Annotated in this window: 94 protein-coding genes and 1 pseudogene (1 of these 95 running past the window's edge); 51 read left to right on the forward strand and 44 right to left on the reverse strand. The window is 60.6% G+C overall.

What is annotated here, in order from left to right; genetic code table 11:
* Nucleotides 1–800, reverse strand: partial view of a UvrD-helicase domain-containing protein gene (locus tag AC09SL_RS06070; RefSeq protein ID WP_058545889.1) — the start only. The gene continues 1,672 nt to the left of window position 1, outside the view; the window shows 800 of its 2,472 coding nt (coding positions 1–800); it begins with the start codon at nt 798–800; its stop codon lies beyond the left edge, outside the window.
* 237 nt (nt 801–1,037) lie between these two features.
* On the opposite strand from AC09SL_RS06070, the gene AC09SL_RS06075 reads away from it, so the two are divergent.
* Nucleotides 1,038–1,733 (forward strand): pirin family protein, encoded by a 696-nt coding sequence (locus tag AC09SL_RS06075; RefSeq protein WP_058545888.1) that lies wholly within the window; start codon nt 1,038–1,040, stop codon nt 1,731–1,733.
* Between the two features lie 176 nt (nt 1,734–1,909).
* Here AC09SL_RS06075 and pgm read toward each other — a convergent pair whose 3' ends face one another.
* From pgm to AC09SL_RS06095, 4 genes are all read right to left on the reverse strand, one after another.
* Nucleotides 1,910–3,556: a phosphoglucomutase (alpha-D-glucose-1,6-bisphosphate-dependent) gene (gene pgm / locus AC09SL_RS06080; protein WP_058545887.1), complete on the reverse strand. Its 1,647-nt coding sequence runs from the start codon at nt 3,554–3,556 to the stop codon at nt 1,910–1,912.
* Nucleotides 3,557–3,647: 91 nt separating this feature from the next.
* Nucleotides 3,648–5,045: an aminotransferase-like domain-containing protein gene (locus tag AC09SL_RS06085; RefSeq protein WP_058545886.1), complete on the reverse strand. Its 1,398-nt coding sequence runs from the start codon at nt 5,043–5,045 to the stop codon at nt 3,648–3,650.
* A 96-nt stretch (nt 5,046–5,141) separates the two neighbouring features.
* Nucleotides 5,142–6,632, reverse strand: coding sequence for a hypothetical protein (locus AC09SL_RS06090; protein WP_058545885.1), 1,491 nt, complete (start codon nt 6,630–6,632; stop codon nt 5,142–5,144).
* Between the two features lie 678 nt (nt 6,633–7,310).
* The gene (locus AC09SL_RS06095; protein ID WP_058545884.1) at nt 7,311–8,336 is read right to left on the reverse strand and encodes a zinc-dependent alcohol dehydrogenase family protein; all 1,026 of its coding nucleotides are present in this window, start codon (nt 8,334–8,336) and stop codon (nt 7,311–7,313) included.
* Between the two features lie 257 nt (nt 8,337–8,593).
* Here AC09SL_RS06095 and AC09SL_RS06100 point away from each other — a divergent pair, with 257 nt between their 5' ends.
* Nucleotides 8,594–9,508: a LysR family transcriptional regulator gene (locus AC09SL_RS06100; RefSeq protein WP_058545883.1), complete on the forward strand. Its 915-nt coding sequence runs from the start codon at nt 8,594–8,596 to the stop codon at nt 9,506–9,508.
* A 39-nt stretch (nt 9,509–9,547) separates the two neighbouring features.
* Here the strand turns inward: AC09SL_RS06100 and AC09SL_RS06105 are convergent, their stop codons facing one another.
* A complete protein-coding gene (locus AC09SL_RS06105; protein ID WP_058545882.1) occupies nt 9,548–11,830 on the reverse strand; it encodes a heavy metal translocating P-type ATPase in 2,283 nt (760 codons plus the stop codon).
* 239 nt (nt 11,831–12,069) lie between these two features.
* Here AC09SL_RS06105 and AC09SL_RS06110 point away from each other — a divergent pair, with 239 nt between their 5' ends.
* On the forward strand, nt 12,070–12,717 hold the full coding sequence (locus tag AC09SL_RS06110; RefSeq protein ID WP_058545881.1) for a BON domain-containing protein: 648 nt from the start codon (nt 12,070–12,072) through the stop codon (nt 12,715–12,717).
* Between the two features lie 144 nt (nt 12,718–12,861).
* A complete protein-coding gene (locus AC09SL_RS06115; RefSeq protein ID WP_058545880.1) occupies nt 12,862–14,229 on the forward strand; it encodes an erythromycin esterase family protein in 1,368 nt (455 codons plus the stop codon).
* A gap of 17 nt (nt 14,230–14,246) precedes the next feature.
* Here AC09SL_RS06115 and AC09SL_RS06120 read toward each other — a convergent pair whose 3' ends face one another.
* The 3 genes from AC09SL_RS06120 to AC09SL_RS06130 are packed head-to-tail and all read right to left on the reverse strand — an operon-like array spanning nt 14,247 to nt 16,550.
* Entirely contained in the window at nt 14,247–14,906 is a 660-nt protein-coding gene (locus tag AC09SL_RS06120) for a dienelactone hydrolase family protein (RefSeq protein ID WP_058545879.1), read from the reverse strand.
* A complete protein-coding gene (locus AC09SL_RS06125; RefSeq protein WP_058545878.1) occupies nt 14,899–15,603 on the reverse strand; it encodes a phosphoribosyltransferase in 705 nt (234 codons plus the stop codon). Before AC09SL_RS06125 ends, AC09SL_RS06120 begins: the two co-directional genes overlap by 8 nt.
* Nucleotides 15,604–15,659: 56 nt before the next feature.
* A complete protein-coding gene (locus AC09SL_RS06130) occupies nt 15,660–16,550 on the reverse strand; it encodes a universal stress protein (RefSeq protein ID WP_058545877.1) in 891 nt (296 codons plus the stop codon).
* A gap of 322 nt (nt 16,551–16,872) precedes the next feature.
* Between AC09SL_RS06130 and AC09SL_RS06135 the strand changes: the two genes are divergently transcribed.
* On the forward strand, nt 16,873–17,439 hold the full coding sequence (locus AC09SL_RS06135; RefSeq protein WP_058545876.1) for a phosphoribosyltransferase family protein: 567 nt from the start codon (nt 16,873–16,875) through the stop codon (nt 17,437–17,439).
* A 113-nt stretch (nt 17,440–17,552) separates the two neighbouring features.
* Entirely contained in the window at nt 17,553–18,518 is a 966-nt protein-coding gene (locus AC09SL_RS06140; RefSeq protein ID WP_058545875.1) for a ribose-phosphate diphosphokinase, read from the forward strand.
* A gap of 147 nt (nt 18,519–18,665) precedes the next feature.
* Here the strand turns inward: AC09SL_RS06140 and AC09SL_RS06145 are convergent, their stop codons facing one another.
* The 5 genes from AC09SL_RS06145 to acsA are packed head-to-tail and all read right to left on the reverse strand — an operon-like array spanning nt 18,666 to nt 23,846.
* On the reverse strand, nt 18,666–18,944 hold the full coding sequence (locus AC09SL_RS06145) for an acyl carrier protein (RefSeq protein WP_058545874.1): 279 nt from the start codon (nt 18,942–18,944) through the stop codon (nt 18,666–18,668).
* 11 nt (nt 18,945–18,955) lie between these two features.
* Nucleotides 18,956–20,074: a dihydrolipoamide acetyltransferase family protein gene (locus AC09SL_RS06150; RefSeq protein WP_058545873.1), complete on the reverse strand. Its 1,119-nt coding sequence runs from the start codon at nt 20,072–20,074 to the stop codon at nt 18,956–18,958.
* Between the two features lie 3 nt (nt 20,075–20,077).
* Nucleotides 20,078–21,106 (reverse strand): alpha-ketoacid dehydrogenase subunit beta, encoded by a 1,029-nt coding sequence (locus tag AC09SL_RS06155; RefSeq protein WP_058545872.1) that lies wholly within the window; start codon nt 21,104–21,106, stop codon nt 20,078–20,080.
* Nucleotides 21,103–22,086 carry a pyruvate dehydrogenase (acetyl-transferring) E1 component subunit alpha gene (pdhA, locus tag AC09SL_RS06160; protein ID WP_058545871.1) on the reverse strand — a complete coding sequence of 328 codons (984 nt, stop codon included), beginning with the start codon at nt 22,084–22,086 and terminating at the stop codon, nt 21,103–21,105. The genes AC09SL_RS06155 and pdhA overlap by 4 nt, the downstream gene beginning before the upstream one ends.
* Nucleotides 22,083–23,846: an acetate--CoA ligase gene (acsA, locus tag AC09SL_RS06165; protein WP_058545870.1), complete on the reverse strand. Its 1,764-nt coding sequence runs from the start codon at nt 23,844–23,846 to the stop codon at nt 22,083–22,085. Before acsA ends, pdhA begins: the two co-directional genes overlap by 4 nt.
* Nucleotides 23,847–24,149: 303 nt before the next feature.
* On the opposite strand from acsA, the gene AC09SL_RS06170 reads away from it, so the two are divergent.
* Nucleotides 24,150–25,202 carry a phosphotransferase gene (locus tag AC09SL_RS06170; RefSeq protein ID WP_058545868.1) on the forward strand — a complete coding sequence of 351 codons (1,053 nt, stop codon included), beginning with the start codon at nt 24,150–24,152 and terminating at the stop codon, nt 25,200–25,202.
* A gap of 22 nt (nt 25,203–25,224) precedes the next feature.
* Here the strand turns inward: AC09SL_RS06170 and groL are convergent, their stop codons facing one another.
* Nucleotides 25,225–26,841, reverse strand: coding sequence for a chaperonin GroEL (gene groL, locus AC09SL_RS06175; RefSeq protein ID WP_058545867.1), 1,617 nt, complete (start codon nt 26,839–26,841; stop codon nt 25,225–25,227).
* 269 nt (nt 26,842–27,110) lie between these two features.
* On the opposite strand from groL, the gene AC09SL_RS06180 reads away from it, so the two are divergent.
* On the forward strand, nt 27,111–27,608 hold the full coding sequence (locus AC09SL_RS06180) for a BCAM0308 family protein (RefSeq protein ID WP_058545921.1): 498 nt from the start codon (nt 27,111–27,113) through the stop codon (nt 27,606–27,608).
* Nucleotides 27,609–27,641: 33 nt separating this feature from the next.
* Complete coding sequence (locus AC09SL_RS06185; RefSeq protein ID WP_058545866.1) at nt 27,642–29,321, forward strand: HAD-IIB family hydrolase; 1,680 nt, start codon at nt 27,642–27,644, stop codon at nt 29,319–29,321.
* A gap of 73 nt (nt 29,322–29,394) precedes the next feature.
* On the opposite strand, the gene AC09SL_RS06190 is transcribed toward AC09SL_RS06185, so the two are convergent.
* The 3 genes from AC09SL_RS06190 to AC09SL_RS06200 all read right to left on the reverse strand — a co-directional run bounded on the left by AC09SL_RS06190 (nt 29,395) and on the right by AC09SL_RS06200 (nt 32,824).
* The gene (locus AC09SL_RS06190; protein ID WP_058545865.1) at nt 29,395–30,102 is read right to left on the reverse strand and encodes a haloacid dehalogenase type II; all 708 of its coding nucleotides are present in this window, start codon (nt 30,100–30,102) and stop codon (nt 29,395–29,397) included.
* 121 nt (nt 30,103–30,223) lie between these two features.
* The gene (locus AC09SL_RS06195; RefSeq protein WP_058545864.1) at nt 30,224–31,672 is read right to left on the reverse strand and encodes an APC family permease; all 1,449 of its coding nucleotides are present in this window, start codon (nt 31,670–31,672) and stop codon (nt 30,224–30,226) included.
* A gap of 183 nt (nt 31,673–31,855) precedes the next feature.
* Nucleotides 31,856–32,824: a helix-turn-helix domain-containing protein gene (locus AC09SL_RS06200; protein ID WP_058545920.1), complete on the reverse strand. Its 969-nt coding sequence runs from the start codon at nt 32,822–32,824 to the stop codon at nt 31,856–31,858.
* A gap of 215 nt (nt 32,825–33,039) precedes the next feature.
* On the opposite strand from AC09SL_RS06200, the gene AC09SL_RS06205 reads away from it, so the two are divergent.
* From AC09SL_RS06205 to AC09SL_RS06215, 3 genes are all read left to right on the forward strand, one after another.
* A complete protein-coding gene (locus AC09SL_RS06205; RefSeq protein ID WP_058545863.1) occupies nt 33,040–34,413 on the forward strand; it encodes an aspartate aminotransferase family protein in 1,374 nt (457 codons plus the stop codon).
* A 45-nt stretch (nt 34,414–34,458) separates the two neighbouring features.
* Complete coding sequence (locus AC09SL_RS06210; protein ID WP_058545862.1) at nt 34,459–35,913, forward strand: aldehyde dehydrogenase family protein; 1,455 nt, start codon at nt 34,459–34,461, stop codon at nt 35,911–35,913.
* Nucleotides 35,914–36,020: 107 nt separating this feature from the next.
* On the forward strand, nt 36,021–36,584 hold the full coding sequence (locus AC09SL_RS06215) for a cytochrome b (protein WP_058545861.1): 564 nt from the start codon (nt 36,021–36,023) through the stop codon (nt 36,582–36,584).
* A 176-nt stretch (nt 36,585–36,760) separates the two neighbouring features.
* Here AC09SL_RS06215 and fabF read toward each other — a convergent pair whose 3' ends face one another.
* Genes fabF through AC09SL_RS06230 form a run of 3 tightly spaced genes read right to left on the reverse strand, consistent with a single transcriptional unit; the run spans nt 36,761 to nt 42,287 of the window.
* The gene (fabF, locus tag AC09SL_RS06220) at nt 36,761–38,047 is read right to left on the reverse strand and encodes a beta-ketoacyl-ACP synthase II (RefSeq protein ID WP_058545860.1); all 1,287 of its coding nucleotides are present in this window, start codon (nt 38,045–38,047) and stop codon (nt 36,761–36,763) included.
* A gap of 53 nt (nt 38,048–38,100) precedes the next feature.
* Nucleotides 38,101–41,181 carry an efflux RND transporter permease subunit gene (locus AC09SL_RS06225; RefSeq protein ID WP_058545859.1) on the reverse strand — a complete coding sequence of 1,027 codons (3,081 nt, stop codon included), beginning with the start codon at nt 41,179–41,181 and terminating at the stop codon, nt 38,101–38,103.
* The gene (locus AC09SL_RS06230) at nt 41,178–42,287 is read right to left on the reverse strand and encodes an efflux RND transporter periplasmic adaptor subunit (RefSeq protein ID WP_058545858.1); all 1,110 of its coding nucleotides are present in this window, start codon (nt 42,285–42,287) and stop codon (nt 41,178–41,180) included. The genes AC09SL_RS06225 and AC09SL_RS06230 overlap by 4 nt, the downstream gene beginning before the upstream one ends.
* 209 nt (nt 42,288–42,496) lie before the next feature.
* On the opposite strand from AC09SL_RS06230, the gene AC09SL_RS06235 reads away from it, so the two are divergent.
* Nucleotides 42,497–43,957 carry an efflux transporter outer membrane subunit gene (locus AC09SL_RS06235; protein ID WP_058545857.1) on the forward strand — a complete coding sequence of 487 codons (1,461 nt, stop codon included), beginning with the start codon at nt 42,497–42,499 and terminating at the stop codon, nt 43,955–43,957.
* A 262-nt stretch (nt 43,958–44,219) separates the two neighbouring features.
* Here AC09SL_RS06235 and AC09SL_RS06240 read toward each other — a convergent pair whose 3' ends face one another.
* Together AC09SL_RS06240 and AC09SL_RS06245 are read right to left on the reverse strand one after the other, a co-directional pair.
* The gene (locus AC09SL_RS06240; protein WP_003202289.1) at nt 44,220–44,840 is read right to left on the reverse strand and encodes a TetR/AcrR family transcriptional regulator; all 621 of its coding nucleotides are present in this window, start codon (nt 44,838–44,840) and stop codon (nt 44,220–44,222) included.
* Between the two features lie 101 nt (nt 44,841–44,941).
* On the reverse strand, nt 44,942–45,367 hold the full coding sequence (locus AC09SL_RS06245; protein ID WP_058545856.1) for a VOC family protein: 426 nt from the start codon (nt 45,365–45,367) through the stop codon (nt 44,942–44,944).
* A gap of 102 nt (nt 45,368–45,469) precedes the next feature.
* Between AC09SL_RS06245 and AC09SL_RS06250 the strand changes: the two genes are divergently transcribed.
* The 8 genes from AC09SL_RS06250 (at nt 45,470) to AC09SL_RS06285 (ending at nt 58,229) form a co-directional block, all read left to right on the forward strand.
* Nucleotides 45,470–46,348 carry a LysR family transcriptional regulator gene (locus AC09SL_RS06250; protein WP_058545855.1) on the forward strand — a complete coding sequence of 293 codons (879 nt, stop codon included), beginning with the start codon at nt 45,470–45,472 and terminating at the stop codon, nt 46,346–46,348.
* 243 nt (nt 46,349–46,591) lie between these two features.
* Complete coding sequence (locus AC09SL_RS06255; RefSeq protein WP_058545919.1) at nt 46,592–47,356, forward strand: substrate-binding periplasmic protein; 765 nt, start codon at nt 46,592–46,594, stop codon at nt 47,354–47,356.
* A 189-nt stretch (nt 47,357–47,545) separates the two neighbouring features.
* Entirely contained in the window at nt 47,546–48,799 is a 1,254-nt protein-coding gene (gene mexE / locus AC09SL_RS06260) for a multidrug efflux RND transporter periplasmic adaptor subunit MexE (protein WP_058545854.1), read from the forward strand.
* Between the two features lie 15 nt (nt 48,800–48,814).
* On the forward strand, nt 48,815–51,994 hold the full coding sequence (locus AC09SL_RS06265; protein WP_064106818.1) for an efflux RND transporter permease subunit: 3,180 nt from the start codon (nt 48,815–48,817) through the stop codon (nt 51,992–51,994).
* Nucleotides 51,991–53,412 (forward strand): efflux transporter outer membrane subunit, encoded by a 1,422-nt coding sequence (locus tag AC09SL_RS06270; protein WP_058545853.1) that lies wholly within the window; start codon nt 51,991–51,993, stop codon nt 53,410–53,412. The genes AC09SL_RS06265 and AC09SL_RS06270 overlap by 4 nt, the downstream gene beginning before the upstream one ends.
* Nucleotides 53,413–53,733: 321 nt before the next feature.
* Nucleotides 53,734–54,792: a tetratricopeptide repeat protein gene (locus AC09SL_RS06275; RefSeq protein WP_058545852.1), complete on the forward strand. Its 1,059-nt coding sequence runs from the start codon at nt 53,734–53,736 to the stop codon at nt 54,790–54,792.
* A gap of 264 nt (nt 54,793–55,056) precedes the next feature.
* Nucleotides 55,057–56,559, forward strand: a complete 1,503-nt coding sequence (locus AC09SL_RS06280) for an ATPase domain-containing protein (RefSeq protein ID WP_058545851.1) — start codon at nt 55,057–55,059, stop codon at nt 56,557–56,559.
* Nucleotides 56,556–58,229 (forward strand): response regulator, encoded by a 1,674-nt coding sequence (locus AC09SL_RS06285; RefSeq protein ID WP_058545850.1) that lies wholly within the window; start codon nt 56,556–56,558, stop codon nt 58,227–58,229. Before AC09SL_RS06280 ends, AC09SL_RS06285 begins: the two co-directional genes overlap by 4 nt.
* Nucleotides 58,230–58,446: 217 nt before the next feature.
* Here the strand turns inward: AC09SL_RS06285 and AC09SL_RS06290 are convergent, their stop codons facing one another.
* From AC09SL_RS06290 to AC09SL_RS06310, 5 genes are read right to left on the reverse strand one after another with little or no spacing between them, the layout of a single operon-like run.
* On the reverse strand, nt 58,447–58,824 hold the full coding sequence (locus AC09SL_RS06290) for a response regulator (protein ID WP_058545849.1): 378 nt from the start codon (nt 58,822–58,824) through the stop codon (nt 58,447–58,449).
* Complete coding sequence (locus tag AC09SL_RS06295; protein ID WP_058545848.1) at nt 58,817–60,097, reverse strand: hybrid sensor histidine kinase/response regulator; 1,281 nt, start codon at nt 60,095–60,097, stop codon at nt 58,817–58,819. The genes AC09SL_RS06290 and AC09SL_RS06295 overlap by 8 nt, the downstream gene beginning before the upstream one ends.
* A gap of 5 nt (nt 60,098–60,102) precedes the next feature.
* A complete protein-coding gene (locus tag AC09SL_RS06300) occupies nt 60,103–60,690 on the reverse strand; it encodes a chemotaxis protein CheB (protein ID WP_058545847.1) in 588 nt (195 codons plus the stop codon).
* Nucleotides 60,687–61,502, reverse strand: coding sequence for a CheR family methyltransferase (locus AC09SL_RS06305; RefSeq protein ID WP_058545846.1), 816 nt, complete (start codon nt 61,500–61,502; stop codon nt 60,687–60,689). The genes AC09SL_RS06300 and AC09SL_RS06305 overlap by 4 nt, the downstream gene beginning before the upstream one ends.
* Complete coding sequence (locus AC09SL_RS06310) at nt 61,502–64,984, reverse strand: response regulator (protein ID WP_058545845.1); 3,483 nt, start codon at nt 64,982–64,984, stop codon at nt 61,502–61,504. The genes AC09SL_RS06305 and AC09SL_RS06310 overlap by 1 nt, the downstream gene beginning before the upstream one ends.
* Nucleotides 64,985–65,269: 285 nt before the next feature.
* Here AC09SL_RS06310 and AC09SL_RS06315 point away from each other — a divergent pair, with 285 nt between their 5' ends.
* The 10 genes from AC09SL_RS06315 (at nt 65,270) to AC09SL_RS06360 (ending at nt 76,959) form a co-directional block, all read left to right on the forward strand.
* Complete coding sequence (locus tag AC09SL_RS06315; protein WP_058545844.1) at nt 65,270–65,641, forward strand: response regulator; 372 nt, start codon at nt 65,270–65,272, stop codon at nt 65,639–65,641.
* A 77-nt stretch (nt 65,642–65,718) separates the two neighbouring features.
* Entirely contained in the window at nt 65,719–67,011 is a 1,293-nt protein-coding gene (locus AC09SL_RS06320) for a glycosyltransferase (RefSeq protein ID WP_058545843.1), read from the forward strand.
* A gap of 70 nt (nt 67,012–67,081) precedes the next feature.
* Complete coding sequence (locus AC09SL_RS06325; RefSeq protein ID WP_058545842.1) at nt 67,082–67,987, forward strand: AraC family transcriptional regulator; 906 nt, start codon at nt 67,082–67,084, stop codon at nt 67,985–67,987.
* Nucleotides 67,988–68,288: 301 nt separating this feature from the next.
* The gene (locus tag AC09SL_RS06330; protein WP_064106817.1) at nt 68,289–69,599 is read left to right on the forward strand and encodes an ABC transporter substrate-binding protein; all 1,311 of its coding nucleotides are present in this window, start codon (nt 68,289–68,291) and stop codon (nt 69,597–69,599) included.
* 163 nt (nt 69,600–69,762) lie between these two features.
* The gene (locus AC09SL_RS06335; RefSeq protein WP_058545841.1) at nt 69,763–70,695 is read left to right on the forward strand and encodes a carbohydrate ABC transporter permease; all 933 of its coding nucleotides are present in this window, start codon (nt 69,763–69,765) and stop codon (nt 70,693–70,695) included.
* A 10-nt stretch (nt 70,696–70,705) separates the two neighbouring features.
* Nucleotides 70,706–71,536, forward strand: coding sequence for a carbohydrate ABC transporter permease (locus AC09SL_RS06340; RefSeq protein ID WP_064106816.1), 831 nt, complete (start codon nt 70,706–70,708; stop codon nt 71,534–71,536).
* 108 nt (nt 71,537–71,644) lie between these two features.
* On the forward strand, nt 71,645–72,748 hold the full coding sequence (locus tag AC09SL_RS06345; protein WP_058545840.1) for an ABC transporter ATP-binding protein: 1,104 nt from the start codon (nt 71,645–71,647) through the stop codon (nt 72,746–72,748).
* Between the two features lie 15 nt (nt 72,749–72,763).
* The gene (locus AC09SL_RS06350) at nt 72,764–74,245 is read left to right on the forward strand and encodes a mannitol dehydrogenase family protein (RefSeq protein WP_058545839.1); all 1,482 of its coding nucleotides are present in this window, start codon (nt 72,764–72,766) and stop codon (nt 74,243–74,245) included.
* Nucleotides 74,246–74,520: 275 nt separating this feature from the next.
* Nucleotides 74,521–76,008, forward strand: coding sequence for a xylulokinase (xylB, locus tag AC09SL_RS06355; protein WP_058545838.1), 1,488 nt, complete (start codon nt 74,521–74,523; stop codon nt 76,006–76,008).
* Between the two features lie 12 nt (nt 76,009–76,020).
* Nucleotides 76,021–76,959, forward strand: a complete 939-nt coding sequence (locus AC09SL_RS06360) for a carbohydrate kinase family protein (RefSeq protein ID WP_058545837.1) — start codon at nt 76,021–76,023, stop codon at nt 76,957–76,959.
* Nucleotides 76,960–77,037: 78 nt separating this feature from the next.
* On the opposite strand, the gene AC09SL_RS06365 is transcribed toward AC09SL_RS06360, so the two are convergent.
* The 4 genes from AC09SL_RS06365 to AC09SL_RS06380 all read right to left on the reverse strand — a co-directional run bounded on the left by AC09SL_RS06365 (nt 77,038) and on the right by AC09SL_RS06380 (nt 80,562).
* Nucleotides 77,038–77,319, reverse strand: coding sequence for a DUF1652 domain-containing protein (locus tag AC09SL_RS06365; RefSeq protein ID WP_058545836.1), 282 nt, complete (start codon nt 77,317–77,319; stop codon nt 77,038–77,040).
* 384 nt (nt 77,320–77,703) lie between these two features.
* Nucleotides 77,704–78,711 carry a threonine ammonia-lyase, biosynthetic gene (gene ilvA / locus AC09SL_RS06370; RefSeq protein WP_081264408.1) on the reverse strand — a complete coding sequence of 336 codons (1,008 nt, stop codon included), beginning with the start codon at nt 78,709–78,711 and terminating at the stop codon, nt 77,704–77,706.
* Nucleotides 78,712–79,024: 313 nt separating this feature from the next.
* Nucleotides 79,025–80,173, reverse strand: coding sequence for a PQQ-dependent sugar dehydrogenase (locus tag AC09SL_RS06375; RefSeq protein ID WP_058545835.1), 1,149 nt, complete (start codon nt 80,171–80,173; stop codon nt 79,025–79,027).
* 47 nt (nt 80,174–80,220) lie between these two features.
* The gene (locus tag AC09SL_RS06380; RefSeq protein WP_058545834.1) at nt 80,221–80,562 is read right to left on the reverse strand and encodes a hypothetical protein; all 342 of its coding nucleotides are present in this window, start codon (nt 80,560–80,562) and stop codon (nt 80,221–80,223) included.
* Nucleotides 80,563–80,824: 262 nt separating this feature from the next.
* Here AC09SL_RS06380 and ku point away from each other — a divergent pair, with 262 nt between their 5' ends.
* Both ku and ligD read left to right on the forward strand, forming a co-directional pair.
* Nucleotides 80,825–81,715 (forward strand): non-homologous end joining protein Ku, encoded by an 891-nt coding sequence (gene ku / locus AC09SL_RS06385; protein WP_058545833.1) that lies wholly within the window; start codon nt 80,825–80,827, stop codon nt 81,713–81,715.
* Nucleotides 81,716–81,747: 32 nt separating this feature from the next.
* A complete protein-coding gene (gene ligD / locus AC09SL_RS06390; RefSeq protein WP_058545832.1) occupies nt 81,748–83,715 on the forward strand; it encodes a DNA ligase D in 1,968 nt (655 codons plus the stop codon).
* A gap of 180 nt (nt 83,716–83,895) precedes the next feature.
* On the opposite strand, the gene lpxO is transcribed toward ligD, so the two are convergent.
* Nucleotides 83,896–84,795 (reverse strand): lipid A hydroxylase LpxO, encoded by a 900-nt coding sequence (gene lpxO, locus AC09SL_RS06395; protein ID WP_058545918.1) that lies wholly within the window; start codon nt 84,793–84,795, stop codon nt 83,896–83,898.
* Nucleotides 84,796–85,197: 402 nt separating this feature from the next.
* Here lpxO and AC09SL_RS06400 point away from each other — a divergent pair, with 402 nt between their 5' ends.
* Both AC09SL_RS06400 and AC09SL_RS06405 read left to right on the forward strand, forming a co-directional pair.
* Nucleotides 85,198–86,787, forward strand: coding sequence for an ABC-F family ATPase (locus tag AC09SL_RS06400; protein WP_003181279.1), 1,590 nt, complete (start codon nt 85,198–85,200; stop codon nt 86,785–86,787).
* Between the two features lie 238 nt (nt 86,788–87,025).
* Nucleotides 87,026–88,219 carry an MFS transporter gene (locus AC09SL_RS06405; protein ID WP_058545831.1) on the forward strand — a complete coding sequence of 398 codons (1,194 nt, stop codon included), beginning with the start codon at nt 87,026–87,028 and terminating at the stop codon, nt 88,217–88,219.
* An 812-nt stretch (nt 88,220–89,031) separates the two neighbouring features.
* Here AC09SL_RS06405 and AC09SL_RS06410 read toward each other — a convergent pair.
* From AC09SL_RS06410 to AC09SL_RS06420, 3 genes and pseudogenes are all read right to left on the reverse strand, one after another.
* Nucleotides 89,032–89,112 (reverse strand): annotated as a pseudogene (locus AC09SL_RS06410) (nucleoid-structuring protein H-NS); the annotation flags it as partial.
* Nucleotides 89,113–89,337: 225 nt separating this feature from the next.
* Nucleotides 89,338–90,375, reverse strand: coding sequence for an alpha/beta hydrolase family protein (locus tag AC09SL_RS06415; protein WP_058544388.1), 1,038 nt, complete (start codon nt 90,373–90,375; stop codon nt 89,338–89,340).
* A 184-nt stretch (nt 90,376–90,559) separates the two neighbouring features.
* Complete coding sequence (locus tag AC09SL_RS06420; RefSeq protein ID WP_058544389.1) at nt 90,560–91,168, reverse strand: FMN-dependent NADH-azoreductase; 609 nt, start codon at nt 91,166–91,168, stop codon at nt 90,560–90,562.
* A gap of 129 nt (nt 91,169–91,297) precedes the next feature.
* Here AC09SL_RS06420 and AC09SL_RS06425 point away from each other — a divergent pair, with 129 nt between their 5' ends.
* Both AC09SL_RS06425 and AC09SL_RS06430 read left to right on the forward strand, forming a co-directional pair.
* Nucleotides 91,298–92,206 carry a LysR substrate-binding domain-containing protein gene (locus tag AC09SL_RS06425; protein ID WP_058544390.1) on the forward strand — a complete coding sequence of 303 codons (909 nt, stop codon included), beginning with the start codon at nt 91,298–91,300 and terminating at the stop codon, nt 92,204–92,206.
* Entirely contained in the window at nt 92,203–92,553 is a 351-nt protein-coding gene (locus AC09SL_RS06430) for an MmcQ/YjbR family DNA-binding protein (RefSeq protein ID WP_058544391.1), read from the forward strand. The genes AC09SL_RS06425 and AC09SL_RS06430 overlap by 4 nt, the downstream gene beginning before the upstream one ends.
* Before the next feature lie 4 nt (nt 92,554–92,557).
* Here the strand turns inward: AC09SL_RS06430 and AC09SL_RS06435 are convergent, their stop codons facing one another.
* Complete coding sequence (locus AC09SL_RS06435; protein WP_058544392.1) at nt 92,558–92,977, reverse strand: DUF1294 domain-containing protein; 420 nt, start codon at nt 92,975–92,977, stop codon at nt 92,558–92,560.
* Nucleotides 92,974–93,804, reverse strand: a complete 831-nt coding sequence (locus AC09SL_RS06440; protein WP_058544393.1) for an undecaprenyl-diphosphate phosphatase — start codon at nt 93,802–93,804, stop codon at nt 92,974–92,976. The genes AC09SL_RS06435 and AC09SL_RS06440 overlap by 4 nt, the downstream gene beginning before the upstream one ends.
* A gap of 273 nt (nt 93,805–94,077) precedes the next feature.
* Between AC09SL_RS06440 and AC09SL_RS06445 the strand changes: the two genes are divergently transcribed.
* From AC09SL_RS06445 to AC09SL_RS06485, 9 genes are all read left to right on the forward strand, one after another.
* Nucleotides 94,078–95,712, forward strand: coding sequence for a methyl-accepting chemotaxis protein (locus AC09SL_RS06445; RefSeq protein ID WP_058544394.1), 1,635 nt, complete (start codon nt 94,078–94,080; stop codon nt 95,710–95,712).
* 200 nt (nt 95,713–95,912) lie between these two features.
* On the forward strand, nt 95,913–96,476 hold the full coding sequence (pnuC, locus tag AC09SL_RS06450) for a nicotinamide riboside transporter PnuC (protein WP_058544395.1): 564 nt from the start codon (nt 95,913–95,915) through the stop codon (nt 96,474–96,476).
* Nucleotides 96,473–97,009: an AAA family ATPase gene (locus AC09SL_RS06455; protein ID WP_058544454.1), complete on the forward strand. Its 537-nt coding sequence runs from the start codon at nt 96,473–96,475 to the stop codon at nt 97,007–97,009. Before pnuC ends, AC09SL_RS06455 begins: the two co-directional genes overlap by 4 nt.
* Nucleotides 97,010–97,319: 310 nt before the next feature.
* Nucleotides 97,320–97,766, forward strand: coding sequence for a hypothetical protein (locus tag AC09SL_RS06460; RefSeq protein ID WP_058544396.1), 447 nt, complete (start codon nt 97,320–97,322; stop codon nt 97,764–97,766).
* A gap of 1 nt (nt 97,767) precedes the next feature.
* A complete protein-coding gene (locus AC09SL_RS06465; RefSeq protein ID WP_058544397.1) occupies nt 97,768–98,361 on the forward strand; it encodes a hypothetical protein in 594 nt (197 codons plus the stop codon).
* A 59-nt stretch (nt 98,362–98,420) separates the two neighbouring features.
* Nucleotides 98,421–99,392, forward strand: coding sequence for a hypothetical protein (locus AC09SL_RS06470; protein ID WP_058544398.1), 972 nt, complete (start codon nt 98,421–98,423; stop codon nt 99,390–99,392).
* A gap of 172 nt (nt 99,393–99,564) precedes the next feature.
* Nucleotides 99,565–100,245, forward strand: a complete 681-nt coding sequence (locus AC09SL_RS06475) for a C39 family peptidase (RefSeq protein WP_058544399.1) — start codon at nt 99,565–99,567, stop codon at nt 100,243–100,245.
* A gap of 58 nt (nt 100,246–100,303) precedes the next feature.
* Complete coding sequence (locus AC09SL_RS06480; RefSeq protein WP_058544400.1) at nt 100,304–101,050, forward strand: hypothetical protein; 747 nt, start codon at nt 100,304–100,306, stop codon at nt 101,048–101,050.
* Nucleotides 101,051–101,096: 46 nt separating this feature from the next.
* On the forward strand, nt 101,097–102,380 hold the full coding sequence (locus AC09SL_RS06485; protein WP_058544401.1) for a transporter: 1,284 nt from the start codon (nt 101,097–101,099) through the stop codon (nt 102,378–102,380).
* A 163-nt stretch (nt 102,381–102,543) separates the two neighbouring features.
* Here the strand turns inward: AC09SL_RS06485 and AC09SL_RS06490 are convergent, their stop codons facing one another.
* Nucleotides 102,544–103,869: a sigma-54 dependent transcriptional regulator gene (locus tag AC09SL_RS06490; RefSeq protein WP_058544402.1), complete on the reverse strand. Its 1,326-nt coding sequence runs from the start codon at nt 103,867–103,869 to the stop codon at nt 102,544–102,546.
* Nucleotides 103,870–104,210: 341 nt separating this feature from the next.
* Between AC09SL_RS06490 and AC09SL_RS06495 the strand changes: the two genes are divergently transcribed.
* The 3 genes from AC09SL_RS06495 to nhaB all read left to right on the forward strand — a co-directional run bounded on the left by AC09SL_RS06495 (nt 104,211) and on the right by nhaB (nt 107,548).
* Nucleotides 104,211–104,477: a hypothetical protein gene (locus AC09SL_RS06495; RefSeq protein ID WP_058544403.1), complete on the forward strand. Its 267-nt coding sequence runs from the start codon at nt 104,211–104,213 to the stop codon at nt 104,475–104,477.
* A gap of 183 nt (nt 104,478–104,660) precedes the next feature.
* Nucleotides 104,661–105,950, forward strand: coding sequence for a hypothetical protein (locus tag AC09SL_RS06500; RefSeq protein ID WP_058544404.1), 1,290 nt, complete (start codon nt 104,661–104,663; stop codon nt 105,948–105,950).
* Between the two features lie 95 nt (nt 105,951–106,045).
* On the forward strand, nt 106,046–107,548 hold the full coding sequence (gene nhaB / locus AC09SL_RS06505; RefSeq protein WP_058544405.1) for a sodium/proton antiporter NhaB: 1,503 nt from the start codon (nt 106,046–106,048) through the stop codon (nt 107,546–107,548).
* 217 nt (nt 107,549–107,765) lie between these two features.
* Here the strand turns inward: nhaB and AC09SL_RS06510 are convergent, their stop codons facing one another.
* From AC09SL_RS06510 to gnd, 3 genes are read right to left on the reverse strand one after another with little or no spacing between them, the layout of a single operon-like run.
* The gene (locus AC09SL_RS06510) at nt 107,766–108,587 is read right to left on the reverse strand and encodes an HAD family hydrolase (protein WP_058544406.1); all 822 of its coding nucleotides are present in this window, start codon (nt 108,585–108,587) and stop codon (nt 107,766–107,768) included.
* Nucleotides 108,584–110,104: a glucose-6-phosphate dehydrogenase gene (gene zwf, locus AC09SL_RS06515; protein WP_058544407.1), complete on the reverse strand. Its 1,521-nt coding sequence runs from the start codon at nt 110,102–110,104 to the stop codon at nt 108,584–108,586. The genes AC09SL_RS06510 and zwf overlap by 4 nt, the downstream gene beginning before the upstream one ends.
* A complete protein-coding gene (gene gnd, locus AC09SL_RS06520; RefSeq protein ID WP_226921166.1) occupies nt 110,101–111,105 on the reverse strand; it encodes a phosphogluconate dehydrogenase (NAD(+)-dependent, decarboxylating) in 1,005 nt (334 codons plus the stop codon). The genes zwf and gnd overlap by 4 nt, the downstream gene beginning before the upstream one ends.
* Nucleotides 111,106–111,356: 251 nt before the next feature.
* Here gnd and AC09SL_RS06525 point away from each other — a divergent pair, with 251 nt between their 5' ends.
* Together AC09SL_RS06525 and AC09SL_RS06530 are read left to right on the forward strand one after the other, a co-directional pair.
* The gene (locus AC09SL_RS06525; RefSeq protein WP_165826028.1) at nt 111,357–111,530 is read left to right on the forward strand and encodes a DUF6026 family protein; all 174 of its coding nucleotides are present in this window, start codon (nt 111,357–111,359) and stop codon (nt 111,528–111,530) included.
* A 366-nt stretch (nt 111,531–111,896) separates the two neighbouring features.
* Entirely contained in the window at nt 111,897–113,636 is a 1,740-nt protein-coding gene (locus AC09SL_RS06530) for a phosphoethanolamine transferase CptA (RefSeq protein ID WP_058544409.1), read from the forward strand.
* 23 nt (nt 113,637–113,659) lie between these two features.
* Here AC09SL_RS06530 and AC09SL_RS06535 read toward each other — a convergent pair whose 3' ends face one another.
* Together AC09SL_RS06535 and zapE are read right to left on the reverse strand one after the other, a co-directional pair.
* Nucleotides 113,660–114,154 carry a GNAT family N-acetyltransferase gene (locus tag AC09SL_RS06535; RefSeq protein WP_058544410.1) on the reverse strand — a complete coding sequence of 165 codons (495 nt, stop codon included), beginning with the start codon at nt 114,152–114,154 and terminating at the stop codon, nt 113,660–113,662.
* A 63-nt stretch (nt 114,155–114,217) separates the two neighbouring features.
* Entirely contained in the window at nt 114,218–115,333 is a 1,116-nt protein-coding gene (gene zapE, locus AC09SL_RS06540; RefSeq protein ID WP_058544411.1) for a cell division protein ZapE, read from the reverse strand.
* Nucleotides 115,334–115,343: the final 10 nt, after the last annotated feature.

A 115,343-nucleotide genomic window follows, 5' to 3' on the forward strand; every position in this document is an offset into this window, starting at 1 on the left:
TTGAGTTGCTGGCGCTGAGCGTCGTTGATGCGCAAATCAAAAGGATTGCCCTGGGCATCATCGTCACTCGCTTCGGCGCGATGACTCAGGGTCTCGAAGGCCTGGAGCCGCTCGAACCCGGGCAGGCTGCGAACCATGGGCAAGATGCGCGAATGGAACGTGCGCACCAGGTCCCGAGCTTCCTTGAGGCTGACGGTTCGTCCCCACAGGGCAAACACTTCGATCAGCTTCTGGATGAAATCCTTGCGCGATTCCCGGGTAAACGTCACCACGGTCATCGAGTCCAGTTCGAAACCCAGGTAATGGGACAACAGCACAATGCGCAGCACCAGGGTGGTGGATTTGCCCGCGCCGGCCCCTGCGACCACCGAGGTCGAGGGCGTGTCGCTGAAAATCATCTTCCATTGCGCGGCACTGGGTTGTGCATGCGCCGGTAGCAATCGGGCGATATCTGTCTTGATGCGTTTCTTCAGCTCGGCGGTCAGCGGCAGGCGCCAGTCATCGAACAGCAGATCATCAACCTGCGGTGCCGGATGCTCCGTGCTGCGCGAATCACGGATCAACAGGACCTGACGGCCCTCCTCAAGCCCTTCGGCCCGGCCTTCTTTGTAGCCATAGTCAAAACCGGCGGTATGACCGCTACGGAAACCGTCGGCCTGGCCATGCAACCAAGAGGCGCGATGCTGGGCTCGCAGGCGTGTCAGGCCATGGCCGAAGAATCGGGCGGCCAGGCGCTTGAACAGCGGCATCTGGGCCAAGGATAAAAGCTCGGGGGGAAGATCGGGAGTGTGTTGCGCCACGCTGGGACTCCGGTGTTCATGAACCATGACGGCTATGGTGTCTGTATTTGCCGCCGGGTTCCACCCAAAAGCTTTTAAGTCATGGGTTTAGGCGATGAAGTGAAAGTTGGCTCGCGGTTTTATATCTAAGTACACGATAGCTTTGACGCGTTTTTTACGCTTTTTATCGATGTTTCTCTTGGCGAAAATAGGCCCATCAACCATCGCTTTCGCTGCTCAGCGGAAAAGGACACGACCATGCTCGAACTCAGGCCCTTCGCCACCTTGGGCGCCGCCAACCACGGCTGGCTGGATGCCCACCACCATTTTTCGTTCGCCGAGTATTACGACCCACGGCGTATGAATTGGGGCAACTTGCGGGTCTGGAACGATGATGTCATCGCGCCCGGCAGCGGCTTTCCCCAACACCCGCACCGAGACATGGAAATCATCACCTATGTGCGCGAAGGCGCAATCAGCCACCAGGACAATCTGGGCAACAAAGGCCGTACGCAAGCGGGTGATGTACAGGTCATGAGCGCAGGCACCGGGATTGCCCATAGCGAATACAACCTGGAATCGACGGCCACCCGCATTTTCCAGATATGGATCATCCCCAACGAACAAGGCCTGGCGCCGTCATGGGGCGCCAAGCCGTTTCCCAAGGACTCGCGCGAAGGCTTCGTGACCCTGGCCAGTGGCAAGGCCGGCGATGACCAAAGCTTGCGCATTCGCGCCGACGCACGATTGGTAGCGGCCAATCTCAAGGCGGGTGAAAGTGCAGAGTATCGACTGGACGCCGCGCGTCGAGCTTATCTTGTGCCAGCCACTGGATTGATAGAAATCAATGGTTTGCGTGCACAAGCTCGAGACGGTGTTGCGATTGAAGATGAACGGGTATTGCGGGTGACCGCCATTGAAGACAGCGAAATCGTGCTCGTCGACCTGGCCTGAACCCTGCAACACTAGCAGCGCTGGGGCCCTTGTAGCGCTTGCAGCCCTTGTGGCGAGGGAGCTTGCTCCCGCTCGGTTGCGCAGCGACCGCCAAAAAAAGCGGGGCTGCTGCGCACCCCAGCGGGAGCAAGCTCCCTCGCCACAAGTTCACATCACTAGCATCACTTGCACTTGCATCACTTGCTGGTGATAGCCCCATCCACCAACGTTTGCGCCTCAGCCACCAATTGCTTGAGGTGCGCATCGCCAATGAAGCTCTCGGCGTAGATCTTGTAGATATCCTCGGTTCCGGATGGGCGCGCCGCGAACCAGCCGTTTTCGGTCATCACCTTCAGGCCGCCGATGGCCTGGTCATTACCCGGTGCGTGGCTGAGGATATTCTGGATCTTCTCCCCGGCCAGTTCGGTGGAGGCCACCTGATCGGGCGACAGCTTGCTCAATAGCGCCTTCTGCTGCGGGCTGGCCTTGGCATCGACGCGTACCGAGAACGGCTCGCCCAGCTCGTCAGTCAATGCCCGGTAGGCCTGGCTCGGGTCGCGACCAGTGCGCGCCGTCATTTCAGCCGCCAGCAACGCCGGGATCAGGCCGTCCTTGTCGGTGCTCCAGACGCCGCCGTCCTTGCGCAAGAACGAAGCACCGGCACTTTCTTCACCACCAAAGCCCAGGGATCCATCGAACAGGCCGTCGGCAAACCACTTGAAGCCCACCGGCACTTCATAGAGGCGCCGACCCAGGCGCTTGGCCACGCGATCGATCAGGCCGCTGCTGACCACCGTCTTGCCCACGGCCGCATCGGCGCGCCATTGCGGGCGATTCTGGAACAGGTAGTCGATGGAGACCGCCAGGTAATTGTTCGGCGCCAACAGGCCGCCGGACGGCGTCACGATGCCATGGCGGTCATGGTCCGGGTCGCAGGCAAAGGCCACGTCGAAACGCTCTTTCAGGCCAATCAGCCCTTGCATCGCATGGCTGGAGGATGGGTCCATGCGGATCTGCCCGTCCCAGTCGACGGTCATGAAACGGAAAGTGGAGTCCACGTGGGTGTTCACCACTTCCAGGTCCAGGCGGTAATGCTCGGCAATGGCCGGCCAGTAGCGCACGCCTGCGCCACCCAACGGATCGACGCCCAGATGCAGCCCGGCGGCGCGGATGGCATCGAAATCGATGACATTGATCAGGTCCGCCACGTAGGTGTTGACGTAGTCGTGACGGTGGGTGGTGTCGGCCTTCAGGGCTTGCTCGTAGCTGACGCGCTTGACGCCGGCGAGCTGGTTGGCCAGCAGCTCGTTAGCCTTGGCTTCGATCCATTTGGTGATGTGCGTATCGGCCGGGCCACCGTTGGTAGGGTTGTACTTGTAGCCGCCACTTTGCGGTGGGTTGTGGGACGGCGTGATGACGATACCGTCCGCCAATCCCGAGGTGCGGCCACGGTTGTAGCAGAGAATGGCGTGGGAAACCGCCGGTGTCGGGGTGTATTCATCGCCCTCGGCGATCATGACGGTGACACCGTTGGCCGCAAATACTTCCAGCGCGCTGGCACCCGCCGGGGTCGACAGCGCGTGGGTGTCGATACCGACGAACAGTGGCCCGTTGATGCCCTGGGCTTCACGGTACAGGCAGATCGCCTGGCTGATGGCCAACACGTGCCACTCGTTGAAGCCCAGGTCGAAGGAGCTGCCACGGTGGCCGGAGGTGCCGAAAGCCACACGCTGGGTCGCAATCGAGGCATCGGGTCGGCCGGTGTAGTAGGCCGTCACCAGTCGCGGGATATCGATCAACAACTCTGCCGGTGCCGGCTTGCCCGCAAATGGACTGACTGTCATGCAAAACCTCTGAGTGGAATGGCTCGGTAAATGGAGTGCAGTTTACTGACAGTTCGACCATGGTGCGATGGGTTCGATCCATTGCCGCCGATTACGCTTGTTCCAGCCTCAAGGCATCGGCCAGCGCACAGAGCGCAGCATCCATGTCCTGTGGCCCGGTCAGGGCATGGGTCAGGCGCATATGCTGCGCATACAGCCCCTGGAGACTGAACAGCTCCCCTGGCGCGATGACGATTCGCTGGGCAAGCAACCGATGGAAAACCCGCCGCAAGTCAACCTGTCGCGTCGACTGCATCCAGATCGTCGCGCCACCTTGGGGTTCTGCCCATTGCAGGCTGTCTCCCAGCCGCTCACGCAGCAATTGTGTGGTCGACACCGCACTTTCGCGCAGCAGGCGGCGCAAGATCAGCAAATGCTGGTCAATCCGACCGTTGCTGTACAGCCGGGCGATGGCTTTCTGGCGAATCGGCGACAGGCGAAACGCACGCAACAGGAAATGCCGCTGCAGGTGCAGGGTCAACTGGCGCGACAACACGTAGCCATACGGCGCCTCTGGCCCGATGGTTTTCTCGAACGTCGAGTAGACGATCAGCCGGTCCGGGTCGAGCAAGTCTCGAAAAGGCGTCCCCCTTGCCTCGAACGCCAGGTCTGTATGGCTGTCGTTCTCCAGCACCCAGGTCCCGTGCCGCTCCAGCAGATGCGCAATGGCACGCCGGTTCTCTTCAGGAACGAGCGTTCCCCCCGGCATGTTCAAGACTGACGACAACACCACCAGGCGTACCGTTTCGTTCACCAGCAGTTGTTCCAGTTGCTTGACGTCGAGTTCCCCGCCGGCCAGCAGTGGCAGCTCGATGACCTTGACCTCCGCCGCCTGCAGCAGGCGCAACACCGTCCAGTCGCAGGGCGATTCGATCAGCACTACGGCCCCCCTCAGTGCCAGCACCGCGATCAGGATCTCCAGGACGCCCCGCAGGTCGGCGCCAATGTAGACGTCATCGGCATTCCAGCAACGGGCCGGCGAAGAGGTGTAGCGGGCCGCCAGCGCGGCGCGAAGCTCCAGCTCGCCCCAGGGTTGCGAGGGTGTCTGCGAGGAGCGTGGGTACTGGCGCAGCAGTTCGCGCTCGAGCAGCAACAGCGGGCTGTCCAATGGCTGCATCGACGCCGGCTCATCCGCACTGAGCACCTGCATGCCTGGCCGTCGGGCATTGACGTACAGGGTCTCGAGCAAATCATCCCCGCCGTCAAGGGTGGTCATGCTGGGCACTGGCAGCGCGTAGTAACCGGACTTGGCGATCGAATAGACCCGCCCTTCCTTTTCCAGCAACGAATAGGCGTACTGGATGGTCGATATCGACACGTTCAGGCGCTCGGCCAGTTGCCGCAGCGACGGCAGGCGAACCCGTGCATCAACCTCCAGCTCGTTGATCAGCGTGGTCAGGTAGCGATAAACCGCCTGGTAGGCGAAGTCTGTCTCCCGGCAGCCTCTCATCGGCTCAGGCCAGGAGAGCGGGTCGCAGCCGACCCAGTCGCAACGTCGGGTACAAGGACTGGGGATGAGGTAGATGAATCCGTCAAACCTCGTTCCTCAATGCCTTGCCGAGCGTTCATGCAGCCCATCGACGGCAGGCCCGGCTTCTGAAGTGTCGGCCCCGTCAATGGCCTGCCGCAGATCGGTGCCTGGGGCAATTTCCGGTTGTTCCGGCAGAGAGACACTCGCCCGGTACAGCTTGCCAAGGATGTCGATGGGCAGGCCGCTGACATCGACCATCCACTGCGCTATCTGATCGGCGACGGTCGCGCCCTGCATGGCCTTGTGCAGGTCCGGCATCGCCACCAGCATGCCAGGGTGGCAGCACCGCAGGAAATGCTCCAGGCCCGCGCCCTGCCCCACGAAGGGAGCAAACAGCATGCACACCAGTTGCGTTTCGCTGAGCCCCAGGAGCTTTTGCGCTTCAAGGGCGGCGTAGGCACGACGTTCGGGAATCGATGACGGTGAGCCGAACAGCGCCCGAGCCTGTTCGCAGGCGTGTTCCGGCAGTTGCTTGCGATGCATGATCATGATCGCCCGCTGTGTGTAGTCCCCGTATCCCGTTTCATAGCTGCGTCCGTGCACGTAGCAGGCCTGCAGGCCGTGCAAATGAGCCGACAACAGCGGGCTGAGGTATTCGTTTTCGGGCGCCGATGGGACAAGCCCTTCGGTCTGCACCCGCAGGAACTCATTGAAGAGCGGCCAGTTGGTTCCCTCCGAACGATCGACGATCAGGTCGTCGATGCCGACATGGCCTACTCGTCGGCACGCCTCGAAGTGCCCCTCGGGCTTCCAGGCACCGAGGCGCTCCGGCCCGTAGAAATGCCGGTAGACATTGCCGCCCAGGGTATCGAGGTGGGCGAAGAGGTTGTCGAAGCCGCAGGCATGGTCGGTCAGCAGGCCGATCTTGCGGGTCGCGCGGCGAAGGCCCGATATGAATTGTTTTTGCTGGCGCGGTGTATCGCTGCTGACCAACGAATCCACGCCCGACTCCCAGCGGGCCATGTGCCGATAGAACTCGGCCATCGCCAGGTAGCCGTCGTCGCCAATCTCCAACGGGCCGTCGACCGTACGAAGGTGTCCCAGGACCAGCAGGTCCATGCGATTGGCTTCGTGGCCGGCCACCGACAAGGGCTGGCGGTGATTGAACGGCAACACCTCGCGGTTATCCGCCATCAGCAATTCGACCCGGGGATCATCGTAGACAAACAGCGCGCTGTAGCAGCGGTGGATGTTTTCCAGGGTCGCCTGGGTGGTTTCGCTCAGGCGTGGCGTGGCGACGCGCAAGGCGAAGGTCGTCGGATGCCGCCCCGCGATACTCAGTTGTGCGGCCCGCAAGGCGGTCAGCACGTAAAAACTTTCCCTGCTCCCGTTCTGGACCGTCAACACGCGATAATCGCCAATCCGCTCGATGCCTCCGGCGGCGACAATTAAACGCTGGATCAAAAGCTGCAACGCGGTACGTTCTGCCCGGGAATAAAAACCCAACAGTCGTTGCAGTATCTGTTGATACACGTGAGTCATTGCCTGCTCATGAATTGCACTCATAGCCATTTACCTGGAAATTCAACTATCGGCGTCGCATCCGCACCAACGTGACTGCGCGACGTGTTGGTCTAGATGGTTGTTCTAGCACTCAAAGAGTATTAGCAATACGCTCAAGCATTGCCTGTCGTAATTATTTGATACATATACTGAGAGTCGGATCACACCCCATCGCACTCCCGCCGAAAGCAGCGGAAACCGGGGACCTAACCGACCGCAGGGTACGTCCTAGGAGAATTCCGACAACGTCCCACAGACAATGAGTACGAGAAACAAAGAACTTGCCGAACTTCAATTGACCCTCTACCCCACCCTGTTTTCCCCAGAGTCGATAGATAGCCTCGCACCCATTAATGCTCATTGCCCCTTGAATGCATCTTGAAGGATGAAAACCTTCGAAAAAGTTATACCGCACCACGACTTCTTCCTTGATATGGAAATCAGCGTTCAATTATCAAGACTTAAACAATGATTAGAAGATACAGATTGAGGGCAAAAACCAGTTCAGATGTTGGCCGACAGACCGTTTCAGTCTTGAACGAACCGTGACAGGCCATTGAAGACGCGAAAGGTGAGGTACGAACGCAGCACCGCCAGGCAGGAGGTGCCGTAAGAAAGGAGGGAGTGTCAGGACGAAGGCAGCGCAAGAGCCCGGGTGATGACTCTTGCGCAAGACAGGGTTCAGGCCGGGTCGACGACCTGAAGGGCAACACGCTCACGGCAAGGGCATTCACCCATGTAACGATGAGCCTCGACAAACTCGGAAAACGGGAAGACCCGAGTTTTGAGTGGCAGCAGCACACGGTCGGCGGTCAGTTGGTTGATATCGCGCAGTGCTCGTTGCAAGGCCACCTGGTCCTGGAGAATGCCCAGTTCCGGCTTGCCGGTGAAATTGCCGATGCAGTGCACAAAGAACTGAATGTTCTTCTGGAACGCCGCGCAGGCTGGAAACGGCGTCTGGTTGCCGCCCTGCAAGCCATACAGCACCAGGCTGCCGCGCGGTGCCAGCACGTCGCCCAGCAGCGACATCTGCGGCCCGCCGAGACCGTCGAATACCACATCGACGCCACGGTTGTCGGTGAGCTTGTTGATTTGCATCAGCAAGTCCTGCTCTTCGGTGACGATGACCTTCTCGGCGCCCAGCGATAACAGGTACTCACGCTCGTCAGCCGTCTTGGTAGCGGCGATCACCCGCACACCCAGGGCCTTGCCCAGTTGTACGAAGGAAGGACCGGCGCAATGACTGGCATCGGTAACCAGGGCGAATTGCCCCGGCTTGACCCGCGCCAGGTCCATGTAGGCGAAATACGCGATCAGCAGTGGCGTGTAATGCACAGCGGCTTCGATCGGGCTGAGCACGTCGGGATAACGGGTCAGGGCGGTGCGTGGCAGCACGATGACTTCACCGTACACCGGATAATCGTTCGGGCTCTCGGCCGGGAAACTGGCGACCTTGTCGCCCACGGCCAAATCATCGACGCCGTCGCCAACGGCCGTTACCACACCGGCCATTTCATGACCCAGGCCCGAAGGCAGGCGCGCCTGGGACGACGCCAGGTTCTGGCGCCACAAGATGTCGTACCAACTGATGCCGATCGCTTCGACGCGGACCTGCACTTCTCCTGGCGCAGGAAGAGCCGCCGCATGCTCTTCGCATTTGAGCACCTCGGCACCACCAAACTTGTGAAAACGGATCGTGCGGGACATCGCAAACCTCGTCAAAGTAACCTCTAATGCCATGAACTCTATCCGGGCTTTGTGCCCAAGACCATCAGTGGCTATTAATAGTCGACATGCCTGTCATTGATTCCGCAGCAAGAAAAACCAACCAATCCTGTAGGACTTAACCTAAGAAAACTCAATTAGCCGGTGCAGAGTACCAGCCTTTCCCCGTAAGATTCATGCCGGCCATTGTTCCCATATGGCCGCTCACGTCAAGCTTGCCGAATCTGCCAGGACTCCAGATGAATCGTAATGACCTGCGGCGTGTCGATCTGAACCTGTTGATCGTGTTCGAAACATTGATGCATGAACGCAGTGTGACTCGCGCGGCCGAGAAACTGTTCCTAGGCCAGCCGGCCATCAGCGCCGCGCTATCGCGCCTGCGCAGCCTGTTCGATGACCCGTTGTTCGTACGTACCGGCCGCAGCATGGAGCCTTCGGCCCGGGCGGTCGAGATCTTCGCCCTGCTCTCCCCGGCCCTGGATTCGATTTCCACGGCGGTCAGCCGTGCGGCGGAATTCGACCCGGCCACCAGCACCTCGGTGTTTCGCATTGGTTTGTCGGACGACGCCGAATTCGCCCTGCTGCCGATGCTGCTCAAACGCCTGCGGGCCGAAGCGCCCGGCATTGTGCTGGTGGTGCGCCGGGTCAACTATATTTTGATGCCCGGTTTGCTGGCATCCGGTGAAATCTCCATCGGCGTCAGCTACACCGACGACCTGCCGGCCAACGCCAAGCGCAAGGTCCTGCGACGCAGCTTGCCCAAGGTGTTGCGAGCCGACACCGCGCCGGGACGTCTGACCCTGGACGAGTTCTGCGCTCGTCCCCATGCCTTGGTGTCCTTCGCCGGTGACTTGAGCGGCTTCATCGACGAAGAACTGGCCAAACTCGAGCGCAAGCGCCACGTGGTGCTGGCCGTGCCGCAATTCAACGGCCTGAGCACGCTGCTGTCGGGCACCGACATCATCGCCACCGTACCCGACTACACTGCCGACGCGCTGACCGCCGCCGGCGGCGTCCGCGCCGAAGACCCGCCCATACCGGTGCGCAGCTTCGAGCTGCACATGGCCTGGCGCGGCTCCCAGGACAACGACCCTGGGGAGCGCTGGTTGCGGTCGCGGATTCAGATGTTTTTCGGGGATCCGGATAGTCTTTGAAAGGACTGACAACACGGTCTTTTTGCCCGGCTTCAATCGCTAGCGCCAATCCAAGTAACGAAACAGCTCTTCCTCCTGTTCAAAATGCAGTTGCACCAGGGTGTCCAGGCGGATCAGTTGATGCTGGATCTCATCGGCAGTTGCCGTGGCGGGGGCGCAACTGAAGTCGTCGCTCATGCGCGCCAGCAGATGAATAAGCCGAAAAATCTCCCGGTGGACGTGGCTCATGGCCGATAGCGGGTCCTCGCCTGTCATGTTTCGTATCAGCAGTGGGTACAGTGTGTGCTCATCTTCGCGCTCATGCTGCGCCAGTGATGTCTGCAGAAGGCTGACCAACTCCGCCAGATCAGTCCGTGCCTGTTCAGGTGGTCGCTGGGAAAAGTCGTTGGCCATTCGGTGCAGATCGCTCAGTAAAGCACCGAGTTGCTGGTGTTCAGCTTGCAGGTGATCAATGTGCTCAGCGGCCAGCTTTCTTTTCCCCAGCGCTTGCAGCGGCCCCAAGGCGCGCAAGGCGTTGACGATGATCACCACGTCGATGCCCTCCTGCACCACGGCGCCAACCAGCGGCGGTAGATAACCGAGGGCCGCCAGCACCATGGCCAGCAATGACATTCCCATCCCCACCAGCACGCCTTGACGAGCGATAAAACGGGTTCGCCGGGCGATGTCCAATGCCTCGACCAGGCGATCGAGGCGATCGACCAGCAGCACAACGCCCGCCGCTTGCGCAGAAGCGGTGGCACCGCTGGCCCCCATCGCCACGCCGACGTTGGCCGCCGCCAGCGCGGGGGCGTCGTTGATGCCATCACCGACCATCAATGTGCTGGCGCGCAGGCAACCCTGCTGTACAGCCTGCACTTTATCCTCGGGGCTCAACCCGGCACGCAGTTCATCTATCCCGGCGGACAGGGCAATCATTTCGGCCGTTTCCAGGCGATCCCCGGTGAGCATGACGATCCGTTCAATCCCTCTATTGCGCAGTCGACGCAGGGTTTGCGGGGTTTCGCGCCGAACGGTGTCCAAAAAGACCAGCAGGCCAGCGAGCTTGCCATCCACGGCGATGAAGCTTGCGCTGCATGCCTGGTAATCCATGTGGCGCAGCATGGTGGTGGCCCAGTCGCTCACGGGCGCATCGTGATTGGCAAACGACAATGTGCCAAAACGCACCTGTACACCGTCGACCTGCCCAGACAGCCCTGCACCGGGACTCTCCTCTACCCCTTGCGGGACGAAGAGCGGCAGTTTGCGCTGATGCGCCGCGTCGACGATGGCCTGGGAGATGGGGTGCGTCGAAGCCTGGGCGAGTGAAGCGGCCAGGCCAAGCAGGCGTTGCGGATCGATGGGGCCGTTCGTCTCGATCGACTGCAAGCGGGCATGCCCGCTGGTCAAGGTGCCGGTCTTGTCGAGGAATACCTGTTTAATGCCGGCCAGCGCTTCCAGGGTCACGCCATCCTTGATCAGTATTCCGCGCCGCGCCGCCCGCGAGATACCGGACATGATGGCAATCGGCACTGCCAGTATCAAAGGGCACGGTGTGGCCACCACCAGCACCGCCAGTGCCCGCAAGGCATCACCACTCATGTACCAAGCCGTGGCTGCCATCAGCAACGTCAAGGGGATGAAGAACAGCGCATAACGGTCAGCCAGGCGTACGAAAGGCGCCCGCGAATGGCGTGCCGCCTCGGCCAGGCGCACGATCCCGGCGTAGGTGCTTTGCGCCGCCGTGCTTGTGGCGATGAGCAGGATGGAGTCACCGACATTGGAAACCCCGCTGGACAGTTGCTCGCCTTCCCGGCGCGTCCGCGGTAACGATTCGCCGCTGAGCGCCGATTCGTCGAGAATGGCCACAGGGCTCAGCAAGCGACCATCAACCGGAATCACTTCCCCCAGCCGCACCAGTAATGTTTGCTCGGGCTGTACCTGCTCAACGGGGATTTTGCGTAGGCCGTCCTCCTCCTGCACCCAAGCGAAACGTGGCGCCCGATCGATGAGCGCACTGAGCTCCCGCTCGGCACGTTGGCGGGTGAAGAACTCCAGGATCCGGCCGCTCGCCAGCATCAAGGCAATCAGCGCGGCCACCAGGGCCTGCCCAAAGACCAGAGCGGCGGTGATCGACAGCAGGGCGATCAGGTCGACACCGCTCTCGCCCCGGGACAGGCGCTTGAGGATTTCAACCAGCAGGACCCCAGCCATTACCAGGCTGCCCGCCGCCCAGCATATCGACGCCCATTCGGGTTGCTGTGCAACATGCGCAATGGCCCCAGCCAGCAGCGTCAGTGCGGTGAGCAGCAAGAGAACGGGGTCCAGCCATTTATCGAGCATAAGAAAAACTTCCTCAAAAACGATTGGCCTGCCTCGTTGTGCGAATCTTGGCAGCGCGCTCAGGGCTCGCCCCGCTTCCGTGTCGTTGCCCGTCGGGACATGGCCCTTACCCTATCGATCCTAGCGATCAACGGCCAGCGAGCACTGTTACCCACTTGACCTAGCTCAATGTCTTGACGCTGACCGAGGGTAAAAAAGAGGAACGGGCGACTCCTGCCCCTTCTACCGAGGACATCGTCATGAGCGACCTGAGCCTGCGTAACACCATCCTGGAAGAGCTTGAATTCCAACCCCACATCGATGCCGCGGAAATTGGCGTTACAGTTCACAATGGGGTTGTCACCCTGACTGGGCACGTCAGCGACTACGCCCAGAAAGTCAGTGCCGAACGTGCCGTCAAGGCGGTGAAAGGCGTGCGCGCAGTGGCCGAAGAAATCCAGGTAAGACTGAACAAGGATGCCGGTACAGCGGATGACGCCATCGCCAGTCGCGCACTGCACATCATTGATTGGAGTTCCGATCTTCCAATAGGCGCTGTCAAGGTGATCGTGGAGAACGGCTGGGTCAGCCTGGAAGGCCAGGTGGACTGGCAGTACCAGAAGGAAACGGCAGAACGGGCCGTACGCAAGCTTTCGGGGGTGGTCGGCGTGGACAACCGGCTCACGCTTCGTCCCCAGGTGGCCGTGGCCGATATCCAGCGGCGCATTGAAGAAGCGCTCAAGCGCAATGCCGAAATCGACGCCAAGGCGATTCAAATCAAGGTTGAAGGCAGTGTGGTCAAGCTTGAAGGCAGAGTGCATCTGTGGCGTGAACGCCAGATCGCGGAACGGGCCGCCTGGTCTGTGCCGGGGGTCAACAAGGTGGAGGATCATTTGCTGATCGCCTGAAACTGTAGCCCGTAAGAACCCCTTGGCCCCGCAACGCTGTTCACTCAAGCAAGTAGCTGAATCTACTCTTGAACTGAACAGCATTACCTTCTCTCAGGGATTTTGATATTCCACCTGCGTGCTCAACTTTGAGGGATGACGTTCATGAACTCACCTTCGCAAAAACTGATGGAAAAGCTCTATGGCCGGCAATATCACGTTGATAGAGCCCACATAGTCCCTTTGCTGCGTCAATACGCAGAACCACTGCCGGACCTGGACTCACCCAGTTTTGCCGAACTGTTCGATCGCTACGCCGACGCGCGGGTGGTGCTGATCGGCGAGGCGAGCCATGGAACCCACGAATTCTATCGAGCCAGGGCGGCGATTACCCAACGACTGATCGAGCGTCACGGGTTCAACATTGTGGCGGTTGAGGCCGATTGGCCGGACGCCGGCCATGTCGACCAGTACGTCCGGGGGCTGGCGCATTCGGCGTGGAAGCGCCATATCTTCAGCAGGTTCCCTACCTGGATGTGGCGTAACAGCGAAGTGAAGGCCTTCACCCATTGGCTTCATGAGCACAATCACCGACTGGCTGCCGAGCAGCGCGTCGAGTTTCGCGGATTGGACGTCTATAGCTTGCGCAACTCCATTCATGAGGTGCTGAGCTATTTGGAGCGGGTCGACCCGCAGCTGGCCCATGAAGCCCGGCGACGCTATGGTTGCTTGACCCCGTGGCAGGATGATCCCGCGCTGTATGGCCATTTTGTCGAGCGCGACGGTGTGATGCCCTGCGAGCAACCGGTGGTCGAGCAGCTCAACGTCATGCTTGCCGAGCAATTGGCCGGGCTCATTCGCGACGACGAAGCGTTCTTCAACGCAACGCAGAACGCCAGGGTGGTGGTGGCGGCGGAACAGTATTACCGCGCGGTTTATCGAGGATCGACGCTCTCCTGGAACCTGCGGGACCGACACATGTTCGAGACGTTGCGTGCATTGCTCGAACATCGGGGGCCGCACGCCAAGGCGGTGGTTTGGGCACACAACTCCCATATCGGCCACGCAGGCGCCACGGAAATGGGTTGGAAGGGGCAGTTCAACATCGGTCAGCTGTGCCGTAGCACCTTTGGGCGCGACGCCGTCCTGATCGGCATGGCCACCGACAGAGGCCAAGTGGCTGCCGCCGATGACTGGGACGGTGAGATGCGGATCAAGGACATTCGCCCTTCCCGACCGGACAGTTGGGAACATCAGTTCCTCAAAGCTGGGGTTGCGGCGTCCCTGACCGACTGGCGGGACCCGCAGCGAAAAGAGCTGCGACGGGTCTTGTCCCCTCCTTTGCTGGAGCGGGCCATCGGGGTGATTTACCGCCCCGAGAGCGAGCGTTCCAGCCATTACTTCGAGTCGGTACTGGCCGAACAATTCGATGCCATGATCTGGTTCGAGCAAACCACGCCGGTCACGGCGCTGCCCCTGCCGCACAACCAGCCACTGGAACCGGAAGACGAAACCTATCCGTTTGGCGTATGAGGAGGTAGGCAGCCTGCTTAGGGGGTGGAAGCCAGCAGGTATTTTTCAAACCAGTCGCCGGCTAGCCTGGCGACTTCTTCCAGGGTGCCCGGCTCTTCGAAAAGATGCGTGGCACCCGCCACGACTTCCAATGCCTGCTCGCACCGAAGGGCCTGGCGACTTTGACAATTCAAGTCGAACACCAGCGGGTCCAGTGCACCGACAATCTGCAAGGTCGGCGCCTCTACCTTGAGCAACGCCGGCCCCGCCAGGTCGGTTCGCCCTCCCCGGCTGACCACTGCCGCGACCGCATTCACCCGCTCGGCCGCCGCCACCAGCGCCGCAGCTGCGCCGGTGCTGGCGCCAAACAGTCCGATCCGCAGCGCGTGCAGTTCAGGGTTGCGGCCAACCCAGTCGATCACATGGATCAGGCGCCGGGCCAACAGGGGGATATTGAAGCGCAACTCGCCGGTCAGATTGTCCATACGCTGCTCATGTTCCGTGAGCAGGTCGAACAACAGCGAACCCAGGCCACGACGGGCCAGGACATCGGCCACGTATTGATTACGTGGGCTGGTACGCCCACTGCCGCTGCCATGGACGAAGATCACCAGGGCACGGGTGTTCGCCGGCAAACGCAGATCGGCCGATAACTCGACGCCTGGCAAGTCGATGGTTCGAGATTGAGGTTCAAGCATCAGGATGCTCCGTCGTGCAACCGCTCGCCGCTTCCCGCTGCCAGGCTTGGTGCATGAGATCGATGACTTCATCGTCCGACGTCTGGGCAAAACTCAAATACCAATAACCAATCGACATCATCCACTCGGGGATGAGCGGGCAAATCACTTCATTCACTTCGCTGCGCAACGCCTCAACCGTTTCCAGGGGAGCAACCGGCACCGCGACAACGATGCGCGCCGGGGACTGCACGCGTACCGCATGGACCGCGGCCATCATGGAGGAACCGGTTGCCAGGCCGTCGTCGACCAGGATCACGACCTGGTCCTTGAGCTGCAACGGGGGGCGATTACCCCGATACACCTGTTCGCGCCGCAACAGTTCCTGCGTTTCCCGGGCGACGACGGCATCGAAACTGGCGCGGTCGATCGGGTGCACCCGCAGCGCCTCGTCGTTGAGGATCTGTATGCCACCACTGGCAATGGCGCCCATGGCGAACTCCGGGTGCGACGGGACGCCAAGCTTGCGCACCAGCATCAGGTCCAGGCGAACGTTCAGGGCCGTCGCGACTTCATAAGCCACCGGGACGCCACCACGGGGCAAGGCAAGGATGATGACGTCAGGTCTGTTGGCATATTTGAACAAGGGCTCGACCAGCCGCCGACCGGCCTCGGTGCGGTTCGGCAAAGTGGTTTGCAATGAGGGGCTCTGAATCATGGGAACCTCCTGAGGCAATGATGCCTGTCGCTTCGTTATGGACGATCCTGGTCGCGCTAGATGGCCAGGACGCTGCAAGTTACCTGGTACAGGGTATGTTCGGTCGTGCTGCCCAAAAGCTTGTCCAGGCCATGGGATTGGACCCTGCCCATCACAATCACATCCATATGCTGCTCATCGGCGAACGCGCTCAGCACCGCGACAGGGTGCCCTTCAATGAAGTGACGTCGCTCAGCGGCCACGCCATGTCGGTCAGCCAGGTCGAAAAAGGACTTTTCATGTTCTTTGCGCAACTGCTCGCCAAGATCCGAGAGCGCTAGACCGCCGCCGCCCATATCGCCCATGTACACCATCGAAATGTCGCAGGCGTACAGCAAGTGCAACTCGGCATCGCATTGGATGGCGAGTCCGCATGCCTGCTGGATGATCCGCTCATTGAGCTCGTTGTCTTGCGCCAGGGTACTGGACGCGTCGACCGCCGCCACGACCTTGCGTGGCAAGGGACGGTCGCTTTCACCCAGCAGGTACACCGGTACCGGGCAATGGCGCAGCAAGCGCCAGTCCAGGGGGGTGAAAAAGGCCCGTTTGAACGCTGACTCGTGCTGCACCTGCTTGATCAACAGGTCGGGCTGCATCTCGGTGACGTGATCGAGAATGTCTTGCTGCATGTCATCAGCCCAAGTCACCTCCGTCGTCACGTCGATGCCTCTGTCGCGCAGGTGATTCGCCTGGTTCTTGAGCCAATCGCGATGGTCTTGCAGGTAGCCTTCGCGCGCCTGCTCCCGGTCACCTTCCTCGAGCAGTGACAACAGTTTCCAGGAAGGGATCAAGGCGGCGACGTGCAGGCTCGCACCGCTGGCCTTGGCCAGGGCCGCAGCGTGTCCCAGGGCATGGGAGTGGCGCAGGGCCGGGTTGATGATCAGCAATAACCGTTGATACTGGCTCATGATCGGACTCCATGGAACTTGCATAGGAACTGGCACGTTTGTCACTGCCTGTCACCGCGGGCCATTGTCGTATCTGCCGCTGCAACGGGCACCTTCGTTGTAGATTCACCATCCTCCGTCAGGGCGACCGTGGCGTTGATATATATCAATTACTTTCGACGACCAGGCCTTCAACGGCGCATGCGTGTCGGGACGGGTTGGCGGTTCGCCCTCGTCAATCACCGGCCTTTGTTTGGACCGCGATTGATCAATGTCAATCTCGTCAGTGGCAACCGGATTACCTTGGGTACATAACCCATGGTCTACGGACAGGAGAAAGGCGATGACGATCCTATTGGCCAGTCAGCGGGTGCGCCTGTATGACAGCAACGAGCTGGATGACGTGCTGCAGGTAATGGCGCGCAAGGCCGCGACCCTCCTGCCCCCGACCCACGCAGCACTGATTGGTATCCAGCGCCGGGGCGAACCGCTGGCTCAACGGTTGCGCGAGTACATCGCGCATCGGACCGGCCAGCCGCAACTGCCTCTTTACCCTCTCCAGGTCAAGCGCTACGCCGACGACCTGCAAGTGCTGCATACCTACACCCAATTGACCGAAAACCCGGCCCTGGGCGGTCTCGACCTGGCCAATACCACGTTGCTGGTGGTCGACGATGTGCTCTTCGAAGGCCATTCGCTCTTGCGCACCTGCGCGTACCTGGCGCAACTGGGGGCACGCCGCGTCCATACCGCCGTACTGGTGGACCGGCATATATGCCAGCAACCGATTCGGGCCGACATTGTTGGCATACATTTGCAGGTCGCCGCCGATGACATCGTCGAATGCCATGTGCCGCCTTTCGAAGAGACGTATTGCATTGAGGTGGTGCGCCATGGCGCCGCCCGTTGAGGATGCGCTCGATCAAGGCCGGTGGGCCATGCAGGCTCGCAATGGCAAACATGCATAGGGATACGTGCCACTGAAATGAGGCGCCATTGCCGGCAGTCTCAGAGGAGTCTTGCATGCTTACCCTGCCCCCCCTTCTTTTTGCCCTGCAAGGCAGCGAACACTATGCCGCTCGCGTGGCTCAACGACTTGCTTGCCCGTTGGCACGCCATGAGGAACGTGACTATGAAGACGGCGAGCACAAGTGTCGGCCGTTGGATCCGGTAAACGGTCGCGAGGTCGTGGTCTTCCACGCCTTGTACGGCGATGGCCGGCAGAGCGCCAACGATAAGCTGTGTCGCCTGCTGTTTTTTTGCGGCGCCCTCAAGGATGCCGGCGCGCGCCAGGTGCAGGTGGTTTCACCGTATCTCTGCTACGGGCGCAAGGACCGCCGCAGCCAGCCTCAAGACCCGATCATCACCCGCTACGTGGCGTCGTTTTTCGAAGCCTGTGGCGTGGATCGCCTGCAGACCCTGGACGTGCATAATCCCGCCGCGTTCGATAACGCGTTTCGCCTGCCTGCATGGAATCTGCAGTGCTCAGAACTGTTCGCCGAGCATTTCGCCACACGAGTCGGCGACACCGCCGTGGTGGTGGTGTCGCCGGACTCAGGAGGGACCAAGCGCGCCGAACACTTTCGCCAGGCCCTGGAGCGGCAGCTGGGGCGTACGGTCGGCAGCGCCTTGATGGAAAAGCACCGTACCCATACCACGCTCACGGGCAGCCTGCTGATCGGCGATGTTGCCGGCAAGACCGCCATTGTTTTCGATGACCTGATCAGCACCGGGGACACGCTCAAACATGCTGGCCTGGCTTGTCAGAAGGCCGGCGCCACACGTTTGTTCGCCGCCGCCACCCATGGTTTGTTTACCGCTGGCCGTCACCTGTTCGACCCGCCGATCTTCCAGCACATCGCGATTACCGACACCGTTGCGCCGTTTCGCCTGCCGCCCGACTGCGTCACACAACACTTGCAAGTGCTCGACAGCACCGGCCTGGTCGCGACGTTCCTGGCGGAGAATGGTGCATTTGATCGCCTGTGAACACGTGGATCACTGATGCCCCGCCTGGATCAGCCTAGCCAACGGATCTGCGGCACTTTACGGAGGATCGATCGCGTGTCGAGCGACGGCCGTAGATCGCTTGGTCGATGTTCATCGGTGCGTTCCTCAAAGAAGGTTATGTCGTATTCACCCCTTGTGGGTCGAAGGCTCAGGTGTGGAGGAGCGTCCTGTTTGCTCCAGATAGGTGATGAGCTTGTCCAGGGTGTCCACGTGTTGGTAATCGCTTTCGGGAATTGTCATGCCCAGCCTTCGATCAATGGCCTCGATGAAACGAAGCCAATCCATGGAATCCAGATCCACCTCCTCGCGCAGTGACCGATCGGGACGCAACTGCTCGATTTCAAGCTCCGGGGCGATGCCTTTCAAGGCCTTCAATACTTCATCACGGATCATTTTCCGATTCATATGTCCTTTCCTCAAAGCGCCTCTGGCGTCTGCAACAAACGACGGACTTCGCTCAGAAAGCGTGCGCCGTAATGACCATCGCTGACTCGATGATCGGCCGACAAACTGCAAATGACCGTTGGCATGACGCACAGCTGGCCATCGTTCACCCACGGGCGCTCACTGATACGGCCGAAACCGACCAAGGCCACCTGGGGCGGGTAGATCACCCCCAATACGCTGTCCACACCCTGGTCGCCGAGTTGCGTAACCGTCATGCCAGCGCCTCCCAGTTCGGAGCTACGCAGGGATCCGTTGCGGGCACGCTCCACCAGGCTGGCCAGTTCGCTCATTAAATGAGTCAGGGAAATATCTGCCACATGATGCAGAACCGGCGCGACCAGTCCCCCCTGGCGCAGGCTGATTGCCACCCCAAGGTCTGTATCGAGTGCGGGTTTGAAGACGTTATCCAGCCAGAACCCATTGAGCTGCGGATAGTCGCGCAAGGCCAGCGCCACTGCTTTGAGCAGCAAGACACCGGGCAACAGGCGCGTTTCGAGCGTGCTTTGCGCATTGTGCGCCTGCAACCAGGCCATGGCCTTGCCCAGGGCGATGGTTTCGCTGAGGTAGTAATGGGGAATCTCGCGTTTTGAACGGCTCATGGCCGCAGCGATGGTGTGCCGCATGGCCTGCACGGGATCCGGGGTGTGCGCCACGCGGGCGGCTGCCTCGATGTCCTCCAGGGTAATGGCCCCCTGAGGACCATGGCCTTTCAAATCCTCGGTACTGACCCCCAACTCGGCAGCACGCTTGCGCGCCGCCGGAGAAATCCGCGGGCGCCTGTCGTGCGGGGCTGGCTTTTCGATCAGCAGAGGCGCGGCAGTCGTTGTGCGTTCCGGGGCCTGTGGTTTTTCGCCCGGTTCCGCCAACCAGGCGATGGTAGTGCCCACAGGGACTTTGGCGCCGACGTCGATCAACAGTTGCGACACCGTGCCGTCATGCCAGCATTCGACTTCGATGGCGGCCTTGGTGGTATCGACGACAGCAATCACCTGACCCGGCTTGACCACATCGCCCGGATGGACTTTCCACTCCAGCAACATGCCTTCATCCATATCGGCCCCCAGAGAGGGCAGTTTGAACTCGATCATCGTCTAACTTCCTGGCCCGGAATCCGAATACCCCGCGTCACTGTGCTCACCCTGGTGCCCTTGGCACAGTTGACGAGCGGTCGCGACGATCGTCGACACCTGGGGCAAGGCCGCCTCCTCCAGATGGCGCGGATAAGGTATCGGCGTCTCGGCGCTGCACACCCGGGCCGGCGGAGCATCCAGCTCGAAAAAGCTTTGCTCTATGATCCGCGTAATGATCTCGGCGGACAGGCTGCCGCTGCGCCACCCTTCGTCCACCACCAGGGCACGATGGGTCTTGCAGACCGAAGCCATCAGCGTCTCGTCATCCAACGGGCGCAAAACCCGCAGATCGATGACTTCGCAATCGATACCCTCGGCGGCCAACTCCTGCGCGGCCGCCAGGGCCTTGCCGAGGGTGCCGCCATAGGTGATCAAGGTCAGGTCCTTGCCGGCTCGGCGTACCTTGGCGCGGTTGATATCCACCGTCTCCCACTCACCCGTCTCGCCCTCCAGGTTGTAGAGCTGGGCATGTTCGAATATCAGCACCGGATCTGGATCCTCCAGCGCTGGCCAGAGCATGCCGCGCGCATCTTCAACGGTCGCCGGCGCCAGGATCTTCAAGCCAGGGATATGTGCATACCAACCCTCCAGGCTGTGGGAGTGTTGCGCGGCAAGCTGGCGTCCGGCGCCTGTCGCCATCCGCACAACCAAGGGCACGGAGAACTGTCCGCCGGACATGTGCCTCAAGGCTGCCGCCGTGTTGATCAACGGATCGAGGGCGAGCAGACTGAAGTTCACGGTCATGATTTCAACGATCGGTCGCATCCCCCCTAACGCCGCCCCAATACCGGCCCCCACGAAACCCAGCTCGGACAATGGCGTGTCTCGGATACGCTCGGGACCAAACGCCCCAAGCAACCCCAGGGAGACGGCATAGCTGCCACCATAGCGGCCGACGTCTTCGCCCATCAGAAATACCCGTGGGTCCCGCTCCAGCGCCTCACGCATTGCCTCGCGAAGCGCTTCGCGATAGCTCATACGCGTACTCATGGCGTCGCCCTTGGGGTGTAGACATCGCGAGACAGGTCCTCGAGCGGCTCCAGGCTACCGTTTTCGGCATAGGTAACAGCGGCCTCCACTTCAGCGTCCACCTGGCTCAGGATCGCCAGAAACCCGGGTTCGTCCAGAAGGCCTTCGGCCTTGAGCCGGGCACTGTATGCATGAATCGGCCCACGCGCCTTCCATTGCTCCACCTCGTCCTTGTCCCGATACAACTGTGGGTCGAACATCGAGTGGGCGCGAAACCGATAGGTGCGACATTCCAGGAAAAAAGGCCCACGCCCCGCGCGGATGTGTTCGACCGCATCACAAGCGGCTTCATGCACGGCGATCACGTCCATGCCATCGACGGACCTGGCATCGACTTTGTACGCCGATGCTTTGGCACACAGATCCGTTTGCGACTGCGAACGGTCCAGGGCAGTCCCCATCGCATAGAGATTGTTTTCGCAGCAAAACAGCATCGGCAGTTGCCACAATGCGGCCAGGTTGATGGACTCATGGAAAGCCCCTTCCGCCATCGCGCCTTCACCAAAAAAACACACCGATACACGCGACCCGCCTTGCATGCGTTCAGCGAGCGCCATGCCCACCGTCAGTGGCAGGCCACCGGCTACGATGGCATTGCCGCCGAAGAACCGAGTACTGGCATCAAACAGATGCATTGAGCCGCCTCGCCCGCGGGAGCATCCTTCCTGGCGTCCATACATCTCGGCCATGATGGCATTGATGGAGACTCCCTTGATCAGGGCGTGGCCGTGTTCGCGATATGTCGCAACCACCGCGTCGTTGGCTGCCAGTGCATGCAGGACACCGACCGCCACCGCCTCCTCGCCAATGTACAGGTGCAGAAAGCCACGAATCTTGCCCTCGCCGTACAGCTCGCCAGCCCGCTCCTCAAGACGGCGGATGCGCACCATGTCCCGTAGCAAGTCGAGCGCAATGTCCTGGGTCCGTGGTGGGAGGCTCATGGCGCACGCTCCATGCTGGATGTATCGCCTTCAGGCAAACCCAGTTCACGGGCCTTGAGCAGACGACGCATGAGTTTTCCACTACGGGTGTGTGGCAGTGCTTCGACAAATTCCAGTTCCTTGGGCGCAACGACCGCCCCGAGGCGCTTGCGCCCATGACCGAGCAATTCGTCGTGCAGGGTCGCGCTGGCACTCAAGCCACTCTTGAGCGAAACAAAGGCCTTCACGGTTTCACCCAGCAGAGGGTCGGGCTTGCCAATGACCGCAGCCTCGGCCACGGCGGGGTGTTCCATGAGGCAGCTTTCAACTTCAAACGGACCGATCAGGTGCCCCGCCGACTTGATGACATCGTCGCTGCGTCCAATGAACCAGTAATAACCATCGGCATCGCGACGCACCAGATCGCCGCTCAGGTACCACTCACCGACAAAGCACTGACGATAACGTTCCTCCTGTCCAAGATAGGTACGGAACATGGCAGGCCAAGGCTGTTTCAGGGCCAGGTCGCCGACCTCGTTGTCCTCCAGAAACACCAGCCCGCCTTGTTCGGTTCTTGCGACAATGGCTGCCTCGACCCCGGGCAATGGCTTGCCCATGGACCCGGGCTTGATGGGTATGGCGACCGTGTTGGCAATCATGATGCCGCCGGTTTCGGTCTGCCACCAATTGTCATGGATCGGCAGCCCAAGCACTTCTTTGCCCCACCAGACGGCCTCGGGATTAAGCGGCTCGCCGACACTGGCAATAAATCGCAGGCTCGGAAAATGATGGCTGCGCACCAACGCTGCACCAGCCTTCATCAAGAGTCGAATAGCCGTCGGGGCCGTATACCAGACCGTTACCTGTTGCTGTTCAAGTATTCCATACCAACGCTCGGCGTCGAATTCACAGCCCTCGACCACGCTGGTGACACCCAACAGCAAAGGCGCAAAGATCCCATAGGAAGTACCGGTCACCCAACCCGGATCGGCGCTGCACCAATAGACATCATCGGGGTGCAGATCCAAGGCGTATTTTCCGGTGACGCGATGAGTCAGCGCCGCACCGTGGGCATGCAACACGCCCTTTGGGGTGCCGGTGGTACCGCTGGTGAAGTGTAAAAGCGCGGGGCTGTCGGCTGTCGTATTGACGACGGTAAACGCCTCCTCTGCCTGCGCCAGCAGCGAACTCAGATCCAGCGTCCCCTCCATAGGCAACGTGTCCCCATCATCTTCTTCGTACAGCAGCACATGCTTGAGTGCCGGCAAGCGTTCGCGAATGGCCGCGACCTTACGCCTGTAGAGCGTTCCACTGGTCAGCAACACACTGGCTCCGCCCAGATGCAAGCGGGTCTCGATGGGTTCCGGGCCGAACGCACAGAATAATGGCGACACCACGCAGCCGAGCTTCAGGCCGCCGAGCACGCCCAGATACAGTTCCAACCCCCGGCCGCAGAGTACGAACAAGCGGTCGCCTGGCACCACGCCCAGGGTTTTCAATACATTGGCAAATCGGTTGCTCTGGGTGCTCAGTTGGGCGTAGCTGACGTCGCGACAGCCACCATTGCGATCAAGAATGCGCAAAGCTGCATGCCGTCGATGCGCACCTTGCGCATGCCGATCCACAGCCTCATACGCAAGATTCAATCCACCGCCCGGCAAACCGGCCAGGGCGCGACCCTCTTCTTGCCAGGAAAAAGCCTCGCGCGCCTGGACGCTATCGACCCAGTTCGGCGCAACGGGCAAGCGGTCCAGGGGTTTATCGATGATTGACGGATGCATGATCGCCTCTTTGAGTCGCGAACGGTTCAACACAGCGAACGCCCCCGACCGGCGCTTGTTACAGCGACCAACAGCAGGGGGCGAACGTCTTCGTCGACCCATCGATTCGTCCTCGCCGGATCAAGCCCCAGCGTCGACTCAGGGTGCGCCGCTGGCATTTGCCTGACGTTGATAAATATCAAATACCGGCGTGAGGCCCTCAAGAAGTGCGCACCTCCAATCCACTGGACTTGATTAATGTCAATCGCGCGGGCCTGCCTTTCTCCACACTGCCCAAAGGCCGCAGACGACATGGAGACGAGCATGAACATCCTGCAAGATGAGGTGATTGCCTTTCTCTCCAAACCGTCGAGCTACGACACTGCAAACCAGCCGGTGGAGCGTATCGAGACCCATGGCTCGGTGATTTTCCTGCATGCCGACCGTGCCTATAAACTCAAAAGAGCCGTGGCATTTGCCGAGCTGAACTTCCTCAGTCTGCAAAGCCGAAAAAAGGCCTGCCAGGCAGAGTTATTGCTCAATCGACGGACAGCCCCGACGCTGTACTTGAGGCTGTTTTCAATTACTCGCCAGGCTAATGGCCAATTGGCGCTCAACGGTCGCGGACGAGTGGTTGACTGGCTCGTCGTGATGCGCCGTTTCGATCAGGACCGGCTGTTCGATCGCATGGCCGTTGAAGGGCGTCTGACTGAACCGATGATGGATCAGTTGGGGATCGAGATCGCGCGCTTTCATGGGCATGCACAAATCACCCCTTCTTTCGGTGGCCTCCCGGACTTGAAAGAAGAAATCGAAAAAAACCATCGGGAAATGTCTCGCTATCCGTCTATTCTCGACACCACGACAGTCGCCGCGATTGCTCACGCTTCAAGGCTCCTGCTGGAGTCCTTGACCGGCTGCATCGAAGATCGCCGCCGTGAGGATCGCGTTCGCCGCTGCCATGGTGACATGCGCTTGGCCAACATCTGTCTTCTCGACGGTCAGCCGACACTCTTCGATGGCATTGAGTTCAGTGAACGGATTGCCTGCATCGATGTGCTCTACGACGTGGCTTTTGTATTGATGGACCTGCGACACCATGGGCTGGAAAGTTTAGGCGCACGCCTGTTGTCCAGTTACATCAACCACTGTGCGTGGGAGGAAGACTGCAAGCCCCTGGCGTTTTTCCTGTCTTTGCGTGCGGCCACGCGCAGCTTCTCCCTTGCGGGCGCAGCACTGCGTCATGCCGATCAGGACAAGCGATATCAGAAGAAAGTAGAAGCGGTGCAGCTGATGCACCAGGCATTGAATGACCTGCACGGCGAAAACCCGCTGCTCGGTCACCTGTCCTCGATCGAGACGTCCATACGGACATGAACACTCCCCTTGCCCACAGCCATCACTCAGGAAATGGTGGCTGGATGGGTGATTCCTTATCCGGGATATCAGTCATGGTCGCCTCGGTCAGCAGCAGGATACTGGCGACTGAAACAGCATTCTCCAGGGCGATACGCACGACTTTGGTCGGATCGATGATACCGGCTTCGTACATGTCGACATAACAATTGGCGGACGCATCGAAGCCAATGTTGTTGGGTTCGGCAAGCATTCGCGCAACCACGACGCCAGCGTCCACCGCGGAATTTTCCGCAATGAGCCTGGCCGGGGCTTCCAGCGCCCGGCGAAGAATCTGCAGGCCAGTCCTGGCGTCGCCCTCATGGCGCGCCTCTTCGGCCGCGATAATCGGGACAGCCTTGAGCAGCGCCAGTCCCCCGCCCGGGACAATGCCTTCGGCGATCGCCGCCCGCGTCGCCGAAATGGCATCATCCAGCGCATCCTTGCGCGCCTTCATTTCGGCTTCGGAAGGCGCCCCGACGCGGATCACCGCCACACCACCGGACAACCTCGCCAAGCGCTCCTGAAGTTTTTCAAGATCGTAGGCGCTGGTGGTGCTGTCCATTTGTGTGCGAATCTGCTGCAGACGCGCCTCGATGGCCTCGCGTGTACCTGCCCCACCAATCAAAGCCGTACTGTCTTTTTGCACCACAACGCGGTGCGCCCGCCCCAACTGGCCCAGTTCCAAATGTTCCAGGCTGATGCCCAGTTCGTTTGAAACCAACGTCGCCCCTGTCAGAACGGCCATGTCCTGAAGCATCTCTTTGCGTCGATCGCCAAAGCCTGGCGCCTTGATGGCCACCGCTCGCAAGATGCCTCTTATCTGATTCACCACCAACGTGGTCAACGCCTCGCCTTCAATGTCGTCGGCAATCAGAACCAGGGGTTGCCCGCTCTTGGCTACGAGTTCAAGCAACGGAAGCAAATCCTTGAGAGCGCCGATCTTATGGTCACAGAGCAGCAAATAGGCGTCGTCGAGTTCGACCTGCATTTTCTCGGTGTCGGTGACGAAATAGGGGGAGACATAGCCCCGGTCGAATCGCATCCCTTCCATGACCTCGACCACTGTTTCGGTGGTCTTGGACTCCTCGACGCTGACGACGCCTTCAACGCCGACCTTTTCCAGCGCGTCTGCCACCAGTTGGCCGATGACGGCATCGTTATGCGCCGACAACGTGGCGACCTGGGCTTTTTCCTTGAGCGTGCTGACCGGCCGTGACTGGGCTGCGAGCGATTCCACGACCAGCAACAACCCACGATCCAGGCCGCGCTTGAGGTCTATCGCACTGGCGCCGGCGACGACGTTGCGAATGCCATCGGCCAGGATTGCATGAGCCAGCACCGTGGAGGTGCTGGTCCCATCCCCTACCGCGTCGCCCGTACGCTCCGCAGCCTGGCGCAGCATTTGCGCCCCGAGGTTCTCCTCGGGGTCCTGCAAGTCAATACGCTTGGCAATCGTCACGCCGTCGTTACAGACCGTGGGGTTGCCCCACTTGTTCTGAATCAGTACCGACTTCGATTTCGGCCCCAATGTGATGCGCACAGCATCCGCCAATTGCGAGGCGCCATTGAGGATTTTCTCGCGTGCTGCCGCGCGAAACGTCATTTTGCTGTGGGCCATCAGGCTGCTCTCCTGGTTATAGGCATAACCAACGCGTGCTGGCAGCTTCTATGAAGTGTCCCGTTCCATATTGATTTTTATCAACAAACTCAAAACCTCACCGCATGCCTTTGGATGAACGCGTGCCGGCACCTGCCTATAGGTTGATACAAATCAACGTTGGAGGCCGAAACAGAGTCCCAAATGAAGTCATGGAATCCAGGGATGGGTATTCGATTTTCAATCAACTGAACGTGGATTTTTTCATCTCAATGCCCGAGGGAAACGCCATGGACAAGTATCAGAAAAGCCAGAAAGACAAGTTGTTCAAAAGCACCGCCCATGACCCCTATCGCTTGCAGCGCGTCGAGGGTTCAGCGGTGTGTCCGCACTGTGGTGCTGTTTACCAGGCCGGAAGTTGGGCCTGGAGTCGTCCTGAAAACACCGTGGTTCATGAAGCACAAGAAACAGCCTGCCCAGCGTGTAGACGTATCGATGACGACGCACCGGCAGGAACACTCACCTTGTCGGGTGGCTTCTTGCAAAAACACCGAAGTGAAATCATCAACCTGATTCACAACACTGAAAAAAAGGAAAAAGCCGAGCACGCCCTGGAGCGCCTCATGAAGCTGACTGAATCAGAGCAGAATCTGGTCGTGACCACGACCGGTATCCACTTGGCCAACTGCCTGGGCCATGCATTGGAGGGTTCTTTCAAAGGTAAGGCCGATTATCGATACAGCGGGGATAAATATGGGGTGAGCATCCGCTGGACACGCGACGAATAGACGAAAACCGATTAAACCAAGCCGGGAAACAGCATGCACTTCTTAGCCTTGGCAATGGATTTCGACGGAACCATCGCCGAAAACGGCAATGTCCCGCCGCAGGTCTGTGCAGCGCTCACGCGCCTAAAAGAGAGCGGACGCAAGTTGCTACTGGTGACCGGCCGGGAGTTGCAAGCGCTCAAGCACCAGTTTCCACAGCTTGACCTGTTTGACCTGGTGATCGTCGAAAACGGCGCGCTCTTGTACGACCCCGCCACGGACACCGAAGAACTCATCGCGGATCCAGCTTCCACCGAACTGGTGGCCAGCCTACGTGACAAAGGGGTCTGGCCGTTGTCGATCGGCCGATCGGTCATCGCCACGTGGCGTCCGTTTGAAAACACGGTGCTCAGCAGCATCCGCGAGCTTGGCCTGGAGTGGCAGATGACGTTCAACAAGGATGCGATCATGGTCTTGCCTCCTTGTGTGAACAAAGCGTCGGGCCTGAGTGCGGCTCTGCGACGACTGGGGATCTGTGAGCTGAATGTGGTGGGCGTGGGTGATGCGGAAAACGACCACGCTTTTTTATCGATCTGTGGCTGTGCCGCGGCCGTGAACAATGCCATTGCGTCGATAAAGTCCAGCGCAGACGTGTGCCTCAGCCAAGACCATGGCCGTGGGGTCTGCGAGCTGGTGGAGATGCTGTTGGAAAAAGACGTCGCGTTGGTGCCCATCGAGCGCACCGGGGTCTCGTTAGGCCAGACCGTTGATGCGAACAAGGCCTGGTTGCCTGCAGAGTCGGTGCTGCTGGTGGTTGGCAATTCGGGCTCCGGCAAATCCAGTTTCATTACCTGGCTGACAGAACGAATGGTCCAGGCTCGCCAGGATTTCTGCATCATTGATCCGGAAGGCGACTATCTGACCCTTGACGACGCGGTAACGGTGGGTGGCCTGACCGTACCTCCGACGACCGAGGAGTCGGTGCAACTGCTTCTACAGGCACGGCTTAACGTTGTGGTCAGCGCCCTGGCCCTGGAGCCGGCAGCACGTGTGCAACTGTTTGGCGAACTATTGCCCGCAATTCATCATCTTCGTAACGTTTCGGGCCGACCCTATTGGCTGATCGTGGACGAAGCACACTACATGCTTCCCCACTGTGCCAACTGGCCCCCCGGCTTTCTCGGCAACATGGGGGTCATCATCGTTGCCCTGAACTTCGATCAGATATGCCCGGCGCTCCTCGAGGAGGTAAACGTACTGGTAACGTTCGGCAGTACTGCCCGGCAACTGGTCGAACAGTTCGCCAAACGCATACAACGCAGCTGGCCCGCCTTTCCAGAGCGCTCGCCAGGCTTGGAACATGCCTGTCTGTGGAACCTGCGAGAAGGCGAACAAGTGTTGCTGCTCGACCAGGTCCAGCCAGACCAGAAGCACCATCGGCACAGCGGCAAGTACGTCTCGGGAAATGTAGGCGCATGGCATGCGTTTCACTTTCCGGCCCTAGGCAAAAGTGCCACAAACCTGACGGAGTTCTTGTCCCTCTCGATGCAATTGTCCGATGTCGCTCTTGGCGAACATATGAAGGCCGGCGATTTTTCCAACTGGTTCCGCCATGTGATCCGGGACGATGTGCTTGCCAATAAGACTCGCCTCATTGAAACGGACAGCACCCTGGCCCCCAGTAAAGCATTGGAACAAATCCAACAATGGGTGCAATCGCGCTACCACCTTTAGGGGGGGCATGCCGTTCGCATCCGGGCGCAAGCGCGCGCTGCTGGCGGTTTCGGTTGACCAGTCCCTCAAGCAGCTAGAGCTTATGTTCAAGATCGATGAAACTATCGGCCTGCCAATCCCAATCCTGGGCTTGGGCGGCATCGGGTGCAGGCGCTCCGCCATATTCCATGGGCCGGTCGATATAGGCCGTCATCAGGCCGCACGCCCTGGCCGCCGCAAGATCGCTGTGGTGGCAGGCCACCAGGCAGAGTTCAGCGGGTTTGATGTCCAATGCCCTGGCCGTGGACAGGTACGCCGCAGGATCCGGTTTGTAGGTTTGCGCGAACTCCGCCCCCAGTAGTGCGTCCCATTGCAAACCGTTGTAGCGGTTCATGGCGATCATCAAGGCCACATTGGCATTGGACAAGGTCACCACCGCAAAGCGCCGACGCAGCAGGGCCAAGCCCTCGGTCACGTCAGGCCAAGGGTCCAGGCGACGCCAGGCATGGGCAAGCGTGTGCAATACCTCGGGGTCAACCTGGTCGACTTCCAGCCCGTAAGCCGTCAACAACTGGACCAGCGTCTCGTAGTGCAATGTGTCCAGCACAACGAAGCCTCCATGCCCTTTGATGCACTCGCGCAGCGCTGGCGCATACAACCGGCGCCATTGCATGGCAAATTCCGCAGGGCTGACAGCGGGCAGGTAGGTCGACACGAATGGACTCGCCTCACGTGCGATGCCTGAATGCCAGTCAACCACCGTACCGAACACATCGAATGCCAACGCTCGTGGAAGCGTCATCGCAAGACTCCTCAGCTATTTACGCTCCAGCCTGGCACTCCGGCCGCCGAGGCACTGGAGCGCGGGAACCCAATGAGCTTAGCCTGATCCTTCTCAAGCGCCATCAATACTGCGCGAGCACCTATAGCTTGTGACTACCCAGCACCCAATACCGCTGCGGTGCCGCCTTGCGCAGTCGCGCCGCGAGGAACACACCAACCAGCAGCGCTGCGGGGATGATGGCGCAGAGGCCGTACGACAAGGCCTTGCTCGCACCCGTCAGTACATCGAAATGCACCACCGCGATAAACAGCACCGCCAATAGCGCCAGGCAAGAGAAGCCCGGGAAAATCCGCCCACGCCAGATCCCCAGCTTGAGCTCGGGGTGGCGCTGGGCAAAGACCCATACCGCCGCGGACGTGAGCGCCATCAGCAAAATCACGCAAAGCGTCGCCAGGTTGGACAGCCAGGCAAACAGTTGCAGGATCGGATCGGCATCCATCGCGGCGAAGACCAGCACGACCACCGCAGAGATCAAGCTCTGCAACGCCGAGCCCATGTGCGGGCTCTGATGGACGCGATGAGTGGTGCCCAAGCGACTGTGAAGCAAACCGTCACGCCCGATGGCGTAGAAGTAACGGGCCGCGGCATTGTGGAACGCCAGCAACCCGGCATAGATGCTGACCATGAACAGCACGCGGATGACCTGGGTCAGGTGCGGGCCGACAAAGTGATCGGACATGCCATAGATAAACGTCGTCGGGTCTTGCAAGGCCTGAAGCGTGGGGACGATTTTGTCCGCGCCTACGCCGATCACCATCGACCAGACCGACAGCGCGTAGAAACCACCGATCAGCAAGACCGAACAGTAGGTGGCAATCGGGATCGTACGTTGCGGGTTCTTGGCTTCTTCGCCGTAGATAGTGGTGGCCTCGAAGCCGATGAACGCGGCGAAACAGAACAGCAGGCCGATTGACGGCGTGCCGCTGAACACGTGGCTGCGATCAAACGCATCGAGGTTGACGCCGCTGTCGCCGCCGGTCCTGAGAATGGCGAAGTCCAGGAGCAGGATCGCCAGATATTCGGCGATCACAATGACCGACAACACCCGGGCCGACAGATCGATCTTGCGATAGCCGAGAATCGCAATGCTGGCCATTGCCATCAGCGAGTACGTCCACCAGGGCAACACCAGGCCGAACACGCTTTGCATCGTGCCGCTGACCACCCCACCGAACATGCCATACAGGCCGACCTGGAGAATGTTGTAGGCAAACATCGCCAGCACCCCCGCCGCCCCACCGGCCAGGCCACCCAGGCCGCGCGAGGTGAACGCGTAGAAACCGCCGGCATTGGTGACGTGCCGGGACATGGTCGTGTAGCCCACCGAGAACGCCAGTAACACCAGCAAGGCCAGGATCAGCAACGCCGGTGTGCCGGCGCCGTTGCCCAGCATGATGCCAATGGGAAAGCCGCCAGCGATGACACTCAAGGGGCTGGCCGCCGACACCACGAAGAAGATGATGAAGCCCACACCCAGGGCCCCACGCTTGAGCTCCGTGGAGCTGTTGACCGGGAGAGATACGCTCATGTTTTCTTGACCTTATGGTATGAGGCAGGCGCTGTAGGATCGATGCAGTCAACCGCTCACCGTCACCGAATAGCGTTATTGTTCTTGTCGCACGCTGGATTCGATCCTATGCCTCTCCCTGAACGTCCCACTATCCCAAATCGGTAACCAGAGACCTCTTCTCAAAAAAACCGCGACAAATATTCAAGCAAGCGCGCAACCGTTGATGGCAGCGCGTGCGGTTTGGGAAGGCAATTCGGCGAACAGTTCCTGATATTCCGCTGCAAAATGGCTGAGATGATAGAAGCCCCATTGGGCAGCGGCATCGCCGATCGACAGATGCGACGCGCGGGTGGACATCAAGGTCCGGCGCACACCGTTGAGCCGCACGGAGCGCAAGTAATTGAGCGGAGTCGTCTCGGCAACCGAGCGGAAGCTGTTCTGCACGGTACGTCGACTCACCTGGAGTCGCTGGCACAACTCATCCACGCTGGGCACGTTGTTCAGTTCCGCGGTGGCCAGGCGATGGCATTTTTCGACAATGAAACTGCGCGTGGAGCTTGGCGTACGCTGCTGCTTGTCACAGGCAGGGTCGGTCATGAGTTGCAGCAACTCGTCGAGCATGGCTTGTTCCAGTGCCAGCTCCCGATCTTGCGCAGGGTCGAGCTCTTCGCTCGAGAGCGCCTGGGAGAATGCAGCCAGCATCCGACGTCGAGCGTCAGCATAGCGTTGCGTGGGGAGCCTGATCACCGGCTGGCGGAGTAACTGGCTGATTTCCTTGACCGACGCGGTTTGCGCCAACGCCTGTTCGAACAATTCACGTTCGAAGGTAATGGCCAGCAGTTCCATGCCCATCGGCATGTGGAACATGAACTCCTCGCCGCCATGAAGAAAGAACAGGCTGCTCTCGTCCACCTCCCGTCCCTGCATCCGAATCGAACCCGGGACGGTGATGGGCACGGCAAAGCACATCTTGCCTCGGGGGGCGACGCCATGCTGCACCACGCGTTGGTTGATCTGCTCGCGGAATACGTGGCATCGCCCCGTCGTCAACTGGATAAGCGAACTCTCGGCCGAACCAGCGGTTAACTGGTTGTAGTCCTGGCTCCACTCCTGGACGGTGGCGGCGTGGACATGGATGTCACGAAAATGGCTGATGTTCTGATTTTTCATGATGACGAAAGCCTCGGCCAATATTCTTGTTTTTAGAATGCCTTATTGCGCGATATTCTCACATTAAGAGAATTCTGCAAATTTTCTTTGGTTCATGTCAGTGCTCTCGTGCTGACGCTCGATCCGGCCCGTCCAATGTGCCGATTCGGGCTACCGGCCAGGAACGGGCCACGAGGATGATCGGGGCACTGTAACCGACATCCTGAGAGACCGTCATGAGTGAAGCCAAGCTAGAATCCCTCCATTTCGCGGATGCCCCGCGGATCACCACCACCATTCCTGGCCCAAGGACCACCGAGGCCCTGGCATTGTCGGCGCGTACCGAGTCGATGGCCCGCGGCGGCGGACGTATGCCCGTGGCCATGGACCGGGCCTTCGGCGCGACCTTCAAGGACGCCGATGGCAACACCTACATCGACCTGTCCGCTGGCGTGGGCGTCAGCAGCGTAGGCCGCTGCCATCCGAAGGTGGTGCAGGCCATTCGCGAGCAATCCGAAGTGCTGATGCATGCGTTGGAAGTCAACAGCACCCGGCGCACCGAACTGGCCGCCAAGCTCTCCGAAATCGCACCCGACGGCTTGCGCGGCGACTGCATCACGTTCTTCACGCAAAGCGGCAGCGATGCGCTGGAGGCGGCGATCAAGTTCGCCAAACGTGTCACCGGGCGGCATCAGATCATCGCCTTCCACGGCGGCTACCACGGCGTGTGGAACGCCTCCGGTGCGCTGACCACAGGCACGGCCTACCGCAAGGGCTACGGCGCCCAGATGGGCGGGGTCATTCATGCGCCCTACCCTTATGCCTATCGTTTCCCCTTCGACACCACCCACAAAAGCGCCGAGCAGATTGCCGGTGACTACGTGGATTACCTGCTGAACACCCCCTACACCGCCGCCGATGACGTGGCCGCCGTGATCGTCGAACCGGTGCAGGGCGAAGGCGGTTACGTTCCACCTTCACCCGAATTCCTGCAACTGTTGCGCAAGGCCTGCGACCGCAGTGGCGCGCTGCTGATCGTCGATGAAGTGCAGTCCGGCGCCGGGCGCACCGGCAAGATGTGGGCGGTCGAGCACTCGGGCGTGAAGCCCGACATGCTCACCTTCGGCAAGGGCATCGGCAGCGACCTGCCGATGGCGGGCCTGATCATGCGTTCGGACCTGGCAGCCGCGATTCCTGACGGGTCGATGCCCAACACCTTCGCCGCCAACTCGTTGTCCGCGGCCGTGGCGCTGACCAATATCAGCATCCTCCAGGACCCAGAGCTTGATCTGCTCAACCGTGCCCACACGCTGGGGCTCCAAGCGCAGGAACGTATCCGTGGTTTCGACAGCCCGTTGGTCGGTGAAGTCCGCGGTCGCGGCCTGATGATCGGCATCGAGCTGGTCGAGGATCCGATCACCAAGGCGCCACTGGCACCGGACAAGATCGGCCAACTCATGGGCTACCTGTTGAACCACGGGGTGCTGATGATTCCCTGCGGTCGCTACAGCAACGTGATGCGGGTCATGCCCTCGCTGACGATTTCGCGCGCGCTGTTCTTCAAGGCCCTGGACATCTTTGGCGACGCCCTGGCCTCCCTCAAGGGATGAGGTGTGTACACCTCGACTACTCCACATCATTTGAGGGACTGCAAAATGACTCAACAGCTGAACCACTTCATTGAAGGCGCGTCCTTCGAGGCCTCCGACGGCCGTCGCATCACGCTCGTCGACCCCGTGACAGAACAGATCTACGGCAGCTCCGCGCGCGGCACGGCCGAGGACGTGGACCGCGCCGTAGCAGCGGCACTCACCCAACTTGAGCGTGGCGCCTGGAGCCAGCTCGACGGTGCCCAGCGTGGCCGGCTGTTGTCGAAGCTGGCGGACCTGGTGGAGCGCGACACCGACGTGCTGGCGGACCTGGACGCCAATGCCATCGGTCGCTCACCGATCGAACCGCGCCGGCTGGACGTACCCAACGCCATCGCCAACCTGCGCGCCGCCGCCGGCTGGGCCAATCAGCTGGAAGGCCGCACCATTCCCACCAGCGGCTACTTCGGCACCAAGGCCCTCTCGTACACGGTCCGGGAGCCGGTGGGCGTGGTCGGTGCCATCGTTCCCTGGAACTCGCCGCTGATGATCACAGTCTGGAAGCTCGCCGCTTTGCTGGCAGCCGGCTGCACCGTGGTCATCAAGCCCTCGGAAGAAACGCCGCAGTCGGCCCTGCACCTGGCGGCGCTGGCTCAGGAAGCGGGCTTCCCCGACGGGGTGATCAACGTGGTCACCGGCTACGGCAACGAGGTGGGACGCGCCCTGTGCGAGCACCCGCACGTCGCCAAGATCAGCTTCACCGGCAGCCCCGAGGCCGGACGCGAAATCCAGCGCACCGCCGGCGTACTTTTCAAGCACGTGGCCTTGGAGCTGGGCGGCAAGAGCCCGCAGATTGTCTTCGACGACGCTTCGTTCGAGGACGCGCTGTTCGGCTGCTCGCTGGGCCTGTTCGCCAACCAGGGACAGATCTGCGCGGCGGGCTCGCGCATCCTGGTCCAACGCAACATCGCTGATCGCTTCGCCGCGGCGCTTGCCGATGCCGCGCGAGCCGTCAAGGTCGGCGACCCTCGCCAACCCGGCGTACAGATGGGACCGGTGGCCAAGAAAGCGCAATTGGATCGCGTCAACCGTTACATCCAACTGGGCATCGACCAAGGTGCGACCCTGTTGGCCGGCGGGGTATCGAACCCTGAACAGGGTTGGTTCGTCCAGCCGACGATCTTCGCCAACGCCCGCAATGACATGGCGATCGCCCAAGACGAGATCTTCGGCCCGGTCGGCACGGTGATCACGTTCGACAGCGAAGATGAGGCGGTCGCGCTGGCCAACGATTCCAACTACGGCCTGGCGGCCACGGTCTGGACCAGCGACCTGGTGCGAGCGCACCGCGTAGCCGCGGCGGTCAAGGCCGGTGCCGTGGGCATCAACTGCTGGAGCCCGCTGGACGCCAACCTGCCCTGGGGCGGCGTCAAGGCCAGCGGCGTTGGCCGTGAAGGCGGATTTGGCGGCGCGTTGGCCTATACCGAGGAGAAAGTCATCACCGTACTACTACCTAGCTGAGAACAAAAAACCGCACTGGCCGGACCACCCTCCAAGCCCCTGTGTCGTGGAGGGTGGCCGTTCAAACGTGCATTTGCGATGCCTTGATGATCGATGGAGAGACCGCGATGAATCCGGTAAATCAAACAATAATTGATCGGTATCCGACATCCCTGCGTATGTTGCACTGGGTGCGCGCCGTGCTCATCGCCGGCCTCCTCTGGGCAGGCTGGCACATGACTGGGCTCGATGATGAAGTGGCGAGCAAATATGAACTCTATTACCCGTGGCACAAATCCTTCGGGGTACTGGCGTTTCTGCTGGCCCTGATTCAGATCACCCTGCGCGTGCGCACCCCCAGGCTGCCGCAACCGCCGCAGACGCTGGCACGGTATGAGCGAGTTTCCTCAAGGCTTGCGCACCGCACCTTGTATGCACTGCTGGTGATCGTGCCGTTGATGGGCTATTCGATGTCGAGCACCTACACGATGAGTGACGGGGTGTTCTTTTTCGGGATAAACCTTCCGGAACTCCTTGGGAAAAATGACGACTGGTTCGTTGTCTTCCAATGGCTGCATAAGGTGCTCGCCTACACCCTGCTCGGTCTGATCCTGGTGCATATTGCCGGCGCCCTCAAGCACCGGTTCTTTGACCGGGACCCTCGAAGCGATGTTTTGCGCCGTATGCTGTGACGCTGACTTGACGAGGCATTGGCGCAAGGTGCCAATGCCTCGGGGCACAATATGAGCGTGATGCAAGTATTATCGGCAGGTGCTTAAGCTATTCGTTAGCGCAGCAACGGATATATACCCTGCCGAAAATCCACTCATGAAAACCATGCTCGAAATCGAAGATCAGCTGTTCAAGCCTACGGTACCCAACGACGAAACAACACGCTGGCATTGACCCCACCGAACCCAAATCCATTGGAAAGCGCATGGGTAATCGGCATCTTCCTGGCCTTCAGGCCAACCAGATCAAGCCCCGCAGCAGCCTCGTCAGGATGAGCCAGGTTCAGGGTAGGCGGGACAATCTGGTCCCGAAGCGCCAACACCGTAAAAATAGCCTCGATACCACCAGCTGCCCCCAGAAGATGCCCGGTGGCCGACTTGGTGGAGGTAATCGCCACACCGGAGTCCGTGCCGAACACCGAGCGAACAGCCGCCAGTTCCCCGCTGTCACCAACCTGGGTGGACGTCGCGTGGGCATTGATATGTTGCACGTCCGAGGGGCTGACAGCGGCCTGGCGCAGTGCCTGTTCCATCGCACGCCGGGCGCCGTTGCCGTCTTCCGGGCCCGCCGTCAGGTGATAGGCATCGGCGCTGGTGCCATAACCCACCAGCTCCGCCAGGGGCTTGGCGCCACGAGCGAGGGCGTGCTCCAGTGACTCGATCACCAGCAACCCGGCGCCCTCGGCCATGACAAAACCGTCGCGATCACGATCAAAGGGCCGTGAGGCCTCTTGCGGGCGCTCGGCAAAACCGGTGGACAGTGCGCGGGCGGCAGCAAAGCAACCCAGGGTCACGCGGTCGATCGCCGCTTCCGTACCGCCGCATATGGCGATATCCGCTTCGCCGCTTCGGATGAGCCTGGCCGCGTCGCCAATGGCCTGAACCCCGGCCGCACAGGCGGTTACCGGCGCGCCCAGAGGCCCTTTGAAACCGTGCCGAATGGAAACGTGCCCCGCGGCCATGTTGGCGAGAAAAGCAGGTGCCGTGAACGGCGACAATCGGCGCGGGCCACGCTCATCGGTGGTGCGTACGGCACCGGCAATGGCGCCAAAGCCACCCACGCCCGAGGCGATGAGAGTCGCCGTCCGTTCCTGGCCGTTGGCATCGGTCGGTTGCCAACCTGCCTGTTGCAATGCTTCTTCGGCCGCCACCAGCGCGAACTCGATGAAGCGATCCATCTTCTTGCGATCCTTGGCCGCAATGATGCGCTCCGGGTCGTAACCGGCGATGGCGTCCTCTTCCAACGTAGGCACCTGGCCGCCCACGGCCACGCCGGTTCCCTCGGTAATGTCGTCAGACAGGATACGAATGCCAGAGCGCCCGGCCAGCAGGCGTTGCCAGACTTCTTCGACGCCACAGCCCAACGGGCCGACAATGCCCACGCCGGTGACGACGATGCGTTTTTGACCTTGGGAAGTCATCATTGGAACCTCTTCATATCTCAGTCAATGTCACTAAAAAGCACAAGTGCGCTTGTTTAAACCTGCGGAACGGTCTGAGCATGCGTTGAATAGTCAGGACGGATCCTGAACCAGATGGAATACATCGCTGGCAGGAACACCAGCGTCATGATGGTGCCAACGAACGTGCCCCCGATCAGTGTGTAGGCCAGCGTCCCCCAGAACACCGAATGCGTCAGCGGAATGAAGGCCAGGATCGCGGCCAGCGCCGTCAGCAGGACCGGGCGGGCCCGTTGAACCGTGGCTTCGATGACTGCGTGGAACGGGTCCAGCCCTTCCTGTTTGTTGTGATGGATCTGCCCGATCAGGATCAGCGTATTGCGCATCAGAATGCCCGAGAGTGCGATCAGGCCGACCAAGGCGTTGATCCCAAACGGCTGCTGGAAGATCAGCAGGGTCGGCACCACGCCAATCAGGCCCAGCGGTGCGGTGAGGAACACCATAATCATGGCCGAGATCGAACGCACCTGCACGATGATGATCAGCAGCGTCAGGGCCACCATGATCGGCACCAGCGGCACGATCGCCTTGCCGGCCTTGCCCGATTCCTCGATGGCCCCGGCCTGCTCGATCCGGTAGCCGTCAGGGAGGCTGGCGATGATCGGCTGCAGTTGCTTGACGATCGCGCTCGATACGTCTGGCGGCTGCAAGTCTTCGGCAATGTCACCGCGCACGGTGATGGTTGGCGTGCGATCACGTCGCCGCAGGATCGGCTCCTCCATACGCACATCAATCTCTGCGACCTGGGACAGCGGAATGCGCTGGCCTGCCGCACCCACCAGGGTAAAGCCCTCGATCCTGGCCGGATCGAGCCGGATATCACCGGCAGCACGACCGACCACCTGCACTGAGCGGATGTCCTCGCGAACCGCCGTGATCGGTACCCCCGAGAGCAGGAATTGCAACTGCTGGGCAACGGCATTTGACGTCAGCCCCACCGCCTGCAAACGATCCTGGTCCAGACTGAAATGCAACGTCGGCGTCAGCGCACCCCAGTCGGTATTGACGGTCCGCATCAGCGGGCTTGCCTGCATGACACTCTGGACCTGGTCTGCGATTTCACGCAATTTCGACGGGTCAGGCCCCATCACCCGGTAGGCAACCGGAAATGGCGAATACGGACCGAACACCAGTTGCGTCACACGGATACGCGCCTCTGGTGCGAGCCCCTCGGCAGCCGCCTCGCGGAGACGGAACTTGAGGGCCTCGCGCGCTTCCTGGCTCTGCGTCAACACCACGATCTTGGCGAACGAAGGATCGGGCAGTTCCGGCGCCATCGCCAGGTAGAAGCGTGGCGCGCCTTGGCCGATGTAGGCCGTGACGATTTTTGACTCATCCTGTTTCTGCAACCAGGCCTCGACCTTGGCAGTGGCGGCGCTGGTCTGCTCGATGGAGGTGCCATAGGGCATCTGCACCTCGACCATCACCTCGGGACGGTCTGACGTCGGAAAGAACTGTTTCTTGACCAGGCTCATGCCGAGAATCGCCACGACAAATGTCGCGACCACGGTGCCGGCCACCCACCACTTGCGCGCGATGACGCGGGTCAGGACCTGGCGAAAGCGATTGTAATGACGGGTGTTGTAGATAGCCGCGTGACCGCCCTCGACCTGCTTGATGTCCGGCAACAGCTTCACCCCCAGGTAAGGGGTGAACGCCACCGCCACCACCCAAGAAGCGATCAGGGCAATGCCGACGATCCAGAACATGTTGCTGGTGTATTCGCCGGCGGTCGACTGCGCGAAACCGTTGGGCATGAAGCCAATCGCCGTTACCAGCGTACCGGACAACATTGGTGCGGCGGTGTGGCTCCAGGCATAGGCGGAGGCTCTGATCCGGTCGTAGCCCTCCTCCATTTTCACCACCATCATTTCGATCGCGATAATCGCGTCGTCCACCAGCAGCCCGAGTGCCAGGATCAACGAACCCAGGGTGATCCGGTCGAAGTTCTTTCCGGTGGCCGCCATCACTACAAACACTATCGCCAGTGTCAACGGTACGGCGGCTGCGACCACAACGCCTACACGCCAGCCCATGCTGAGAAAGCAAACGAGCATTACAACCAGCAGCGCGACAAAAAATTTGACCATGAACTCACCGACGGCCGAGTCAATGTTCACGGCTTGATCGGTGACCTTGGTCAGCGTCATGCCCAGTGGCATGCCTTCATTGATCTTGGCGGTCTCCGCATCCAGCGCCTTGCCCAGGTCCAGGCCGTTCCAGCCCTCACGCATTATGACCCCCAGCAACAAGGCTTCTTCGCCATTGTTGCGCACCAGGAAAGTGGCCGGGTCTTCATATCCGCGCTCGACTGTCGCGACGTCCGAGAGCTTGAGCGTGCGGCCTTGAATCACAAGGGGCGTGTCACGAATGTTCGCCAATTTATCGAAGGCGCCGTCCACCCGCAGGACGACCTGTGGCCCGTTGGTTTCGATCGAGCCAGCGGGCGTGAGTACATTCTGATTGTTCAGCGCGGCGAAGATATCCTGGGGCGAGACGCCCAAGGTGGCCAGTCGATCATGGGAGAACGACACAAAGATCCGCTCGGGCTGCTCACCGATGATGTTGACCTTCTTCACGCCCGCCACGTGCAACAGGCGCTGGCGCAACGACTCAGCATCACGTACCAGCAGGCGCTGCGGCTCGCCTTTGGCTTTCAGGGCGAACAGCGCGAACGTCACATCGGAAAATTCATCATTGACCATCGGCCCAATCACGCCCGCCGGCAACTTGAGTGCTTCGTCCTGGAGCTTTTTGCGCGCCTGATAGAACTCCTCCTGCACTTGCGCAGGTGGCGTGCGATCGACCAGCGACACCATGGTGAACGCCAGGCCGGGACGGGTGTAGGTGTCCGTGCGGTCGTACCACTTCAGCTCTTGCAGGCGTTTTTCAAGCGGCTCGGCGACCTGGTCCTGCATCTCCTGGGCGGTCGCGCCCGGCCATGCGGTGATGACGGTCAACTGCTTGACCGTGAACGGTGGATCCTCGGCACGCCCCAACTGGAAGAACGCCAAGGTGCCCGCGACGGCAATCAGGAAGATCAGGAACACGGTAATGGAGCGCTCGCGAACGGCGAGTGCCGATAAATTGAGGCTCATTGACGGCCCCCGGCAACCTTCACATCACCCGGTTGAGCCAGTCGCACTTGCTCACCTTCACGCAGCAGGTGGGCGCCGAGCCCGACAATACGCTCGCCAACATTGAGATTGCCGGCGACTCGCGCAGTGTCATCGCTCAAACTCAGAATGTGCACAGGTCGCCAAGTGACTTTCGCCGGTTCCCCCTTTATGACCCACACGCCGGTGCCGTTGCCCGGGTCAAAAACGGCAGCGATCGGCACTTGCAGTGCCTGGCGTTGCACGCTGTCTTCGGCGATGCGAAGCGTGACGGTCGAACCCAGCGGCGCATTGGCCAGCGCACCCTCCAGCACATACCGCGCCTCGAAGGTACGCGTCACGCGGTCAGCCGAATCCGAAAGCAACCTCAGCTTCGCGGTGACCGCTCCGGTGGTGACACCATAACGCGTCGCCTGTGCGGTAGCGCCTGCGGCAGGTCGCAGCGTCTCGGGCAATTGCACAACGGCTTCGCGCTGCCCCGCCCGCGCCAGTCGAACCACGGTTTGCCCGGGGCTGACGACTTGCCCGGGCTCGGCAAGCGTTTCCATCACAACACCGTCGGCATTGGCGAGCAGCACGGCATAACCCGAAGCGTTCTGGGCGACGTCAGCCTGCGCTTGCGCAGCGCTGAGTTGTGCCTTGGCAGTATCGGCAGCCGCTTTTATCTGGTCATAGCCCGATGCGGAAATAGCGCCTGCGGCGACCAGGTCGCGATAGCGTGCCTCGTCATCGGCGGTCTGCTTGGCCCGGGCCCGAGCGGCAGCGACCGCTTCCTGTTGGGCTCGCGCCTGCAGCCCCAGGTCGATGGGGTCGAGGCGCATCAACGGCTGGCCGCGTTTGACGACCTGTCCGCTATCGACCAGGCGCTCAAGCACCTTGCCCGCTACCCGAAAGCCCAGATCACTCTGGACCCGAGCCGCCACGACGCCGGTAAAAGATCGCGAGAGATCAGACGAACCCTGGACTTCAGAGACCCGCACCAGGGGAGCAAGCGTGCGTGGATCTTTAGCGGTGGATGAGTCGCCACACGCCGTCAGGACGAGAGGCAACAAGCAAGCGGCAAAGGTGACAGGTCGAAGCCGGAGCATAGGTTCCCTTTTGGGCAGATAGGACAGGAGCCTCATTCTCAATCTAGTGACCATTTCTGTCAATCGTCACAACTCATCACGAAGCACTCGTCACAGCAATACTTGCCAATTCATAGGTGACCGCGCGACTGAATCCTATGAGCGCTCATTGACAGGTTGTGACCATAATATAATATGGTCACAACCCATCCACGGCTCCAGGAGTCTCAATGTCGCCCCTCCACCCCGCTGCTTTGCTGGTGAGCTTCAGCTTGATGACAGGCTGCACGGTCGGTCCGGACTACCAGCGTCCGGACGCTGCGCTGGCGCATCGTTACCTGGGCCAGGCGTCTGTCGAGCAGAGGTCCGCAGCGACATCGGCCAGCCTCGTCGCTTGGTGGGAAGGCTTTGCTGACCCAGTGCTCAGCAACCTGATTGCCCAGGCACTTGAGCAGAACCTGGACCTGGCCCAGGCTTCGGCCCGCGTCACCCAGGCACGGGCAGGCCTGGGGGCTGCAAATGCCGCGTTATTGCCCTCTGGAAACATCAGCGGGCAGGCCGCGCGCTCATACCAATCCGTGGAAACACCCCTTGGCCAAGTGCTGAACTCGACGCATGGATACGATCGGTACGGCAACGCCTACGAACTTAACGTGGGGGCCAGCTGGGAAATCGACCTCTTCGGCGGCCTGCGCCGTGGACGCGAGGCCGCATTGGCCCAATACCAGGCGTCCGAGGCTGGCGTCGCGGCCACACGACTGGTCGTTGCCGCGCAGACCGCCGATCTCTACATCACCGCCCGCGGGTTGCAGGCACGGCTGGACATCGCCAATCAACAAGTCAAGACGCAGCAGGATCTGTTGGAGAAAGCCCAACTGCTCTACAGCAAGGGCGTTGCGGCCAGCTATCAGGTTCACCAGGTCGAAGGCACCCTGTCACAGGTCCAGGCGACGGTGCCCGTGCTGCAGACCGGCCTGGATGCCGCCATGAATGCGCTGGATGTCATGCTTGGCACGCCGCCCGGCACCCATCGCACGCAACTGGCGAACGGACGAAGCACCCCTCTGGCGCCACAGATAACAGCCATGGGAACCCCCGCCGATCTGCTGCGCCGCAGGCCAGACCTGATCGTGGCCGAGCGCCGTCTTGCCGCCTCCAATGCGCGTATCGGCGAAGCCGTCGCTGAGTACTACCCGAAATTTTCCCTCAGTGCGTTACTGGGCAGTGCCACAGCGGTTTCCGGCGGCAGCCTCTTCACTGGCGATGCCAGCCAGGCGGCCGGCGCACTGGGCCTGCGCTGGAGACTCTTCGACTTTGGCCGCATCAATGCGCAAATCGATCAGGCCAAGGGGCAGGAAGCCGAAGCGCTGGCGGCCTACCGTCAGTCCGTATTGCGCGCCACCGAGGACGTCGAGAATGCCTTCTCCGCGCTGGTGAATCGAGAATCCCAGGCGAGCACCCTCACCCAGGGCGAAACCTCGCTGACGCAGGCCCGCCAATCGTCATTCATTGCCTATCAGAAAGGCACGGCCAGCCTGATCGATGTTCTGAATGCCGACGCGACACTGCTGCAAGTCTCCGATGCGCGGGCGCAAGCGCGCATGGAGTCGACACGGGCGGCGGTGGCGGCATTCAAGGCACTGGGCGGTGGCTGGCAGCCCCCTGAAGCCCAGCCGGTGGCAGCTCGCTGAGTTGATCAGATACAAGGCAATCACCGTGCTGACCTGGGCCACACCGCGCCGGTTTCATTGGGGCCTCATGGCACGCATCATGGGCGTCTGAGCAAGCACAAAGGCAGCTTTTTACCCTGGGGAACGACATTCCAAAGATATGACCATTTGTGCAAATGGTCACGAAGTGGATAAATAAAGGCGACTATCAGCCGCTGGAGCGGGAGGCGAATCGGATGGGTAAAGCGCCTGCAATGGCCTGGGTGCAATCTTCAGCCACAGTTCAAGGCATGAGGCTGCGCAAGATCAGGTTGCAGGTGAGCGTGGGGGCAACCTCGACGTAATCGAGGCTGTACTGCAGCAACAACGGATTGACGAAAGGCCGCAGCGCCAGATGGATCGCGTCGACGGTTTCGTCCAGTGGCGTCTTGCGCTCGAACTCGCCCAGTTCCCGTCCCTCGCGCACGATTTGCAACACGAAGCTCTTGATCCGTGCGTTATAGACTTGCGAACTGGGCCATTGCTCCGACGCGGAAAACGCCGCAATGTCATAGAGCTTGCGGTCATTGAAAAACAGGTTAACGCCTGTGGTGATCAGGGCCTTGACCAGGCGGCGAAAACGCTCCGTCGCTGAAAGCCCGTCTTCACTGATGGCCTGCTCCACCGCCGCGACGATTTCTGCCAGGCACTGGCTGCAGATGGCCTCGCCAATCGCCTGCTTGGAGTCGAAGAACTTGTAGATGTAGGCCTTGGAGAACCCAATGGCCTTGGCCAGGTCGGACACCGTGGTCTTGCCATAACCGTATTGACTGAAATGCTCGTTGGCCGCCGCGACAATCTGGTTTCGAATGTCGTGATCGGCGGGGCCGCGGGTGCTGGGCGAAGGTATTGAGGGCTGGTTCATGGAGGCAGCTTACGCATCCTGAAGATCGTTGACAACTTGTGACCATTAAGTAATAGCGTCACAAGCCAGCCACTATCAACCTGTCGGCACGCCCCTTCCTTCTATTTGGCGAAAATCTGGCTCATATCCTTGAACGCCTTGAATTCCAGCGCATTACCGCAAGGATCGAACAGAAACATCGTCGCCTGCTCTCCAACCTGTCCTTTGAAACGTACGTAAGGCTCGATCACGAACTCGGTGCCAAAGGATTTCAGCCGCTCGGCCAGCGCTTCCCACTCCTGCCAACCCAGAATGATGCCGAAGTGAGGCACCGGCACGTCGTGCCCATCGACCGGGTTGCTGTGCACGCTCTCTTGGGAAGCGGTCTTTGGCTGTTCATGGATAACCAACTGGTGGCCATAGAAGTTGAAGTCGACCCAGTGGGCACTGGAACGCCCCTCTTGCAACCCAAACACTTCGCCATAAAAGGCCCGGGCGCCTGGAAGGTCATAAACAGGGATTGCGAGGTGGAATGGGGAAAGGCTCATCACGGCTCCTGTTGCTTTTTATAAGGACCGGGCCATCGTAAGGCTCGGTTCCAAACAAGAAAAACAATATATTTCTCTCAGTAACACAATTAATATTTGTGAATGATAAAAGAACTCAAGACCCTTATCGCCGTAGCACGGGAAGGTACTTTCGCTGCCGCAGGCCATAAAATCGGCCTCACCCAGGCGGCGGTCAGCGCACAGATCCAGCGCCTGGAGGCCGAGCTTGGCTTCGAGATTTTCGACCGCAAGGGACGCACGGCCCACCTCAATCGAATGGGCCATCAAATACTCTTGCAAGCGCAAGAGTTGTTGCGCCTTTACGACAATCTTGGCGCGAGCCCTGCCGGGCTTGCCCCCAGCGTGCTGGTGAACATTGGCGCTATCGCTTCGGTGCAGCGCTCCTTCCTGCCAGACGCGCTCGCCAGGTTTCACCAACAATGTCCGCAGTGCCGCACGCGGGTGCTGCCTGGCGTGTCGATGGAGTTGATCAACCAGGTGGATGCCGGCGAAATCGACATGGCCGCCATCATCCGCCCGCCTTTCTCGCTGCAAAGCGATCTGCGCTGGATGACCCTGGCGCTTGAGCCGTATCGCCTGATCGTTCCAAGCGCGCTCCCCGGAGAAGACTGGGTCGAACTGCTTGGCAGCCAACCCTTCATTCGTTATGACCGGGCGTCGTTCGGTGGCCGGCAGGTGGACCGTTTCCTGCGCAAGATGCATTTCGCCTTGCATGAAGTCAGCGAGCTGGATGAACTGGAAGCCATCATCAAACTGGTTGGAAACGGCGTCGGTGTGGCTTTGGTGCCGCAAACCGCGACCCACCGCAAATGGCCAGAGGGTGTGCGCGCCCTCGACCTCGCAGAGCACACTTTCCACCGTGATGTCGGGCTCGTCCATCGACCTCGACAAAGCCTCACCGAACCGGCGGGGATACTGGTGCAGTTGATTGCCGAGCAAGCCCGAGCCACCCCCGTATGAATCACACCTCTTTGCACCCAAACAAAAACCAATGCGCAGGCTCAAGGTTTTTGTCGACCGGATGATCTATACCTTCAAGTACACGCAGCCAGGCCAAGGCAACAGACTGGCGTGTGCTGATAAGACGACTGTGGCAAACCCGCTTCGGGTGCGCTACATGACATAAAACGTCGGCCTGCAAGACGCTGTTTTCCGCGCCCCCTTTTGGATGACGCCCCACTTTCCATGCCTGAAGTATTGATCATGAGCCCGAGCAAACGCGTTTTGAATGCCCCCACCAGAGCGTTATCCAGGCTTTGTCTGTTGTTACCGCTGTTGGCTGTCAACAATGCACGCGGTGAACCCTTGGAGATAGAACTGCATATCCTCGACGCGCCGCCGCTGACATTCGTCGACGACCCCAGGGGCCACGGAATCGTTGGCGATGTCGCCGTGGCGGCAATGACCAAGGCCGGGTACGCCGTGAAAATCCATGTGCTCCCCTGGGCCAGGGCACAGAAGCATGTCAGTGAAGAACAGGACCACTTGATCACGCCCCTTTCGCGCATCCCCACCCGTGAGGATCGCTTCACCTGGATCGCTTCGATCATGCCCATGGAGCGCGCTTTTTTCAGCCTTGAGCGGCGGGTGAGCAGCTTTGCCCAAGCGAAGGAAACCTACCGCAAGATCGGCGTCGGCCTGGGCAGCGCACAGGAAGATATCCTGCGCACCGAAGGGTTCAGCGATGAGCAGATCCATCCGCTGGCCATTGGCGACAACCCCGCCCAGTTGCTCTTGATGGGGCGCATCGATGCGTGGTTCAACGGTGTACCGGAGAGTCGGTACATTTGGCCGAAGGTATCCAAGCGCAAACTGCTCATGAGCCCGGTCGGCAGCAGCGCCGATCTATACCTGGCCTGCTCGAAGCAATGCTCGCCAGAAATGGTCGAGGATTTGCGCGAAGCGGTTGAAGCGCTTCGCGCGGATGGGACAGTCAAGCGGGTTCATGACATTTATCTGCCACAGTAGGCGGTGGTGAGGGGATAAATCCCCTCGCCACAATAATTCCACATCTAATGAACCGTATTGCCGGACCAGAGTCCTTATCGATGGCTTATATCATTCTGAATGATAGTTACCTTTGCTTCATTCGATTCGTTCCTCTGCCTTGTGCCACGCATCATCCGCCCATTCTCAATACATTGGCGGATGCTATCCATGGAACATTCACTTTCAAAACTGCGTTTTCCCCTCGCGCTGCTGGCGGTGCTGGTGATGAGCGCCTGCGGCAAGACTCCCGACACGGCAGCGTCCATGCCGCCGGCCAAAGTCAGTGTGGCCAAGGTGCTGGAGCAGCCTGTCAACGAATGGGATGAGTTCACCGGCCGCCTTGAAGCACCGGAAACCGTTGAGATCCGCCCACGGGTCTCCGGGCAGATCGACGAAGTGGCCTTCACCGAAGGTGCGCTGGTCAAGAAAGGCGACCTGTTGTTCCAGATCGACCCACGCCCCTTCCAGGCTGAAGTACGTCGCCTCGAAGCCCAACTGGCCCAGGCTCGCGCCACCGCCACCCGCAGCGCGAACGAAGCCCAGCGTGGTGAACGCCTGCGCTTGAGCAACGCCATTTCCGCCGAACTGGCCGACTCGCGTACCAGCGCCGCCCAGGAAGCCCGGGCCGCCGCCGCGGCTATCCAGGCACAATTGGACCTGGCCAAGCTGAACCTGAGCTTCACCCGGGTGACCTCGCCCATCAGCGGTCGCGTCAGCCGGGCGGATATCACCGCCGGCAACCTGGTGACTGCAGACGTCACCCCGCTCACCAGCGTGGTTTCCACCGACAAGGTCTACGCCTACTTCGATGCCGACGAACGCGTCTTCCTCAAGTACACCCGACTTGCCCGCCAGGGCAAGCGCGGCCAGGCCACGCCGGTCTATATGGGCCTGTCCAATGAGGACGGCAACCCGCACCTGGGCCACATGAATTTCATCGACAACCAGGTCAACCCGCAGACCGGCACCATCCGTGGCCGCGCCGTGTTCGACAACAAGGACGGCGCCTACACCCCAGGGCTGTATGCCCGACTGAAACTGGTGGGCAGCGGCACTTATTCCGCCGTGCTGATCAACGACGAAGCCGTGGGCACCGACCTGGGCAAGAAATTCGTACTGGTGATGGACGCCGACAACAAGCCGGCCTACCGCGCCGTCGAGTTGGGGCCGAAGATCGAAGGGCTGCGCATCGTGCGCAATGGCCTGAACAAGGACGACACCATCATCGTCAAGGGGCTGCAACGGGCTCGTCCCGGTTCGCCGGTCACGCCTGAAACCGTGCCGATGGCCAGTGAAGAAACCATCGCCGCCCTGGCACAACAACGAAAAGCGCTCGAAGCCAGCAACCTGCCCCAAGTCGCGCCGTCCAAGGCCGCGTCAGACTCGGCAGGCAAGTTGGCCGCTGCGACCCCACGCGGTTAAGGGACTGAATCCAAGATGAAATTTTCCCAGTTCTTCATTTCGCGGCCGATCTTCGCAGCGGTGCTTTCGCTGCTGATCCTGATCGCCGGCGCCATCTCGCTGTTCCAGTTGCCGATCAGCGAATACCCGGAAGTCGTGCCGCCGACCGTGGTCGTGCGCGCCAACTTCCCGGGCGCCAACCCCAAGGTCATCGGCGAAACCGTGGCCGCGCCCCTGGAGCAAGCCATCACCGGTGTCGAGAACATGTTGTACATGTCCTCGCAGTCCACCGCCGACGGCAAGATCACCCTGACCATCACCTTCGCCCTGGGCACCGACCTGGATAACGCCCAGGTGCAGGTGCAGAACCGCGTCACCCGGACCGAGCCCAAGCTGCCGGAAGAGGTGACCCGGATCGGTATCACGGTGGACAAGGCCTCGCCCGACCTGACCATGGTCGTGCACTTGACCTCGCCGGACAAACGCTACGACATGCTCTACCTGTCCAACTACGCCCTGCTCAACATCAAGGATGAGCTGGCGCGCCTGGGTGGCGTGGGTGACGTGCAATTGTTCGGCATGGGCGACTACTCCCTGCGGGTCTGGCTGGATCCGAACAAGACCGCCTCGCGCAACCTGACCGCCACCGACGTGGTCACCGCGATCCGTGAGCAGAACCGCCAGGTGGCTGCCGGTGCCCTGGGTGCACCGCCGGCGCCGAATGCCCAAGCCTTCCAGCTGTCGATCAACACCCAGGGTCGCCTGGTGAATGAGGAAGAGTTCGAGAACATCATCATTCGTTCCGGCGCCAATGGTGAGATCACTCGCCTGAAGGACATCGCCCGGGTCGAACTGGGTTCCAGCCAATACGCCCTGCGTTCGCTGCTGGACAACCAGCCGGCGGTGGCGATCCCGATCTTCCAGCGTCCGGGCTCCAACGCCATCCAGATCTCCAACGACGTCCGCGAGAAGATGGATGAGTTGAAGAAGGGCTTCCCGGCCGGGATGGACTACAGCATCGTCTATGACCCGACGATCTTCGTCCGCGGCTCCATCGAGGCAGTGGTACATACCCTGTTCGAAGCACTGATTCTCGTGGTGCTGGTGGTGATCCTGTTCCTGCAGACCTGGCGCGCCTCGATCATTCCATTGGTGGCAGTGCCGGTTTCGCTGATCGGTACATTCGCAGTGATGCACCTGTTTGGCTTCTCGTTGAACGCCCTGTCGCTGTTCGGCCTGGTACTGGCGATCGGTATCGTGGTGGACGATGCGATCGTGGTGGTGGAGAACGTCGAGCGAAACATCGAACTAGGACTCACCCCGGTGGAGGCGACCAAGCGCGCCATGAGCGAAGTGACCGGCCCGATCATCGCCACCGCCCTGGTGTTGTGCGCGGTGTTTGTTCCGGCGGCATTCATCAGTGGCTTGACCGGGCAGTTCTATAAGCAGTTCGCCCTGACCATTGCCATCTCCACGGTGATTTCGGCAGTCAACTCCCTGACCCTGTCGCCGGCCCTGGCCGCCGTGCTGCTCAAAGGCCATGATGCGCCCAAGGACCGTTTTTCCAAGTTCCTGGACAAAATTTTCGGCGGCTGGCTGTTCCGTCCATTCAACCGCTTCTTCGAACGTGCCAGTCATGGTTATGTGGGCACCGTCGCCCGAGTGATTCGTAGCAGCGGCATCGCCCTGGTGCTCTATGCAGGCCTGATGGTGTTGACCTTCTTCGGTTTCTCCAACACCCCGACCGGTTTTGTGCCCGGCCAGGACAAGCAATACCTGGTGGCCTTCGCCCAACTGCCGGACGCCGCGAGCCTGGATCGTACCGAAGACGTGATCAAGCGCATGTCCGACCTGGCCCTCAAGCAACCGGGCGTTGAAAGCGCCGTGGCCTTCCCGGGCCTGTCGATCAACGGTTTCACCAACAGCCCGAACGCCGGCATCGTGTTCGTGACCCTCAAGCCCTTCGACGAGCGCAAGGACCCGAGCATGTCGGCCGGCGCCATCGCCGGTGCCTTGAACGGCCAGTTCTCGGAGATCCAGGAAGCCTACATGGCGATCTTCCCGCCGCCGCCGGTACAGGGCCTGGGCACGATCGGTGGTTTCCGCCTGCAAATCGAAGACCGGGGCAACCTGGGCTACGACGAGCTGTACAAAGAAACCATGAACATCATCGCCAAGAGCCACAACGTGCCGGAACTGGCCGGACTGTTCACCAGCTACACCGTGAACGTGCCCCAGGTCGATGCCGCCATCGACCGTGAAAAAGCCAAGACCCATGGCGTGGCCGTCAGCGACATTTTCGACACCTTGCAGATCTACCTGGGCTCGCTGTATGCCAACGACTTCAACCGCTTCGGCCGTACCTACCAGGTCAACGTCCAGGCCGAGCAGCAGTTCCGCCTCGAGTCGGACCAGATCGGCCAGCTCAAGGTGCGCAACAACCGTGGCGAGATGATCCCGCTGGCGACCTTCATCAAGGTCAGCGATACCTCGGGGCCAGACCGTGTGATGCACTACAACGGCTTCATCACCGCTGAAATCAACGGTGCCGCCGCCCCGGGCTACAGCTCCGGCCAGGCTGAAAAAGCCATCGAGAAACTGCTCAAGGACGAACTGCCCAACGGCATGACGTACGAGTGGACCGATCTGACCTACCAGCAGATCCTCTCGGGCAACACCGCGCTGTTCGTGTTCCCGCTCTGCGTACTGCTGGCGTTCCTGGTGCTCGCGGCACAGTACGAAAGCTGGAGCCTGCCATTGGCGGTGATCCTGATCGTACCGATGACCCTGCTGTCGGCAATTACCGGGGTGATTCTCTCCGGCGGCGACAACAACATCTTTACCCAGATCGGCTTGATCGTACTGGTAGGCCTTGCGTGCAAGAACGCAATCCTGATCGTCGAGTTCGCCAAGGATAAACAGCTCGAGGGCCTGAATCCGCTGGCGGCGGTGCTGGAAGCGTGCCGTCTGCGTCTGCGGCCGATCCTGATGACCTCCTTCGCCTTCATCATGGGCGTGGTGCCCCTGGTGTTCTCCAGCGGCGCCGGTGCGGAAATGCGCCATGCCATGGGTGTAGCGGTGTTCTCCGGGATGCTGGGCGTAACCTTCTTCGGCCTGCTGCTCACCCCTGTGTTCTATGTACTGATCCGCAACTTCGTCGAGCGCAGCGAGGCCCGCAAGGCGGCCCGGGCTTTGAAACTGGAGGCGCAACAATGAGTTTGAAAGCGTTCGTGCCGAGCCTGCTGGCGTTGGCCTTGAGTGCCTGCGCCGTGGGCCCGGACTACAAGGCCCCACAAACGGAGGCGGCGAATATCACCACCGCCACCGACGGCGCCGCCGGCCAGAAGAATTTCGACCGTGCCCGTTTCGAAGGCATCTGGTGGCAGCAGTTCGACGACCCGACCCTCAACGCGTTGGTGACCCGATCCCTGGAAGGCAACCGCGAGTTGCGCGTGGCTTTCGCCCGTCTGCGGGCCGCCCGGGCGATTCGCGATGACGCCAGCAATGACGCCATGCCGACCATCACCAGCCGTGCCAGCAGCAACCTGGGCAAAGGCCAGATCCCGGGGCAGACCACCGACCGGGTCAATACCGAGCGTTACGACCTGGGCCTGGACATGGCCTGGGAGCTGGACTTGTTCGGACGCATCCAACGCAACCTGGAAGCCACCGACGCCGATCAGCAGGCCGCCGAAGCCGATCTCTATCAATTGCAGGTGACGATGATCGCCGAATTGGTGGATGCCTACGGTCAGTTGCGCGGCGCGCAACTGCGGGAAAAAATTGCTCTGGCGAACCTCAAGAACCAGCAGGATTCGCGCAAGATCACCGAAAGCCTGCGTGATGCCGGCGTCGGCGATCAGCTCGATGTGGTGCGTGCCGATGCCCGCCTGGCCTCGGTCGAGGCCAGCGTGCCGCAACTGCAGGCTGAACAGGTGCGCCAACGCAATCGCATCGCCACGTTGCTGGGCGAGCGTCCGGACAAACTCAGCGTGGACCTGAGCCCGAAACAGTTGCCGGCCATCGCCAAGGCCCTGCCCATCGGCGACCCGGGTGAACTGCTGCAACGGCGTCCGGACATCCTCAGTGCCGAACGCCAACTGGCCGCTGCCACGGCGCGCATAGGCGTGGCCAAGGCCGATCTGTTCCCACGGGTCAGCCTGAGCGGTTTCCTGGGCTTCACGGCTGGACGCGGCTCGCAGATCGGCTCCTCGGCGGCCAACGCCTGGGCGCTGGGCCCGAGCATTACCTGGGCGGCTTTCGACCTGGGCAGCGTGCGGGCGCGCTTGCGCGGTGCCGACGCCGAGGCGGACGGCGCCCTGGCGACCTACGAACAGCAAGTGCTGCTGGCCCTGGAAGAATCGGAGAACGCCTTCAGTGACTACGGCAAGCGCCAACAACGGCTGATCTCGCTGATCCGCCAGAGTGAATCGAGCCGTGCCGCCGCCGACCTGGCCGAGATTCGCTACCGCGAAGGCACTGTGGACTTCCTCGTGCTGCTCGACGCCCAGCGCGAACGCCTGGCCGCCGAAGACACCCAGGCCCAGGCCGAAGTGGACCTGTACCGCGGCATCGTCGCGATCTACAAGGCCCTGGGCGGCGGCTGGAAACCGGAGACCGTTGCCAGCAACTGACCCCCTTCTCAACCGAGCTCCTTTGGTTGGCCGCAACCAGCCAAATTTTTGCCCCGCTTCTCATTTGGACGCGGGGCTTTTTTTCGGCTGGCGCTAACCTCGACCTCCTCCTGTGGGAGTGCCCTGTGGGAGCAAAGCTTGCTCGCGATAGCAGTGTGTCAGTTGCATTGCTGATACCCCCCTCATCGCGGGCAAGCCATGCTCCCACATTGACTCGGGCAAGCTTACTCCGGGTGCATGAGAGGCTTCACAGAGTTTGACTCAAGCCCCCACCTGACCGAAGCTTGCGGCATTTCACGCTCCTGGTTATGGATTACCTGCATGTCTTCGTCTCGCCGCCGCTATCTGCTCCTCAGCCTCTGTGTCCTGTTGGTGATTGGTCTTGTCGCGGTATGGCTGCGCAGCACCACGCCGCAGATCCCGGAAGCGATCAAGCGTGGCTACAGTGAAGCCTTGGGAAGCGCCCGCAACGGGCAGCCTGGGGCGGCGCGGATGCTTTACCAGCAATTGGGGCGTCCAGACCTGTCGCCCAAGCGCCGCATATGGCTGCACGCCGAACTGCCCAACTACCCCAGCCCCCAAGCCCTGAAGCTGGCGGATGCGGATCTGCACAGCCAATCGCCGGACGTGCGTCGGGCCGCCATTGGCAGCATCGTCGGGCTGGTGCCGACAGGTCAGCGCAGCCTGTTGCTCGGCCCGCTCCTGGATGATGACGACCAGAATGTCCGATTCGCCGCCGTGAATGCGCTGCTGGGCCTCTCCCCGGATGACCTCGGCCTGTATTTCGGGGCGATGCAGTTAGCCATCGACACCTGGGAGCAGGTACTCGAAGACGCGCCGAAAACCGCTGAGTCCTACTTCCAGCTCGCTCGGCTGCACCTGCACAACGGCGCATTGAAGAAAGCCCAACTGGCGCTTGAGCAGGCCTTGCGCCTGCAACCGGACAACCTGCCGGCGCTGGTCATGCAGATCGAAGTATTGGACAAACAAGGCCAGGGCGAAGCCGCGCGACTATTGCTCGCCCGACAGTTGAAAGCCCAGCCAGCGTCGGCTTATCTGCAACATGCGCTGGGCATGTGGCTGCTGCAACACGGCCAGAACGAGTATGCCGTGCTCGGCTTGGCAAAAGCTGTGGAACTGGACCCCGAGAACCGCCATTACCGCTATGACCTGGCGACTACCCTGCATGCCGAGCAGGAAGTGGAAGCAGCGCAGAAACAGCTGCAGGAAATCGTCCAGCGCTACCCCGCCGATCGCAAGGCGCGGGTATTGCTGATCAACTACTGGAAGGAGACCGGTCAGTTGCAGAATGTTCAGATCCTGCAGGCGCAACTTGAACAGTTGAACCCTGACGACCCGGCGCTGCATCAAGGCCTGTAGGAGCTGCCGAAGGCTCGGGCCGCGTTCGGACGATCTTTTGATCTAGAGAGTTCGAGTGTTCGCTTGTCATTCGATGGGCTTGGTAAAGATCGCAGCCTCGCTTCGCTCGACAGCTCACACAGCGCCTACCAAAGTTGTGCAGTACACCTCGTTTTATCGATGTAAGCGGAACCGCCATCACCGCCAAAGGTCAAGTGTTCAGGCAGTTAAATTCAGGCGTTACCCCGCCTGCTGCCCACTTCCCTAGTCATGAGAGGGCTATTTTTGTCTACATCTAACGAGTTGATCAGTGCAAAAGCCGCCACCGGCATCGAAGGACTTGACGACGTCCTTTCCGGTGGTTTGTCCCGCGGCCATGTGTTCCTGCTCGAGGGGGAACCGGGGACTGGTAAGACCACGGTCGCGCTGCATTTTCTGTTGGCCGGCGCCAAGGCTGGCGAGCGCTCGTTGTACATCACGCTATCGGAAACCGAGCGTGAACTGCGTCAGGGCGCAACCTCCCACGGGTGGACGCTGGACGACAACATTCATATTTTCGAACTGACCCCGCCCGAAAGCCTGCTCAATGCCGAGCATCAGCAGAGCCTGCTGTACTCCTCGGACCTGGAACTGGGCGAAGCGACCCGACAGATCTTCGAAGTGGTCGAACGGGTCAAGCCAACCCGGGTGGTGCTCGACAGCCTGTCGGAGATTCGCCTGCTGGCGCAAAGCTCCTTGCGCTATCGTCGCCAGATCCTCGCGATCAAGCACTACTTCGTGCGCTACGATGCCACGGTCCTGTTACTCGACGACCTGACCACCGAGTCTCTGGACAAAACCGTGCACAGCGTCGCCCACGGGGTGATTCGCCTGGAGGAACTGACCCCCAACTATGGCGCCGAACGGCGCCGGATCCGGGTGGTCAAGTATCGCGGGCAGAAATACCGTGGCGGTTACCATGACTTCACCATCATGGGCGACGGCGTACACGTCTTCCCACGCCTGGTGGCCGCCGAACACCGCGGCCGCTACCTGCGTCAGCAACTCTCCAGCGGCATCGACGAGATGGATGCGCTGCTGGGCGGTGGTATCGAGACCGGCTCCAGCACGTTGATCCTGGGCCCGGCAGGGACCGGCAAGTCGCTGATAGCGCTGATTTTTGCCGCAGCCGCCGTGCACCGCGGGGAGAAGGCCGCGCTGTTCATCTTCGATGAAGAACTGGGCTTGCTGTTCGAGCGCATGAAAAACATCGGCATCGATCTGCAGGCCCTGCAAGAGACCGGCAACCTGCTGATCGAACAAGTAGACGCCGCCGAGCTGTCCCCCGGCGAGTTCTCCTACCGCGTGCGCCGTTGTGTCGATGAGGGTGACATCAAGACCGTGGTCATCGACAGCATCAATGGCTATCAGGCGGCCATGCCGGAGGAGAACGCCCTGGTGCTGCACATGCATGAATTGTTGCTCTATCTCAACCGCAAGGGCGCGGCGACCTTCATGACGGTTGCACAGCACGGTCTGGTCGGCGACATGCAGGCGCCCGTGGACATTACTTACCTGGCCGACACGGTGATTCTATTGCGTTATTTCGAGGCAGTGGGCAAGGTTCGCCGGGCGATTTCCATCATCAAGAAACGCACGGGCAGCCATGAGTCGACCATCCGCGAATACCGCATCAACGGCTCGGGCATGACCATCGGCGAGCCGCTTGAGGCCTTCCAGGGCGTCCTGCGAGGGGTTCCCACGTACATGGGCGAGAGCAACCCGCTGCTCAAGGATGAACACCGGTGACCCTGGTCGAGCCCCTGCCCGAGCGAACGCTGATCCTCGCGCCGCTGGGACGGGACAGCCAGATCGCCTTGATGATCCTCAACGAAGCCGGTTTCGCCGGCCTCGTTTGCCATCATCTGGGCCATTTGTGCGAAGAATTGGAAAAAGGTGCCGGCCTGCTGGTGATTTCCTCGGAGGCCTTGGTGGGGGCTGATCTGGAAGCGCTGTTCCTGCACATCGAGCAGCAGCCGGCCTGGTCTGACCTGCCCATTGTCTTGCTCACCCACCATGGCGGCCCGGAACAGGACCCGGCGGCGCGTATCGGTACGCAACTGGGCAACGTGACTTTTCTGGAGCGACCGTTCCATCCAGTGACCCTGATCAGCCTGGTGACCACCGCCCTGCGAGGCCGTCGAAGGCAGTACGAAGCCCGCGACCGCCTGATCGATCTCAGCAACAGCGAACTGCGCCTGCAAACCACCCTTGAAACCCTTGAGCAGCAAGTGGAAGAACGCACCGCCCAGTTGCGCCATAACGAAGAAGCCCTGCGCCAGTCACAAAAAATGGAAGCGGTCGGCCAACTCACCGGCGGTATCGCCCACGACTTCAACAATATGCTCACCGGAATCATCGGCAGCCTCGAACTGCTGCGCCGACGCCTGGCCCGTGGCCGCACCGAGGACCTGGACAGCCTGATCGACCTGGGCGTGACCTCGGCCAACCGCGCCGCCGGCCTGACCCATCGCCTGCTGGCGTTTTCCCGTCGGCAATCGTTGGACTCCAAGGCCGTCCAGATGAACACCCTGGTGCTGTCCATGGGCGAGCTGCTGCAACGCAGCCTCAACGAAAGCATCCGCCTGGACATGCAGCTGGACGAACAGCTCTGGGTCGCCGAAGCCGATCCCAACCAACTGGAAAGCGCCCTGCTCAACCTGGTCCTCAACGCCCGGGATGCCATGCCCAACGGTGGGAACCTGGTGGTGAAGACCTGCAATCAGCACCTGGACGCCGATTTCACCGATGCCTACACCAATCTGGCACCCGGCGACTATGTGGTACTGAGCGTGCAGGACAGCGGCTGCGGCATGCCCGAAGCGATCATCGGTCGCGCGTTCGACCCGTTCTTCACCACCAAGCCAATCGGCCAGGGCACCGGGCTGGGCCTGTCGATGATCTATGGGTTCAGCAAGCAATCGCGTGGCCATGTGACCATCGACAGCGAAGTCGACAAAGGCACCACCGTGAACCTTTACCTGCCGCGCTTTCGCGGTGAAGAAATACGCGAACCTCAGGTCACCACCCCAAACGCACCCTATGCGCAGGACGGTGAGACCGTGTTGATCGTCGAGGACGATCCCGCGGTGCGAGTGCTGGTGAGCGCGGTATTGAGCGAGCTGGGCTATGCCTTTGTGGAAGCGGCCGACGCCAACGGCGCGGTACCGATCCTGCAGTCAGGCCAACGCATCGACCTGCTGATCAGCGACGTGGGCCTGCCCGGCATGAATGGCCGGCAACTGGCGGAAATAGGCCGGCAGATCCGCCCGGACCTGCGGGTACTGTTCATCACCGGTTACGCGGAACATGCCGCGGTACGCGGCGGCTTCCTTGACCCAGGGATGCAGATGATCACCAAGCCGTTCACGTTTGATCTATTGACGGCCAAGGTGCGGGAGATGATCCAGACCGTTTGACTCTGCGGGCGGCTCCCTGATTCTGTGGGAAGGTCCCTGATTCTGTGGGAGCAAGGCTTGCCCGCGATGGGGGTTACTCGGTTGTTCTGAAACCGAGGCGACTTCATCGCGGGCAAGCCTTGCTCCCACAAAAGGCTGCTCGCTTCAAATAGCCGTGCGCCCCTCACAAGTCATGCTCTACACAAGCTTGCCCAATCCAAACAAGCCTTCTAAAAACCTACGACAACATCGACTGCATGATGCTCTGCAGCTCATCCAGGTCAAACGGCTTGTCCAGGATCGGCGCCTCGCGGGCAAGGAGGCTGTCAGTGTCGCGCACTTCCTGGGCGTAGCCACTGATGAAAATGACCTTCAGCTCGGGACGCAACCTGACCGCAGGCTCGGCGATCTGCACCCCGGAGATACCACCCGGCAGGCGGAAATCGGTAATCATCATGTCCAGATGAGGCTTGCTCGCCAGGATCTCGAACGCCTGGGCACCGTTTTCGGCCTGCAGCACCCGGTATCCCTCGCCAGACAGGTAAGCCGATAACACCATCAGGATCGACGGGTCATCCTCGACGATCAATACAACATCTTGCGCATCTTCACTCATGAGAAGCCTTCGTTCGATCAATAGCTGCTGATACGACCTTGGGGTCTCTCAGAGGTTGCGTCTGTTCGGCGGTTTTGTCCAAGACAGTTTTCTGCAAAGGCAGGTAAACACGAAACAACGCCCCTTCGTTGAGGCGGCTGTTGACCGTGATCGTCCCGCCATGGGCCGTGACAATCTGCTCGGAAATGAACAGCCCAAGCCCAAGGCCGGCAGCGGCCGCCTTGGACGATACGCGCTCGAACTGCTGGAAGATCCGTTTCTGGTTCTCCTCGCTGATGCCGATGCCGTGATCCTGGACCTCGATACAGGCGTGGTCGGGCGTCTTGTAGACGCGCACCTCGATCGGGCCCTTGCCGCCGTAGCGCAACGCATTGGTCAACAAGTTCGAGACCACCTGCTCGATACGAAACTCATCCCAAAGCCCCTCCACCGACGGTTCGGCCAAGCAGGTCAACGAGCATTCGGCGACGGCGATCTGCGGTTGGAAATTGTGCAGCAGGTTTTCCACCAATGCCGTCAAGTTGAGGCGGGTCGGACGGATCGACAGCTTGCCGGTGCGAATCCGCGAAACATCCAGCATGTCTTCGATCAGTCGGATCAGGCTCTTGATCTGCCGCTCGTCACGTTCGACCATCGCCCGCACCTTGTCCAGGCTGAAGGCTGCGGCGTTGTCCCGGGCCAGGTGCATCTTGCGCAGTTGTGTCTCGAGAATCAGACCATTGAGGGGCGTGCGCACCTCATGGGCAACGATGGACATGAAGTCATCACGCATGCGCACCGCTTGCTCCAGTTCGCCGCGAGTGGCCTCCAGTTGCTGCAACAGGACCTCCTGCTCGCGGCGACTCTGCTCAAGGGCTACGACCTGCTCCTTCATGGCCTTTCGTTGGCGGTACAACTCGACGAATACATTGACCTTGCTTTTGACCGCCTGGGTGTCCAGCGGCTTGTGCAGGAAGTCCACCGCTCCGCTTTCATACCCGGTAAAGGCATAGTTGCGTTCACGGCCAGCGGCACTGACGAAGATGATGGGAATGCTGCGGGTCTTCTCCGTGCCGCGCATCAGCTCGGCCAGTTGGAACCCGTTCATCTCCGGCATCTGCACATCGATAATCGCCAGGGCAAAGTCGTGTTGCAGCAGCAGCGACAACGCTTCGTCCGCCGACTGGGCCTTGAAGACCTCGCGGTCACTCCCCTTGATCAACGCTTCCAGGGCCAACAGATTCTCAGGCAGATCATCGACGATCAGCAGTTTGGCTTGAATATCTCTTGGCATGTAGTTCATTCCAGCCCGGCCAGCAATTGGCCGATGCCTTGCAAAGTAAGGATATGGTCGGGGTCGTGAAGGGCCAGCGCCGCTTCGGGCATGGTCGAGACCTGGGCCTCATCGGGGTCCTGGACCACCGTGATTCCTCCCGCCGCCCTGACCTTGGCCAAGCCCCAGGCGCCATCATTGTTGGCGCCGGTCAGCACCACGGCCAGCAATTTCTGGCCGTAGACATCGGCGGCCGATTCAAACAACACATCGATGGACGGCCGCGAGTGATGCACCGGCTCTTCCAGGCTCAACGACAGGCTACGGTCAGCTTCGACCGACAAGTGATAGCCAGGCGTGGCGACATACAAGGTTCCCGGCATGATGTCTTGCTTGTCCCGGGCTTCCTCCACCGGCACCGCCAGACGATGTCCGAATACGTGGGCCAGTTGACTGTCGCGCTCATCCGGCAAATGCAATACCACCAGGATCGGCACGCCAAAGCCTCTGCGCAGGTGTCCGAACACCCTGAGCAGCGCGTCGACACCACCGGCCGACGCACCGACGACAATGGCTTCGATGGGCGGGTTGGATCTGTCCTTCGTCTGGTTCATAACTTGCGATAGATCCGTTCCTGTTTGACCAACGGCTCGAATCGATGGCCGTAAGCCGAGAAATCCAACGTTTCCTTACTGCCCAGTACCAGGAAACCACGGTGACAAAGGGACTCATGAAACAGTCCAAATGCACGATCTTGTAGTTTCTTATTGAAATATATCAATACGTTACGACAGGAAATCAACTGAGTTTCTGAAAAGACACTGTCGGTCGCCAGGCTGTGATCGGCAAAGGTCACGTTCTCGCACAGGGTTTTGTCGAACATCGCATAATCGTAGGCGGCGGTATAGTAATCGGCAAACGAGCGCCGGCCTCCGGCATTCTGGTAGTTCTGGGTATAGGCGCGCACGTTTTCCAGGGAAAAAATCCCCTGTTTGGCTTTATCCAACGAGTGCGGATTGATATCGGTAGCATAGATGAAGGTACGGTCCAGCAGGCCTTCTTCGCGCAGCAGAATCGCCATGGAATAAACCTCTTCCCCCGTGCTGCAACCGGCGATCCAGATCTTGATCGAAGGATACGTCCTGAGCAGCGGCACGATTTCTTCGCGGATTGCCAGGAAATGCGAGGGGTCGCGAAACATCTCGCTGACGGGAATCGTCAGAAATTGCAGCAACTGCATGAACGCTCCCGGGTCGTGCAGCACGCGCTCCTGCAGTGCCGAAATGGTCCTGCACTCGAACTGACTCAGCGCATGGTGGACCCGGCGCTTGATGGACGCACCGGAATAATCGCGAAAATCGTAGCTGTACTTGAGGTAGATCGCTTCGATCAACAGACGAATTTCAATGTCAGTGTCTCGTTCCACTAAATTCTTTCCATATTCGGCAACCACACGCGAATCAGCGAGAACAGACGATCCAGATCGATCGGCTTGGCCAGGTAGTCGTTGGAACCGGCCGCCAGGCAGCGTTCCTGATCATCCTTCATCGCCTTGGCCGTCACGGCAATGATGGGCAGCTTGCGCCAGCGCGGGTCCTTGCGGATCAGCGCGGTGGCTTCGAAACCGTCCATCTCCGGCATCATGACATCCATCAGCACCAGGTCGATGTCGTCGAATTCGTTCAGGCGATCGATCGCCTCCAGGCCGTTACGGCCGATGACAACGATCGCCCCCTTCGCCTCCAAGGCACTGGTCAGGGCAAAGATGTTGCGCACATCGTCATCCACCAGCAGCACCTTGCGGCCTTCAAACACTTTGTCGCGGCTGCGGGCGGTCTTGAGCATCCGCTGCCGTTCATGGGACAACCGGGATTCGACTTTGTGCAGAAAGAGTGTCACTTCATCCAGCAGGCGCTCTGGCGAGCGGGCGCCCTTGATGATGATCGAGCGTGAATACTTGCGCAGTTCGACCTCTTCGTCGCGGGTCAGGTTGCGCCCGGTGTAGACGATCACCGGCGGGAAGGAACAGATGTCTTCGCTGGACATGCGCTTGAGCAGGTCATTGCCAAGCATGTCCGGCAACTTGAGGTCGATGATCATGCAGTCGTAGACGTTGGTCCGCAGCAGGTCCAGGGCTTGCTGGGCCAGGCCAACGGCGGTGATCTCGATGTCATCGTCGCCGATCAGGCGGGTAATGCTGTCGCGCTGCAGGTCATCGTCCTCCACCAGCAGCACCCGCTTGACCTTCTGGGTCAGCTTGGCTTCCAGGCGAGCGAATACATCCTTGAGTTCTTCGCGGGTGGTCGGCTTGACGGCATAGCCGATGGCCCCCATGTGCATGGCCGCTTCGACGCGGTCTTCGACGGAAATCACGTGCACCGGGATGTGCCGGGTTTCGGCCCGCTCCTTGAGCCGCTGCAACACGGTCAGCCCGGAGTGGTCCGGCAGGCGCATGTCCAGCAGGATCGCGTCGGGCGCCAGTTGCAATGCCAGGTCGAAGCCTTCATCGGCACCGTGGGCCACCAGGCACCCGTAACCGAGCTCATGGGCCAGGTCGAACAGGATCCGGGCGAACTTGGGCTCGTCTTCGATCACCAGGATGCATCGGGTGTCGAACGGCGCCTTGTCGCGGTCGTCGGCAAATCGGGCAATCGGCGTATCCACTTCAGCGATCAGCGGCGCCGATGCGACTTTTGACGCAGCCGGCGCTGGCGCGGTGGCCGTCGGGGTGAACGTCATCGGTTCCATCGGCGAGTCTCCAGGCTCGACGTAACGTTCAGGTAATACCAGCGTAAATACGCTGCCCTTCCCCGGCTCGCTGGAAACGGAGATCGAGCCGCCCAGCAACGTGGCCAGGTCCCGGGAAATCGACAACCCCAGGCCGGTACCGCCATAACGACGGTTGGTCGTGCCATCGGCCTGGCGGAACGCTTCGAAGATGCTCTGCTGCTGATCGGCGGCGATGCCGATCCCGGAGTCGCGCACCATGAACGCGATGCCCGAGCCCGGCTGCCCGGCCACCGACAGGCTGACGGTGCCTTGCTCGGTGAACTTCACGGCATTGGACAACAGGTTCTTGATCACCTGCTCCAGGCGCTGGCGGTCGGTGTAGAGCATTGCCGGCGCATCAGGCAACAGCTGGACCTCGAAACCCAGGCCCTTGTCGGCTGCCAACGGCTCGAACATGGCCCGCAGTCCTTCCACCAGACGCTGCACGCTGGTGTTTTCCGGGCGTACTTCCAGCTTTCCGGCCTCGACCTTGGAGATGTCGAGAATATCGTTGATCAGGTTCAACAGGTCGTTGCCGGCGGAGTAGATCGACTCGGCAAACTTGACCTGCTCCTCGCTGAGATTCTGCTGCGGGTTTTCCGCCAGCAGCTTGGACAAAATCAGCGAGCTGTTGAGCGGTGTACGAAGCTCGTGGGACATGTTGGCCAGGAACTCGGATTTGTACTTGCTCGAACGCTGCAGTTCTTCGGCGCGCTCCTGCAGTTGGATCTGGGCCAGGTTCAGCTCGCTGTTCTTGTGGTCCATGGCGTCGCGCTGTTCGGCCAATTGCTCGTTGGTCTGCTCCAGTTCCTGCTGCTGGGCTTCCAGGTGGGCCTGGGACTCCTTGAGGATGCGCGACTGCTCCTCCAGTTCCTCGTTGGCGGTCTTGAGCTCTTCCTGCTGCACTTGCAGTTCTTCGTTCAACTGCTGGGTTTCGGCCAGCACTTCCTGCAGGCGTTGGCGATAACGGGCGGCTTCGATGGAGGTGCCGATATTGCCGGAAATCAGCTCCAGCAGCTCGATGTCGCGCTCGGTCAATGGCCGCAAGAAACCGAGCTCGATGACACCGTTGATCCGGTCATCGTCACTGGTGGGTGCCACCAGCACGCTATTGGGCAGACCTTGCCCCAATCCGGAGCTGACTTTCAGGTAATCGTCCGGCACGTCGTCCAGGCGGATGAGGCGCCCCTGCTGCACGGCCTGGCCGGCGATGCCTTCGCCGGCAACGATCACCTGCTGTTGCTCTTCGTCCTCCCGGGACAGACCGTAGGTGGCAACGCGCCTGAGGACTCCATTTTCTTCGCGCGCATAAAGCGCAGCGACAGCGACGCCCAGGTACTTGGCACAGAACTGCAGGATGTTGCGGCCCAACAGGTTCAGCGACAACTGCCCCAGGACCTGCTCGGCCAGCAGTGTCTGGCCATTGCGTAACCAGGCCTGCTTCTCCAGGTGCAAGGCGCTGCGTTGCTGGACTTTCAAGCTGGCGCTGTAGCTCTCGGACAGGCTCAACAGATCCCGGCGGCCGACGTAGGCCAGCAACCCACTGACTGCGGCAACGAACAGCAGGTACAGGGCGATACTCCAGATCGTGGTGGTACGCACCTCCTCATTGCGCGCCGCACGCAGTTGCTGCTCGGTCGCGACAATGTCTTCGAAAGACTGGCGAATCTCGTCGGTCAGGCGCTTGCCGCGCCCGGCCTTCAACGCTCCCCGGTAATCGCCGCTGGTGCGTTGCAGGTCGATCATGTCCTGGGCGTAATTGGCCCACTCGGCCTGGAGTGCTTGTATCTTGTGCAGACGGTCGGTCTGGACGGGGTTGTCGGCTGTCAATTCCAACAGTGTGTCCAGCACAACGGCAATCCTGGGCTTGGCGACTTCATAGGGGTCGAGGAAATGCTCGTCACCGCTCAAGAGAAAGCCACGCATGCCGGTTTCCAGATCCACGCTCAGCTTGAACGCTTCGTTGGCATTATTGATCACCCGGTCGGTATGCCCGACCCATTGGAACACCGACAGCAGGTACGTGATAAGGATGATGAAAAACGCCGCGCTGAGGGCGCCTATGCCCAGCGGCAGGCTGATATTGCGGCTCAGAAGCTTGCGAAAACTTTGCTCGTCGACCGAAGACGAAGGAATCATGGAAAGGGCCTTGGTGGACAGTTGAAAACCGTGGAGTTTGCCCGAAAAACGGTACTTGGATCCACATTATCTGACGAGTCAAAGGCGCAAGTCCCGCGACGATCTACCTTATAGCAAGGAAGCGACTATCCTTGTCAGCTCTTGTACTATAGATCCTTTCTTGTACAACCTTGGGAACTTGTGCCGCCTCGCAGCTTACTCATAAAAGAGGCTCATGAAAGAGACTCATGAAAGAGGCTTTTTTTTCGAGCCGCCCTCCCGTTCCCTTCTTCGAGAATGTCTACTATGTCCACCCCCCCTCCCGCCACCCCGTCCACCATCCTGGTCGTCGAAGACGATGACATCGTGCGGATGTTGATCGTCGACGTACTGGAGGAGTTGGAATACCGGGTCCTGGAGGCGGACGGTTGTGAGCAGGCGCTGGCATTTTTGCGCAACGACGCGCAGCCCATCGCACTGATGATGACCGACGTCGGCCTGCCGGTCATGGACGGGCGCGAATTGGCGAAACAGGCCCGGGCCGTGCGGCCACAGCTGCCTGTGCTGTTTGCCAGCGGTTATGCCGAAAGCATCGATGTGCCTGACGGCATGTCGGTGATTGGCAAGCCCTTCTCCATCGATCAATTACGGGACAAGGTCAAACGCATTCTTGCTTGAGCCCCGGCCGATTCTTGGTCACTATCGGCGCCCCGCGCGCCGACGGCGCCTGATTCGCTTCGAGGAACTCCCTGCTCATGCATTCCCCCTGCGCCACCAAGGTCCTGGTTATCGGCTATGTCTGGCCCGAGCCGCGCTCGTCGGCTGCCAGCGGGCACGTCATGCAGATACTGGAGACGTTCCTCGGGCAAGGCTGGGACATCACCTTCAGCAGTCCGGCGGGTCCCGGCGAGCAGCGTGCCGACCTGCTCGCGCTGGGTATCCGTGAAGTGCCGATCGAACTCAATAACAGCAGCTTCGACGCCTTCATCAGCACGCTTGCGCCGGACATCGTGCTGTTTGACCAATTCATGATGGAAGAACAGTTCGGCTGGCGGGTCGAGAAGCACTGCCCCGGCGCCCTGCGGGTACTGGAGACGTCAGATTTGCAGAGCCTGCGCCACGCCCGGCATCAGCGCTTGAAGGACCGCCTGAAGCGCGATGAGTCTTGCCAGGATTTCAGCGACCTCTTCGCCCCGCCCCTGGGCGAGGAGTTCCAGCGGATGGCCGACACCGACCTGGCCAAGCGGGAAATCGCGGCACTGTATCGCTGCGACCTCAACCTGATGGTGTCCGAGGTTGAAATCGAACTGTTGGTGGAACACTTCAAGTTGCCCCGCAACCTGTTGCACTGGTGCCCGTTGATGCTGGACCTGCCCGACGAACAGTCGGTGCCGTTCGAAGACCGGGCGCATTTCCTGAGCATCGGCAACTTTCGCCACGCGCCGAACTGGGACGCCGTGCTCTGGATGAAAAACGCCATCTGGCCACTGATCCGCCAACAATTGCCCGGCGCGCAGCTGCACCTGTACGGCGCCTACACCCCGCCCAAGGCCGCCGCGCTGCACAACCCGGCCCAGGGCTTTCATATCATGAACTGGGCCGAGGACGCCTTGCAGGTGATGTCGGCGGCACGCATCTGCCTGGCGCCGCTGCGTTTCGGCGCTGGCATCAAGGGCAAGCTGATCGATGCCATGCTCTGCGGCACCCCCAACGTCACCACACCCGTGGGGGCCGAAGCCATGCACGGCGACATGCCCTGGCCCGGCGCGATTGCCCAGAGTGCCGAAGGCATCGCCAGCGCGGCAGTGCAGTTGTACAACGACCAGGCGCGCTGGACCCAGGCCCAGGATGCAGGCCTCGCTTTACTGGCGAACCGCTACCGTCAACAGGTGCACGGCCCGGCGCTGATCGACAGCATCAACGCTTGCCGGGCGGACCTGGCACAACGGCGCCGGGACAATTTCACCGGCAGCATGCTGCGTCACCACCAGCACAAAAGCACCCAATACATGTCCCAGTGGATCGAAGAAAAAAACCGCAACGCTTAGACGTCAGAGTGGCACCTGCCTGGCGAAGGGGGCATTATCCAACGGCGATAACAATAAAAGCGCCAGGCCCATGACCCGAACAGCCAGAATCACTGACCCCTCCTACGAGTTGATGGACGACCATAACGGGTTGTCCATCATCTACCGTCAGCACGGCTTTCCCTGCCCGCTGGTGCGCTGGCATTTCCACAAGGAATACGAACTGCACTTGATCGTCGCCAGTTCCGGCAAGGTGTTCATTGGCGACTACATCGGCAACTTCTATCCCCAGTCGCTGTTCCTCACCGGCCCCAACTTGCCCCACAACTGGATCAGCCAGGTGGCCGAGGACGAAGTGGTGCCCAAGCGCGACATGCTGGTGAACTTCACCGACGAGCTGTTCGAAAGCGGTCACCAGGTATTCGCCGAACTCAAGACGGTCGCCCCGCTGCTCGAACGCGCCCAGTACGGCATCGAATTCCGCTGCAAGCGCACCATTCGCCAAGCCATGATCCTGATGCAGCGTATCGCCGATTCCCAGGGCATGAGCCGCCTGGGGCATTTTTTCATCCTGATGGAGCTGCTGGCCGCCACGGACGACTATCAACTGCTTTCCGGCGCGACCGCGCCGCAAGCGGCGGACGAACACAGCATCGACCGCACCAACCGCGCGGTGGACTACATCTTCGCCCATTACGCCCGGGAACTGTCCCTGGAAGAAGTGGCCGAGCACCTGGGCATGAAACCCACCTATTTCAGCCGCGTGTTCAAGCAGGCCACTGGCCGCTGCTTCATTGAATTCGTCAATCGCCTGCGCATCAGCAAATCCTGCGAGTTGCTGGCCGACGGCGACAAACCGGTGACAGACGTGTGCTTTGAATCCGGTTTCAACAACATCTCCAATTTCAACCGGCGTTTCCAGCAGCTCAAGGGCATGACCCCTTCCCACTACCGGCGGCTGGCGGTGCAACGGTTGACCGAGCAGAACCAGGGCTGAGAATCTCGAATCATTTCTGTGACGGGATTCAATGTGGGAGCAAGGCTTGCCCGCGATGAAGATGACGCGGTCTCTTGGGGAACCGAGACGCCTGCATCGCGGGCAAGCCTTGCTCCCACAGATAACTTCCATCGCCACAACTCCTATCCAGTGCAAAAAAGTATCAGCACAAGTGCGACGGATGATTTGTCATGCCGTCCATTGAGGGCTGTAATCAGCGCACATTCTTCCCTTCATCCGGAAGACACAAAAACAATAACTGTCCTTCTGCAGCCTTCTGGGCGCGGAAAAGGAGTGCGCGATGAAACCTTCGGTAAAAGCTCTGCTTGTCTCCACCTGCATGACCCTCAGCAGCGTCAGTTTCGGCGCACAGACCCTCACCATTGCCACCGTCAACAACAGCGACATGATCCGCATGCAAAAGCTCTCGAAAACCTTCGAGGCCGAGCACCCGGACATCAAGCTCAACTGGGTGGTGCTCGAAGAAAACGTCCTGCGCCAGCGCCTGACCACCGACATCGCCACCCAAGGCGGTCAGTTCGACGTGCTGACCATTGGCATGTACGAAGCTGCACTCTGGGGTGCCAAGGGCTGGCTGGAGCCGATGAAAGACCTGCCAGCTTCCTACGACCTGGACGACGTCTTCCCTTCCGTGCGCGATGGCTTGTCAGTCAAAGGCTCGCTGTACGCCCTGCCGTTCTATGCCGAAAGCTCGATCACCTATTACCGCACCGACCTGTTCAAGGACGCCGGGCTGACGATGCCCGAACACCCGACCTGGACCCAGATCGGTGAGTTCGCCGAAAAACTCACCGACAAATCCAAGGAACAATATGGCCTGTGCCTGCGGGGCAAGGCCGGTTGGGGCGAGAACATGGCGCTCATCACCACCTTGGCCAACGGTTATGGCGCGCGCTGGTTCGATGAAAAATGGCAGCCGCAATTCAATGGGCCCGAGTGGAAAGAGGCACTCAATTTCTACGTCGACAACATGAAGAAATCCGGCCCGCCGGGCGCATCCAGCAACGGCTTCAACGAAAACCTGGCGCTGTTCAACAGCGGTAAATGCGCGATCTGGGTGGATGCCAGCGTTGCCGGTTCGTTCGTCACCGACAAGACCCAGAGCAAGGTGGCCGATCACGTTGGATTCACCTTCGCCCCCCACGAAAAAACCGACAAAGGCACTTCGTGGATGTACTCGTGGTCGCTGGCCATCCCGACCAGCTCCAAAGCCAAGGAAGCGGCCACGGTCTTTACCACCTGGGCGACGTCCAAGGAATACAGCCAACTGGTCGCCAAGACCGACGGCATTGCCAACGTACCGCCAGGCACCCGTGCCTCGACCTACAGCGATGAGTACATGAAGGCCGCGCCATTTGCCAAGGTGACGCTGGAGTCGTTGAAAGTCGCCGACCCGAAATCACCTACCCTCAAGCCTGTGCCCTACATCGGCATCCAGTTGGTGACCATTCCCGAGTTCCAGGCCATCGGCACCCAGGTGGGCAAGTTCTTTTCGGGCGCGCTGACCGGCCAGCAAACCGTGGACCAGGCGTTGACCGCCGCGCAGTCCACCACCGAACGCGAGATGAAACGCGCTGGGTATCCCAAGTAAAGGCTTGTAAATATCCATTTGTGGCGAGGGAGCTTGCTCCCGCTGGCGGGCGAAGCCCGCCCTGGCGATCGAGAGGATTGCCTATCGGCATGGGCCCGCTGCGCGGTCCAGCGGGAGCAAGCTCCCTCGCCACAGGGAATGCGTCGCATAAGAGTAAGCACTCATGAATAGCTCAACAACAACTGCCAAAGCCCCCGTCGAGATTGCCCCGCCGGCACGCAAGATCCGCCTGGCGAACCCCGGTTGGTTCCTGGTCAGTCCTTCGGTGGCCTTGTTGCTGCTGTGGATGATCGTGCCGCTGGGCATGACCGTCTACTTCTCGCTGATCCGCTACAACCTGCTCTACCCCGGCGAAAACCAATTCGTCGGGCTGGAGAACTTCACCTATTTCCTGACCGATTCGGGGTTCATACCCGGCGCCACCAATACCCTGTTGCTGGTGGGCAGCGTGCTGCTGATCAGTATCGTGCTGGGGGTGTTGATCAGCGCGCTGCTGGAGGCCAGTGAGTTTTTCGGTCGCGGCATCGTCCGTGTCCTGCTGATCTCGCCGTTCTTCATCATGCCCACCGTCGGCGCGCTGATCTGGAAGAACCTGATCTTCCACCCGGTCTCGGGCATCCTCGCCTCGGTATGGAAACTGTTCGGCGCCCAGCCAGTGGACTGGCTAGCGCATTACCCGCTGCTGTCGATCATCATCATCGTGAGTTGGCAATGGCTGCCGTTCGCGATCCTGATCCTGATGACCGCCATGCAGTCGCTGGACCAGGAACAGAAAGAAGCCGCCCGCCTGGACGGTGCCGGGCCGATCGCGATCTTCTGGCACCTGACCCTGCCGCACCTGGCCCGCCCGATTGCCGTGGTGCTGATGATCGAGACCATCTTCCTGTTGTCGGTGTTCGCCGAGATCTTCACCACCACCAACGGTGGCCCCGGCTACGCCTCCACCAACCTTGCCTACCTGATCTACAACCAGGCACTGGTGCAGTTCGACGTCGGCATGGCTTCGGCCGGTGGCCTGATCGCCGTGGTCATTGCCAACATCGCCGCCATCATCCTGGTCCGGATGATCGGCAAAAACCTCACCGACAAGCATTGAGGCCGTCGCCATGACTCTTCAACAATCCCGTCGCCTGCAGAGCCTGCTGCTGGGCACGTTGGCCTGGGCCATCGCGATCCTGATCTTCTTCCCGATCTTCTGGATGGTGCTGACCAGCTTCAAGACCGAAATCGACGCGTTCGCCACGCCACCGCAGTTCATCTTCGCGCCCACGCTGGAGAACTACCTGCACATCAACGAGCGCAGCAACTACTTCAGCTTCGCCTGGAACTCGGTGGTGATTTCCTTCAGCGCCACCGCCCTGTGCCTGCTGATCGCGGTGCCGGCGGCCTACTCCATGGCGTTTTATGAAACCCAGCGCACCAAAGGCACGTTGTTGTGGATGCTCTCCACCAAGATGCTGCCGCCAGTGGGCGTGCTGATGCCGATCTACCTGCTGGCCAAGCAGTTTGGCCTGCTGGACACGCGCACCGCGTTGATCATCATCTACACCTTGATCAACCTGCCCATCGTGGTCTGGATGATTTACACCTACTTCAAGGACATCCCTCGCGACATCCTCGAAGCCGCACGCCTGGATGGCGCCACGCTCTGGCAGGAAATGGTCCGCGTGCTGCTGCCGATTGCCAAGGGCGGCCTGGCGTCCACCGTGCTGCTGTCGCTGATCCTGTGCTGGAACGAGGCCTTCTGGTCGCTGAATCTCACCTCCTCCAAAGCCGCGCCACTGACGGCGTTGATCGCCTCTTACTCCAGCCCGGAAGGTTTGTTCTGGGCCAAATTGTCGGCCGTCTCGACCCTGGCCTGCGCGCCGATCCTGATCTTTGGCTGGATCAGCCAGAAACAGCTGGTGCGCGGTTTGTCCTTCGGCGCGGTGAAATGAACCGCCAATTCGCCAGCTCCTACCCAATCCCTGTAGGAGCTGTCGAGTGCAACGAGGCTGCGATCTTTCCCAGCCAACTGAATAAATAACAAGTGGAGGCCCATCATCATGGCCAACCTGAAAATAAAGAATCTGCAAAAGGGCTTCGAAGGCTTCTCCATCATCAAGGGCATCGACCTTGAGGTGAACGACCGCGAGTTCGTGGTCTTCGTCGGCCCGTCGGGCTGTGGCAAGTCCACGCTGCTGCGGCTGATCGCCGGCCTTGAAGAGGTCAGCGAGGGCACCATCGAACTGGACGGCCGGGACATCACCGAAGTCAGCCCGGCCAAGCGCGACCTGGCGATGGTGTTCCAGACCTACGCCTTGTACCCGCACATGAGCGTACGCAAGAACATGTCCTTCGCCCTTGACCTGGCCGGTGTGCCCAAGGCCGAGGTCGAGAAGAAGGTCAACGAAGCCGCGCGCATCCTCGAACTGGGGCCGATGCTCGAGCGCAAGCCCAAGCAACTGTCCGGTGGCCAGCGCCAACGGGTGGCGATCGGCCGGGCCATCGTGCGCAACCCGAAAATCTTCCTGTTCGACGAACCGCTGTCCAACCTCGACGCCGCCCTGCGGGTGCAGATGCGCCTGGAACTGGCACGCCTGCACAAAGAATTGCAGGCGACCATGATCTACGTGACCCACGACCAGGTCGAAGCCATGACCCTGGCCGACAAGGTGGTGGTGCTCAACAGCGGGCGCATCGAGCAGGTCGGCTCGCCGCTGGAGTTGTATCACCAGCCGGCCAACCTGTTTGTCGCCGGGTTCCTCGGCACGCCGAAGATGGGCTTTCTCAAAGGCAAGGTCACCGGCCTGGACAGCCAGGGCTGTGAAGTCCTTCTGGACGCCGGCACGCGTATCAGCCTGCCCTTGAGCGGTGCCAGCCTGAGCGTCGGCGGCGCGGTGACCGTGGGGATTCGCCCGGAACACCTGAACCTGGCGCAACCGGGTGATTGCACCCTGCAAGTCACCGCCGACGTCAGCGAGCGGCTGGGCAGCGACACCTTCTGTCACGTCGTCACGGCATCCGGCGAAGCCTTGACCATGCGCGTGCGCGGCGACCTGGCGAGCCGTTTCGGCGAGCAACTGAGCTTGCACCTGGACGCTGAACACTGCCATTTATTCGATGCCGAGGGCGTTGCGGTGACCCGCGCGCTGCGCGCCGCCGCCTGATTGCCGAGACCTGCGATGAAACTCAACCGACAAAACCTGCACAACCTCAACCCTGGCGTCGCCCTGCCCGCCTACCCTTTGGGTGACATCCGCCAGGGCATCGCCCACATCGGCGTCGGCGGCTTCCACCGGGCGCACCAGGCCTACTACACCGATGCGCTGATGAATACCGGCACCGACCTGGACTGGGCCATCTGTGGCGTGGGCCTGCGAGCCGAAGATCGCCGTGCCCGGGATGACCTGGCCGGCCAGGACTACCTGTTCACCCTGTACGAACTGGGCGACACCGATGACACCGAAGTGCGCGTGATCGGCGCGATCAATGACATGTTGCTGGCTGAAGATGGCGCCCAGGCGCTGATCGACAAGCTGGCCGATCCGCAGATCCGCATCGTTTCGCTGACAATTACCGAAGGTGGCTATTGCATCGACGACAGCAACGGCGAGTTCATGGCCCACCTGCCGCAGATCCAGCACGACCTGGCCCATCCTGACGCGCCGAAAACCGTCTTCGGCTTCCTCTGCGCCGCCCTGGCCAAGCGCCGCGCGGCCGGCACCCCGGCGTTCACCTTGATGTCCTGCGATAACCTGCCTCACAACGGCGCCGTGACCCGCAAGGCATTACTGGCCTTCGCCGCGTTGCGCGACGCGGAGCTGGGGCAGTGGATCGACCGCAACGTCAGTTTCCCCAATGCCATGGTCGATCGCATCACGCCCATGACCAGCGTGGCCCATCGCCTGCAACTGCATGACGAACATGGCATCGACGACGCCTGGCCGGTGGTCTGCGAACCGTTCGTGCAATGGGTCCTGGAAGACAAGTTCGTCAACGGTCGCCCGGCCTGGGAAAAGGTCGGCGTGCAATTCACCGATGACGTCACACCCTATGAAGAGATGAAAATCAAGCTGCTCAACGGCAGCCACCTGGCGTTGACCTACCTGGGCTTTCTCAAGGGTTATCGCTTCGTCCACGAGACCATGAACGATCCGCTGTTCGTGCGTTACATGCGCGCCTACATGGACCTGGACGTGACGCCGCAACTGGCGCCAGTGCCGGGCATCGACCTGACCGACTACAAGAACACCCTGGTGGAGCGTTTTTCCAACCAAGCGATTGCCGACCAGTTGGAGCGGGTCTGTTCGGACGGCTCGTCGAAGTTTCCAAAATTCACTGTGCCGACCATTAACCGCTTGATTGCCGACGGTAGCGAAACCCGCCGCGCGGCGCTGGTGGTAGCCGCCTGGGCCGTGTACCTGAAGGGTGTGGACGAGAACGGCGTGACGTATTCAATCCCGGACCCACGGGCAGCGTTCTGCCAGGCACTGGTGGCCGATGATGCGCTGGTGACCCAGCGGGTGCTGGAGGTGGAAGAAATCTTTGGCACCGCCATTCCCCGCTCGCCGGAGTTCGTGGCAGCATTCGAATGGTGCTGCAATAGCCTGCGCGAGCACGGGGTAACGCGAACGCTTGAGCGGGTACTGGCTGACGTGAATTAAGCTCGACACGATCCACTCTTGTGGCAAGGGGCAAGCTCACACTGCCCCAAAAACTGTATAGGCGCCGTGTAGGAGCTGCGTAGGAGCTGTGTAGGAGCTGTCGAGTGCAACGAGGCTGCGATCTCTCCCCAGACACTTGAATCCCAAGCGAAAGATCAAAAGATCAAAAGATCAAAAGATCAAAAGATCGCAGGCTTCTCCAGCGCCTACAGAGCCCGGCGGGAGCAATCTCCAGCCACAGGTTCCATGTTCTGTTCTTTGATCCGAGGATTTCCATGGCAAACCAACAACTGTTCCTGGGCATCGACTGCGGCACCCAAGGCACCAAGGCACTGATCCTGGACGCGACCAGTGGCCAGGTCCTCGGCCAGGGTGCCGCGGCGCATTCCATGATCAGCGGCCCCAACGGATGCCGCGAACAAGACACCCAGCAATGGCTCGATGCATTCACCCTGGCGACTCACCAGGCCTTGGCAACCGCCGGGGTCGATGGCCAGGCGATCCTCGGCATCGGCGTTTCCGGCCAGCAACACGGCCTGGTGTTGCTCGACGACCAAGGCCAGGTGCTGCGCCCGGCCAAGCTGTGGTGCGACACCGAGACAACGCCGGAAAACGATCGGCTCCTGACGTACCTGGGCGGTGAAGACGGCAGCCTCGAACGCCTCGGCGTGGTGATCGCGCCGGGCTACACGGTTTCCAAGTTGCTCTGGACACGGGAGCAGCACCCCGAGGTTTTCGAACGCATCGCCAGCGTCCTGCTGCCCCATGACTTCCTCAACTACTGGCTCACCGGCCGCCATTGCAGCGAATACGGCGACGCCTCGGGAACCGGCTATTTCAACGTACGCACCCGCCAATGGGACATGCAACTGTTACAACACATCGACCCCAGCGCACGCTTGCAAGCGGCACTGCCGGAACTGATCGAGGCCCATCAGCCGGTCGGACGCCTCCTGCCGGCCATTGCTGCGCACCTGGGCATCAACCCCGACGCCGTGGTGGCAAGTGGTGGCGGCGACAACATGATGGGCGCCATCGGCACCGGCAATATCCAGCCCGGCGTGATCACCATGAGCCTCGGTTCCTCCGGTACGGTCTACGCCTATGCCGCCGAACCGGTGGTCAGTCCACAACCGTCCGTGGCGACGTTCTGCTCCTCCAGCGGTGGCTGGCTGCCGCTGATCTGCACCATGAACCTGACCAACGCCACCGGGGCGATTCGCGAGTTGCTGGCGCTGGACATCGACACGTTCAACACCCTGGTAGCCCAGGCTCCGATTGGCGCCGAGGGTGTGTGCATGCTGCCGTTCCTCAACGGCGAGCGTGTGCCCGCCCTGCCCCATGCCACCGGCAGCCTGCTGGGCCTGACCACCACCAACCTGACCCGGGCCAACCTGTGCCGGGCCGTGGTCGAAGGCACGACCTTCGGTTTGCGCTACGGCCTGGACTTGCTGCGGGCCAACGGGCTCCAGGCCCAGAGCATTCGCCTGATCGGCGGCGGTTCGAAAAGCGCGGTATGGCGGCAGATCGTTGCCGACACCATGGACACCACGGTTATTTGCACCGAACAAAGCGAAGCGGCCGCACTGGGTGCGGCGATCCAGGCGGCATGGTGCCACTCCGGTTCGCAGACAGGCTTGGCCGAGCTGTGCGAGCGCTGCGTCAAGCTCGACCCGACCAGCGAAACCCAGCCAATCGCCGCGCATGTCGCGGCGTCGCAGCAGGCTTATGAACGTTATCGACAACACGTCGCAACCCTTTGAGAGCGGGCAACTATGTATTTGGTGTGTGGTGAAGCGCTGTTTGATTTTTTCAGTGAAAACGAGACCGATGGCCCGGCCTCGCAGGTGAACTACAAGGCCATCGCTGGTGGTTCACCGTTCAACGTGGCCGTGGGGCTGCGTCGCCTGGGTGTTGAATCGGCGCTGTTTACCGGCCTGTCCACCGACTATCTGGGCCGACGCTTGCAGCAGGTGCTGTTCAATGAAGGGGTCAGCGCCCAATACCTGGTGGAATTCGACGCACCGACCACCCTGGCGATGGTTGCCGTAGGCGCCAATGGTTCGCCCCACTACAGTTTTCGCGGCGAAGGCTGTGCGGACCGACAACTGACCCTGGCCCATATACCAGGCCTGAGCCCCGAAGTGCGCGGCTTGCATTTCGGCTCGTTCTCGCTGGTGGTCCAGCCCATCGCCGACACCCTCCTGGCCCTGATGCAACGCGAAAGCGGCCGGCGCCTGATCAGCCTCGACCCCAACGTGCGGCTCAACCCGCAGCCGGATATCGAACTGTGGCGCTCACGGATTGCGACGCTGGTGCAATATGCCGACCTGATCAAGGTCAGTGACGAAGACCTGGAGCTGCTCTACCCCGGGAAGGAGCCGGAGGCCATCATCGGAGGTTGGCTGGGGAACCGCTGCCAATTGGTCTTCCTGACCCGTGGTGGCGAGGGCGCTACGGTCTTCAGTCGCCAACACGGCTCATGGTCGCTGCCGTCCTGTCCGGTGAAGATCGCCGATACCGTAGGTGCAGGCGACACGTTCCAGGCCGCGCTGATTGCATGGCTGACTGAACAACGATTGGATTCGGTCGAGGGCTTGCACACCCTGACCCGGGAACAGATCAGCACAATGCTTGAGTTTGCCATTCGTGCCGCCGCCCTGACTTGCGGCAAAACCGGGCCAGACCTGCCCTACAGGCAACAACTGGACTGAATGACATATCGCAAAAAAACTGGACGCCGGGTTCGGACATGACCGGACCCGAGCGTCAGGCTTACAACAAGGCCGTCATCAGCGCCCGGTCATCCGGTGGTGTTGCTGATGAAAGTGATTGCCAGCGGCAGGGTTGTGATCGAGCTCGGTACGCAACTCGGCGATCAGGTCGTTGATGGCCCGGCAACCGATGAGTTTATTGGCATCAATATCGGTCTTGACCAAGGCCACGCGATCGGTTTGGTGATCGTCGTAAATCTTGACCGTCATCTTAAGCTCAGGTGACAAGGTGCATTGCGAGCGCTTGGGCAGCAAGCTGCTTTCAATGATGTTTCGCATTTCGAGGGCAGATAAAAACATGGCGACTCTCTCCTGTTGAGGCGGCCAACTTATGTTCACGTCGGCGGTATTTTCGTCCGTTTTCTTCCCTGCGGACTGGGACTACGAATACCGTGCCGTTCGTTCGTTCTTTGCAGCGTTTTCAGTCAACGAGTTCGTTAGGCGAACTCTTGCATCATCCCGCAAGAAGCATGCCTGTATTGACGACCTTGCGGATTGATCTGAATCAAGTGCTTAGCTTTTTCCTGCGCCAGAGACCTCGTGCAAAATGCAAGGAAACGCTACTTTTTCCATGCAAACTGCAATCGCTTCAGTCCTGTTCGCACCCTAGAGTAGTCCCGAATGCGGCGATGCAAGCGGGCATCCGTCGCCTGGTTCGAAAAAAGTGTGACCTGGCGTAAAAACTCAAATCACGCCGACCGCCGCACGCTCCGCCACATGGCCCAAACTGTCGAAATTGATGTTCGCACCGGAATCGATCGCCACCAGGGTCTGGCCTCGCATACCTGTGTGCGCCACGTACTGCTTGATGCCTGCCACCGCCAGCGCGCCTGATGGCTCGGTGATGGAACGGGTGTCGTCATAGATGTCCTTGATCGCGGCGCACAGTTGATCGTTGCTCACGGTCATCACCTCATCGACACAGAAACGGCAGATATCGAGGCCATGGGCGCCGATCTGTGCAACGGCCACGCCATCGGCGAAGGTTCCCACCTCTGGCAAAGTCACCCGCTCACCGGCTTCCAGCGCCGCTTGCAGACAGGCCGAGTGCTGCGACTCGACGCCAATGATGCGTACCTCCGGGCGCAGGTACTTGACGTAGGCCGCGATCCCGGCGATCAGCCCACCGCCGCCGACCGGGACGAAAATCGCATCCAGCTGGCCGGGGTGCTGGCGCAGGATTTCCATGGCAACGGTGCCCTGCCCGGCGATCACGTCGGGGTCATCGAAAGGCGAGACGAACTCCCGCCCGGTCTGCTTGGCCAGTTCCAACGCATGTGCCAGGGCAAACGGAAAGCTTTCCCCGTGCAGCAGCGCTTCGGCGCCGCGGTTGCGTACGCCCAGCACCTTCAATTGGGGGGTGGTCACGGGCATGACGATGCTCGCCGAAATACCCAATTCCCGTGCCGCCAGCGCAACGCCCTGGGCATGATTGCCGGCAGACGCGGTAATGACGCCACGGGCGCGCTGCTGCGGAGTCAGTTGCACGAGTTTGTTGTAGGCACCGCGGATCTTGAAGGAAAAAGTCGGTTGCAGGTCTTCGCGCTTGAGCAGGATCCGGTTACCCAAGGCCTCGGACAGTGCGGGAGCCGCTTGCAGCGGCGTGCGCACGGCCAGTTCATAGACTGGCGCGGCGAGAATCTTCTTAACGTAGTGCTCAAGCAGGGCTTGCTCGGTGCGGGTAACGGTCATGGCGATCTCCTGGTTCGGGCGGAGCCCAGGAGACAGAAAGAAAAAACCCGCCTCCAGGGCGGGTTGGGTGCAGCCGTCAGCTAACCCGCCAAATAAGGAATGGCGGTAATAATGCTTGGCTGGCTGCGCAGTACGGTCGAAGTCATGGTTGGAAGTTAGCGGCGCGTTGGTGGCAAGTCAATGGCAAATAGGTAGGAGCTGGCGAGGCTTGCGATCTTTTGATCTTTTGATCTTTCGCTTGGGATTCAAGTGTCCGGGGAAAGATCGCAGCCTCGCTGCGCTCGACAGCTCCTACACAGCTCAGGGCGTTGTGTCATTTAAGTCCGACTTTGTACAACGCCCCGTCGTCCTCATCCGTCAGCACATACAGGTATCCGTCCGGGCCCTGGCGAACATCCCGGACTCGCGCCTTGAGCTCACCCAGCAAACGCTCTTCGTGGACGACCTTGTCGCCCTGCAGTTGCAGGCGGATCAGTTCCCCGGGTACCAGCGCGCCAATGAACACATTGCGCCGCCAGGCCTTGAAGCGATCATGGTCGTAGAACGCCATGCCGCTGAGCCCCGGTGACACCTGCCAGACGTGGTGTGGGCCAAGGGTGCCTTCGACGGTCTTGCCCTGGGCTTCGGGAATCGGGGCGCCGGAGTAGTTGATGCCATGGGTCGCCAGTGGCCAGCCGTAGTTCTTGCCGCGCTCGATGATGTTCAGTTCATCACCGCCCCTTGGGCCGTGTTCGTTCTCCCACAACGTGCCATTCCACGGGTTGAGGGCCGCACCTTGGGGGTTGCGCATGCCGTAGGACCATATCTCGGGACGGACGTTCTTCTGGCCGACGAAGGGATTGTCGTCGGGCACCTTGCCGTCGGGGTAGATGCGCACGACCTTGCCTTGCAGCTTGTCCAGGTCTTGGGCGGTGGGCCGCTCGTTGTTTTCCCCCAAGGTAATGAACAGATAGCCGTCGCGGTCGAAGACCAGGCGCGAGCCGAAGTGGTTGCCCGTGGACAGCTTGGGCTGTTGGCGAAAGATCACGTCGAAGTCCTTCAGGCTCCTGAGGTCTTCGGACAGTTGCCCGCGCCCCACGGCGGTGCCGGCCTTGCCGTCTGGGCCCGCCTCGGCATAAGACAGGTAGACGGTACGGTCCTGCTTGAAGTCAGGCGACAGCACCACGTCCAGCAGGCCGCCCTGGCCCTTGGCCCATACCACAGGCACGCCACTCAAAGGCGCTGACAATTGACCATCGGCGCTGACCACGCGCAGGTTGCCCGGTCGCTCCGTCACCAGCATGCCCTCCTGGCCAGGCAGGAATGCAACAGACCAAGGGTGCTCCAGCCCCTTGGCCACGGTGGTCACTTCCAGGGTGCCCTCCTCGCTCTTGAATGACTGGGTTGGCGCGGCAGCAGCCGGCATGGTGAGAGTCAGGGCAGCACTGGCGCAACATACGGCCAGGAGTGTTTTAAGCGACATGCACAATTCCTTCTGTGGTGTGAAAAGCGGGCGACGGCCTCCGGTACCTAGCGGCTGCCATTTTGGGTACTCCTGGGTGGCGTAGGAGACTCGATGGTGGGGCGCGGCGAACCCGATGGCTGGCCGGACCGGGGGTAGCCGTTGCCGATGCCGCCGTTTTCCAGGGTCGGTGGGCGCGGTACCGGCACCGTCGGGTTGTCATGAATCGTCGGCACATTGGACCGCGTGCCCTGCATGCTGTTGGGATTGGCCCGCCGCGTCGGGCTGTTGTAGGGATTGTTGTTGCCCGGAAGATTCTGGGCCAGAACCACGGGATCTGCGCCCGGCATGGCGGCGTGGGCGGCAGCGGTCAGCAATAGCGTCATGATGGCAACTATCAGCCTGTTCATTCGGACACCTCTTGAGTTCAGGCATATCGAAAGCACGCTACGCCGCAGGTTCGCCCTTGTTAAGCGAAATGTCCGGGTGAAGATGTAACGAAACGTCTGCGAGACAATGTGCAAGCGGGCTTGTTCGCGATGACGGCGCTACAGGCACCCTTGATGCAAGTTGCCCCACCGCTGTCGCAAGCAAGCTCGCATCCACAATGGAAACTTTTCCCAAGGCGCGAAGGTCACCAGAAAGACATCCACCGGCGAGGACGACACCACCATGGCACGGGCAATCTGGAAAGGCGCAATCAGTTTCGGACTGGTCCACATTCCTGTCGCGCTGGTGTCGGCCACCTCCTCCCAGGGTGTGGATTTTGACTGGCTGGACAAACGCAGCATGGACCCGGTGGGCTACAAACGGGTCAACAAGGCTACGGGCAAGGAAGTGACCAAGGACGACATCGTCAAGGGCGTCCAGTACCAGAAAGGCCAGTACGTGTTGCTCAGCGAGGAAGAAATTCGTTCCGTCCACCCCAAGTCCACCCAGACCATCGATATCTTTTCCTTTGTCGACAGCGAGAAGATCCCCCTGCAAAACATCGATACACCCTACTTTCTCGCCCCTGACAAACGCGGTGGCAAAGTCTATGCCCTGCTGCGCGAAACCCTGGTCAAGACCAACAAGGTCGCCCTGGCCCACGTCGTGTTGCATACCCGCCAGCACTTGGCGGCGCTCATGCCCCTTGAATCGGCGCTGGTGCTGGTGATGCTGCGCTGGCCCGCGCAGGTGCGCGATCTTGATGTCCTGGAACTGGGCGACGAGGTCACGAACCCGACCCTGGCCAAGGGCGAGCTGGAAATGGCCAAGCGCCTCGTCGAGGACATGAGCGCCGACTGGGAGCCGCAAGAATACCGGGACAGCTTCGAAGACAAGATCATGGAACTGGTGGAGAAAAAGGCCAACGAAGGCCGCCTTGAAGCGGTGGAGACCGACCCGGGCGAAGAACAACGCAAGACCGCCGATGTCATCGACCTTACCGAGTTGCTCAAGCGCAGCCTGGGCAGCAAGGGCAAGGCCACCGACAAATCCGCCGGGAAGGTCGCTGCAAAACCGGCGAAACCCCGCAAATCCGCTCCTGCCAAAAAAGCCACCAAGGCCTCCCGGGGGTAAACCCTGGCGTGCGCAATACAAGGGAATCTGCCATGGCCAACGCCAAGAGTGAATCTGCTCGTTTGTCCAACGCCGAGTCTGACGCTACGACGGCCCGCAAGGCGCCTCAAAACAGCCTGCCCGAGCGCCTGTCGCCGCAATTGGCCACGCCTGTGGAAGAACCGCCCACCGGCGAATGGCGCTATGAAGTCCAATTCCACGGCTATCGGCTGCTGACCCGTATCGAACGTGGCGAAGTCCGCCTGTTCAATCGCACTCACCAGGACTGGACCGAGCGGTTGAAGCTGCATGCAGACGCCCTGGCCGGGTTGAACCTGGGGGACAGTTGGCTCGACGGCGAACTGGTGCTGCTCGATGAGACCGGCCACTGCGATTTCGCGGCCCTGCGCCAGGCCTTCGACATCAACCGCACGGTCGACATGGTGTATTTCCTGTTCGATGCGCCGTTCCTCAATGGTGTCGACCTGCGCCAGGCACCGGTGGAGCAACGCCGTGCCGCCCTGAAAAAAGCCCTTGGCAACAACGCCAGCAAGCGCCTGCGTTTTTCCGAGTCGTTTTCCGCCAGCCAGCACGACATGTTCGAAAGCACCATCGCGCTCTCACTGGACAGCGTGGTCGGCAAGCGCCTGGGCAGCCCTTATATGTCCCGGCGAAGCGCCGATTGGGTAAAACTCAAGTGCCGGTTGCGTCAAGCCTTCGTCATCGTCGGGTTCACCCGCCCCCAAGGCAAGCGCAGCGGTTTCGGCGCGTTGCTGCTGGCCGTCAACGGGCCGTCTGGGCTGGTGTACGCCGGTCGGGTCGGCACGGGGTTCAGCCAGGCGCAAATCAAACAATTACACCCGCAACTGTGTGCGCAGCAGCGCGAGGCTTCGCCCCTGGCGTTGCCACCCAACGGTGTGCAGGGACGTGGCGTGCAATGGGTCGAGCCTGGCCTGACCTGCGAGGTCGAGTTCACTGAATGGACTCGCGATAACCAGGTGCGGCAGGCTATTTTCCTGGACTTGTCGAGCAATATGCCGGCCGACAAGGTGTTTCGCGAACAGCCTCTGCCAATAAAACCCACGACGCCAGAACCCAAACGCCGCAGCAAAGCCCGCGCGGCCAAAGTCGACGGCGTGACAATCACCCACCCCGATCGGGTCATCGACGGTGTCAGCGGTGTGCAAAAGGCCGAGTTGGCGCAGTATTACCTGGACATCGCTCCTTGGATCCTGCCGCACCTCAAGCAGCGCCCGGTCGCGCTACTGCGGGCGCCGGACGGTATCGGCGAAGAGCAGTTCTTTCAAAAGCACGCCGATCGCCTGGAGATTCCCCATATCCAGCAGTTGGATCCGCACCTGGACCCGGGCCATGCAGCGCTCATGGAAATCGATGACATCCACGCCCTGGTGAGCGCGGCGCAGATGGGCACGGTGGAGCTGCACACCTGGACCGCGACCCACGACCGGATCGAGACGCCTGACCTGTTCGTTCTGGACCTGGACCCGGACCCTTCGCTGCCCTGGAGCGCCATGATCGAGGCGACCCACATGACCTTGGCGGTGCTCGACGAGTTGGGTTTGCAGGCTTTTCTCAAGACCAGCGGTGGCAAAGGCATGCACGTGATCGTCCCCTTGGCGAGAAGTGAGGGCTGGGACGCCACCAAGGCGTTCGCCAAGGCCATCTCGCAGTTTCTGACCCGGCAAATGCCTGAGCGCATCACGGCCACCATGGGCCCAAAGAACCGCGTCGGGAAAATATTCGTCGACTACCTGCGCAACGCTCGCGGTGCCAGCACAGTGGCCGCCTACTCAGTACGCGCCAGGCCAGGGCTACCGGTCTCGGTGCCGATTGCCCGGGCCGAACTGCAAACCCTGCGCAACGCCCAGCAATGGGACATTCATACCGCGCTGGAACGGGCCAAAGGCTTGGGCGCCGATCCTTGGGAAGGCTACAACCACCGCCAGCGGATCACGGCCAGGATGTGGGAGCAATTGGATGCACAAAAACCCCACGACTGAACACCCTATAGACCCGTAGAAACGTAGGAACGTAGGAACGTAGGAGCTGTCGAGTGAAACGAGGCTGCGATCTTTCCCCAGACACTTGAATCTCAAGCGAAAGATCAAAAGATCAAAAGATCAAAAGATCAAAAGATCAAAAGATCGCAGGCTTCGCCAGCTCCTACGAGGGTAAAAAATTCAGATCCAGACAAAGATCGCCAGCAAACCACCAAAAAAAGCCCACTTCTGCAGGTAATACAACGTGCGGTTGCGTTTTTTCAGGGCCTTGCCCTGCAACCGGATCTTGTAGAGCCTGGAGAACGCCCGGTTCAAGGCGCCCGTCCTGTCGCCCGCGTCGTTGGGCGCACCGGCCGCGGCCATCACGGTGCGGCTGAACCAGCGGTTGAACGCGCTAACCCAGCGAAACTTCATGGGCCGCTCCACGTCGCAGAACAGGATGATGCGATTATGGTCAGTGGTGTTCTGAGCGTAATGAATGAACGTTTCGTCGAAGATCACCGCCTCGCCATCGCGCCAATGATAAGGCTCGCCATCGACATTGATGTAGCAGCCCGCATCGTTGGGCGTTTCCAGCCCCAGGTGATAGCGATAGGACCCAGCGTATGGGTCGCGGTGCCGCACCAGCTTCGAGCCCGGTGGCAACTCGGCGAACATCGCCGCCTTGATCGAGCCGATGCTCTGCACCAGTTCGGTGGTGCGTGGGCACAGTTTCATGGCCGAAGGATGGCTGTCGCCATACCACTTCAGGTAGAAACGCTTCCAACCGGTCTTGAAGAACGAGTTGAAGCCCACATCGTCGTATTGATTGGAACGCTTGATCTGCCCCGCGTGCAACAGGCCTTGGCCTTCGGCCCGGATCTCTTGCCAGTGGGCCTGCAACGGGCTCAGGTCCGGGAACTGCGCCGGGCTCAGGAACGGCCTGTTGGGCAGTTTCGAGCACAGGTAAAGCAGGCAATTGATCGGCGCAAGAAACGACGAATGATCGCTCAACTGGCGTCCGAACGTATGCCGCACGCGACCGCGCAGGTGAACGTAGGCAATGGAGAAGATGTAGATCGCGACAATGATGAGCTTCACGAAAACCGTCACCATGCTGGAGTGATCAGGTTGCCTCCCCGGGCCAGCCAAGCGGCAAGGGCGGTGGCACAGGGTGCGATGGCATTCTAGCCACAGTTTGTAACCAAAAGTTATCCTTCAATTGTGAAAAACTGTCTTGCCCGGGCAATACCCTATCGTTTATGCGGCCAGACCAGTACAATCGCCGCCAACTATTACGCGCCCCCTTTGGCCGATACCGCAAACGCGGCTTCGGCGCACGTCTACCGGGCCAGGCGCTCCGTATGCTGCTGTCCTCTTATGCCGGATGGACCCTTGCGCTTGCGACCGCGACGCCTTTGCGCGGTCGCAACGTGCGCAAACAGGTACTGAACAGGTACTGCCGCACCCTTAGCTACTCTGAATGTTCCGCAGGATAAACCTTTGATCTCTACAGCTAACATCACGATGCAGTTCGGCGCCAAGCCACTGTTCGAAAACGTCTCTGTCAAATTCGGCGCGGGCAACCGCTACGGTCTGATTGGCGCCAACGGTTGCGGCAAGTCGACCTTCATGAAAATCCTCGGCGGTGACCTCGAGCCGTCCGGCGGCCAGGTCATGCTCGAGCCGAACGTGCGCCTGGGTAAGCTGCGCCAGGACCAGTTCGCCTACGAAGAATTCACCGTGATCGACACCGTGATCATGGGTCACGAGGAGCTGTGGAAGGTCAAGGCCGAGCGCGATCGCATCTATTCGCTGCCAGAAATGACCGAAGAAGACGGCATGGCCGTGGCCGAGCTGGAAACCGAATTTGCCGAGATGGACGGCTACACCGCCGAATCCCGCGCCGGTGAACTGCTGTTGGGCCTGGGGATTGGCATCGAGCAGCATTTCGGCCCGATGAGCGAAGTGTCGCCAGGCTGGAAACTGCGAGTGTTGCTGGCCCAGGCGCTGTTCTCCGACCCGGAAGTTCTGCTGCTGGACGAGCCGACCAACCACCTGGATATCAACACCATCCGCTGGCTGGAAAACGTGCTGACCCAGCGTTCGAGCCTGATGATCATCATCTCCCACGACCGTCACTTCCTGAACAGTGTCTGCACCCACATGGCGGACCTGGACTACGGCGAGCTGCGCCTGTTCCCGGGCAACTACGACGAGTACATGACCGTGGCGACCCAGTCCCGCGAGCAACTGCTGTCGGACAACGCCAAGAAGAAGGCGCAGATTTCCGAGCTGCAGTCGTTCGTCAGCCGTTTCTCGGCCAACGCCTCGAAAGCCAAGCAGGCTACGTCTCGCGCCAAGCAAATCGACAAGATCCAACTGGCCGAGGTCAAGCCATCGAGCCGCGTCAGCCCGTTCATTCGCTTCGAACAGACCAAGAAACTGCATCGCCAGGCGGTCATTGTCGAACGCATGGCCAAGGGTTTTGACGGCAAGCCGCTGTTCAAGGACTTCAGCTTCACCGTCGAAGCCGGTGAACGCGTGGCGATCATTGGCCCGAACGGTATCGGCAAGACCACCTTGCTGCGCACCCTGGTCAATGAACTGGAACCCGATGCCGGTACCGTGAAATGGACCGACGCCGCGGAACTGGGCTACTACGCCCAGGATCATGCCCACGACTTCGAAGACGACGTCAACCTGTTCGACTGGATGGGCCAGTGGACCCAGGGTGGCGAACAACTGGTTCGTGGCACCTTGGGCCGCATGCTGTTTTCCAACGACGAGATCCTCAAGTCGGTCAAGGTCATTTCCGGTGGTGAGCAAGGCCGCATGCTGTTCGGCAAGCTGATCCTGCAAAAGCCGAACGTGCTGGTCATGGACGAGCCGACCAACCACCTGGACATGGAATCGATCGAAGCGCTGAACCTGGCACTGGAAAACTACCCGGGCACGCTGATCTTCGTCAGCCATGACCGTGAGTTCGTCTCCTCCCTGGCCACCCGCATCATCGAGTTGAGCGCCGACGGCGTGGTCGACTTCAGCGGCACCTATGACGACTACCTGCGTAGCCAGGGTGTGGTGTTCTAAGGACAGTCCTTGGCTGTTCGCTGCAAAAGCAAAGCCCTGTCCATGTGACAGGGCTTTTTTGTATCCCAAAGAGCAACAACCTGTGGGAGTTCAAGCTTGCTCGCGATGAGGCCGGTACATTCAACCTCATTTCAAACTGAGCACTCAGCCTCCCAAACCCATTTAGTTAGCCTGCTTTCTTTTATCCTCACCTCACGCCATGATGAGGCTCTCTTACCGCCGCCCGCGAACGAGCCCTATGCCCACGCCCTCACCTGCCTCCAGCTCCCTGTCGATCACCCTGCAGATCGTTTCCATCGTTTTCTACACCTTCATCGCCTTTCTATGCATCGGCCTGCCCATCGCCGTGCTGCCGGGGTACGTCCACGAGCAACTGGGCTTCAGCGCAGTGGTGGCCGGGTTGACCATCGGCTCACAGTACCTGGCGACCCTGCTCAGCCGCCCCATGGCCGGGCGACTGTCGGACAGCGTCGGCACGAAGCGGGCAATCGTCTACGGGCTGTCGGGGATTGTGCTCAGCGGTTTGCTGACGCTGCTCTCGATCTTGCTGCAAAGCTTTCCCCTGCCCAGCCTGTTGATTCTGATTGCTGGGCGCTTGCTGCTTGGCGTGGCCCAAGGGCTGATTGGCGTGGGCACCATCAGTTGGTGCATGGGCCAGGTGGGTGTGGAGCACACAGCCCGTTCGATTTCCTGGAACGGTATCGCCTCGTACGGAGCCATCGCCATCGGCGCCCCGCTGGGCGTGGTGATGGTCGGTGAGCTGGGGTTCGCCAGCCTGGGTGTGGCTTTGTCGGTGCTGGCCGGGGCGGCGCTGTTGATGATTCGCAACAAGCCATCGGTGCCGGTCATTCGTGGCGAACGCTTGCCTTTCTGGGCGGTGTTTGGACGCATTGCACCGTTCGGCGCGAGCCTGAGCCTGGCGTCGATCGGCTATGGCACGCTCACCACGTTCATCACATTGTTCTATATCAGTCGCGGCTGGACCGGCGCGGCCTGGTGCCTGACGGTCTTCGGGATCTGCTTCATCCTGGCACGGTTGTTGTTCATTTCCAGCATCGCCCGCTTCGGTGGCTTCAACTCGGCCATTGCCTGCATGAGCATTGAAACCCTCGGGCTGGTATTGCTGTGGCTGGCGCCGTCCACCGCGTTCGCCCTGGTCGGTGCCGGGCTGGCTGGTTTCGGGCTGTCGCTGGTATACCCAGCGCTGGGGGTGGAGGCCATCAAGCAAGTGCCGAACACCAGCCGGGGTGCGGGTTTGAGCGCCTATGCGGTGTTCTTTGACCTGGCGCTGGCGATTGCCGGTCCGCTGATGGGGGCGGTGGCGTTGAACCTGGGTTATTCGTCGATTTTCTTCTTTGCCGCCTTGTTGTCCGTCACTGGGCTGGGCCTGACTCTGCTGCTGCGTCGCCGAGCCATGAACGCGTCTTCGTAATACTGTTCACTAGGGAAACGGCGCTTGTTTCAGGAATGGCAAAAACGCTCTGCCCCACCACTTGGCACCTCGCTTAGGCTCGGTGTGCCCTCACTCCGGCACTGCTCCGTGGGCCCGCCGCGAAGGGCCATCCATGGCCCAGCGTGGTTAACGGGGCGCCGAGATCAACGTCCATCGCGAGGCGGCCTGATAGCCGACCTGGCTCTTCCGGTCGTACACCCGTCAGATCTGTGGGAGCAAAGCTTGCTCGCGAAGACGGCGGCACATCCAGCGCTGATGCAAGCTGATCGACCGCTATCGCGAGCAAGCTTTGCTCCCACAGGTCCTGCTCAAACAGATCTGACGGGCGTACGAACGGGAGAACCAGGTCGGCTGTGAGGCCGCTTCTCGAGCAAGCTTTGCTCCCACAGGTCCTGCTCAGACAGATCTGATGGGTGTACGAACGGGAGAACCAGGTCGGCTGTGAGGCCGCTTCGCGAGCAAGCTTTGCTCCCACAGGTCCTGCTCAGACAGATCTGATGGGTGTACGAACGGGAGAACCAGGTCGGCTGTGAGGCCGCTTCTCGAACAAGCTTTGCTCCCACAGGTCCTGCTCAAATAGATCTGACGGGTGTACGAACGGGAGAACCAGGTCGGCTGTGAGGCCGCTTCGCGAGCAAGCTTTGCTCCCACAGGTCCTGCTCAAACAGATCTGATGGGCGTACGAACGGGAGAATCAGGTCGGCTGTGAGGCCGCTTCGCGAGCAAGCTTTGCTCCCACAGGTCCTGCTCAAACAGATCTGATGGGTGTACGACCGAAAGAGCCAGGTCGGCTATAAGGCCGCCTCGCGGTGGACGTTGATCTCGGGCGCCCCGTTAACCACGCTGGCCGAACGCAGGTATTGCGTAGTGGGCCCACGGAGCAATGCCTTCGTTCGGGCACACCGAGCCTAAGCGAGTTGCCAAGTGGTGGGGCATGAGCGTTTTTGCTTACTTTTGGCTGGTCCGGCTCCCGGCTCTTCCAAAAGTGAGCCGCCGTCAGGGCGGAACCCTAAGTAGCCGTTACCGCAGAAACGGATATACACACCAAAAACTCGGAACGGAAGATCACCGGGAACGCTTAAGTGAACAGCACTACCTCATTGATCAGCCGTCCTCATCCCCGCCCGGGTCGGCTTGCCCAAGGCCTCGCCGAAAAAGCGGCTGGCCTCGGAAATCATGGTGCGGTGGATGTCCTTGCGGTCGACACCGTCAGCATCCGTGCAAAGCGCCGGCATCGCGGCGATCTGCTCGTCTGTGCACGGTGCCAGGAAGACAAAATGCCCCGCACCGGCCAGGGTCTTGAAGTCCGGCGCAGTGGGCAGCTTACGGGCCAGAGCGGCGGCATTCTTGTCGAAGGCCACGAGTTTGTCGCCATCGCCGCTGTACAGCAGCACCGGCACATGGACATCAGCCAGGGTATGACGGCCGAACTTCAGGCTCAGCGGCGCCATCAACAACAACGCCCGGACCCTGGGGTCAGCCACCGGTTGCAGGTCATCGCGATCAGCGATCAGTTCGCCCTGGGTATTGCAGGCGTCCCGGTCGTCCGGCCGCTCTACGCAGTAGCGGCGCAGGCGATTGAGGTCGGGCGTCGCACCGGACAGGATCAGCGCGGTTTCGCCACCGGCCGAATAGCCGATCACCCCGACCTGCCCGGCATTGACGAACGGCGAGAGCATCGGGTCATTGAGCGTTGCGGTGATGGCTTCGGAAATCTGGATCGGCCGCCCGTACAGGTTGCTCAGGGTGCCAAGCCGGCTGTGATCCTGAGCGTTGTCGCCGGGATGAGTCACCGCCACTATGACAAACCCCTTGCGCGCCAGCGAAGTGGCCAGGTCATGCAGGGCCAGCGGCGTACCGGTATTGCCAGGGGACAGCATCAACAGCGGAAAGCGCCCGATAGCGATCTTGGCGTCTGGCGCGGCATCGATCTGGTAGCCACCCAGCAGGCTGGACTGTTCCCGGTCGGTGGACGGATAAAAGGCGATCGCATGCATCGGCTGCTGATCCAGCGGATCGAGAAAACTCAGCTCATGGAAACCGGCGCTCCAATGCGGATGTGGCCCCGGGGCGGCCTGCACTGAACCGAGACTGGCACACAAGCAAAGCAGCAACGCTGCACCAAAACGCGTCATCGAATCTTCCACCTTCACCAGCGCACGGGAAGGCCCCGTCGCTCGCCGTCTTGGCCGTGCATAACCTGCGCCATAAAGCCCAGCGCCGAATGCAGCAAAACCCTGCATCCCGACCGTCCAATGACAACGAGAATACAGGGTTTTACGAAGGCTGCCCCAATAGCTTAGAGCCTTTACGCAAGCCTTACGCAGCAGCGAACTGCTGGCCGATCTGCAACGTGGCTTCGCTCATGGCTTTGGTGCGCATATCGTCACCGTAGGCCAGGCCCTCGGCGCGGACGAATTCGATATCGGTGATGCCGAGGAAACCGAACATCAGCTTCAGATAATCCTCGTGCCCTACGCCGCTCGGTTGGCCGGCATGCAAACCACCTGCGGTGGAAACGATCACCAGTTTCTTGCCGCCACACAGGCCTTCGGGACCGGCTTCGGTGTAGCGGAACGTCTGGCCGGCCACGGCGATGCGGTCGATCCAGGCCTTGAGTTGGGTCGGAATGCTGAAGTTATACATCGGCGCGGCGATGACCACCGCATCAGCGGCCAGGAATTCGGCCATCGCCGACGCGCTGAGATCGGCTTCATGCTTGAGCGCTGCGTCGCGCAATTCGGCGCTGGTGCCGGCGGCGATCAAGGTCTGGGCGGAAAAATGGCTGATGGCGTCAGCGGCCAGGTCGCGGTAGGTCACCGTGATGCCTGGCTCGGCAGCTTTCCAGACTTGAACCACTTCGCGGCTCAATTGGCGGGAAGCGGAGTTGTCGCCGAGGATGCTCGAGTCGATGTGCAGCAGTTTCATGTCAGTGCTCTCCAAGTGAGGACCGCAACCGGGCGATCAATGGGTGACCATCCTATCGACGAAGCTAATGATCGATAAGACAGCATAAATGCGATAGTTTGTCCCACTGACAGGACAATCGAGCTCAACATGCAAGACCTCAATGACTTGTACTACTTCGCCAAAGTCGTCGAAGCCGGCGGTTTCGCGGCGGCCGGGCGATTGCTGGGGATTCCCAAATCGCGGCTGTCACGCCGGATTGCCGAGCTGGAAGAACGCCTCGGCGCCCGGTTGCTCCAACGCACCACTCGCCAATTGAAGTTGACCGCGGTCGGTGAGCGTTACCTGCGCCATTGCCAGGCGATGTTGCTGGAGGCCGAGATGGCCGACGAGGCGGTGGCGAGCATGTCCAGCGAACCGCGTGGCCGATTGCGCGTATCGAGCCCGGTGGGCCTGGCCCACCAGTTCCTGCCGGTGATAATCGAAACCTTCCTGGTGAAATACCCTTTGGTGCAACTGGAGATGACCCTGCTTAACCGGCGGGTCGACCTGATCAGCGAAGGCATCGATGTGGCGTTGCGCGTGCGCGACCTGGGGGACGAAGACCCCTTGCTGATGACCCGGCGTCTGCGCCAGGCGCGGCTGATGATGGTCGCCAGCCCGGCCTTTGTCGAAGGACGGCGGATCGAAACCCCGGATGATCTCAAGCAGTTGCCGGTGCTGGGGGCATTGGAAGCCGATCGCCAGGTGCACCTGCGCCTGGTCAGCGCCGACGGGCAGCGTGTGGAACTGAGCCTGGAAGCCCGCCTGGGCATTGACGACTTCATTGTGCGCCGGGCCTGCACCCTCGCCGGCCTGGGCTTCACTTTATTGCCGAGCATGTATTGCGAGCAGGAATTGCAGGACGGCACACTGGTGGAACTCTTGCCTGGATGGTCGTCACCCGATGGCTGGCTCCAGGCGGTCTACCCGCATCGGCGCGGCATGTTGCCGGCGGTGCGTGCATGGATCGATCATTTGGTGGAAGCCTTCGAGGGCTGTGGAGATAGAACGATATGAGGTTGAGCGAAGAGGATGTCGCGCAGTTTTGCCTGGACCTGCCCGGTGCCAGGGAGGACTACAAATGGGGCGGCGTGCGGGTGTTTTCCATTGCTGGGAACAAGATGTTCGCCTTGCAGGGCCTGCGAGGCGACTCGCTGGCGTTCAAGGTCGACAAGGACCTGTTCCTGGGCCATTGCGATCGGCCGGGCATCCACCCCGCGCCTTACCTGGCGCGGGCCCAGTGGGTCATCATGCAGGTGCCCTACCCGCTGGATGGCGAAGAGCTGCGTGGCCTGCTGCAACGTTCACACCAGTTGGTGGTCAGCAAATTGCCCAAGCGCACCCAGGCGGGCTTGTTGCTCTAGTTATTCAAAACACAAAGCGGCCCAGGAACAACTGGTCGATCCAGAACACCTGGTGCAACAGCACGATGAACCAGAACACGACCTGAAACGACACTTTGCGAGTCTTGTGGCGAAACAGCTGCTGGGCCAGCAAGGCGCCGGGCCAACCGCCGGCCAGCTCCACCGCATGCAGCACGTTCTCCGGGGTGCGCCAGGCGTCGGCGCGCGCCTTGCGCTTGTCGCTCCAGTACAGCAGGAACGCCACCACGCTGACGACGCCATAAGCCACCATCGGCACCCACGACACCGCCCGCAGCCCGAACAGCAGCGAACCGAACACCGGCAAGGCACAGAGCAGCACAAACGCCATCAGCTTGAGCCGCAGATGCTGCACGCGACCTTCAGCATTGCGTCCGGCGCGCTTGCGGTTGCCTGGTTCGTTCATGGCTTGGCAGCGGTCCAGTCCACCCAGCCGAACTGCCAGGTTGCCAGGATCAACAGGCCGAAGGCGATTCGATACCAGGCGAACACGGCGTAGCTGTGGCTGGCGATGAATCGCAGCAGGGCCTTGACCGCAATCATGGCGAAAATGAACGCCGTGACGAAGCCAATGGCGAACACCGGGAAATCCGCCGGGACAAACAACTCACGGTATTTGTAGCCCGAGTAGACAGCCGCACCGACCATGGTCGGCATCGCCAGGAAGAACGAAAACTCGGTCGCGGTTTTACGCGACAGCCCGAACAACAAGCCACCGATGATGGTCGCACCGGAACGGGACGTGCCTGGAATCATCGCAATGCATTGGGCCAGGCCGACCTTCAGCGCATCTTTCCAGGAAATCTCGTCCACGGTCATAGCGTGCACCTGGTGCTGGCGCTTCTCGGCCCAGAGCATCACCAGGCCGCCCACCACCAGCGCGGCGGCCACCGTAATCGGGTTGAACAGGTAGTGGTGGATCCAGTCGGCAAACAGCACACCCAAGACCACGGCGGGCATGAAGGCGATCAGCAGGTTGGCGGTAAAGCGGCGATCGCTGGGTTGCGTCGGCAGGCCCAGCACCACGTCGAATATCTTGCGGCGGAACTCCCAGACCACCGCCAGGATCGCGCCGAGCTGGATGATAATGTTGAACGCCATCGCACGTTCGCCACCAAACTCAAGCAAGTCGGCAACTATGATCTGGTGCCCCGTGCTGGAAATCGGCAGGAATTCCGTCAGGCCTTCCACTACGCCAAGAATCAGTGCCGAAAAGGCGGTCCACAAATCCATTCATCCCCCAAAAAAGACGCTGTTCATGCAGGTCTTATCAATATTCAAGTGTCATGCAGGTACCCCGCGGCGGGTGCACGATAACCGCGACCTTTCAAAAAAAACCAATGAAAAATGAGAACAGGCTCAGGTTTTGCGCTGCGGGGCCGAAATCCTATCAGACAAGCCCTGATAACGCTGCCGCGTTGTGACTCAAGTCAATTAGGGATAGCTGCCGGGCGCTACAGTGCCGGCCGTCGATATGACAAGAATAAAAAACCGGAGTGACAGCGTATGAATAGCTTGCGCAGTGTGTCGATCAGCCGACGCTTGTGGCTCATCCTCGTCGTGGCCATCGTGATGTTGTTCACGCTCGGCGCCTTGATGCTCAATCAGATCCACACCGACCTTTACCAAGCCAAGGTGCAGAAAACCCAGCACGTGGTACAGACCGCCAGCGGCGTGCTGAGCTACTACCATGGCCTGGAAACCGCTGGCACCCTGACCCGTGATGCCGCGCAAAAGCAGGCCCTCAGCGCCGTGCGTGGCCTGCGCTATAACCAGAGTGACTATTTCTGGATCAACGACCTGACGCCCGTGATGGTCATGCACCCGGCCAACCCGAAGCTTGAAGGCCAGAACCTCTCGGCCATCCGTGACCCGAACGGCTATGCGCTGTTCAACGAGATGGTTGCCATCGCCAAATCCAAGGGCGCAGGCATGATCAACTACCTCTGGCCGAAGCCGGGCGCCGAGGCCCCGGTGGGCAAGACCTCCTACGTCCAATTGTTCGAGCCTTGGGGCTGGATCATCGGCTCTGGCGTGTATGTGGATGACGTCGAGGCCGAGTTTCTGTCCCAGGTAATCAAGGCTTCGGTGGTCGGTCTGGTCATCACCCTGCTCATGGGCCTGCTGTTGACCCTGATCGTGCGCAGCATCGTCGGCCCCCTGCAGGAAACGGTGAACGCCATGGCCAACATCGCCAGTGGCGAAAGTGACCTGACCCGCACCCTCGACACCCACGGCCAGGACGAAGTCACGCAACTGGCTCGGCATTTCAACGCCTTTACCGCCAAGTTGCGGCACGTGGTGACCCAATTGCAAGCTTCGGCCAGTGCACTGGGGCAATCCTCCAGCGAATTGGGCAACGACGCAGCGCAGGCGCAGGAACGCAGCCAGCAGCAGTCGCAACAAATGGAGCTGGTGGCTACCGCGATCAATGAAGTGACCTATGGCGTGCAGGACGTGGCCAAGAATGCCGAGCACGCGGCCAGTGAGATGCGCGACGCCGAATCCCAGGCCCAGCAAGGCCAAGTCAACATCGATGGCAGCCTGCAGCAGATCGACCACCTGTCCCAGACCATCGACCAGGCGGTGGAAGTGATCCGCACGCTGGCGAGTGAAAGCACCCAGATTGGCAGCGTGCTGGAAGTGATTCGCTCCATTGCCGAACAGACCAACCTGCTGGCCCTCAACGCCGCGATCGAGGCCGCCCGCGCCGGCGAACAAGGCCGGGGCTTTGCGGTGGTCGCCGATGAAGTACGGCTGCTGGCCCAGCGTACACAGAAGTCCACTGCAGAGATCCAGGCGATGATCGAGCGCCTGCAAACCCATTCCGAAGCCGCCGTGAAAGTCATCGGCGACAGCAGCCGTGCTTCGCAACTGACCATTGAACAAGCCGGCCTGGCCGGTGCCAGCCTCAACGCCATCGGCCAGGCCCTGCGCAACCTCAACAGCCTGAACGCCTCCATCGCCAGTGCCACCCTGCAACAGGCCCATGTGGTGGAAGACATCAACCAGAACGTCACCCAGGCCGCCGGCCTGTCCCACAGCACCGCCATGGCCGCCGAGCAGTCCAGCCAGGCAAGCACCCGCCTCAAGGCATTGAGTGAACAGTTGAACGGGTTGCTCACGCAGTTCCGGGTCTAAGGATTGATGGACCCTTTGTGGGAGCGGGCTTGCTCCCTCCCACAAGGGATTCGCGGTGGACACCAAACCTGAGACCAACCCAAAACCAATGTGGAGCGAGCCGCTCGCGACAACAGCGGCCCATTCAACATTGGTATTGGAGCTGCCCACGCCATAGCGTTTACAATCGCCGCCCTCTTCTATTTCCCCAAGGAACCGCCATGTCCGGGCTTGAACTGTTTGCCGCAGCCCTCGGCGTAATCGCTGTCTGGTTGACCGTCAAGCAGAACCCCTGGTGCTGGCCGATCGGCCTGGTCATGGTGTTGCTGTACAGCTGGATTTTTTTCGAGGTGAAGTTGTACTCGGACATGCTGCTGCAAGTTGTCTACGCGGTGCTGCAACTCTACGGTTGGTGGCAATGGACCCGCGCCGGGCACAATCATGATGGACGCCAGGTCAGCCACCTCGGCGGCTCGTCAGTGCTGCTCGGCCTGGCCATTGGTGCGGCAGGCAGCCTGCTGTTGGGCGCCGCCATGGCCCACTGGACCGATGCCGCCCAGCCCTGGCTCGATGCCGCGCTCACCGGTTTCAGCCTCGTGGCCCAGTGGTGGATGGCGCAAAAACGCGTGCAATGCTGGCCGCTGTGGATTGCCCTGGACGTGATTTTCGTCGGCCTGTTCATCTACAAGGGCTTGCACCTGACCGCCGCACTCTATGCCCTGTTCACCCTGCTGGCCGTGCAAGGCTGGCGGCAATGGCGCGCCGACCCGGCCCTGCGCGCATGAAGGTGGTGGTGCTGACCGGCCCGGAATCGAGCGGCAAGAGTTGGCTGGCGGCGCAATTGCAGGAGCACTTTGGTGGCGTGCGGGTGGATGAATATGTGCGCCATTTCATGGAGCAGACCCAGCGCGACACCTGCCTGGCCGACATCACCGACATCGCCGCCGGCCAACTGGCCTGGGAAGATGAAGCACGGGCCCGCCGGCCCGCGCTGTTGATCCTCGACACTCACCTGCTGAGCAACATCCTCTGGAGCCAGACCCTGTTCGGCGACTGCCCGGACTGGCTCGAGCCGGCCCTGCTGGCCCGCCATTATGACCTGCACCTGCTGCTGAGCCCCGAGCAGGTCGAATGGACCGGCGACGGTTTGCGTTGCCAGCCCGAACTGGCAGAACGGCTGGCGTTTTTTGAAGCGATCGAGGCTTGGCTCAGTCACCATCGACAACCCTTCCAGATTATTGAAGGTGATTGGGTACAACGCCAACAACAGGTGTTCACAGCCATTTGCCGCCTGCTTGATGCCGGACCACAAGGATGATCTGTTTCATTCTTGAAACAACGCAGTCACTCCAGAGCCGGATCCAACGCCGCTTCACCAAATTGCCATCAAGACTGTCAAGCTTCTGAAACACCTGCCCAAAAGCCTGGATCCAGAGCCCTGGAACAGTATGTGACCGATTGGTCACCCTCCCCCTTGTCTCAACGCTGAAACAGATTCGTCCCACGGCACGCCACCCACAAATACAACTCGTTGAATTAAAAGGATTTTAGAAACTCGGCACGACACCTGCTCTGCCCCTCTTCGCACGCTGGACCAGGGCCAGCCCACCGAAGAAGGAATTGATGCCGTGGGGACTTTCGAGAGAAGTTTGACCTGTCTGCTGTTGATCGGCTGCGCCGCCAGCGCAACGCTCAGTCTGCCAGTGCAGGCTGAGGGCAACGGCGTCATTGTGCTCAACCGTGACGTGCAGCCCATCGCAATTGGTCGCAACGGTGGCAAAGACCCCTACCCGACCACCGTCAATGCCAACCCCTCCGAACGAATCAACCAGGCGACCGCCAGCACCGAACTGAGCGATGGCGAATTCGCCGCCGTGGCCAGCGGCTCGTCGATCCGCAACACCATCAATCCCAATACCAGTGTGCAAGGCCTGAACGTCGTGACCAACCCCAACGGTATGCCAGGCATGAGTGCCGGTCACGGTGGCGGTAGCGGCGGCGCGATCTCCGGCACCATCAACCGCTCGTTGAGTTCTGGCCTGGCTCCGCTGGGTCGGCTGGCGGGAGGCCAGTGAGATGAAGCCAGCCTTGTTTCTTCTCGCCCTGTTCATGCTTTCCCTGCTCAGCTCTTTCAACGTATTTGCCGATTCGGGTGTTGCAGCGGTCAGCAGCGCCAACCTGCAGGATTCCGGCAGCCATTACACCGGCAACTTCAACGTCAACCAGGCGGCCGGCGACCAGACCCAGCAAACCAACGCGCGGGCCATCGCCATCGGCAGCCACGCCCAGGCCAGCACGAGCGTGCAGCAACGCGTCGACACGCCGGCCAACCCCTCCATGAATGCCACCGCTCGAATCGGCGGCCACTCCTTTACCAATGGCAACGGTGTGCTGGGCGTCAACCAGTCCGCCGGGGCCAACAACCAGATGGCCAATGTCATGCGGGTGGGCATCAGTGCCCATCCGCAGAGCATTGACGACAGCGCCCTGTCTCAACAGAACGTGGCGTTGCTACCGAACTCAGGAGCAACTGGCGCCCCAACCGGCAGTCGCCAGGTCGTTACCAGCGACCAGGCCTTCACCGGCAGCCGAGGGGTAATCCAGGTGAACCAGAGCGCCGGGGTGGGAAACCGTATGGCTAACACCCTGAGCATCCGGGTTGCTGATTGACCCGTAGGCTACATAAGAAAGTACTGACACTTAACCAACGACACGCAAGGAGAAACACCATGAAACCTACAATGGCACTCAAACCATTGGTTTTCGCTCTCGCCGCTGTCATGGCAATGGCTGCACAAGCTCAAGGAAACGGCAACGGGTACGGCAATGATCATGGCCACCATGGTCCCAAAGGCCCAACATGGGAAGAACAGCTTTCCATCAACGCCAGCGCGATGGCTACCGTGATGGATGAGCAGAACAGCGACGGCAACGAGGTGCTCAACCAGGGCACTAAGAACACCGCCGAAGCTACCGATTCCCTCAATGGCAGCAACGGTAACATGGGGGCGAACATCGCCGCTGGCGACGGTAACCAACAAGACAACGCCGCAGCGCTGGCTACCGCTGACGAAAGCTTCATCTTCGGCTCGGCTGTCGCCGCCTCAAGTGCCACGCAAACCAATACCAACAACTATGTAAAAAACAACTCGACCCACAACAACGCCTCGCTCACCAACGCGGGCAACAATGGCTCCGGCAACATCGGCATCAACGTGACCGCCGGGAACTTCAACCAACAGAAAAACAACCTGGCCATCGCAGTGTCGGGTGGCCGTGTCGCACAGGCCTCTGCCGAGGCCAATCAGTCCTCCACTGGCCTGGTGGTCGACAACAAAGGCGTGCGGACCTACAAGACCGACACCCTCACCAGCACCTCAAGCGCGTCCGGCACATTCAAGGCCAAAGGCACCGGCACCGTCGAAGACGACGGCGGCTGGGGCAACAAAGGCGGTTACGGCGGCGGTCACGATGACGACAAGTTCAAGTTCTCCGCTGTGGGAACCTTTGAACTGGCCGGCAGCAACACCCAGCAGGTGCTGACCCGCGACGGTTGGAAAAACCCTGTGATCAACAACGCCACCATGACCAACTCCATGAACGGCTTCTCCGGTAACGGCGGCGCCAACGTGTCGGCAGGCGTGGGCAACCAGCAGAGCAACTCGCTGTCCATCGCGGCCGGCTGCAAGGCTTGCATGTAAAAAAGTCCCCCTGTGGGGGTAGTAGCTCTGTAGGAGCATCGCTTGCACGCGATTGAGGTCGTCACATACGGCCCCTCTGCTGGCTTTAAAACCGCTATCGCGAGCAAGCTTTGCTCCCACAGGCTCGTTTCCACAGGGAGCTTTTCCTGGATGCCCACTAGGCGGATTGATCATGCGTGTCACTGCCGTTTCCCTGCTGCTCTGCCTGGCCTGCACGGCCGAGGCCGCGCAGATACCGGTCGCTGCCCTACCTGGCGGCATGCTGGTCTACAAACCGGTGCAAAGCATACGCGAGCGCAAATTCAGCGACATCGTCGAACAGAAAACCGATTTCAGTTGCGGCGCCGCCGCGCTGGCCACGGTGTTGCGCCAGGCTTATTGGCTTGACGTCGATGAAGAGCACGTCATCAAAGGCATGCTGGTCAATGCTGACCAGGACCTGGTTCGCACCCAGGGTTTTTCCATGCTGGACATGAAGCGCTACGTGGAAGCCATCGGCATGCGCGCCCGAGGCTACCGGATACCGCCAGAGAAACTCGAAGCGGTGACGATCCCGGTGGTGGTCCTGATGGAAATACGTGGCTACAAACACTTCGTGGTGTTGCAGCGGGCCGACAAGCAATGGGTCTACATCGGCGACCCGGTGCTGGGCCACAAGCGCTACGCCCATGATGATTTCGTCAAAGGCTGGAACGGCATCGTCTTCGCGATCGTCGGCCCGGGCTACGACAAGACCAATGCACTACGCAGTCCTCCTCAACCCCTGACAGCCCGTAACAAGCTGGACGGTTTCAACCCGGTCAGGGATGCGGAACTGATGGATTTCGGCTTCATACAGAGCGACTTCTTTTAATCGCCGACTTAACTGCCAACATAAGTATCAGAGGAGCAGGATGCTCCGGGAGCAGCACATGAAAACCTCACACTGGCTGTCGCTGGCCTGCCTGCTCGCGACCGCCTCGGGCTATGCCCATGCCGGCTTCAAACCCATCGAAGTCAAGGACCAGGAGCTTGCCGAGCTGCGCGGTCGTTATGTCATGCCCGGCAGAGTCATCAGCTTCGGCATCGTCATGAGCAGTACCTGGCGCAACGCCAGCGGCGACTTGATCGGCGCCACCAGCACCATGCAGATCCAGGCTGCCACCGTCAAACCCCAGTTTTATGTCTCCACCATCAAGCAGACCGGCAATGGCAGCGCCCCGCAACAGGGCAGCGGCAACATTACCGGTGGCGCCGGCCTTGGCACGAGCCAGGGGGTGACCCAGAGCGTACGCGCCGCCGGCGACGGCAACACGGCCTACAACAACGTCAACATCAACGTAAAAGAGAGCAGCCAGGCGCCGGCGCTCATGCCTTCCCAAGGCCAGTTGCTGACCAAGGGCCAAACCATCAGCGGCAGCAATTCCGCCGGCAGCGTCGCGGTCACCGCCACCGGCAGCGGCGTGCAGATGGCGATCCAGGCCAACCACAACCAGGGCAGCACCCTGCAACAAGTGGCCCAGGGCGGCTTGCTGCAAAACACCCGCCTGCTGGGCAACAGCAACCTGGTCAACAACATGACGCAGCTCAACGTGGTGCTGAACAGTAACGGCCCCAGTGCCGGCGCGTTGGACTGCAACCTGACCCAACTGCGCGGCCTGCGTAACCTCGGTTATTGAACTACGCTGATTTGCGACCATTGGGTAAATAGGGGCGGCATATTTCATGTATCGATCCGTATCGTTGCGCGCTGTGATGTGTTTAAGCACGTTGTTCCCGGCGACCGTGTTGCAAGCGGCCCCGGATGCGGACATCGAGGCCCTGAAACAGGAACTTCTCGAGCTCAAGCAAAGATACGAGGTCCAGCAGAAGGCCTTGGCGGTGCTTGAACAGAGAGTTCGTCAGGTGGAGGATCAACCCGCCGCTCCACCGCCCAAGCGCCTGGCCAAATCCCCGGCCGACATGAAAGGCAACCAGACCGTGGCCGGCGGCGGTGCGGCAACGGCTGGCGGCAGCGGTTACGGGCAGTCCCTGGCCGATGATTCCCAGCCGGCCCAGAGCGTCTCCAACCTCTATGACGAGGCCAGCGGCTTCTTCGGCGGCGGCAAATTCAGTTTCGAGACCGGCGTGACGTATTCGCGCTACGACACGCGACAACTGATCCTCAACGGTTTCCTGGCCCTGGACTCGATTTTCCTGGGCAACATCAACCTCGACCGGATCAAGGCCGACACCTGGACGCTGGACCTCACCGGTCGCTATAACTTTGACAACCGCTGGCAGTTCGACCTCAACGTCCCGGTGATCTACCGCGAATCCACCTATCAGTCAGGCGGCGCGAACAACGGCGCAGCCGGTGTCACCAGCGAAGAAACCGTGACCCAGGACCCCACCATCGGTGACGTCAACTTCGGCATCGCCTACAAGTTCATGGATGAGTCGATCAACGCCCCGGACGCGGTGGCTACCCTGCGGATCAAGGCCCCCACCGGCAAGGACCCGTTCGGCATCAAGCTGCGCCAATCCCAGGCCAACACCAACCTGTTCGTGCCAGAGGACCTGCCTACCGGCAACGGCGTGTGGTCGATCACGCCCGGGCTTTCGCTGGTCAAGACCTTCGACCCGGCCGTGCTGTTCGGCAGCCTTTCCTACACCCATAACTTCGAAGAATCGTTCGACGACATCAGTTCCACGGTCAACCAGAAGGTCCCGGGCAAGGTGCGAATCGGTGACAGCTTCCAGATCGGCGCGGGCATCGCCTTTGCCTTGAACGAGAAGATGAGCATGTCATTCTCGGTCTCTGACCTGATCCAAAAGAAAAGCAAGCTCAAACAGGACGGCGGCGATTGGGAATCGGTGACGTCCAGCGACGCCAACGCCGGCTACTTCAACATCGGCATGACCGTCGCCGCGTCCGACAACCTGACCATCGTGCCCAACCTGTCCATCGGGCTGACCGACGATGCGCCGGATTTCACCTTTAGCCTGAAGTTTCCGTACTACTTCTGATGCCCTCTGGGGTATGTGAAAGACACATATCCAAGGACACTGCACACCCCCCCGTGGGAGCGAGCTTGCTCGCGATAGGGCCCTTTCAATCAGCATGGATGTGAAGGAAAGACCGTCATCGCGAGCAAGCTCGCTCCCACAAGGGTGTTTGTGCCGGCTTGAGTCAGCGGATCTGATGCTTGTGCAGCAGACGATAGAACGTCGGCCGGGACACGCCCAGCACCCTGGCGGCCACGCTCAGGTTGTCGCTGTGACGGTTGAGCACATCGCTCAGGGCCTGGCGCTCGGCGCGGGTCTTGTAGTCCTCCAGCGTACCCATCGGCGCCACGACGCCATGGTAGCTGGCCAGGCCCAGGTCCCTGGCTTCGATTTGGCGCCCTTCGGCCAATACCAAACCGCGACGGACGCGGTTGGCCAGCTCCCGCACATTGCCAGGCCATTTATGCATACCCATCGCCACCAAGGCATCCTCACTGAAGCTACGGGGACGGCGGCCGGTTTCCTGGCTGTAGAAATGGGAGAAGTGGTTGGCCAGCATCGCCAGGTCACCATGGCGTTCGCGCAGCGGCGCCATCACCACCTGCAACACGTTCAAGCGGTAATACAGGTCCTCGCGAAACCGCTTGTGCTCGATGGCCGCCTCAAGGTCCACATGGGTGGCGGCCAAGACCCGCACATCAACCGCAATCGGCTGGCTGCCACCGACCCGCTCAATGTGTTTCTCTTGCAGGAAACGCAGCAGATTGGCTTGTAGCTCCAACGGCAGGTCGCCGATTTCATCGAGAAACAGCGTGCCACCGTGGGCCGCCTCGATGCGCCCGACCTTGCGTTGGTGGGCCCCGGTGAACGCGCCTTTCTCATGCCCGAACAATTCGGACTGGATCAGGTGCTCCGGGATGGCGCCGCAGTTGATGGCGATGAACGGCTTATTACGACGGTGAGACTGATAATGCAGGGTGCGCGCCACCAATTCCTTGCCGGTACCGCTCTCACCCCGAATCAATACCGGCGACTCGGCGGGCGCCAGCTTGCTCAACAATTTGCGCAGTTCGCGAATCGGCTTGCTGTCGCCCAGCAGTTCATGTTCTGGCTGGTCAATATGGATCGAACCCTGACCCCGCAGGCGCGCCATGCCAAACGCCCGGCCCAGTGTCACCTGGACCCTGGACACGTCGAACGGCAAGGTATGGAAGTCGAAAAACCATTCGCAGACAAAATCACCAACGTTTTGCAGGCGCAACACTTCCTGGTTGAGCACGGCGATCCATTCGGTGCCACTACGGCTGATCAACTCCTTGACCGCTTCCGGGCGCTCCAGGTGAAAAGGCTGCAGCCGCAAAAGGCCGACGTCACACGTCCTATCGCTGGCGTGTTCGAGGGAGCAACTGTCCACATCCCAGCCGATGGTGCGCAGACCTGGCAATAAGCGATGACAATCATCGCAGGGATCAACCACGAGCAGACGACGTGACGCACTGGCTTCGATCATGACTGATCCTTGGCGCCAAAATAAGGAAATATGAGTAGAAACAGGCGTTTGGCAAACCTGCATGTAACAGTAGCAAGAAGTTGACGCACCCTTGTATCAATTGATTATCGAGAGTGCATCAAACTGGTTATAAGCAAGCACCCCGTTAGTTATTGCAGGTTTGTTTCTTTCAGGCAGCTTTCAAACAAAAGCCAAAAAGCCTGGTCTGAAAGAAAATCGAAATTTATTTAAATAATGTGTGACCCGCCTGCAGGTTCGGGACATCAGTACAAGTAACCAGCCGCACGGTACGCCCAACCGACGGCACATCATTTGTTTGGGCACACTTAAGAGAAAACGCCATGAACGCCCCGCTCCGTATCAACGAAGCTCTTTTGATTGCCGACCGCGCATTCCGTCCTTTCCAATGCGTGGCCTGGGCTCCACAAGACGGTAACGGTGAACTTAGCCTGACCGTCATCGACCGCACCAATGCACATATTGGCCGCACCAAGATTCCAAGCAGTGCCTATACCGACCCGATCAAACTGGCCGACCTGTTGAAACAGGCCCGTGCCGAACTGAGCCAGGAAGGCTACACATTGCAATCGTGGTCGATGCCTGAATAACCACTGGTAAAGCCTGTTATCGATTGCAGGCTTGGCTCTGGGTTGTAAAGCCATCGTTATGGCACGAATCGCTGCTGTTTCTGTAGAACATGACAGTTGTGCATTGTCACATTCAGGGATTGAATGTTGCCCTCATGCAGTCGTCGCCCTTTCGGGCCGCTCGACACGCAAGGAGAGGCAGGCATGCTCGATCAGTTCGCATTTGTGCCCCCCAGGGCCATGGCCCACGCCGGGCAACTTGACCCAGGCTTTGCCGCCAACGGCAAAGCCTGGGTTCATTTCGAAGACAGCACCTCGAGCCTCACCACCGGGTTGACCCTCGATCACGCCGGACGAATCCTGGTGGCAGCCAGAATCGAGACGGCCCACGGCAGCCGGTTTGGGCTGGCGCGACTCAATCATGACGGTTTGGCCGACCCGGGCTTCGGCACTCGCGGCTGCGTGATCGGCGCGTTCGAACACGGTTTCGAAGCGACGGCGAGCAAGGTGATCGTGTTGCCCGACGGGCATATCCTGCTGTCCGGCCTGCATTACGAAAGCAACGACCACACCCTTCCCGCCCTGGCGCTGTTCGACCAGCAGGGCCGCGCCGTTCAAGGCTTCGGCAATGCCGGTCGGCACATCATCAGGCTTTGCGGCAATCTCTCCCAAGGCCTGCGCGACCCCTGGCTGCCGCCCGGCGTGCCGGGGCTCGAGGCTTGCGACATGCAAGTGCAGGCCGATGGCCGGATCCTTGTGCTCGCCAACCACCACTATCAATTGTCCGACCATGTCGGCGTACTGATCCGGCTCTTGCCGGACGGGGCATTGGATACCTCGTTCAACGGTCGTGGTTTCGTAATGGTCCGGCGCTTGTTGAAAAACACCTGGCTCGGCTGCCTGGTGCTCCAGGCTGACGGCCATATTGTCGTCGGCGGCGCCATCGACTTGCCCCAGCATGGCTTGATTGCCCGTTACGACAGCAGCGGCCAACTCGATGACAGCTTCGGCGAAAACGGCTTCCTGTCCATCCTGGCGCAGGGTCACAGCGTGATGGTCAGCCAGGTCGTTCAGGATGCGAACGGTGATCTGCAGGTGTTCGGCAGCAGCCGTGATCCAATGCATAGCCTGTCGCTGAAAGTTCGCCCCGACGGCAAGCCGGACCGTCATTGCAACCAGGGCCAGTGCCGGCTCATGACAATTGGGCACAACGCCAGCCAGTGGACCGCCGCCCAGCTTCAATCCGACGGAAAACTGGTGACCGCCGGCGCCACCATCGGCGGTATCGAGGCCGATTTCGTACTTGCCCGACATTTGCCAGATGCCAGCCTCGACCCGGATTTCGGCCAGGGCAAAGGCTGGGTTCGCACTCGACTCGGCTACAGCCTGGACACCGCCACCACCCTGGCTATGCAGGCTGATGGAAGAATCCTGGTGGGCGGTTATTCGCTCCAGGGGCATTATCGAGCGGTAGTTTCGCGGTATTGGGGCTGAGTCGGATTGTCATGGGCGAACGGTATTTATTCTTACGCTTGATATTCCTCATTTCTTACGGCAAGTTGCGCGCTTCTAATTAAAAGGAGCGGCCGATGTCCGGTTCAATGGCTCAAGCGTTCGCGCACAACTTTCTTGGGCACTCACCTCGCTGGTACAAGGCGTGCATCATCACCTTCCTGATCCTCAATGCCGTGGTGTTATGGACCCTGGGCCCGGTCATTACCGGCTGGATGCTGGTGTTGGAGTTCATCTTCACCCTTGCCATGGCCCTTAAATGCTACCCGCTGATGCCGGGTGGGCTGCTGGTGATCGAGGCGCTTGCGCTGGGTTTGACCACGCCCAAGATGCTCTACGATGAACTGCTTCACAACTTTCCGGTGATCCTGCTGCTGATGTTCATGGTGGCGGGGATCTATTTCATGAAGGATCTGCTGCTGTTCCTGTTCTCGCGCCTGCTTTTGGGGGTGCGCTCCAAGGCGATGCTGTCCTTGATGTTCTGCTTTCTCTCGGCGTTCCTGTCCGCGTTCCTTGACGCATTGACCGTCACCGCGGTGATCATCAGCGCCGCGGTGGGCTTCTATGCGGTGTATCACCGCGTGGCTTCGGGCAACGATCCGCGCAAGGACAGCAATGTCGATGAAGACCACGATCTGCCGTCGCGTCATCATGAAGATCTCAATCAGTTTCGTGCCTTTCTACGCAGCCTGCTCATGCATGGCGCCGTAGGCACGGCGCTGGGCGGTGTATGCACCCTGGTTGGCGAACCGCAGAACCTGTTGATTGGCCATGAGTTGGACTGGCACTTTGTAGAGTTCTTTTTGAAGGTCGCGCCCGTTTCGGTGCCCGTACTGATAGCCGGGCTGCTGACCTGCCTGGCGCTGGAAAAGCTGCGCTGGTTTGGTTACGGCACGCTGTTGCCAGAAAGTGTACGCACCATCCTGGCCGACTATGCCGAGCAGGACAACCGCGAACGCACCGCACGGCAACGAGCGGCGTTGATCGTCCAGGGTATCGCCGCGCTGATTCTGATCGTGAGCCTGGCGCTGCACCTTGCCGAAGTCGGCCTGATTGGCCTGATGGTCATCGTGTTGATTACCGCCTTCACTGGGATCACTGACGAGCACCGGCTCGGCAACGCATTCAAGGAGGCCTTGCCCTTCACCGCTCTGCTGGTGGTGTTCTTCGCAGTGGTGGCGGTCATTCACGACCAGCATCTGTTCACGCCGCTGATCCAATGGGTCCTGGCCCTGCCCGCCGATCAACAGCCCGGCATGCTGTTCATTGCCAACGGCCTGCTGTCGGCCATCAGCGACAACGTATTCGTGGCAACCGTCTACATTACCGAGGTGAAGCAGGCCTTCGTCTCCGGCCAAATGAGTCGTGAGCATTTGGAGACCCTGGCGGTGGCCATCAACACCGGCACCAACCTGCCGAGCGTCGCCACACCCAACGGCCAGGCTGCGTTCCTGTTCCTGCTGACCTCGGCAATCGCCCCGCTGATTCGCCTGTCCTATGGCCGGATGGTCTGGATGGCTGTGCCCTACACCGCAGTGATGGGTGGCTTGGGCTGGTACGCAGTGACTTACTGGCTGTAAGCAAGTTCCTAGTAGGAAACCTTGCTCCCGCTGGCCTGCAGGAGCCGCGCAGGAGCTGTGTAGGAGCTGTGTAGGAGCTGTCGAGTGCAACGAGGCTGCGATCTTTCCCCAGACGCTTGAATCCCAAGCGAAAGATCAAAAGATCAAAAGATCGCAGCCTCCGCCAGCTCCTACAGGCCAGCGGGAGCATGTCCCTCGCCACAAAGGCCAGGACATCCTACCGCGGCAAGATGTAGCGCTCGATCGCCAGCGCTGCACCGTCATCAATAACGGCAGCGGTAATGACATCCGCTTGACGCCGGATCGCTTCCTCCGCCTGCCCCATCGCAATGGACAATCCCGCGCGGTGGAACATCGCCGGATCGTTGCCTCCGTCGCCCATGGCCGCCGTCTGTTCCAGCGGCACATCGAGGAAGGCTGCCAGGGTCGACAGCGCTTCTCCTTTGTTCGCCTTCATGGCCGTCACATCCAGGTAGATCGGTTGCGAACGCGACACTTGGGCCTGGCCCTTGAGCAGCGGATGCAACCGCGCCTCCAGCTCCACCAGCAAGTCCGTGTTGGCACTGGTGGCGACGATCTTATCGATCCGCTCCAGGTAAGGCTCGAAGCTTCCTACCTCTACGGGTGGGTAGCCCAAGCCACGCGTCTCCACCGGCACCATCGGACCGTTGGCGTCGCGCACCAGCCAGTCGCCATCGGCAAATACCCAGACTTCGATGCCGGGCTGATCGGCATACAGGGCCAGCGTCGCCAATGCCGCTTCGGGTGGCAGGTAATGGACCGCCAGAAAGCTGCCGTCAGGATGAACCAGCGTGCCGCCATTGAATGCCGCCGTGGGCAGGTCGACGCCCAGGGCCTCGATCTGCTGCAACATGGCCCGCGGCGGGCGCCCGGTGGCGAGACTGAACAACACACCGGCCTCACGCAATGAGCGAACCGCTTCAATGGTGCGCTGGTTCAGGCTGTGGTCGGGCAACAGCAATGTGCCGTCCATGTCGCTGAGCAGGAAACGGATGGGATGCTTCATCAGATCACTCATCCGAGGTCGTGCCAGACGCGACTGTCGCGGCCAAGCAAGTCATCGGCGGCTGCCGGGCCATCTTCGCCGGCCTTGTAGGGCTGGACCGCTGCGTCCTGCTGCCAGGCATCGAGGAACGGTTGCACGGCGCGCCAGCCGTTTTCGATATTGTCGGCACGCTGGAACAGCGTCTGGTCGCCGGTCAGGCAATCGTAGATCAGGGTTTCGTAACCTGTGGAGGGCTGCATTACGAAGAAATCCTTATAGGCGAAGCCCAACTCGATATTGGCCATGTCGAGTGCCGGCCCCGGCCGCTTGGCCAGCAGGTCGAACCACATGCCTTCATTGGGCTGAATCTGGATTCTCAAGTGCGTAGGTTGCAATTCGTCGACGTCGGTGTCGCGAAACTGCGCGTAAGGTGCTGGCTTGAAGCAGATGACGATCTCCGTGTCCCGCACGCTCATGCGTTTGCCAGTGCGCAGGTAAAACGGCACGCCGACCCAACGCCAGTTGTCGATCATGACCTTGAGGGCAACGTAGGTCTCGGTGCTGCTGTCGGGCGCCACGTTGGCCTCCTGGCGATAACCGCTTACCGCCTTGCCACCGACTTCACCGGCCGTGTACTGGCCTCGGACCGAGTTGGCCCGGGCCTGCTCTACCGACCAGGGCCGGATCGCCCCGACGACCTTGGCCTTTTCCCCGCGCACGGCGTCGGCGCCAAACGCCGCTGGCGGCTCCATGGCCACCATCGCCAGCAGTTGGAAAAGATGATTGGGCACCATGTCCCGCAGGGCACCGGTGTGTTCATAAAAACTGCCACGGGTTTCCACACCGACGGTTTCGGCGGCGGTGATTTGTACGTGGTCGATGTAGTGGTTGTTCCAGAACGCCTCGAACAGGCTGTTGGAGAAACGGCTGACCAGAATGTTCTGCACCGTTTCCTTGCCCAGGTAATGGTCGATGCGATAGATCTGTTTCTCGCTCATGACCTTGAGCAGGCAGGCGTTCAACGCTTCGGCGGTGTGCAGGTCGGAGCCGAACGGTTTTTCGATCACCACCCGCCGGAAGGCCCCCTCCTGCTCCTGAAGCAGCCCGGCCGCACCGAGGCGGCTGACCACTTCACTGAAAAAGCGCGGCGCGGTCGCCAGGTAGAACACCGCGTTGCCAGTGCCGCTGGCAGCGATTTTCGCCGCCAGCGCCTGGTAGGTGCCCTCATCGAGGAAATCACCTTGGACGTAGCTGATGCCACGAGCCAGCTTGGCCCACAGCGCTGGGTCGAGCGCCCGGTCGGCATCGCCTCCCTTGCTCGCCGCTTCGTTACGGATGAAGTCCTCGAGTTTCTTGGCAAAATCCACATCGCTGATGGCGTTGTGGTCAACCCCGATGATGCGCAGCCCATCACCCAGCAGACCGTCACGACTGAGGTGGTAAAGCGCCGGCATCAGCAGACGCTTGACCAGATCGCCATGGGCGCCGAACAGAAACAACGTGGTCGGCGGCGCGGGTTCTGCCTTGGATTTGCTGCTGATCGAGGTCATTTTTTCGGCGTCTCCACGTGGCCGCCAAAGCCGAAGCGCATGGCTGAGAGCATTTTGTCACCGTACGTGCTTTGCTGACGCGAGCGGAAACGGGCAAACAACGAACTGGACAGCACTGGAACCGGCACCGCTTGTTCGATGGCAGCCTCGATGGTCCAGCGCCCTTCACCGCTGTCGGCGACTTCGCCGGAAAAACCGTCCAGTTTCGGATCGCTGGCCAGCGCGTCGGCGGTCAAGTCCAGCAACCAGGACGACACCACACTGCCGCGACGCCAGACTTCGGCGATATCCGCCACGTTCAGGTCGAAGCGCTGCTCCGGTGGCAGGCTTTCGCTGGATTTGGTCTTGAGGATGTCAAAGCCCTCGGCGAAGGCTTGCATCATTCCGTATTCGATGCCGTTGTGGATCATCTTCACGAAATGCCCCGAACCGGCCGGGCCCGCGTGGATGTAGCCACGTTCGGCGCGGTCATCGTCGGATTTACGGTCACGGGTGCGCGGGATGTCGCCCATGCCAGGGGCCAGGCTGTCGAACAATGGGTCCAGGCGTTTCACCACGTCGGCATCACCGCCAATCATCATGCAGTAACCGCGCTCCAGGCCCCAAACGCCACCGGAGGTGCCGACGTCGATGTAGCTCAGGCCTTTTTCCGACAGGGCCTGGGCCCGACGGATGTCGTCCTTGTAGTACGTGTTACCGCCGTCAATGATCACATCGCCCGGCTCAAGCAGTTCGCTCAGGTCGTTGATGGTGTCTTCGGTAGGGGCGCCGGCCGGCAGCATGACCCAGACCGCCCGTGGTTTCTCCAGGCCCGCGACCAGCGCAGGCAGGTCCGCGACGCCCGTCGCGCCTTCCTGGCGCAGGTTTTCGACAAAAGCGGCATTGCGGTCATAGACGACAGTGGTGTGCCCATTGAGCATCAGGCGCCGCGCAATATTGCCGCCCATGCGGCCCAGTCCAATGATCCCGAGTTGCATGTGCTGATGCTCCCTACTACAAATAAAGGTGTGTCAAAGGTTTAGCTCAAAGTGACTTGTGGAGGTTAGTCCAGAGCATTGCTGCATAGTTTCCGGGTAAATCGCCCGATCACAAAGGATAACGTTCAAAAACCGGCCGAAGACACGATGACCATGAAAAATAAAAAAGTTCCATTCACGAGCAAAAGTATTCAGAATCGGCGCCGATAAAGAGGTGTCGACCAAAAAACTGGCGACATCTCTCTAGTTGATGTACGCCATTTGCGAGGTGAGCAATGGACCCTGTCGTTACCGCACGTCCTCCCCAAACCCTTTATGTGACCATTCGTCGCGATGAATTGCGCCTGCTCAAGGAAGAACGCGATCTGCTGCTCGATGAAGTGACGCAATTGCGCATGCAGTTGCAACACGCACAACTGCCCTACCAGAGCCAGTCCCTGGCTCGGTAACCGCCCCAGAGGGTAGGAGCTGGCGAAGCCTGCGATCTTTTGATCTTGATCTTGATCTTGATCTTTCGCTTGAGATTCAAGTGTCTGGGGAAAGATCGCAGCCTCGTTGCACTCGACAGCTCCTACATAGCTCCTGCATAGCTCCTGCAGGCGAAGACCCGCGGAAGCAAGCTCCCTGGCCACAGGATGGGAGCCTCTTCGCCTGTGTTGCTAACGGCTTATTCCCTTTCCTGCGATTTGTATCCGAAAAACTCACAAACTTTTCACAACCGGCTCGCGATACTCCCCGCCTTTAAGGTGCTCGGCGTATGCCTGCGGTCACCAATCCGGTGCCGACAGCTTCGTCGACAAGGTCTGGAGCGCTTGATGAGCTTGTTCAAACGCAGCAAAACGACTGCGAAAGGTTTCGATTGGGCCGGGTTCGGCTGGCTGTTTCTGTTCTTCTGGTACTTCTCGGGCATCACCCAACTGCTCATTTTGTTGAGTAACACCTCCGGCTTCACCGGCTTTCGCCAAGCGTTCGTGATGAGCGCAATATGGCTGGCGCCCCTGCTGCTCTTCCCCGCCCGCACGCGTTTGCTCGCCGCCTTGATCGGCGTGGTGCTGTGGGCCTGTTCCATGGCCAGCCTGGGCTACTTCTTCATTTACCAGCAGGAATTTTCCCAGAGCGTCATCTTCATCATGTTCGAATCGAACGTGTCTGAAGCCGGCGAGTACCTGACACAATATTTTGCCTGGTGGATGGTGGCGGCGTTCCTGGCCCACACCGCCGTCGGTTATTGGCTCTGGACCCGCCTGCGTCCGGTGTACCTGCCCCGGGGCCAGGCCATGGTCGCAGCAGTCGCCATTGTCTTGGCGGTGGTCGGTTATCCGCTGATCAAGCAGACCCAGCGTACCGGCAGCTTTGCCGGTGGCCTGGAAAAATTCGAGGATCGCATCGAGCCTGCGGTGCCGTGGCAGATGCTGGTGGCCTATCGTCGCTACGGTGAACAACTGGAGAACATGCAAGGCATGCTCCACAGCGCCAGCAAGATCGCGCCGTTGCGCAACCTCAAGGATGCCATGGCCAACGAGCCGGCAACCCTGGTGCTGGTGATCGGCGAATCCACCAACCGCCAGCGCATGAGCCTCTACGGTTACCCAAGGGAAACCACGCCGGAGCTGGACAAGCTCAAGAGCCAGCTGTCGGTGTTCGACAACGTCATCACCCCGCGCCCCTACACCATCGAAGCGTTGCAGCAGGTGCTGACGTTCGCCGACGAACAGAACCCGGAGCTCTACCTGAGCACCCCGTCGCTGGTGAGCATGATGAAGCAGGCCGGCTACAAGACCTTCTGGATCACCAACCAGCAGACCATGACCAAACGCAACACTATGCTTACGACCTTTTCCCAACAGGCCGACGAGCCGGTGTACCTGAACAACAACCGCAACCAGAATGCCGCGCAGTACGATGGCGACGTGATCGAGCCATTCAACAAGGCCCTGGCCGACAGCGCCCCGCGCAAGCTGATCGTGGTGCATCTGCTCGGCACCCACATGAGCTATCAGTACCGGTATCCGCCGACCTTCAACAAGTTCACCGACCGCCAGGGCGTACCGGCGGGCGTTCGAGACGATCAGGTCCCGACCTACAACAGCTACGATAACGCGGTGCTGTACAACGACTTCGTCGTGTCCAGCCTGATCAAGGACTACGCCAAGACCGACCCCAACGGTTTCCTGCTGTACCTGTCGGACCATGGTGAAGACGTGTTCGACTCTGCGGGCCACAGCACCCTGGGCCGTAACGAAGGCAAGCCGACCGCGCCGATGTACACCATCCCCTTCATGGCCTGGGCCTCGCCCAAGTGGCGCGAAAGCCATGACTGGAACTTTGCCGGCGACCTGTCACGGCCCTACAGCAGCTCGCACCTGATTCACACCTGGGCGGACATGGCTGGCTTGAGTTTTGATGAGCTGGACCACAGCAAGAGCCTGGTCAGCGCGGACTTCAAGGCTCGCCCGCTGTTGATCGGCGATCCTTATCAAACCCCACGCAAGGCCCTGATCGACTTCAGCCTGATGCAACCCAAGGCACCGGTGGCGACAGTCGTGCAGAAATAACTGAAACCCATCAAGCCCCCGCTTTACAGGGGCTTGATCCAGAACGCCATAGGCCCGTGGGCCGGGTCGAACATGCCAGCGGCAAAACCGAACTTGGCGTAACTGGCCTGGGCCACGGCATTGCCCTCGAGCACTTCCAGGGTAATCTTGCAGCAACCACGCTGACGGGCGATGTCCTCGACCTTCTGCAGCATCTTCTGGCTCAACCCGAGGCCGCGAAAATCCTTCATGACCGCCATGTCGTGGATGTTCACCAGTGGCCGGCAGGCAAAGGTTGAAAAACCTTCGAAGCAATTGACCAGTCCCGCCGGTTCGCCGTTGACGAAAGCCAGCACGCTGAAGGCATGAGGGCGCTTGGCCAGTTCCTCGGGCAGATGCAGCAGCACCTCGGCCGACAATGGATGACCGCCGCCCATTGGGTCCAGCGCATAGCCATTGAGTACATGACGAATCGCTTCAGCGTGGACCGGGTTGGTGTAGCTGGCTTGCAGTACAAGGATGTCCTTGGCTTCTTCCATGATCTTCCATCTCACTTCGATAGTACCGGTGACTCAAGGCCAGCGGCGGGATACAGGTCAGGCCTACTGACCAAAACGTTGCATTTGCATTTCCTGGAGACGGCTGAGGGTACGGCGAAACGGGAATTGCAGATAACCCTCGGTATACAACTCATCCATCGGCACCTGGGCCGAAAGGCACAGCGGCACCTTGCGGTCATAGCATTCGTCGACCAGGGCGATGAAGCGCCTTACGCCGTCGTCATGGATCGACAACTGCGGCAATTCTCGATCACCGGCCACGACCCGCTCAACGCCGTCTTCGGTGCCGCGGGCAATGCGCCCTTCGCGCTGTTCGGCGCTCAGGCACGGCACATCACTGAGCAGGATGACGCTGAAGCGGTCGCACAGCGCCATGAAATCCAGCGCCGAGAACGGTTGCTCGCACAGGTCGGAGTAACGGCTCCAGAGCACGGTATCGCTGGCCCGGACCGGTTCAAGCAGGCGATGACCGACCTCGATCGGTGCACTGCTCGACACCTGCCCGGCGGTCAACTGGTTGAAGACATTGCCCAGCGGATCAGGTTGCCCGGGATCGCGCAGCCAATAACGCTGCTGTAATTGGCCTGGATGCTGGCGATGATCCTGCCAACCGTTCACCGGCACGACCTGCATATATCGATTGATCGCGGTGATGGTCGGCAGGAAACGCTCACGGTTATGGCCGTTGGCATAGAGTTCTTCCGGCGGCAGGTTGGAGGTGCTGACCATCACCATGCCCAGCTCGAACATCACCTGGAACAGACGCCCGAGAATGATTGCATCGCCAATGTCGTTGACGAACAGTTCGTCGAAACACAGCACCCGTACTTCAGCGCTCAACTCCCGGGCCAGGGCTTGCAAAGGATCCGGCGTGCCGGTGAGCTGGAACGAACGCTGATGCACCCACGCCATGAAATGATGGAAGTGTTGACGACGGGCCGGCACCTTGAGGCTTTCGTAAAAGCGGTCCATCAACCAGGTCTTGCCACGCCCCACAGGGCCCCAGAGATAAACGCCCTTGATCGACTTGCGACCTTCGTGCAACGCCTCGTGGCATTGCTCCAGTGTCATGATGGCCAATTCCTGGGCCTCGTCCTGGACGAAGCCGTGGTGTTCGATGGCATGCTGCCAGGCACTCAAGGGGGAGTCGAAAGTCATACGGCCCGGG

The sequence above is a fragment of the Pseudomonas sp. PF05 genome, from assembly GCF_056521845.1.

Excerpts from the sequence above, each read along its gene's own strand:
- acsA (WP_058545870.1), bottom strand. The coding sequence starts at position 23,846 with ATGCATCCGTCAATCATCGATAAACCCCTGGACCGCTTGCCCGTTGCG.
- AC09SL_RS06205 (WP_058545863.1), top strand. The coding sequence starts at position 33,040 with ATGAGTGAAGCCAAGCTAGAATCCCTCCATTTCGCGGATGCCCCGCGG.
- AC09SL_RS06340 (WP_064106816.1), top strand. The coding sequence starts at position 70,706 with ATGACTCTTCAACAATCCCGTCGCCTGCAGAGCCTGCTGCTGGGCACG.
- AC09SL_RS06465 (WP_058544397.1), top strand. The coding sequence starts at position 97,768 with ATGAAGCCAGCCTTGTTTCTTCTCGCCCTGTTCATGCTTTCCCTGCTC.
- AC09SL_RS06380 (WP_058545834.1), bottom strand. The coding sequence starts at position 80,562 with ATGAACAGGCTGATAGTTGCCATCATGACGCTATTGCTGACCGCTGCC.
- pnuC (WP_058544395.1), top strand. The coding sequence starts at position 95,913 with ATGTCCGGGCTTGAACTGTTTGCCGCAGCCCTCGGCGTAATCGCTGTC.
- AC09SL_RS06535 (WP_058544410.1), bottom strand. The coding sequence starts at position 114,154 with ATGGAAGAAGCCAAGGACATCCTTGTACTGCAAGCCAGCTACACCAAC.
- AC09SL_RS06330 (WP_064106817.1), top strand. The coding sequence starts at position 68,289 with ATGAAACCTTCGGTAAAAGCTCTGCTTGTCTCCACCTGCATGACCCTC.
- AC09SL_RS06440 (WP_058544393.1), bottom strand. The coding sequence starts at position 93,804 with ATGGATTTGTGGACCGCCTTTTCGGCACTGATTCTTGGCGTAGTGGAA.
- AC09SL_RS06195 (WP_058545864.1), bottom strand. The coding sequence starts at position 31,672 with ATGAGCGTATCTCTCCCGGTCAACAGCTCCACGGAGCTCAAGCGTGGG.
- AC09SL_RS06085 (WP_058545886.1), bottom strand. The coding sequence starts at position 5,045 with ATGAGAGGCTGCCGGGAGACAGACTTCGCCTACCAGGCGGTTTATCGC.
- AC09SL_RS06455 (WP_058544454.1), top strand. The coding sequence starts at position 96,473 with ATGAAGGTGGTGGTGCTGACCGGCCCGGAATCGAGCGGCAAGAGTTGG.
- AC09SL_RS06100 (WP_058545883.1), top strand. The coding sequence starts at position 8,594 with ATGAATCGTAATGACCTGCGGCGTGTCGATCTGAACCTGTTGATCGTG.
- AC09SL_RS06500 (WP_058544404.1), top strand. The coding sequence starts at position 104,661 with ATGCTCGATCAGTTCGCATTTGTGCCCCCCAGGGCCATGGCCCACGCC.
- AC09SL_RS06270 (WP_058545853.1), top strand. The coding sequence starts at position 51,991 with ATGAGTTTGAAAGCGTTCGTGCCGAGCCTGCTGGCGTTGGCCTTGAGT.
- AC09SL_RS06075 (WP_058545888.1), top strand. The coding sequence starts at position 1,038 with ATGCTCGAACTCAGGCCCTTCGCCACCTTGGGCGCCGCCAACCACGGC.
- AC09SL_RS06265 (WP_064106818.1), top strand. The coding sequence starts at position 48,815 with ATGAAATTTTCCCAGTTCTTCATTTCGCGGCCGATCTTCGCAGCGGTG.
- AC09SL_RS06230 (WP_058545858.1), bottom strand. The coding sequence starts at position 42,287 with ATGCTCCGGCTTCGACCTGTCACCTTTGCCGCTTGCTTGTTGCCTCTC.
- AC09SL_RS06125 (WP_058545878.1), bottom strand. The coding sequence starts at position 15,603 with ATGATTCAGAGCCCCTCATTGCAAACCACTTTGCCGAACCGCACCGAG.
- AC09SL_RS06225 (WP_058545859.1), bottom strand. The coding sequence starts at position 41,181 with ATGAGCCTCAATTTATCGGCACTCGCCGTTCGCGAGCGCTCCATTACC.
- AC09SL_RS06510 (WP_058544406.1), bottom strand. The coding sequence starts at position 108,587 with ATGAGTGATCTGATGAAGCATCCCATCCGTTTCCTGCTCAGCGACATG.
- AC09SL_RS06245 (WP_058545856.1), bottom strand. The coding sequence starts at position 45,367 with ATGAGCCTTTCCCCATTCCACCTCGCAATCCCTGTTTATGACCTTCCA.
- AC09SL_RS06445 (WP_058544394.1), top strand. The coding sequence starts at position 94,078 with ATGAATAGCTTGCGCAGTGTGTCGATCAGCCGACGCTTGTGGCTCATC.
- zwf (WP_058544407.1), bottom strand. The coding sequence starts at position 110,104 with ATGACCTCGATCAGCAGCAAATCCAAGGCAGAACCCGCGCCGCCGACC.
- AC09SL_RS06255 (WP_058545919.1), top strand. The coding sequence starts at position 46,592 with ATGAGCCCGAGCAAACGCGTTTTGAATGCCCCCACCAGAGCGTTATCC.
- AC09SL_RS06350 (WP_058545839.1), top strand. The coding sequence starts at position 72,764 with ATGAAACTCAACCGACAAAACCTGCACAACCTCAACCCTGGCGTCGCC.
- AC09SL_RS06430 (WP_058544391.1), top strand. The coding sequence starts at position 92,203 with ATGAGGTTGAGCGAAGAGGATGTCGCGCAGTTTTGCCTGGACCTGCCC.
- AC09SL_RS06115 (WP_058545880.1), top strand. The coding sequence starts at position 12,862 with ATGAACTCACCTTCGCAAAAACTGATGGAAAAGCTCTATGGCCGGCAA.
- AC09SL_RS06475 (WP_058544399.1), top strand. The coding sequence starts at position 99,565 with ATGCGTGTCACTGCCGTTTCCCTGCTGCTCTGCCTGGCCTGCACGGCC.
- pdhA (WP_058545871.1), bottom strand. The coding sequence starts at position 22,086 with ATGAGCCTCCCACCACGGACCCAGGACATTGCGCTCGACTTGCTACGG.
- AC09SL_RS06480 (WP_058544400.1), top strand. The coding sequence starts at position 100,304 with ATGAAAACCTCACACTGGCTGTCGCTGGCCTGCCTGCTCGCGACCGCC.
- groL (WP_058545867.1), bottom strand. The coding sequence starts at position 26,841 with ATGGCCCACAGCAAAATGACGTTTCGCGCGGCAGCACGCGAGAAAATC.
- AC09SL_RS06360 (WP_058545837.1), top strand. The coding sequence starts at position 76,021 with ATGTATTTGGTGTGTGGTGAAGCGCTGTTTGATTTTTTCAGTGAAAAC.
- AC09SL_RS06315 (WP_058545844.1), top strand. The coding sequence starts at position 65,270 with ATGTCCACCCCCCCTCCCGCCACCCCGTCCACCATCCTGGTCGTCGAA.
- AC09SL_RS06365 (WP_058545836.1), bottom strand. The coding sequence starts at position 77,319 with ATGTTTTTATCTGCCCTCGAAATGCGAAACATCATTGAAAGCAGCTTG.
- AC09SL_RS06240 (WP_003202289.1), bottom strand. The coding sequence starts at position 44,840 with ATGAACCAGCCCTCAATACCTTCGCCCAGCACCCGCGGCCCCGCCGAT.
- AC09SL_RS06200 (WP_058545920.1), bottom strand. The coding sequence starts at position 32,824 with ATGAAAAATCAGAACATCAGCCATTTTCGTGACATCCATGTCCACGCC.
- ligD (WP_058545832.1), top strand. The coding sequence starts at position 81,748 with ATGGCCAACGCCAAGAGTGAATCTGCTCGTTTGTCCAACGCCGAGTCT.
- AC09SL_RS06485 (WP_058544401.1), top strand. The coding sequence starts at position 101,097 with ATGTATCGATCCGTATCGTTGCGCGCTGTGATGTGTTTAAGCACGTTG.
- AC09SL_RS06310 (WP_058545845.1), bottom strand. The coding sequence starts at position 64,984 with ATGATTCCTTCGTCTTCGGTCGACGAGCAAAGTTTTCGCAAGCTTCTG.
- AC09SL_RS06495 (WP_058544403.1), top strand. The coding sequence starts at position 104,211 with ATGAACGCCCCGCTCCGTATCAACGAAGCTCTTTTGATTGCCGACCGC.
- AC09SL_RS06155 (WP_058545872.1), bottom strand. The coding sequence starts at position 21,106 with ATGAGTACGCGTATGAGCTATCGCGAAGCGCTTCGCGAGGCAATGCGT.
- AC09SL_RS06530 (WP_058544409.1), top strand. The coding sequence starts at position 111,897 with ATGAGCTTGTTCAAACGCAGCAAAACGACTGCGAAAGGTTTCGATTGG.
- AC09SL_RS06250 (WP_058545855.1), top strand. The coding sequence starts at position 45,470 with ATGATAAAAGAACTCAAGACCCTTATCGCCGTAGCACGGGAAGGTACT.
- AC09SL_RS06150 (WP_058545873.1), bottom strand. The coding sequence starts at position 20,074 with ATGATCGAGTTCAAACTGCCCTCTCTGGGGGCCGATATGGATGAAGGC.
- zapE (WP_058544411.1), bottom strand. The coding sequence starts at position 115,333 with ATGACTTTCGACTCCCCCTTGAGTGCCTGGCAGCATGCCATCGAACAC.
- AC09SL_RS06185 (WP_058545866.1), top strand. The coding sequence starts at position 27,642 with ATGCACTTCTTAGCCTTGGCAATGGATTTCGACGGAACCATCGCCGAA.
- AC09SL_RS06135 (WP_058545876.1), top strand. The coding sequence starts at position 16,873 with ATGACGATCCTATTGGCCAGTCAGCGGGTGCGCCTGTATGACAGCAAC.
- xylB (WP_058545838.1), top strand. The coding sequence starts at position 74,521 with ATGGCAAACCAACAACTGTTCCTGGGCATCGACTGCGGCACCCAAGGC.
- fabF (WP_058545860.1), bottom strand. The coding sequence starts at position 38,047 with ATGATGACTTCCCAAGGTCAAAAACGCATCGTCGTCACCGGCGTGGGC.
- AC09SL_RS06190 (WP_058545865.1), bottom strand. The coding sequence starts at position 30,102 with ATGACGCTTCCACGAGCGTTGGCATTCGATGTGTTCGGTACGGTGGTT.
- AC09SL_RS06295 (WP_058545848.1), bottom strand. The coding sequence starts at position 60,097 with ATGCCAAGAGATATTCAAGCCAAACTGCTGATCGTCGATGATCTGCCT.
- AC09SL_RS06290 (WP_058545849.1), bottom strand. The coding sequence starts at position 58,824 with ATGAGTGAAGATGCGCAAGATGTTGTATTGATCGTCGAGGATGACCCG.
- AC09SL_RS06425 (WP_058544390.1), top strand. The coding sequence starts at position 91,298 with ATGCAAGACCTCAATGACTTGTACTACTTCGCCAAAGTCGTCGAAGCC.
- AC09SL_RS06095 (WP_058545884.1), bottom strand. The coding sequence starts at position 8,336 with ATGTCCCGCACGATCCGTTTTCACAAGTTTGGTGGTGCCGAGGTGCTC.
- AC09SL_RS06470 (WP_058544398.1), top strand. The coding sequence starts at position 98,421 with ATGAAACCTACAATGGCACTCAAACCATTGGTTTTCGCTCTCGCCGCT.
- AC09SL_RS06490 (WP_058544402.1), bottom strand. The coding sequence starts at position 103,869 with ATGATCGAAGCCAGTGCGTCACGTCGTCTGCTCGTGGTTGATCCCTGC.
- AC09SL_RS06110 (WP_058545881.1), top strand. The coding sequence starts at position 12,070 with ATGAGCGACCTGAGCCTGCGTAACACCATCCTGGAAGAGCTTGAATTC.
- AC09SL_RS06320 (WP_058545843.1), top strand. The coding sequence starts at position 65,719 with ATGCATTCCCCCTGCGCCACCAAGGTCCTGGTTATCGGCTATGTCTGG.
- AC09SL_RS06120 (WP_058545879.1), bottom strand. The coding sequence starts at position 14,906 with ATGCTTGAACCTCAATCTCGAACCATCGACTTGCCAGGCGTCGAGTTA.
- AC09SL_RS06130 (WP_058545877.1), bottom strand. The coding sequence starts at position 16,550 with ATGAGCCAGTATCAACGGTTATTGCTGATCATCAACCCGGCCCTGCGC.
- nhaB (WP_058544405.1), top strand. The coding sequence starts at position 106,046 with ATGTCCGGTTCAATGGCTCAAGCGTTCGCGCACAACTTTCTTGGGCAC.
- AC09SL_RS06420 (WP_058544389.1), bottom strand. The coding sequence starts at position 91,168 with ATGAAACTGCTGCACATCGACTCGAGCATCCTCGGCGACAACTCCGCT.
- AC09SL_RS06335 (WP_058545841.1), top strand. The coding sequence starts at position 69,763 with ATGAATAGCTCAACAACAACTGCCAAAGCCCCCGTCGAGATTGCCCCG.
- pgm (WP_058545887.1), bottom strand. The coding sequence starts at position 3,556 with ATGACAGTCAGTCCATTTGCGGGCAAGCCGGCACCGGCAGAGTTGTTG.
- AC09SL_RS06145 (WP_058545874.1), bottom strand. The coding sequence starts at position 18,944 with ATGAATCGGAAAATGATCCGTGATGAAGTATTGAAGGCCTTGAAAGGC.
- AC09SL_RS06405 (WP_058545831.1), top strand. The coding sequence starts at position 87,026 with ATGCCCACGCCCTCACCTGCCTCCAGCTCCCTGTCGATCACCCTGCAG.
- AC09SL_RS06300 (WP_058545847.1), bottom strand. The coding sequence starts at position 60,690 with ATGAACCAGACGAAGGACAGATCCAACCCGCCCATCGAAGCCATTGTC.
- AC09SL_RS06525 (WP_165826028.1), top strand. The coding sequence starts at position 111,357 with ATGGACCCTGTCGTTACCGCACGTCCTCCCCAAACCCTTTATGTGACC.
- AC09SL_RS06345 (WP_058545840.1), top strand. The coding sequence starts at position 71,645 with ATGGCCAACCTGAAAATAAAGAATCTGCAAAAGGGCTTCGAAGGCTTC.
- AC09SL_RS06235 (WP_058545857.1), top strand. The coding sequence starts at position 42,497 with ATGTCGCCCCTCCACCCCGCTGCTTTGCTGGTGAGCTTCAGCTTGATG.
- AC09SL_RS06105 (WP_058545882.1), bottom strand. The coding sequence starts at position 11,830 with ATGCTCGATAAATGGCTGGACCCCGTTCTCTTGCTGCTCACCGCACTG.
- AC09SL_RS06375 (WP_058545835.1), bottom strand. The coding sequence starts at position 80,173 with ATGTCGCTTAAAACACTCCTGGCCGTATGTTGCGCCAGTGCTGCCCTG.
- AC09SL_RS06210 (WP_058545862.1), top strand. The coding sequence starts at position 34,459 with ATGACTCAACAGCTGAACCACTTCATTGAAGGCGCGTCCTTCGAGGCC.
- ku (WP_058545833.1), top strand. The coding sequence starts at position 80,825 with ATGGCACGGGCAATCTGGAAAGGCGCAATCAGTTTCGGACTGGTCCAC.
- AC09SL_RS06140 (WP_058545875.1), top strand. The coding sequence starts at position 17,553 with ATGCTTACCCTGCCCCCCCTTCTTTTTGCCCTGCAAGGCAGCGAACAC.
- AC09SL_RS06170 (WP_058545868.1), top strand. The coding sequence starts at position 24,150 with ATGAACATCCTGCAAGATGAGGTGATTGCCTTTCTCTCCAAACCGTCG.
- AC09SL_RS06090 (WP_058545885.1), bottom strand. The coding sequence starts at position 6,632 with ATGAGTGCAATTCATGAGCAGGCAATGACTCACGTGTATCAACAGATA.
- AC09SL_RS06180 (WP_058545921.1), top strand. The coding sequence starts at position 27,111 with ATGGACAAGTATCAGAAAAGCCAGAAAGACAAGTTGTTCAAAAGCACC.
- AC09SL_RS06325 (WP_058545842.1), top strand. The coding sequence starts at position 67,082 with ATGACCCGAACAGCCAGAATCACTGACCCCTCCTACGAGTTGATGGAC.
- AC09SL_RS06215 (WP_058545861.1), top strand. The coding sequence starts at position 36,021 with ATGAATCCGGTAAATCAAACAATAATTGATCGGTATCCGACATCCCTG.
- AC09SL_RS06275 (WP_058545852.1), top strand. The coding sequence starts at position 53,734 with ATGTCTTCGTCTCGCCGCCGCTATCTGCTCCTCAGCCTCTGTGTCCTG.
- AC09SL_RS06435 (WP_058544392.1), bottom strand. The coding sequence starts at position 92,977 with ATGAACGAACCAGGCAACCGCAAGCGCGCCGGACGCAATGCTGAAGGT.
- ilvA (WP_081264408.1), bottom strand. The coding sequence starts at position 78,711 with ATGACCGTTACCCGCACCGAGCAAGCCCTGCTTGAGCACTACGTTAAG.
- mexE (WP_058545854.1), top strand. The coding sequence starts at position 47,546 with ATGGAACATTCACTTTCAAAACTGCGTTTTCCCCTCGCGCTGCTGGCG.
- AC09SL_RS06415 (WP_058544388.1), bottom strand. The coding sequence starts at position 90,375 with ATGACGCGTTTTGGTGCAGCGTTGCTGCTTTGCTTGTGTGCCAGTCTC.